Here is a 111,146-nt window from a genome sequence, read left to right as displayed (position 1 = left end):
GCTCGACGGCGGTGCCGGCGACGACGTGCTGCGCGGAGGCGATGGAACCGACGTGCTGCGCGGGCGCGACGGCGCCGACACGATCTCTGGCGGAACGGGGCTCGACTTCATGACCGGGGGGCAGGATGCCGACACCTTCCGCTTTGCCTCTGCCGCGGAGGCGGGGACCGGCGCCAACCGTGACCAGATCCTCGACTTCGACCAGGGCACCGACGTGATCGACCTCGCCGGGATCATCGACGGGGCGCTTGGCTTCGTCGGCACCGGACCATTCACCGCCGCGAACCAGATCCGCCTGGTCGAGACGGGCGCGGGCTCGACCATCGTGCAGATCAACCTCGACGCCAACCTTGCCACGGTCGAAGGCGAGATCCGCGTGGCCGACGTGACCGGCCTGACGGCGGATGATTTCGCTCTATGAACAGGCTTCAGAGGCCGGGCGAATTGTCCGGCCTCTACGCACCTCAGCCAGAGGCAAAGACATTGCCACCCATTGCCGCGGTCATTTTCATCGGCAGTTCCTCTGCCGCCTGAGACCGGATTTCCGCGATCCGGGCCTGTGCGGTCTCGGCTGCCGCTTCGGTGTCATACTCTGTCACCACCATGAAACTGCGGTCCGCCACCCGCACCATCGAAACCCGCTGTGCACCGACCGCCCGGACTAGCGGCACGTATTTTTCGCGGGCCAAGGCCTCCATCTCCTCGGTCCAGTCCTCAGTTTCCCAATGTGAAATCGTGAAAAAGGCCATCGTCCAGTCCTCCCTCCAATGCCCGCACCAAAACGGCGCGGCACCGCCAGTCTGCGCCTTTTTGGGCGAATCAGGAAATCTGACCAAACCGGCCGGGCGCTCTGCAGGCTTCACCCCGCCCTTCTACTCGGCGCCAGGAACCCTATGTTAAAACCGTCAACATTGAACCTTCGCCGCCCTGGGATTCCGGAATGAACTATGTTCTCGCCCTCTTCCTGCCGCCGCTCTCGGTCCTCCTGACCGGGCGGATTTTTCTTGCGATCGTCGTCCTGCTGATCTGGATTCCGGCCATCATCTTCTCGGGCGGGCTGACCCATCCGATGTTCATTCTGCTCGCCTGGATCCTGATCTATCAATCCGGCGAGGAACGGCGCACGCGCCGGATCGAACGCAGTGGCCGTTCCGACTGACAGGCCGGCTTACCCCGCGCTCCCCCACTCCAGCCAGCGCCGGTCCTCGGGGGAAAGGGCCTTGGAAATCACCGCATCATAAGCCGCCAGGTCGTCCTCGGTCAGACGCCCTTCCCATTTGTTGGACGTGGCGCTGTCGAAGAACCCCGCATCGCTGTTCCAGAACCCCTGCCCCGCCGAAGGGGTAAAGCGATCCGCATTAGCCTTCATGTTGTCGAATGTCGCTGCCTCGATGCAGGCGGCCATCAGGTCCGGCGGATGGTCGATCCCGACGTGCCCCGCGATCTGCGCCACCGCGCCGGGCAGGTCACGCAGCATGTCGGCGTAGTGCAGCCGGATCAGGTTTTCGCGCGGCTCGCGCGCCCGCGTGCACCGAAAGTGATCGAGGATCGCCGGCAGACCGGTGTGATCCTCACAGGTCAGGAACTCCCGGAAACTCTCGGACGGATCCTCTGGCAAGGGCGGCAGGCCGGCGTCGAAGCCCATGTTGCGCCGATGCTTGCGCATCGAGAAATGCACGTCGATCGGGTGCCGGTATACGGTGACATAGCGCAGCTCGGCCCAGATCGGGATGCAGTCGAAGGGCGAATGCGTCTTGACCTGGCGCCGATGCTCCTGCGCCTCTAGCCGCGCCATGACTTCGCTGACGTCGCGGACGTTGATGTCGATCCAGGGCGATTTCATCGAGGTCTGCGCATCCACCTCCGGATCGCCCGCGATCAGCATGGCAAGGATACCCTGCGTCCAGGTCGTGCCGGATTTCGGCGGGGTCGAAACGACGATGTCGCCCGCGCGCGGAACGAAGTGCGTCCAGCGCGACGAGTCGCTGATCGGATCGGTAAAGACGCGGCTGGGCAACTCGGAGGCGGTCAACATACGCGCGGATCCCTTGTCTGGCGCCCGGCAAGCCCGAACGGCATCAGACTACGCCAGGATCCGCGCATCGCGCAGCGGTTTTTCGCGGGTCTCAAGCCACCTGGCGCCCCCGGCTCCAGACTCCCCGCAGCAGGGGCACATGTTCGGCGACGCGGAAACGCATCAGGTCTGCCCGGCGCCCTTCTTCCAGAACGCCCCGGTCATCCAGCCCCACCGCCTCGGCGGGCGCCTTCGTCACCGTCGCGATCCCGCGCGCCATGTCGCCCCAGGTCTCGCCCAGCCGGACAGCGGCCTGCAGAAGCGCCGCCGGAACATAGTCGGACGACACGATGTCCAGCAGCCTTTCTCGCGCCAGGTCCTCTGCCGCGACGTTGCCAGAGTGAGAGCCGCCCCGGATCAGGTTCGGCGCCCCCATCATCACCGCGATGGCATGTTCGTGGCAGGCCCTTGCCGCCTCGACCGTGGTCGGGAACTCGGCCAGCCGGATGCCATGCCCGGCCGAAACAGCGACCTGTTCGGCGGTAGTATCGTCATGGCTGGCCAGAACCGCGCCAAATCGGGCCGCCTCCTGAACCGCGACCGCCTCGTGCGCCGCGCCGTTGCGGGCACGCAGGTCTTTCAGGTGGGCGATGTGCTCGATGAACTCGGCATCCGACATGCCGCGTTTCGATTTCACATATTGTTCCAGCTTCGAGATATCGCGGAACTGCCGCTGACCCGGCGTGTGATCCATGATGCTGACAAGGCCGACCCGGTCCTCGCGCCCGAACTCGGCCAGCTCTTCTGCCAGCGTCTCGGAACAGACCTCGGCCCGCAGGTGCAGGAAATGGCTGATCTTCAGCGTGTCGGCGGCGCGCAGGTCCAGCATCTCGCTGGCCAGCGACCGGGCGTATTTCCTGTAGCGCCCCTTGCCCGTCGGGATCGACCCCACCCGCATGGCGTCAAAGACCGTCGTGATCCCGGTCGAGGCCAGCTCAGCATCGTGGGCGACGATGGCCGCCGCATGGGGCCAATCGACCCCGGGACGCGGTTCGATATGGCGTTCCAGGTTGTCGGTGTGCAGTTCAATCAAACCCGGCGCCAGGAAGTCCCCGCCGCAATCGACCGCCCCGGCAGGCGCGTTTGCGCCCTCGCCCATTCCGACGATGACGCCGTTTTCCGCATGCAACCAACCGCGCGCCACCCCACCGGGCAGCACCAGTGTCGCATTGGCAAATGTCAGGCTCTCTGTCACGCCGCCGTCACGCGCATCGGGCATAGGCCCGGCAAGAGTGGAGGTCGTCATGCATTTCTCCCGTTACGCTGTCTACGTGACCCTTCCCAAGGGTCCCTTGTCCGATTTCGGCGCTGCCTGGCTGGGCTGGAACGCCGCGACGGGCGAACGGCCCGACGCGCCCGTGGTCCACGGACTGCCGCGGCCCGCCCATGAGATCACCGCGACCCCGCGCAAATACGGGCTGCACGGCACGATCAAGCCGCCGTTCCGCCTGGCCGAAGGCATGGATTTCGATGCGTTGCACGATGGCTTCGCCAGCTTTTGCGCCACCCGGACGCCGGTGACGCTGGACGGGCTGGCACTGACCCGGCTGGGCCGCTTCCTGGCCCTGACCCCAGTGGGCGAAACCGACGCCCTGTCCACGCTGGCCGCCCGGACGGTCGAGGCGCTGGACCCGTTCCGCGCCCCCCTGACCGAGGCAGAGCTGGACAAGCGCCGCAAGTCCGGCCTGAACGCGCGGCAAGAGGCGCTGCTGACCCGCTGGGGCTATCCCTACGTGATGGACCAGTTCCGCTTTCACATCACGCTCAGCGGCAAGCTGGACCGAGAAATGGCCGAAAAGGTGCGCAGCGCCCTGCTGCCCCATGTCGAACCGCGCCTGCCACGCCCCTTCACGATCGAGGCGCTGACGCTCTGCGGCGAGGATTCCACCGGCTATTTCCACGAGCTGCACCGCTACGCCCTTTCCGGCTGAAGCCGGGCCAGGATGGTGTCGACGGTGCGCTGCAGCGGGCCGGAATTGTCAATCTCGATCACCGGCAGCCCGACCGGCAGGGCCTTCCCCTTGCGGGCCAGGCGCGCGGCGATCTCCTCGGCGCTTTCGCGGCCCCGCCCGGCCAGACGGCGCGCCAGCACCTCGGCGGGGGCCGTCAGGGACAGGACGACGAACCGCGGGAACCGCGCCTGCGCCTGCATCAGGACAGCCCGCGACAGGTTAACCAGCACGTCACAGCCCTCGGCCAGTTGCTGGTCCACCGCGACCGGGATGCCATAGGCCAGCCCGTGCGCGCGCCAGGACAGCGCAAAGCCGCCCGCACGTTCCGCCTCTTCGAACGCGGCCTCGCCGATGGCAAAGTGATCCTCTCCCCCTGCCTCCTGCGGGCGCGTGATCCAGCGTCGCAGCAGGACAAACCGCGGATCGCGCGCCGCCAGCGCCGCCATGACGCTGTCCTTGCCCACGCCCGACGGCCCCACCACCGCGATGAACCGTCCCTGCATCAGGCGGCCGCCTGCGGGGAAAAACCGGTCAAATCCACCACGCGGTCACAGACCGCGGCGCGCGCCTCGGCGTCGTGGAAGATGCCCACGATGGCCGCGCCGCGCGCCTTGGCCTCGTGGATCAGTTCCAGCACCGTGTCGCGGTTCGCCGCATCCAGCGAGGCGGTTGGTTCGTCCAGCAAGAGCGCCGGGTAGGCATGGGCAAAACCGCGCGCGATGTTCACGCGCTGTTGCTCGCCGCCTGAAAAGGTGGTGGGCGAAAGGCTCCACAACCGTTCAGGAATGCGCAGCCGGGTCAGCAGTTCGCGCGCCCGGTCGGTTGCCGCCGCACGGTCCACGCCCACCGACAAAAGCGGTTCCGCCACCACGTCCAGCGTCGGCACCCGCGGCACCACGCGGAGGAACTGGCTGACATAGCCCAGCACCTCGCGGCGCAGGCGGATGATCTCGCGCGGTTCGGCCCGCACCACATCGACCCCGCCGATCAGGATCTCTCCGGAGGCGGCCAGGTAGTTGCCGTAGATCATGCGCATCAGCGTGGATTTCCCGGCCCCAGAGGCGCCGGTCAGCGCCACGCATTCGCCCGGCGCAACCGAAAGCGAGGCCCGCTCCATTACCCGGATCACCGCACTGCCCTGGTTGTGCAGGGTGAAGGTCTTGGACACTTCCCGAATTTGGATCATGGCATTAACCTATTGTTAAATTTCAATGTTTCGCGCGCGAAACACTCAGACTTGAAGCACGGAACTGACCAGAAGCTGGGTATAGGCGTGCTGAGGATCATCCAGCACCTGGTCGGTCAGCCCGGCCTCGACGACATGCCCGTCCTTCATCACCATCAGCCGGTCGGCCAGCAGGCGCACAACGGCCAGGTCATGGGTGACGATGATCGCCGACAACCCCATCTCGCGGACAAGTCCGCGCAGCAGGTCCAGCAGGCGGGCCTGCACGCTGACATCCAGCCCGCCGGTGGGCTCGTCCATGAACACCAGGCGCGGCCCGGTCACCAGGTTGCGGGCAATCTGCAACCGTTGCTGCATCCCCCCCGAAAAGGCCGTGGGCCTGTCGTCGATGCGGCTGGAGTCGATTTCCACCCGGCCAAGCCAGTCCTCGGCGCTGTCGCGGATTTCCCCGTAGTGACGTGCGCCGACGGCCATCAGGCGTTCGCCCACGTTGCCGCCCGCGCTGACATTCATGCGCAGCCCGTCGCGGGCGTGCTGGTGGACAAAGGCCCAGTCGGTCCGGCCCAGCATCCGCCGTTCCGGTTCGGACATGGTGATGGTGTCCTTCATGCCCTCGGTGCGGGTGTCGAACATCACGCGACCCGCGTCGGGGGCCAAGTGGCCAGCCATGCAGTTCAACAGGGTCGACTTGCCCGACCCGCTTTCCCCCACGATCCCCATGACCTCACCCGGCCAGAGATCGAAAGACACATCGGCACAGCCGATCCGGGCGCCATAGCGTTTTGTCAGGCCCTCGACCTTCAACAGCGGTGTCATGCGGCATCCTCCGTCTTGCCCTGTGCGCCGACATGGCCTGCCGCGCGACGAGCGCGGCAGTAATCGGTGTCGGAACAGACGAACATCCGCCCGCCCGCGTCGTCCACGATCACCTCGTCGAGGTAGCTGTCCTCTGCCCCGCAGAGATCGCAGGGCGCATCGGCCTTGGAGGCCTCGAAAGGGAAATCCTGGAAGTCCAGGCTGACGACCTGCGTATAGGGCGGCAGCGCGTAGATCCTCTGTTCACGGCCGGCGCCGAACAGCTGGATCGCGGCCATGCCGGACATCTTGGGGTTGTCGAACTTGGGGATCGGACTGGGGTCCATGACATAGCGCCCCTCGACCTTGACCGGATAGGCATAGGCGGTTGCGATCTGTCCGTGCCGGGCGATGTCCTCGTACAGCTTGACGTGCATCAGCCCGTAGTCTTCCAGCGCGTGCATCTTGCGGGTCTCGATCTCCGAGGGCTCGAGAAACCGCAATGGTTCAGGGATCGGCACCTGGTAGACCAGCACCTGATCCTCGGTCAGCGGCGCCTCGGGGATGCGGTGCCGCGTCTGGATGACGCTGGCACTGGCGGTGTCCTCCGTGGTCTCGACACCCGCCGTACGCTCAAAGAACTTGCGGATGGACACGGCATTGGTGGTATCGTCGGCGCCCTGGTCGATCACCTTGAGCCGGTCCTCGGGCGTCAGCGTCGCGGCCGAGACCTGCACGCCGCCCGTGCCCCAGCCATAGGGCATGGGCATCTCGCGGCTGGCAAAGGGCACCTGGTAGCCGGGGATCGCCAAGCCCTTGAGGATGGCACGCCGGATCATCCGCTTTGTCTGTTCGTCAAGGTAGGCGAAATTGTAGTCGCTCATGATTTCGGCCCCGAAATTTCCTGCAAATTGCACCCCGATTGCCCGTTTCGGCCACGGGAACGCCCAAGTTCAGGCGCAACCATTGGGCGACACCCCGACCAAGGAGAGGACATATGTCGGATCAACTGACCATCATCCTGATCACGCTGGCCGGCGTGCTGACCATTGGCATCCGCTACGCACTCTCGGTCTGGTTGCCCGAGGACTCCAAGCTGAACACGCTCTTCAGCGAAAGGCGCCTGACCGTATCCAACAGCAAGGAGGCCTGGTGGCTGAAGAACAACCCTGCCGCACGGGTCGACTGACTGGGTCATTCCGCCGCCTCCTGCCCGGCGCCTTCCGCCTCGCGGCGCAGGCGCCGGACCAGTTCCAGCTCGGACTGGAAGTCGACGTAATGCGGCAGCTTGATGTGTTCGAGAAAGCCCGTGGCCTGAATGTTGTCCGAGTGATACAGCACGAATTCCTCGTCCTGCGCGGGCGCGCCCATGTCATCCTCGCCCAGCTCGCGCCAACGCAAGGCGCGATCGACCAGCGCCATCGAGATCGCCTTGCGCTCTGTCTGGCCGAAGACCAGGCCGTAGCCACGGGTGAACTGCGGCGGTTCCGTCTTTGACCCGGTGAACTGGTTGACCGTTTCGCATTCGGTCACCTCGATCTCTCCGATCTCGATGGCAAAGCCCAGTTCCGGAATGTCCATCTCGACCGCCACTGTGCCGATGCGCAGCTCGCCGACGAAGGCGTGGTTGCGCGCATAGCCGCGCTGCGTGGAATAAGCCATACCGAGGACAAAGCCCTCATCCCCCCGCGTCAGGGCCTGCAATCGCAGCGCGCGGCTGCCGGGCAGTTCCATCGGCTCGCGGGTCAGGTCCGGCGGGGTCTCATCGCTGGCATCCTCGGTCTGGATCAGCCCCTCGTGGTTCAGGAACTCGGTGATATGCGGCGTCGGTTCCTTGCGCGGCGCGGCCTGCGGCGCGGGCGGCACCTCGCCATCGGCGGCCAGTTTGAAATCCAGAAGACGGTGGGTGTAATCGAAGGTCGGGCCCAGCACCTGCCCGCCCGGCGCATCCTTGAAGGTGGCCGAGATACGGCGGATGCAGGCCATGTTGCCCGTGTCGATGGCATGCGTGGACCCAAAGCGCGGCAGGGTCGTGCGGTAGGCCCGGATCAGGAAGATCGCCTCGATCAGGTCGCCGCGGGCCTGCTTGATCGCCAGCGCCGCCAGGTCGGGATCATAGAGCGACCCTTCGGCCATGACCCGGTTGACCGCCAGCTTCATCTGCTCACGGATCTGATCGACGCTCAGCTCGGCAACCGCGGTTTCGCCCCGGCGTTCCTCCGCCAGCCAACCGTGCGCGTTCTCGATGGCGCGCTCGCCCCCCTTGACGGCAACATACATCGCTCAGCCCTCCACTTGCGTGCTGCGCGGCAGGGCCGCGAGGCGGTTTGCGGCACAGAAATAGGCGTCCCACCCCAGCGGGAAGCGCGCAGAATTGGCTCGGAACGCCGCGACCTCGGGCAAGGAGAGCCGGGACGTGTCGCGGATCCCCGGGCCGGTCAGGGTCGCCCCCTCGGCCCTCAGATCCGGCTGCTCGACGATCAGAGTGGCAGAGCGATCCGGGTATTGCGCCGTGCCGATGCGGAAGCGATCCAGAGGCTGCAGGGCGTCCCATGTACCCAGCGCGAAATCGCAGGCTTCGGCACCGACCAGCGGCGCGCCCGCGTGAAAGGTGATCCAGTCGCGAACCTCGGCGCAGTCATGCGCGCCGGCCAGGTGCACGCCTGTCTCCGGGTCGCAGAGCGTCAGGATCAGAACCCCGGCCGCGCGTGACAGCGGTGCGGGCGGTTCGGCCCCCGCAACCTCGTGGATCGTGCCGGGGCGGGCCATTGCCTGCATCGCGGCGCGAAAGGCGCGGGCCGCTTCGACCGGCGCATCGGCAAAACCGCCCTTGAGAACCGCAGCCTCCATCAGTCGTCTCCCCTGACCAGCGTGAAGAACTCCACCTTGGTGGCGGCAGCCTTTGCGGCGCGCGCCTCGGCGCGTCCGGTCATCTCCGCGCGCAGAGGCTCCAGCACCTCGGCCCGGATCCGCTCTGCCGCCTCCGTCTGCATCAGCGCATCGACCAGCGCGGCGCGTTCCGCATGCGCCTTGTCGCGGCCCTGCACATATCCATGACCCACGGCCCCGCCTTCCAGCTGCAGGGAACAGCGCGTCACCGTCATTTCCCCCATGTTGAAGGGCGCGCCGGTGCCGCCCATGCGCCCGCGCACCATTGCGGCGCCGATCTCGGGCGCGCGCAACCAGGTGAAATCGGGCGCACCCCGCCCCTCCCAGAGCGCGGCCAACGCCCTTGGCGGCGCCTTGGCCAGCAGGCTCATCCAGTCTTTGCGGGCGGTCATCTTGGTCATCTAGACACCTTGCGGAGTTGTCGGAATATTTATACAACTAGACAAATTCCTACTCTCTGCCCGCGAGTCGGGCAAGAGTGACAGCGTGAAAGTTTCGTGACATGCCCCGCCCCGCGCTCTGGACCGCGATTTCCGACAGCCTGACCGGCGACATCGCCTCGGGGCGCTATGGTCCGGGGGACAAGCTGCCGACAGAGGCCGAGCTGTCGGCCCGCTTCGGGGTGAACCGCCACACGGTGCGCCGCGCCCTGCAGGCGATGGCCGACGAGGGGCTGGTGCATGCGCGGCGCGGCGCCGGGGTTTTTGTGGCCGCCCGCCCGACCGAATATCCGATTGGCCAGCGCGTGCGCTTTCACCGAAACCTGCGCGCCGCCGGGCGTGTCCCGGGCCGCCAATTGCTGATGTCGGAGACCCGGTCCGCCGATGCGGAGGAGGCGCGCGCCCTGCGGATCGCCCCCGGCGACCCCGTGCTGGCCTACGAGACCATTGCAACGGCAGATGGCGAGCCGATTGCCCTGGGCGAGGGGGTCTTTCCCGCCGCGCGCCTGCCCGGGATGCCGGAGGCCCTGCAGGCGCACAGTTCCGTCACCGCAGCCCTGGCGGCCTGCGGCGTGGCCGATTACACGCGCGCCTCGACCCGGGTGACGGCCCACCTGGCCACCCCGACACAGGCACGGCGCCTGCGCCTGCCCGATGGCGCCCCCCTGCTACGAACAACCGGCGTGAACGTCGATCCCTCGGGCCAGCCGATCGAATACGGCACCACCTGGTTCGCCGGCGACAGGGTGACCCTGACACTGGAACAGTGACACCAAATCCCTTTGTTTCATGGAAAAAACAGCCATTTGTCACCCCGGTGATACATTGGACGCTTAGACATGCCGGACAGTCCGAGACCAGAGCGGTTCCATGCCCATTGCCCCTTCTTCCCTGCGCTTGACCGGCGCCACTGTCCTGCGCGACGGCGCGCTGCAGTCTCGGTCCGTCGCCATCGAGGACGGGCGCATTTCCAAGGGCCCCCTGCCCGAGGTCGACCTGCGCGGCTACTACATCCTGCCCGGGATCATCGACCTTCACGGCGACGCCTTTGAACGCCACCTGGCGCCGCGCCCCTCTGCCCCCTTTCCGATCCGCACCGCCCTTCGCGCCACGGATCGCGACGCGGCGGCAAACGGGATCACCACCGCCTGGCTGGCACACAGCTGGAGTTGGGAAGGCGGCACGCGCGGCCCGGACCACGCCGAGGCCTTTCTGCGCGCGCTCGATGACTACGCCGACGAGGCCCTGACCGACCTGCGCGTGCAGCTGCGCTGCGAGACCCACACCACCGACACCGCCGACCGGCTGCTGGCCGCCGTACGCCGCCACCACGTCGACTATGTCGTCTTCAACAACCACCTCGACGAGGCGATCCAACTTGCCGAGATCGACCCGGCGCGGCTTGCGATCTGGGCGCGGCAGGCCGGGCGGTCGATCGAAGAACACCTGGCGGTCGTGCATGCCGCGCGCGGGCAAAGCCGGGAGGTGCCGCGCTATCTCTGCCGCCTGGCCGAGGCCTTTGACACGCTGGGCGTCAGCTATGGCAGCCACGATGACGAGGACGGCGAAACGCGCGAGTATTTCTCGCAGATCGGGGCGAAGATCTGCGAGTTTCCGACCAGACGGGCCGCTGCGGCCCTGGCCCGCGCCGTGGGCGACCCGATCCTGATGGGCGCGCCCAACGTGGTGCGCGGCGGCTCGCAATCCGGCAATATCGCGGCGCAAGACCTGGTGCGAGAGCGGCTCTGCGATGCGCTGGTGTCGGACTATTATTATCCCGCACTGGTGCAGGCCGCCTTTTTCCTTGTCGACGAAGAGATGCTGGACCTGCCCCAGGCCTGGGCGATGATCTCGAGCCGGCCGGCAGAAATCCTGCGCCTGCCCGACCGGGGCGTGATTGACTATGGCCGTCGCGCCGACCTGGCGGTGGTCAATGCCGCGACACGCGTTGTCGAGGCGACGTTTTGCGAAGGCCGGATCACCCACTTGGCGGGTGAGGCGGCACAGCGTTTCCTGAGCGCCGGCAACACCGAGGCCCGACTGGCCGCCGAATGAGCCCGCATCGACCAATGGGGCGGCGGACAACCCTCGGGATGGAAACACTGAGTTGCGAGACGCACTGATGCATTTTCGACAATTTTTTGGTACTATCACACAAGATTTACGGCGCGAGTCTAGAACGGCGTAGGTGAGTGACGTCAGGACCCGAACCGATTTCGTTTGAGTGTCTTGGGCACATAGTGAGTGGTTTACGAGGAATTTCGAGTACCAATCGGGCGGCCAGAAGGCCGCCCATATTGTTTTCGGCCAACCCCCGCCCGTTGCGTGTCAGCCGCCGTATTTCTCCAGGAACACGGGCACATGCATCCCACGGAAATCCGCCAGCGCCGCGCGCAGGGCAGCGTGATCCCAGTCCCACCAACCCAGCGCCTCGACCCGCTCGGCGAGATCGCGGGGCAGCCGGTCCCGCACCGGTTTGGCCGGAATACCGGCCACGATGGCATAAGGGGGGACGTCCCGCGTGACGACGGCGCCGGAGGCGATCACCGCGCCATTGCCCACCCGCACCTCGGGTTTGACCTGCGCGTTGTGGCCGATCCAGGTGTCATGCCCGATCACGGCCTTGCGGCTGGCGCGTCGGGCGAACCAGTCGGCGTCATCCTCTGCGTCCGCCCAATACGAGGCAGAGCGATACATGAAATGATGCAGGCTGGCCCGGTCCAGCGGGTGATCCGTCGCGCCGATGCGCACGAAACTGGCGATATTGGCAAACTTGCCGATCTCGGCATTGGCGATGTCACAATAGCGGTCGCAATAGCTGTAGGCGCCAAAGCGGCTGTTGGCGATGCGACTGCCCTGCCCCACCTCGGTATAGGCACCAAAGTCACTTTCCGAGATCGCGCAGTCCGGGTGGAACACCGCCGCTTCGGGGGAAAGCCGTGACATGGGTCAGTGCCCCCCGCCCTTGATCAGGCGACGGCGCAGGATACCGGACACCCAGTCCATGAAGATCACCATGAGGACGATCAGAACAATGTAGTAGGTGACTTCTTCCCAGTCCTTCTGAGTGATGATCGCCTGCGTCAACATCAACCCGATGCCACCGCCGGTGATGGCACCGATGATCGTGGCGGAGCGGGTATTGGATTCGAGGAAATACAGAATCTGGCTCAGCAGCACCGGGGTGATCTGCGGGATCACGCCAAAGCGGTAGCGTTGCAACGGTTTCGCCCCGGTCGAGGACACTCCCTCGATTTGTTTCTGGTCGACGTTTTCCAGCGCCTCCGAGAACAGCTTGCCCAACGACCCCGTGTCGGTCAGCAGGATCGCCAGGGCGCCGGTCAGCGGGCCCGGCCCAAAGGCACGGCTGAGCAGGATGGTGAAGATCAGCGCATCGACGCCCCGGACAAAATCGAACACCCGGCGCACCAGCTGACGCACGACGACAACCGGGGTAAAGTTCCGGGCCGCGAGGAAGGCAAGCGGCAGGGCGACGAGGGCCGCGCCCATCGTGCCCAGAAAGGCCATCAGGATCGTCTCGCCAATCGCCCAGGCCACCTTGCCGTGGTGCCACAGCGGGTTGGCCCAGAAGTCCTGCCAGGCCCCGGCGATATTGGATCGGTCGGGATCGATCTGCGGGCCAAGAAGCAGGCTCCAGACCGGCGTGCCGTGATAGGGGCTGTCCAGCGTGAACCAGAACAGTTCCCAGCCAAAGAAGTAGCGGAAAACCTCTGTCTTGGCGCGGGTCATGGTCAGGCGCCCGGCCTCTGTGCGGATGTCGAGCCGCGTCCGCGAATAGCTGATCCATTCGGGCAGCCGGTCCTCCGCGATGTCGATGGTTACGGACGGATCCAGTTTCGCAGTGATGTCCCCGAACTCCGGGTGACGATAGACTGCGGTCTGGTCCGGCAGGAACAGGACGCTGTGCCCCTTGGGCAGGTCGACGGTGACGGTCTCACCGTCGATGGCAACCCAATCGGGGCTTTGCCCTTCAGGCCACGTGGCGGGCCGCTCACCCTCCTTGGCAATCGTGACCTCGCCCGACCGGTTCGCGCGGGTGACATGGGTCTTGTAGCTGTAGGTATCGCGGATCAGCGTCATCGCGTTGTCCAGCCGCGCACGCTCGGCCAGTCCCATGACGTCGAAGGCAAAGAAGATATAGGTCAGGTACAGCAGGATCACTGCGGGCACCGCGACCGAGATCAGGCGCTTGCGCCGGAACAGGGCCTGCGCCGCATCCTGGCGATCGATCATCGAAAGGCTGGCGTCTGTCATTGGTTCGCCCCTTCGCTCAGACGGTTGCGCAGGCTGGACGACAGTTGGTCGACCGCGACGATGGTGACGAACAGCAGGATGAAAATCGCCGCCGCCTCGTCAAAGCGGCCCGGGCCCCAGGCCATCGAGTTGCGCAGTTCGTAGCCGATGCCGCCCGCGCCGACGAAGCCCAAGATGGCCGAAGCGCGGATGTTGACCTCGAACCGCAGCAATCCGTAGCTGAGATAGTTCGGCGCCACCTGCGGCATGACCCCCAGCAGCATTTTCTGGCTCCACGTCGCGCCGACAGAGGTCAGCCCGTCCACAGGTTTCAGGTCGGCGTTCTCGTTCACCTCGGAATAGAGCTTGCCCAGGGCGCCGGCGGTGTGCAGCGCGATGGCGATCATGGCCGGGATCGGGCCGCCGCCCAGCATGTAGATCAGCACCAGCGCCACCACGATTTCGGGCAGCGCGCGGGTCACGTCCATGATGCGGCGGAACACCGGGATCAGAACCGGCCAGCGTGCCATGCCACGGGTGGACAAGAGCGACAGCACCAGCCCAAGCGCCGCGCCCGTAAGCGTCGCCACGGCGGCGATGTTCAATGTCTCGATGAGGTCGGGCAGGTATTTCCACAGCAGGCCCGCCATGTCGGCGCGCTTGTCCCAGGCCTCTCCCACCACGTCCGCGGGAAAGTCGAAGATCCGGTGGATGCCGTCGAAAAAGCCGCCGGCGTTGCGGTCATTGGCAACGCGAAAACCCGAGACCAGCAGCACAACAAAGACCAGTATGGCGATTCCGCTGTACAGCCGTTTCTGGCGCACCATCGCCATGTAACTGTCCTGCGTCGCGGCCAGCGGTGCGGCGCCCTGCGTCAAGTCTGTCATCTGCCCTGCCTTCATGTGGGAACCCCGCCCGGGAAAAAGGGCGGGGTCCTGTGCCTTTGTCAGATCGAAAGGGCGATCAGCCGTCGATCTTCTGCTTGCGGACCTCGATGATGGTCTCATAGGCGTCGTGGGTGATCGGGTAGAAACCGGCGGTCTCACCGAAAGCCACGTTGTAGGCGCATTCCTGGTCTTTCTCGTAGAGCCCCAGAACCAGCGCCGTCACCTTTTCCTTGACGTCGGCGGGCAGGGCCTCGCGGATGGTCACGGGGCCTTCGGGGATAGGCTTGGACTGCCAGATCTGGACCAGCTCGTTCATGTCGACCAGGCCGTTGTCGACGGCGCGGCGCAGCGCGCCCGAGTTGTAGCCGTCTTCCCAGTTGCCCAGGCCGTCGGCCCAGGTCACGCCGGCGTCGATGTCGCCGTTGTAGACCGCGACGATGGTCTGCTCGTGGCCGCCGGTGAACTTGACCTCGCCGAAGAAGTCACCGGATTCCATCGTGACATCATACTGGGCGGGGATTTCGACGGAGGGGATCAGGTAGCCCGAGGTCGAGTTCGGGTCGCCAAAGCCGAAGACCTTGCCTTCGAGCCCCTCGACCGAGGTGATGCCGCTGTCCTTGCGGGCAAAACCGATCGAGTGGTAGCTGTACGAGCCGTCCAGGTTGGTCTTGACGGCGATGGGTTCACCGGCCGACGGGTCCTGCAGGTGCAGGGCCGCGTAAGCCGAGGCGCCGAACCATGCCAGGTCCAGGGTGCCGCCCAGGAAGCCCTGGATCACGCCATTGTAGTCGGCGGGCGTGAACAGCTTGACCTCGACGTTCAGCTCTTCGGCGATGTAGTCGGCAAAGCACTGGTAGTTGTTCAGGCGGCTCTGGACGTTGTCGCCGCCCAGAATGCCAATGCGGAATTCGGTGATTTCCTGGGCCATGGCCGGTGCGGCCAGGGCGGTGGATGCTGCAAGAACTGCAAGGAGCTTTTTCATCGTCTTCCTCTTTTGTTGAATGGCCCCTGCCAACCACTGACCGGGGGGATGAAAACCTGTGGGGGCTCAGGCGGTGACCGCGTGTCGCGCGTCCGCCAGAGCATTGATGTCGGTAGAGGTCGCCGCCTCGGAAAACTCGGCCCCGGCGCCGTAGATGTCGCGGGCCACCCCGGTGTTCAGCTGGTCCGGCGTGCCGTCAAAGACGACGCGGCCCTGGCGCATGCCGATCACCCGGTCGCAATAGCGGCGCGCGGTATCCAGCGTGTGCAGGTTGGCGATGACCATGCGGCCGTCTTCCTCGTGGATGCGACGCAGCGCATCCATGACGATCTGGGCGTTCATCGGGTCGAGCGAGGCGATGGGTTCATCCGCCAGGATGATCTGCGGGTCCTGCATCAGGGCGCGGGCAATGGCGACGCGCTGCTGCTGGCCGCCGGACAGGGCCTCTGCCCGTTTCGGCGCATGATCGGCGATGCCCAGACGGTCGAGGATCTCGATCGCCTTGTGGATGTCCTCGGTCGGGTAGAGGTTGAACAGCGTCGCGAAGGTCGACCGCCGGTTCAACGTCCCGTGCAGCACGTTCGACACCACGTCCATGCGCGGCACCAGGTTGAACTGCTGAAAGATCATGGCGCATTCGGACTGCCACTTGCGCCGGGCACTGCCGGTCAGCCGGGTCACGTCGCGCCCCTGGAAGGCGATGGTGCCCTCGCTTGCGTCGGCGAGGCGGTTGATCATCCGCAGCAGCGTCGACTTGCCGGCGCCAGAGGCCCCGATGACGCCGATCATCGCGGATTTGTCGATGGTAAAGCTGACGTTGTCCACGGCAGCATTGGCGCCAAAGCGCTTGGTCAACTGTTCGATGCGTAGCACGCAGCACCCCCTCGTGTCTGAGGGGGCGTGCTAAGGCGATGCCTTGTCCGTTCCGTGACGATCGCACAAAACTTTTGTAACGCGCCCCGGATGACGCAGCGGCAGCAATGCGCAGCGCCGGTTAACCCGCAATTGACCAGCCATGCATTTGATTACAGGCGGCTATGCACGCAAACCTCTGGCGCTGCATCGCAGCAAAACCTAGGTTGGTTGCCAAGGGAGGAACCCGATCACTGCAAGGAAGGGTCCTGATATGGCACATGTCCAAACCACCACCACCCACGGCGGCAACTTCTTCACCGGCTTCTTCGAAGGCGTCTTCAGCTTTCTGGTCCGCATCTCCGAGGCCAACAGCCGCGTCAAGGAAATCGAACGCCTGAACGGCATGACCGACGCACAGCTGGAAAAGCTGGGTATCGAACGCGCCGACATCGTGCGTCACGTCTTCCGCGACAGCTTTTACATCTGATCGCACGGACCGCAGGCGGACAGCCGTCTGGTTTCTGATGACCGCCGCGCCCCGACCGGGCGCGGCGTCATTGTTTTGGGAGGGTCACTTTCCGGCCCGGCGAGTCATCATCTCGCGCACCGCCGCCATGCTTCGCCGCGCCAGGTCCGAGACCTGAGCCACAAGCATCTGCCTCACCTCCGGATCGTCCGAAAATCTCTCGGTGCGAATCCCGTTGGGCAGATTGGCGCTTTCCTCCGCTTTGGCGTCCAGCCCATGCGGAAACGCCATGTCGACCTCATCATATCGGCCCGCGCCCGCACCGTTACGCGGCGCCTTGCAACGGCCATACCAGCAAGAGCAGCGCGATGATCCACCCTGTCCGTGTCTTGACAGACGTCCTCTACCATGGCCCCCCCGGCCGCCCTGTATCCGTTCCAGGACGTTTTTTGTACGCGCCCAGACCCGGCCGGACCGGCAATACAGAAAAGGCCGCCCGGATGGGCGGCCTTTCGCGATCTTGCATGGCGGCGGACCCGGGGCCCGCGCACACTCAGTTCTGAGCGTAGAATTCGATGACCAGGTTCGGTTCCATTACCACGGCGTAGGGCACGTCGCCCAGCTGCGGGGTGCGGACGAAGGTGGCGGTCATCTTCGAGTGGTCGGCCTCAATGTAGTCGGGCACGTCACGCTCGGGCAGTTGGGTCGCTTCCAGAAGCGCGGCCATCTGCTTGGATTTCTCGCGAACCTCGATCACGTCGCCTTCCTGGACGCGGTACGAGGGGATGTTCACGCGCTTGCCGTTCACCAGGACATGGCCGTGGTTCACGAACTGGCGGGCGGCAAAGACGGTCGGCACGAACTTGGCGCGGTAGACGACAGCGTCCAGACGGCGCTCGAGCAGGCCGATGAGGTTCTCACCGGTGTCACCCTTCAGACGCTCGGCCTCGGCGTAGATGCGGCGGAACTGCTTTTCGGTCAGGTCGCCGTAGTAGCCTTTCAGCTTCTGCTTGGCGCGCAGCTGCAGGCCGAAGTCGGACATTTTCTGCTTGCGGCGCTGACCGTGCTGGCCGGGGCCGTATTCGCGGCGGTTCACCGGCGACTTGGGGCGGCCCCAGATGTTTTCGCCCATGCGGCGGTCGATTTTGTACTTGGCAGTCGTGCGTTTGGTCACGGCTGATCTCCTTCGTCAGGGTTTCGAAGGGCGTTGTCCTCTCCCCGGATTTGGCCGGAGTGACAGGGATCCCCTTGCGAGGGCCACCAACACCAATGAGCGCGCGCTTATACAGGCTGCGAGGGGCGAGTCAAGCGTCCCTCTTTCCATGTCCGGACAATTTGAACCAAAGGGGAACATTAACGGTTACTTTACACCTCGGGCGTCAAATGGGGCAAGACCACGGCACGGAGGCGGAAGTGGCGAAACCGGCAGCAGAAGAATACGAGGCGCGCAATGCGCTGGAACAGGCGGTCAGGATCCGCGATACATCCGTGCTGGACATGGTCCGGCGGTCGATCCAGCATCGCCAGGTCATGCTGGCCTTCCAGCCCGTGATGCAGGCCCATGCCCCCGACCGTGTCGCGTTTTATGAGGGGTTGGTCCGCGTTCTCGACGAAACCGGGCGGATCATTCCCGCAACCGACTTCATCAATACCGTCGAGGATACGGAATACGGGCGGATGCTGGATTGTATCTCGCTGGAAAAGGGACTGGCTGAACTGCGCCGCGTGCCGGATCTGCGCCTGTCAATCAACATGTCCGCACGCTCCATCGGCTACAAGAAATGGATGCGGGTGCTTCAGCGCGGCCTTGACCAGGATCCGACGATCGCCGAACGGCTGATCCTGGAAATCACCGAAAGCTCGGCCATGCTGGTGCCGGAACTGGTGGTCAGTTTCATGGATGACCTGCAGCGCCGGGGCATCTCCTTTGCCATCGACGATTTCGGTGCCGGCTACACCGCCCTGCGTCATTTCAAGGACTTCCGCTTTGACGTCCTCAAGATCGACGGCCAGTTCTGCCAAGGCATCGCCACCGATCCGGACAACCAGGTTCTGGTCGCCGCAATGGTCAAGATCGCCGAACAGTTCGACATGTTCACGGTCGCCGAAATGGTCGAATCGCACGAAGACGCCGATTGCCTGGCCGCATTGGGGATCGACTGCCTCCAGGGATATCTCTTTGCCGCCCCCAGCGTGCGCCCGCCCTGGCGCCAGAAAGAAGCCGCGCGACACACCGGCTGACGCTACGGCATCCACTCCGGATAACGTAACGGCACATAAGGCATGGACATTCGGCATCTTCGCCATGCATCTTCGGGATGAGACACCCTGTCCGGTTCTTATGGTTCGCCACTTCGGCTATCTCCCTAGCCGACAAGCGAGGAAGAGAAGGACCCGCAACCGGTGGGGCCGCGTCTTGACCTGATGCACCCGCTTGCCTGGAGGACTACATATGACCAACGTCGTTATCGCAAGCGCTGCCCGGACGGCCGTCGGCAGCTTTGGCGGTTCCTTTGCCAACACCCCGGCACATGACCTGGGCGCAGCCGTCCTGGAAGCGCTGGTCGACCGCGCCGGCATCGCCAAGGAGGATGTTTCCGAAACCATCCTCGGCCAGGTGTTGACCGCAGCGCAAGGCCAGAACCCTGCCCGCCAGGCACATATCAATGCCGGCCTGCCCAAGGAATCGGCGGCCTGGGGAATCAACCAGGTCTGCGGTTCGGGCCTCCGTGCGGTCGCGCTTGGTGCGCAGCACATCATGCTGGGCGACGCCTCGATCGTCTGTGCCGGCGGTCAGGAAAACATGACCCTCTCGCCCCATGCCGCGCACCTGCGCGCCGGTCACAAGATGGGCGACATGAAATACATCGACACGATGATCCGCGACGGCCTGTGGGACGCTTTCAACGGCTACCACATGGGCAATACCGCCGAGAACGTGGCCGACCAATGGCAGATCACCCGCGACATGCAGGATGAATTCGCCGTTGCCTCGCAGAACAAGGCAGAAGCCGCCCAAAAGGCCGGCAAGTTCGACGACGAGGTCGTGGCCTTCACCGTCAAGACCCGCAAGGGCGACATCGTGGTCGACAAGGACGAATACATCCGTCACGGCGCCACCCTCGAAGCCATGCAGAAACTGCGCCCGGCTTTCGCCAAGGACGGCTCTGTCACCGCCGCCAATGCCAGCGGCCTGAACGACGGCGCCGCCGGCGCCCTGCTGATGTCTGCGGATGAGGCCGAAAAGCGCGGCATCGAACCGCTGGCCCGCATCGCCTCCTACGCCACCGCCGGGCTTGACCCGTCGATCATGGGCGTGGGTCCGATCCACGCCTCGCGCAAGGCATTGGAAAAAGCCGGCTGGAAGGTCGAGGACCTGGATCTGGTCGAAGCCAACGAAGCCTTCGCCGCTCAGGCCTGCGCCGTGAACAAGGACATGGGCTGGGATCCGTCCATCGTGAACGTCAATGGCGGCGCCATTGCCATCGGCCACCCGATCGGCGCTTCGGGCGCGCGCGTCCTGAACACCCTGTTGTTCGAGATGAAGCGCCGCAATGCCAAGAAGGGTCTCGCCACGCTCTGCATCGGCGGCGGCATGGGCGTCGCGCTCTGCGTGGAGCGTCCGTAACCGGCGCCACATGGCATATCGGGGGGGCGCCTATGGCGCCCCCTTTTTTGTGAAGAGCGTCCGGGCCCAAGCTGGACCGGACAAGGGGTCGCGACAAACGACCCGAATAGAAGGGCAATATTGTTGCTCATCTAGAAATCTCAAGGTAACAAAGTTACCAGACACGGACAAAGAACTGGAGGAACCCCAATGGCACGTGTAGCACTCGTCACCGGCGGCAGCCGCGGCATCGGCGAAGCCATTTCCAAGGCCCTGAAGGCCGAAGGCTACGAGGTCGCAGCGACCTACGCCGGCAACGACGAAAAGGCCGCCGCCTTCACCGAAGCCACCGGCATCAAGACCTACAAGTGGAACGTGGCAGACTACGAGGCCTCCAAAGCCGGACTTGCGCAGGTCGAAGCAGATCTGGGCCCCATCGACGTGGTCGTGGCCAATGCAGGCATCACGCGCGACGCGGCCTTCCACAAGATGACCCCAGAGATGTGGAACGAGGTGATCGACACCAACCTCACCGGCGTCTTCAACACCGTGCACCCGATCTGGCCGGGGATGCGTGACCGCGGCTTTGGCCGGATCATCGTGATCTCCTCGATCAACGGCCAGAAGGGCCAGATGGGCCAGGTCAACTATGCCGCCACCAAGGCGGGCGACCTCGGCATCATCAAGTCGCTGGCCCAGGAAGGCGCGCGCAAGGGCATCACCGCCAACGCGATCTGCCCGGGCTACATCGCGACCGAAATGGTCATGGCCGTGCCGGAGAAGGTGCGCGAAAGCATCATCGCGCAGATTCCCGCCGGACGACTGGGCGAACCCGAGGAAATCGCGCGCTGCGTGACCTTCCTGGCCTCTGACGATGCCGGTTTCATCAACGGCTCGACCATTTCGGCCAACGGCGCCCAGTTCTTCGTCTGAGCGCAACGCCAAGGGACGGCGGGTGGGGCGAGGTTCCGTCCAAAGGACGGGACAAGCGTCACCCACCGGCCCGCACATCCACGAAAAGCGCCCCCAGCGGGCGCTTTTTCCTTGGGTCCGGTGTCTGGGATTGCCCCGGTCACTGCTTTCGAAGGCCACTCATTGCGCCGCACCGTCGGCATTGTTCAAGCCAGAGATAATCCGCTCTCGAACAAAACACCCCCGGAGCCTTTCGGTTCGGGGGCGCTTCGCTTCGCCCGCCAAGACCGGCGGGAGCGGGGAGCCTCGCGACCTGCGGTCAGCGGCGACGGGCGAAAACACTCTTCCAGAGGCCGGACACAAACCGGCCGCGCGCGGCATGGGCGGCAAGGATCGCGTCACGATGACGGGCGTCGGCGGCGGCTTCGAGCATGGCGGACCTCATTGGACAAGCATTACTTGATGCCCTCAACCTAGACAGGCGCAAGAAAAGCGGCAAACGAGACTTCTCAGCCGCTCAGTCAAGTTATACTTATGTGAAAATGTCCGACCGCCTGCCCCCTCTCACCGCCCTGCGCGCCTTCGAGGCTGCCGCGCGTCACATGTCCTTTGCCAAGGCGGCCGAGGAGCTGAACGTCACGCCCGCCGCGCTCTCCTTTCAGATCAAGAATCTGGAGGACCACCTGGGCGCGCCGGTGTTCCGCCGCCTGAACCGCGCAGTGGAACTGACCGAAGCCGGGCGTCTTCTGGCTCCGGGAACCTCCGAAGGGTTCGAACGGCTGATCACCGCCTGGCGGGCGACGCGGCGCCTGCAAGACACCGGCAGGCTGACGGTCACCGCCGGCCCCGCCTTTACCGCCAAATGCCTTGCACCGCGGCTCTACGATTTTGCGCAGGCCCATCCGGATATCGAGCTGCGCTTTGTCGCCGGCCTGCGCATGATGGATTTTGACCGGGACGAGATCGACGTGGCCATCCGCTACGGCTATGGCACGGACGAAGGCCTGTTCAGCGAGCATCTCCTGGACGAAGCCGTGACACCGATGATGCGTCCGGATCTGGCATCGCTCTACCCCACGCCGGACAGTCTGCTGGATGCGCCTTTGGTGCAGGACGGCTCGCATGATTTCATGGATCCGCCTGCCGGTTGGCCAGAATGGTTCCGCGCCTGCGGCATGACGGGCTGCCCAACCCCGACAGCGCGCTTTTCTCAGGCCGATCACGCGCTGGACGCGGCCCTGGCAGGCGCAGGCGTGGTCCTGTCGCGCACATCGCTGGCGCAGAGGTTGTTGGCTTCGGGACAGTTGGTCGCGCCGTTCGACATCGGTCTGACGACAACCGCACGGTTCCGGTTTCTCTGCGCAAACGGCACGGAGACGCGTCCACAGATCGCCGCGTTCCGCGAGTGGCTGTTCGAGGAGATCAGGGCATTGCCCACGGGACTCGAGGGCAAGTCGCTGGTCTCTGTAGATGACCTGTCCCGGGCCTGAGTGAACCCCGGAACAGGTCAAAGAGAACCCGTGCTACATCACGGTTTGCGGCGAAAGCCGCGCGATTTCTTCCTTGATCCTCAGCTTCTGTTTTTTCAGGTCCGCGATGAGCAGGTCGTCAGTCCCGGGGGCGCGCTGCGCCTCCTCTACGGCTTCCGACAAGGCGTGATGCTTCCTTTTCAGTTCCTGCAAGTGCGAACTCAAGCTCATGGGATCCTCCTTTCAGATGACGAGATTTTCAGTGCAGCACAGAATTACACGCAAGTCACGCTGCGGCTGCATCATGGCTTCGCAAAAATGTAACATGGATACAGGTCAAACTCGACCTGCCGGGAATTCCAGCGCTGCCGCCCGCATCATGATCGCCTCGAAATGGGCGGTGTAGCGGTTCCCCGGCTCCTCGTGGCGGTCGCCCGCGTGAATCACCGCGCCTGCGTGAAACCGGAAGGGCGCGCGCCCGTCCTTGCGGCCTCGAAGCAGGATCAGGCGCGGCGGCCGCCCCTCGCGCGGCAGCAAGGGCAACAGTTCAAGCGCCCCAAGCCGTCCTTGCATGGCCACGATCAGGTCCGGCAGGCGCTCGGCGCGCTGGATGAAGGTCGCATAGCCGCGCGGCTTCAGCCGCCTAGCGGCGCAGGCCACCCAGTCGGCCAGCGGCGTATCCCCCGCAAGGGCAATTTCCCGCCCACTCTCATCGGCACGGATCCGCTTGCCGGCCTCGAAATAGGGCGGGTTCGCGAAAACATGGTCAAAGCTCTGCGCCTTCAGCTCGGGCGGAGGATCGGACAGGTCGCCGGTCCAGATCTCACCCGTCAGCCCGTTATGCGCAAGGTTTCGGCGAGCAAGCGCGGCGTATCCCGGCTGCAGTTCCAGCCCGCTCAGCCGCAGCCCCTGCACGCGCGCACCAAGGCAGCACAGGCCCGGCCCCGCGCCACAGCCCAGTTCCAGCACGCTTTGCCCCGGCTGCGCCGCGACGGCGGCCGCCAGAACCACCGGATCGGTCCCGGCCCGGTATCCATCCCTTGGTTGCAGCAGGCGCACTCTGCCGCCCAGCATCGCGTCCTCGCTCAACGCGTCGGGGGCAAATGGCTCAGCCCTCAAAGTTCACACCGGCCGCGCGCAGAAGGCGCCGGGCCTGCTCGATCTGGTCCGCGCGCACCATCAAACGCCGCGGCAGAATGCCTATCGATCCCTCGAGGACGCTCATGTTTACGTCCAGTTCAAAGCTGTCTATACCCTCCTCGTTCAGAAGGGTCCGGACCAGCGGGATCAGGGTGATGTCGTTCGTGCGCAAGAGCTCTTCCATGTCGGGGATGTAAGGACAAGGCGCACGATTTGTCGAGCCTTGCACGGGAGTTTGATGAGCTTGGACGACGCCATTCAAAAGCCGCATGAACGTCTTGCCGCGTTGTTGGCCGGGGACCTTGACGAGGTCAACGCCTTGATCCGCGCGCGCATGGCGTCGAAACACGCGCCGCGCATCCCCGAGGTGACAGCCCACCTGGTCGAGGCCGGAGGCAAGCGGCTGCGCCCCTTGCTGACCTTGGCGGCGGCACGGATGTGCGGCTATGACGGCCCGTACCATGTCCACCTGGCCGCGACGGTGGAATTCATCCATACCGCCACCCTGCTGCACGACGACGTGGTGGACGAAAGCAAGAAGCGGCGCGGGCGGCCCACAGCGAACCTGCTGTGGGACAACAAATCCAGCGTGCTGGTTGGCGACTACCTCTTCGCGCGATCGTTCCAATTGATGACGGAAACCGGAAACCTGCGGGTTCTGCGCATCCTCAGCGACGCGGCGGCGACCATCGCCGAGGGCGAGGTGCTGCAACTGACCGCGGCGCAGGACCTGTCGACGACAGAGGCGATCTACCTTCAGGTCGTGCGCGGCAAGACGGCGGCGCTGTTTTCCGCCGCGACAGAGGTCGGCGGCGTGATCGCCGGACGGCCCGATGACGAGGTCAGGGCACTGTTCGACTATGGCGACGCGCTGGGGATCGCCTTTCAGATTGTCGATGACCTTCTGGATTACTGGGGCTCCGACGCGACGGGCAAGAACGTCGGCGACGATTTCCGCGAGCGCAAGCTGACCCTGCCGCTGATCAAGGCCTTTGCCTCGGCCAACGACGAGGAAAAGGCCTTTTGGAAGCGGGTGATCGAGAAGGGCGACCAGCGGGACGGCGACCTTGAGCACGCCATCGGCCTGTTAAACAAGCACGGCGCGCTGGAGGCGACCCGGCAAGAGGCACTGGCCTGGGCCGCGCGTGCCAAGGCGGCAATGGAAACTCTGCCGCAGAGCGAGTTGCGTGACTTGCTGATCGACCTCAACGATTACGTGGTGAGCCGCGTGAACTGAGGAGGATGGGAAAGATTCCCCATCCTGCCAGCCCCATCAGCGCAATATCGTCGAGCGCACCCACCAGTCCGGACGGGCGGATGAGAGCGTCGCGCCGGCGCTGTCCGCAGCGGAACGCGTGTCGAACAGGGCGAAACAGGTCGCACCGGATCCCGACATGCGGGCAAGCCGCACGCCCGCAAGATTCCCCAGCCTTTCAAGGACTTCAGAAATGACGGGCTGAACGGCTACGGCTGGCGCTTGCAAGTCGTTGCGTTGCCCGCTCACCCATTCGATGGCGGTCGATGCCCCGCCTGCCTCCGGCATCGGGGCCATCGCCCCGTTATCCTTGCGCCTCAGGGCACGGAAGACGGCCGGCGTGGCGACCTCGACCCGCGGGTTCACCAGCAGCGCCGGAAAAGGCGGCATGCCAAGCGGCGTCACTTTTTCCCCGATGCCCTGCATGCGCGCGGCCTGCGCTGTCATGCAGACGGGAACATCCGCCCCCAGATCAAGCGCGGAAACTCCGCTCGGACGGTCAAAGAGCCGCTTCATGCCCCGCAGAACCGCCGCCGCATCCGAAGACCCACCGCCGATACCCGCAGCGGCGGGCAGGCGCTTGTCCAAGGTGATCGCCACGGGCTCACCGAACGCCTGCGCCGCCTTCCAGCAAAGGTTCCGCGCATCGTCGGGCACACCCGGCGCCATCGGCCCGATCACGCGCAAGGACATCTCTTCGGCCCGCGCGACGGTAACGCGATCCCCGACATCCGCGAACATCACCAGCGAGTCGAGCAGGTGGTATCCATCCGCGCGCTGGCCGGTGACGTGCAGTGTCAGGTTGATCTTGGCGGGGGCAAAGACCTCAATTGCCTGCGCTGTCATCGGCAAGTGTCAGCGGCGGCGCGCCCTCTTCCTCCAGCACCTGGTCAAGCCCGACCTCGATCTTGCGCTTGATGCGCTCGGGATCCGCCTCGGCTGCGGCATCTTCCCAGTCGACGAAGGACAGCGCGCGTTTCCACATGAACTCTGCCTCGCGCTGGCGGCCCACGGCCCAGTAGACATCGCCCAGGTGATCGTTCACCACCGGGTCGATCGGCATCAGTTCAGCCGCGCGCTCCATGTGCGGCACCGCCTCTTCGTAGCGGCCCAGCCGGTACAGCACCCAACCGAGGCTGTCGACGATGTAGCCCGCGTTGGGTCGCGCCTCGACCGCGCGTTCGATCATGTCCAGCGCCTCGTCCAGCTTGACCTGCTTTTCCACCAGCGAATACCCGAGGTAGTTCAGCACCTGCGGTTGTTCCGGGTTCAATTCCAGCGCCTTGCGGAAATCGGCCTCGGCTTCGGCCCACTTGTCCTGACGTTCATAGGAAATGGCACGGGCATAGAACAGGAACCAGTGCCGTTCGCCAACTTCGGCGACCCTTGACAGCCCCTCGGAATAGGCGCTGACCGCCTCATCATAACGTTCGTCCTGGCGCAGGTAGTCGCCCAGCGTGGAATGCACCACCGGCATCGTCCCGTGGGATTGTGCCAGGTCTTCCAGAACAGCGATGGCCGCATCCGTGTCGCCGCTCTGGCGCAGCGCCTCGGCGCGGCCCAGTTCGGCGGCGTGATAGGCGTCGTCGTCCTCGGGCACCTTGGCATAGGTGTCGATGGCCTGATCGTACTGGCCGATCTTGGACAGCACCTCGGCCGCCAGCAGGATCGCGTCGATATGATCGTTGCGCAGGTATTCGGCCATCTGCGCATAAAGCAGCGTCAGATCCTCGTTGTTCTCGGAGGCCAGCGCGCCGGCAACGGTGTAGAACACTTCTGCGATACCATCGCGCGGCGACCGCACATGTGTAAACGGCACGGTTTCGCCCCGCTCGAGGCGGTCGCGCAAAGCCTCCAGCCCCGGGTCGAGATTGCTGCCGAAGGAGTCCGACAGCAGCTGTACGGCATCGGCATTGCGGTCAAGCTGGCTCAGGATCTCGGCATGGGCCATGACACCGCGGCGGGTCGATCCCATGCCCGCGCTCTGGTTGCCCCCGAGGATCAGTTCGGCGCCCTCGTAATCGCCCACGGAGGCCAGGGCCAGGGCCTTGTGATAGGCGGCAAAGGGCGCGAGCCCCTGGATGTCCGCGACATCGTCGAACGTCACAAGGGCGCTTGTCATGTCGCCCTCGCCCAATTGGGACCAGGCCTTGACGAGGCCGTCAGCCAGCGGACCAAGGCCGCGCTTGTCATCGATGGCCTTGATAATCGCACCATAGGCCTCGCCGCGTGCGTCACGGGCCACCAGCGCCATCTGGGCGATCTGGCTGGAATACCCATCCTGCGCAAGGCGTTCCGCGTAGCTTCCGGCGCGATCGACCTCGCCCAGCGAGATATTGGCCAGAACCGCGCGTTCCAACAGTTCGGGACGCCCCGGATCACGGGCCAGCGCCTTGCCATAGTAATGCGCGGCGGATTTGAAATCGCCCAGGAAACTGGCCTGGCGCGCAGCCAGGTAATCGCCCGCGAACCCCTGTGCCGTTGCGAGTGAAGGCAGCACTAGCGCCGTCGCCAACAAGGCCGCGCGCACCGTCTGTGTCCAAGCTGTCAAGATGCCGGTCTCCTCAGTCGCCATTTCGCCAAAGCCTAGAGCGGTTGAACAGGCAAGGCAATCGCGACTGCCCGCAGAAGCGGGCCTGTGCTTCACCTCCTTGTGAGCCTGCGCCCAACAAGATGGCAGGCCAAGCGGAAATGCAGGCAGGCGCCCGGTGTCACGCCCGGTTGCAGCCCCCTCGATTTGCTGAAAATTTGGGCGCCACAGAAATCGGGGCGTTCATGCTGCACAAACTACGATCACTCGGCCCTGCCGTCGCAAGTGTCTCGCCGGTCGAGGCCCTGCGCGCCGGTGTAGGGGCCATTGTCGGGCTGGGACTGGCCGGGCTGTTCCTGTTGTCACCGGGGGTGGACACGGAACTGGGCCTCTACCTGATCGCGCCGTTCGGGGCGACATCGGTGCTGCTGTTCGCCGTGCCCAACAGCCCTTTGGCACAGCCCTGGTCGGCGGTGGTCGGCAACACCATCGCGGCGCTGGTGGGCGTCGCCGTCTGCATGGCCGTGGCCGATCCGACACTGCGGGTCGCGCTGGCCGTGGGGCTGGCAATCACGGCGACGATCCTGTGCCGCGCCGTACATCCGCCCGCAGGCGCCGTGGCGATGACCGCCGCGCTGAGCCCCGCCGCGATCGAAGAGCTGGGCTTCCGCTTTGCACTGGCGCCGGTGGCAGCGGGAACAATCGTGCTGGTGGTCCTGGCCGCGATCTATGCCCGGCTGACCGGCCGTCACTATCCCTTTCGCCAGTTCGAGACCAACGCCGAGCCGGCATCGCGCATGCGGCTGGACCTGAGCGAGGACGAACTGGCCGGGCTTCTGGATAATTATCGCCAATCCTTCAACCTGGGCGTCGAGGACCTCGCCCGGCTGATCGGCGCGGCGGAACTGCAGGCGGCCTCACATGCCACCAGCGCGGAAACCGCCGCGGACATCATGTCGGACAGACTGATCACAGTCCGGTCCGACACAGGACTGGGCGAAGTGGCGGACCTGTTTCGCAAGCACCGCTTCACCTCGTTGCCCGTGGTCTCGGACGGGGGCGGATTCCTTGGCGTAATCTTTCAGATGCACCTGATCGACCGTGCCCGGCAAGACGCGCTGCGGCTGGATCGCGGGTACCTGGCAGCGTTCAGGCGGCTGCTGGACCGCGAACGGGACATGCCGGTACGGGCCGAGGAGATCATGGAAGTGGCTGGCCCGCGCGCGACAACGGCCACGCCCATCGCCGCCTTGCTGCCGATGATGGCGGATGGTGCGGTCGACGCTGTGCCGGTGCTGGAATACGGACGGCTTGTCGGCATCGTTACACGCACCGACCTGATCGCCGCCCTTGCCCACAGGGCCCTGCGCAGCGCCTGACCCCCGCCTGAACGCAAGACGGCCGGGGTCATCAGACCCCGGCCCCCTGAACGCAGCGTCGCGCGCCGTCACATGTTGGGATAGTTCGGCCCTTCGCCGCCCTGCGGAACCGTCCAGTTGATGTTCTGGCTGGGGTCCTTGATGTCGCAGGTCTTGCAGTGGACGCAGTTCTGGAAGTTGATGACGAAGCGCGGTCCGCTTTCGTCCTCGACCACCTCGTAGACCCCGGCCGGACAGTACCGTTGCGCCGGTTCGGCGTATTTCGGCAGGTTGATCGAGGTCGGGACATGCGGGTCCTTCAACTGAAGGTGCGCAGGCTGGCTTTCCTCGTGGTTGGTAAAGCTGAAGGCGACGTTGGTCAGGCGGTCAAAGCTGAGCTTGCCATCGGGCTTGGGATAGTCGATCGGCTCGAACCTGGCCGACATGCCGGTGGCCTCGGCGTCGCTCTTGCCGTGGCCCAGCGTGCCGAAGAAGGAAAAGCCCAGCATGTTGTTCGTCCACATGTCCAGACCACCCAGCGTGAGGCTGGCGGTGAGCCCGTATTTCGACCACATCGGCTTGACGTTGCGGACCATCTTGAGGTCCTTGCCGATGGCGCCCTCGCGGACCTCGGTCTCGTAGGCCGATAGCTCGTCGCTGGCCCGGCCATCCTGCAGCGCGGCATAGGCCGCCTCTGCCGCCGCCTTGCCCGACAGCATCGCGTTATGGTTGCCCTTGATCCGCGGCACGTTGACCATGCCCACCGAACAGCCCAGCAGCGCAACGCCCGGCGCCACCATCTTGGGCATGGACTGATAGCCGCCTTCGCTGATCGCACGCGCGCCATAGGCGACGCGCTTGCCGCCTTCCAGCAGCTCGGCCACCATCGGATGGTGCTTGAAACGCTGGAATTCCATGTAGGGATACAGGTAGGGGTTCTCGTAGTTCAGGTGCACGACGAATCCGACGTAGACCTGGTTGTTCTCGAGGTGGTAGATGAACGACCCGCCGCCCGCGTTCGACCCCAGCGGCCAGCCCATCGTGTGGGTGACGGAACCTTCCTTGTGCTTGGCCGGGTCGATCTCCCAGATCTCCTTCATGCCAAGGCCGAACTTCTGCGGTTCCTTGCCGGCGGAAAGGTCGTATTTCTCGATCACTTCCTTGGACAGAGAGCCGCGCACGCCTTCGCCGAGGAAGACGTATTTGCCCAGCAACTCCATACCCGGCTCATAGCTGGGCCCCGGGGTGCCGTCGGGATTCTTGCCGAATTCACCGGCCACGACGCCGCGCACTTCGCCGTTCTCGCCGTAGACCAGTTCGGAACAGGCCATGCCGGGGAAGATCTCGACCCCCATCTCCTCGGCGTGTTCGGCCATCCAGCGACATACATTGCCCATCGAGACGATGTAGTTGCCGTGGTTGTTCATCAGCGGCGGCATCGGCCAGTTGGGAATACGGACCTTGCCCGCCTCGCCCAGCATGTAGAAGTTGTCCTCGGTCACCGGCGTGTTCAGCGGTGCGCCCTTGTCCTTCCAGTCGGGGATCAGCGCGTCCAGGCCGCAGGGGTCCAGCACGGCGCCCGACAGGATATGCGCCCCGATCTCCGATCCCTTTTCCAGCAGGACCACGTCCAGGCTGTCGTCGAGCTGTTTCAGGCGGATCGCGGCGGACAGTCCCGCCGGGCCGCCGCCCACGATGACGACATCGTATTCCATGGATTCGCGCTCAAAGTCGGACATTCCGGCTCCTTCCCTTCGAGGGGCATTGAAATTTTCTTTCGCGACTGAGTAGCGCGGCAGTGCAGCACAGGTCAATCACGACACGGCGTTGCAAGGTCCTATTGCGACACTGCCGCGCGCTCCCGCGCCTTTGCACGCACGAAAAAAGCCGCCCGAAGGCGGCCTTTCCATGTGTCCGGTGCAGGACAGGTCTCAGTACACCGGCACGATCTCGATCTTGCCACGGTCCGGACCGACCTTGAGCAGCCGATAGGCATTGGTTCCGAAATACAGCGTGCCGTCCGGCGCCTCTGCCATGGCGGTGATCCATTCCGCCGGCCCGCCGCGCAGCCGCTCTCCCTTGAGCAGCCCCTCGGGGCCGTCCTGGGCCACGGGCACGAACCGCAGGTCCACGCCCTTGGTCAGGATGTAGGTTTCTCCCTTGGCGTCGATGTCGGCGTAGTTGAAGTAGTCCTCGCCCAGGTCGATCAGCTCACCCGATCCGTCCGGGGCAAGCATCATCGAATCCATGTTGGTGCGCAGGATCATCATCCTGTCCCCGGCCATCCGCACCGCCTTGGGGTAAGAGACGCGATAGGGCGTTTCGGACATTTCGAAGGCGCCGGTACCGAAATCCACCGTCACCACGTTGCTGACATAGCCGTCGTGCAACTGCTTGAAATCAGCCTTCTGCAGCTTGCTCAGGTCGTCCGGCTCATCCGCCTTCTCCTCGGCGTCGGACTTGGCGTAGTTGGTCAGGATCAACGCCTTGTCCGCACCGGGTGCCAGGGCGATCAGGTTGGACTTGATCTTGCCCATCGCCACGCGCGCCATCTGCTCTCCGGTGGCCGCGAACAGCAGGCTGACCGAATCGTCCTTGTAATGCTGGTCGAGCACGGCAATGGCACCGGCGCGCGGGTCATAGGCCATGTTGTCGACGTCCGAGGCCTTCCAAGCAAAGGACATATCGGCGGTCTTGTAGGCAGTCAGCGTGTCGGCATCGTCGCGAAAGAAGACCAGCTCGCCATCGGCACCGTGCACGATCTGGCGCACCAGTTCCGACACATAGCGCCGGTCCGTCACCTCCAGCGTCTCGGCGGACAGGGAATAGACCGTCCGGTTGGTGCCGCCCACGAGGACGGTCTGACCATCGGGAGAAACGCTGATCGTTTCGATGGACTGGGCCTGTGCGAATGTGGCAGCAATGCCGGAAACCGCGGCGGCCGCGGCAAGGGAAATAAGGGAACGCATATCAAAATCTCGTTGCTAATAAGGTGCAATCCACAGTACCCGCACCTCTTCGAAAGTCAAACCTGCATGCAGACCGGAAAAATCCCGCTGGTCTGAGGTCGCGCTTGGCTTTACATCGGCGCAACGGGCGACGACACTCCTGAAACACTCGCTGAAGAGGCAGAGACGATCCGAAAATGGACAAGATCCTGATGACCCGCGCGGGTTACACCGCGCTCGAAACCGAATTGAAACAGCTCAAGTCCGAAGAGCGGCCCGCCATCATCCAGGCGATCGCGGAGGCGCGCGAACTGGGCGATCTCAAGGAGAACGCCGAATACCATTCGGCGCGCGAAAAGCAGGGATTCATCGAGGGCCGCATCAAGGAACTGGAAGGCGCCCTTGGCCTGGCCGAGGTGATCGACCCCAAGACCCTGTCCGGCCCGATCAAGTTCGGCGCCACCGTGACCGTCGTCGACGAAGACACCGACGAGGAAAAGACCTGGCAGATCGTGGGCGAACACGAGGCCAGCGTCGAAAAGGGCCTGCTGAACATCAAGTCGCCCATCGCCCGTGCCCTGATCGGCAAGGAAGAGGGCGACAGCGTCGAGGTTCGCACCCCGGGCGGCGCCAAGTCCTATGAAATCCTGAGCATCGCCTACAAGTAGGGCAGACACGCCATGAGCGACCCAAAGGACGCCCGCCCGACGCTGCCCGGCCTCTACGCCCGCGGCGCGACCGAGGGTGTCACCGGAATCGAGATCACCGCAGCGGTGATCTCGATCATTTGGGTTGTGATCTCGGGCTGGTATTTCCTTGGTCTGCCCGAGGGCGAAAACGGGCCGTTGCACTTCCTGCTGGCACTGATGGTGGTCGTGATGCCGGTGGCGCTGGTCTGGGTCGCGGCCCTCACGATCCGCGCCGCGCGTATCATGCGGAGCGAAAGCGCCCGCCTGCAGGCGGCCATCGACGCAATCCGACAGGCCTATGTCGCCCAGGCGCAAAGCGGCAAGGGTCAGCCGCCGCATCCCATGCTGGTCAAGCGGCTGGACGATATCGCGGGCGCCCAGAAGAACCTGGAATCCACGCTGGCCATGCTTGGTGGCATCCGCCAGGGCGGCCAACCCGGCGCCCTGCCCGCCCCGGACGGGTCCGACGGCGACGACCAGCCCGCCCTGTCGCTGGGCACCCCGGCAGAGGCGCTGCAGCCGCCCCTGCCCAATGCCGACTACATCCGCGCCCTGCATTTTCCCGAAACCGCCGAGGACGAGGAAGGCTTTGCTGCCCTGCGTCGGGCGCTCAAGGATCGCGGCACGGCCAAGCTGATCCAGGCCGCCCAGGACGTGCTGACCCTGATGAGCCAGGACGGCATCTACATGGATGATCTGCGCCCCGATCTGGCCCGCCCCGAAACCTGGCGCGCCTTTGCCCAGGGCGAACGGGGCCGCCCCATCGCTTCCTTGGGGGGCGTACGCGACCGCTCCTCGCTGGCGCTGGCGGCCGGGCGGATGAAACAGGATCCGATCTTTCGCGATGCGGCGCATCATTTCCTGCGTCGCTTCGACACCAGCTTTTCAAGCTTCGAGCCCAATGCCTCGGACGAAGAGATCTCGGCCTTCGCCATGACCCGTACCGCGCGCGCCTTCATGCTGCTGGGACGGGTGGCAGGCACCTTCGACTAGGACGCTGGCCCGCCCTTCTTCTCTGCAAAAATACTCCGGGGGAGTCGACCGCAGGGAGACGGGGGCAGCGCCCCCGCCCCGGCTCACAGCCCGAAACTGCCGAATGGAATATACCGCACCGGGTCTCCCGGCGAGATCTCGGCCGCGGCATCGGGCAGTTCCACCAGACCCTCGGCCCAGCTCAGCCCCGAGATGCGGCCCGAGCCCTCGGACTTGAAGACCTCGCCCCGGCCGTCGCGCAGACGGGCGCGCAGGTACTCGCGCCGCCCCGGTTTCTTGGTCTTGGCAAACGCCGCCGGCACGGTGTAACCCGCCGGGTCATCCCACCCGGCCCCGGCGAGCAGGCGCAGCGCCGGGCGGGCAAAGACCAGGCTGCAGACGAAGGCCGCGACCGGGTTGCCCGGCAGACCGAAGACAGGCTTGCCCTGCCACACCCCCAACGCCAGGGGGCGTCCGGGCTTCAGCGCGATGCGCCATGCGGTCAGCGCCCCGGCCTCGCGCAACAGAGCCGACACATGGTCCTCATCCCCCGCCGAAGCACCACCGGATGTCAGGATCGCCTCCACCTCGGCCCCGTCGAGCCGCGCGCGCAGCGCCTCGCGGTCATCCGGCACATGGCCAAGATCGACGGAAGCGTGACCAAATCGCGCGATGAGCGACATGAGCATCGGCCGGTTGGCGTCGTAGATCTGGCCGGGCGCAGCCACCTGCCCGGCGGGCACCACCTCGTCCCCGGTCGACAGGACACCAACGCGCAGGGGCGTGTAGACGGGCAGATCGGCAAGTCCCGTGGCTGCGGCCAGTGCAAGGTCCGCCGGAGTCAGCATCCGTCCCTGCGACAGGATCTCCTCCCCCTCCGCCACGTCCTCACCCGCGCGGCGGGTGTTGGCACCGGGTTTGACCGGGCCGCGAAAGGCCACCGCGGCGCCATCGGTCGCACAGTCTTCGTCCAGAACCACGGTATCCACGCCCTCCGGCAGGGCGGCGCCGGTCAGCACACGGATGGCATGGCCGGGCGGCACCGCACCCGAGAAGGCAAGCCCCGCGGCGGCGCGTCCCTCGACCAACGGCAAGGTAAACTCTGCCGCCTCGCCGATGGTATCAGCAGCAAAGCCGAACCCGTCCACGGCGGTATTGGGCAGCGGCGGGTTGGCCCGTCGCGCCGTCAGCGGCGCCGCAAGAACCCGACCGGCCGCTGCCATAACGGGCACATCCTCTCTTGCCACGACCGGGTGCAGGCGCGCGCGCAACATGTTCAGCGCCTCGTCCACCGGGGTCCAGTCGACCCCGGGCGGCAGGGCGAAACAGTCGTTGTTCAGGGCCGGCGGTTTCAATGTCATGCGGCCAGACTCCCCATCAATTCGCTCTCGGCGCCAAGCCCCAGGATCCAGCCTTCCTCTGGCGCCTCGACCGACAACATGTCTCGCAGCCGCTGCGGCGCCGTGTCCGCCAGGGCGCGCGCCAGCAGGCGGACCTGCACGGCGTCGCGTATGTCACCGGGGCCGGTTGCCCGCCGCACGGCATCATTGATCAGTCCCGGCCAGATCTCGACGAAGGCGACGGGCCGGTCAAGCGCCTCATAGGGCCAGATGGATACCTGCCCGGCAAAGCGCCGTCTCAGCCGTTCCAGAACGGGCAGCCCCATGATCACCTGGGATCCCACGGCACCCGCGCCCGCCAATTGCCAGCAGGTGAACGTGCCTTTGCCCTGCGCCTCGCAGGCACGGCGTTCGGGAAAGGGATTTGCATATCCCGCCTTGGTGCGCGGCAGACCGGGAATGTCCCGTTTCAGCGCATTTCCCCAGAACGGCCCGCGCCCGCCGCCCAAAGCCCTGTTGATGCCGCCCGCCACGTCGAAACGGTTGTTGGCGCGAGGGGCATCCTCGACCCGATCGGCCAGCCAGCCCCAGACCTCCAGCGGATCGGCCCGCCCGGTCAGAGCCTCCGCGAAACCGGCCGGATAGCCAAAGGGAAAGTCGAAACCGATAAAAAGACGCTCTCCCGACACCAGCGCGGCCTCGATCCCGTTGGCAAGTGTCTCTTCGGCCACGCGCCTGTTGCGCTGGTACAGCGGTTCCGCCTCTCCCTCCGGGCCGGTCTCGCCGATCCAGATCGCATCTTTGCGGGGCCGCGGGCCAGCATCATTGCCGCCCGACCAGTCCACCATCAGAAAGCGGTCGAACCCCGTCATTCCGCCGCCCTTGCCAGGCCGACCTCCGCGAGGATGAAATCGGCCACGGCCACGGTATCGTTCAGGTCGAAGACAGGCCGGTCCAGCGTCAGCGCCGTGTCCGCGGCAACGGCACGCACCGTCGGGTCCTCATGGGCGATCAGCGGGTTGCCGGTTTCGGCCCTGAAGGCCTCGATCTTTGGATGGCGGTCGCGCTTGTAGCCCTCGACCAGCACCAGATCGACCGGCGCCAACCGCGCCAGCAGCTCGTCCAACGTGGGTTCACCGGCGCCGCGCAGCTCGATCATATGGGCCACCCGGTTGCGCGAGGAGAGGATCACCTCTGACGCGCCCGCGTGGCGGTGGCGATAGCTGTCCTTGCCGGGGTGATCGACGTCAAAGGTGTGATGTGCGTGCTTGACCGTGCTGACGGTCAGACCGCGCGACGTGATTTCCGTCACCAGCCGTTCCATCAGGCCGGTCTTTCCGGCGTTCTTCCACCCCGTCACCCCGTAGAGCCTCATAGCAGCGCCTCCGCCTGTGCCAGATCCTCCGGCGTGTTCACGTTGAAGAATGGATCGAAAGGCACGGAGGGAAAGAGCGCCTCGCGCCCGCCGTGTTTCTCGGTCCAGAGCACGACCTTTTTCAGCCCGCCCTCCAGCGCTGCGCGCAGATCGTCGCGCAATGCCACGGGCCAGAGGCCGAAGGTCGGATGCCGGATCAGGCCCGAACGGGACTTGCTGCGGGTCTGGGCGTCGCCCTTGGTCGCGGCCAGAACGAGCGGATGCTCCTGCCCCTCGCTGGCCAGCAAGAGGCGCGGCACCAGATCACAGGGAAAGAACGGCGTGTCGGCGGCAACACTGACCAGCGTGTCCGCGCCCTGTTCGGCCGCCCAGTCGAGACCCGCGAGCACCCCGGCAAGCGGGCCGGGGAAATCGGCGATGGTGTCGGCCACCACCGGCAGGCCAGTCTCGGCAAAGCGCACCGGGTCGCCATTGGCATTCAGCGCCAGCGCCGCGACCTGTGGCGAAAGCCTTTCGATCACGCGGGACAGCAACGTCTGGCCACCCAGCGTCAACAGGGCCTTGTCCCCGCCGCCCATGCGAGAGGCCAGCCCCCCCGCGAGGATCACGCCAACGGGCTGTTTCATGTCTGCCCCGCGCTCTTGCGGCGATGCTTGGCGCTCTCCTCGGGCACGGCGTCCGGATCCATGTCGCGGACCAACCGCTCGGCACCGGACAGGCAGGTAAAGCGTTTGCCGCGCATCCGGCCGATGCAGGTCAGCCCGACCTGGCGGGCGATCTCAACGCCCCAGGCGGTAAAACCCGAGCGCGACGCCAGCACCGGGATTCCCATCAGTGCCGTCTTGATGACCATTTCCGAGGTCAGCCGCCCGGTGGTGTACAGGATCTTGTCCTCCGCGCTGACCCCTTCGCGGAACATCCAGCCGGCAATCTTGTCCACGGCGTTGTGGCGGCCCACGTCCTCCATGTAGACGAGCGGACGGTCGCCTTGGCACAGCACCGTGCCGTGGATCGCCCCGGCCTCGAGGTACAGCGACGGCGTCGTGTTGATCTTGTGCGCCAGCGTGTAAAGCCACGAGGTGCGCACCTCTGTCGCGGGCAGGCGAACCTGTTCCAGCCCTTCCATCATGTCGCCAAAGACGGTCCCCACGGCACAGCCGGAGGTGCGCGTCTTCTTCTGCATCTTTTCCTCGTACGTGGTTTGCGAGGCAGTGCGAACCACGACGGTTTCCAATTCTTCGTCGTAATCGACGCCGGTGATCTGCTCACCGTCGGCCAGCATCCCCTGATTGCGCAGGAAACCGATCGCCAGGTACTCGGGGTAATCCCCGATGGTCATGGCGGTGACGATTTCCTGACGGTTCAGGAAGATCGTCAGCGGGCGTTCCTCGACCACGGATACCTCGACCTCGGCGCCGGTATGGTCGGTCCCGGTGACGGCGCGCGTCAGGCGGGCTGACGCGGGGTCCGGCGCGATCAGGTAGTCGGACGCGAATTCACTGGTCGGAGTGTCCGGGGGCGATTGCATCGGGCGGCTCGCTTGGCTACGGCGTGGGGCGAATGGAAGGTGTAGTGATGGACCACACAGACGCGATGTCAAGCTATTGGCGGGGAATGCGGACCGCCCTGCCCTTTCTCTTTGTGGTGGCGCCCTTTGCCATGCTGTTCGGCGTGGTCGCAGCGGATGCGGGCCTCAACCTGTTTGAAATCATCAGCTTTTCGGTAGTCGTGATCGCCGGGGCCGCGCAGTTCACAGCCGTGCAACTGATGCAGGACGGCGCGCCGACGCTGGTTGTCATCGTCTCGGCTCTGGCGGTGAACCTGCGGATGGCGATGTATTCGGCCTCGATCACGCCGCACCTCGGGCACCTGCCGATGTGGAAGCGGGTTCTGGTGGCCTATTTCCTTGTGGACCAGACCTTTGCCGCCTCCATCGTGGAATATGAAAAGCGGCCAGAGATGACCGTTCCCCAGAAATTCGCCTATTTCATGGGGGTCATGACGCCGATCTGCCCCTTCTGGTATCTGTTCACGATTGTCGGCGCGCTGGTCGGTGAGGCGGTGCCGCCGGAACTGGGGCTGGATTTCGCGCTGCCGATCGCCTTTATCGCGCTGTTTGCACCCGCGCTGCGGACTGGCGCGCACCGGGCCGCGGCACTGGTTGCTGCCATCATGGCGCTCAGCTTTGCCTGGCTGCCCTATAACCTCGGCCTGATCGTCGGCGCTCTGTCGGGCATGATGACCGGGGCAGATGTGGAACGCCGTGCCGGCCTGCCCGCAGACCGGAGGCCGGGCGCATGACGGACCTGTGGATCGTGATCATCGTTCTGGGGCTGGGCTCTTTCGGGCTGCGCTTTGTCTTTCTGGGGCTGGTCGGCGACAGGGCCATGCCGGATTGGCTTTTGCGGCACCTGCGCTATACCGCCGTGGCGGTCATGCCCGCGCTGGTCGCGCCGCTGGTGGTCTGGCCGACCGCCACAAATGGCGAGACCGATCCGCTGCGGCTGATCGCGGCGGCGGCGGCGCTGGTGGTCGGCTATGTCTGGAAAAGCCTTTACGGCGCTGTCGGTGCAGGCGCCGCGGTCATGATCTCGGGCGCCTGGCTACCGTTCTGAACGCCCGGATCAGGGCTGGCCGGTCCGGGTCTTCTTGCCGGCCTCAAGCGCGGCGATCGCCGCGTCCTTGTCATCCGAGTCGTTCTCGCGCCGGACGCGCCGGGTGACATTGGGCAATTTGGCAAAATTCGTGGCCAGCTTCTTCGGGGTCCAGATGCCGCGCAGGGATTCGAACCCGGGCAACGCGCCCAGAACATCCGACACCGCATTCGAGCAAAGCGCAGGACCGGCGGGGCCTTTCTCCTGCACCAGCTTCAGCGCCAGTTCGGCCACCGCCGGATCCACCGGGCGGCTCAGCGCCAACATCCGGTAGGTGCTGCGGGCATGAGAGCTTTCAAAGAACTCCTTTGCCTGCGGCGTGATCCCGTACAGAACGTCACCGATTTCCGGTACGCCGGTAAAGCGGACAGACCCGGCGGGATCGTAGATCACGCGCTGTGACGGGGCATTGATCAGCATCGAGGAATGCGCCCCGGATCCGGTCCGGTTGTTGATCATCGTGTACAGGATGATCTCGGGCTCGCCCGGGTGGCGGTAGGCGGCAGCTGCCGCCTGTTCCGGTGTCGCGTCGGGACCAGAGACGCTGCCAGCGCAACCGGCCACGAAGAGCGAGGCGCCCAGCCCCGTCATCGCCGCACGTCTGTTTATCATGTTACCCCACCCCGCCCCATGGGGCGGTCTGTCCGATCAGGAATTGAAGATCGCCATGAAGATGACGATGCACAGGATCACGATGACCGTGCGGATCGTGAATTTGATGAACCCTTCAAAGGTCTTTTCCTGAACGGTGATGTCCATGCTTCCGTGCTTGTGCTCAGCCATGTCGATTTTCCTGCGGCCTGTCCCGTGGTTGCGTTCCGTGATGGGTTAGCGCAATTCCGCGCGCCTGTCACGCGCCGCCCGGGGGCCAGGATGTCGCGCCTGCCCCGGCCCACGCAGATGTGAGCCGGGTGCCCGTTCAGACGGCTTGAAACAACCAGGCGCCATCGTCGCGGCGGGTCCGCTCTGCGCGTCCCTCGTGCCAGAGGTGCAGGCAATGGGCCATCGCCTCGACCAGGGCCAACCCGTATTCCGCATCCCCGATCCGGCGCTTGAACAGGGGCGGGAAACAGTCGCCCGCCGTCTGCGGCGTGGCGAGGTGTGCATGCAGCCGTGCCAGGGCACTGTGGTGATTCTCGATCAGTTGCGCCATGCGCAGCTCCAGCCCGGTAAATGGCAGCTTGTGCCCGCCCATGACCAGGTGCTCCGGGCGCGCCAGCGTCGCCAGCCGCTCGCAGGCCTCCAGCCAGTCGGCCACCGGGTCGGCCTCTGGCTCGGTCGCATAGACGCCGAGATTGGAACTGATCGAGGGCAGGATCTGGTCACCGGCCAGAACCAGATGATCGTCCCGCGACCACAGTGTCGCATGTTCGGGCGCATGGCCGTTGCCGATATGCACGTCCCAGTCCCGGCCACCGATGCGCAGGACATCGCCCTGCTTGATCCGGGTAAAGCCCAAGGGCATCGGCGCCACCACGTCGGCAAAGTTGAACGGCCGTTCGGCCATGCGCTGTTCCAGGATGCGCGGCTCCATCCCGGCGCTGCGCCAATAGTCCAGCGTCTCTTGGGTGGGGCGGTCCTGCGCGTCCAGTTGCAGCATCCGCGCAAACAGCCAGGCGGTGCGCGTCGTCACCAGTTCGGCGCCATGCGCCGACTGGAACCAGCCCGCAAGCCCAACGTGATCCGGGTGATGATGGGTCACCACCACGCGCCGCACCGGCTTGCCGCACAGCGGGCCGGCCATGAGATCTTCCCAGATCCGGCGCGACTTTTTCGAGGCAAAGCCGGTATCGACCACGATCCAGCCGTCCCCGTCGTCCAGCGCGTAGACGTTGACGTGGTCCAGCTTCATCGGCAGCGGCAGGCGCATCCACAGCACGCCTTCGGCCAGTTCGATGGCCTCTCCCGCAGCAGGCGGCGTTTCCCAAGGATAGCGGATTGCGCGCGCCGTTCCGTCCATCACGCCACCAGGTCCTCTGTCGTCAGGTCCGCCAGCGCACCGACCTCGGCCCGGGCCTCGGCCAGCAACCCGGCATGTTCGGGCAAGAGCCGCTGGATGTAGAAACCCGCCAACCGCGCATCGGCGCTGTCCGGCGCCGCCAGAGCCGCGCGCAGGTGGTAATGCGCCCCCAGCACCCGGGCAAAGCCCATCAGGTAGGGCACGGCGCCGCCGAAACGGTCACCCATGTCCCGGGCCACCAGGGCCTCGGTCGTTTCGCGCAGCGATTCCGCGGCCTGCCAGACGGGCTCGGCCAGTTCGGGCATCTTGCCGCGCGCCGCCTCGGCGCCGCTCTCGATCTCGTCCAGCAGGGCAAAGATCGCCTCGCCGCCGTCCATCATCTTGCGCCCGACAAGGTCCATCGCCTGGATGCCGTTGGTGCCCTCGTAGATCGCCGTCACCCGCACGTCGCGCAGGTACTGCGCGGCACCCGTTTCCTCGACATAGCCCATTCCGCCATGCACCTGGACGCCAAGGTTGGCCACCTTGATACCGGTTTCCGTGCCAAAAGCCTTGGTGATCGGCGTCAGCAGCGCGGCGCGCGCCGTCCAGTCGTCATCGCCGGTCGCATTGCCCATGTCGATCGCCACCGCAAGCGACAGGGCGATGGCCCGCGCAGCAAAGGTCTCGGCCTTCATGGTGGCCAGCATCCGGCGCACATCGGCGTGCCCGATGATTGTACCCTCGGGGCTGCGGCCCTGCTTGCGCTCCTGCGCGTAGGTCAGCGCATGTTGCAACGCGCCTTCGGCCACGCTGACGCCTTGCACGCCCACGCCCAGCCGTGCGTTGTTCATCATGGTGAACATGGCGCGCATGCCATCGTGCGGCTCGCCCACCAGCCACCCCTTGGCGCCGTCGTATTGCATCACGCAGGTTGGCGAGCCATGCAGGCCCATCTTGTGTTCCAGGCTGACCACGTTCAAGTCATTGGCCACGCCCGGGTTGCCATTCTCGTCCGGGATCCGCTTGGGCACCAGGAACAGGCTGATGCCCTTGGTCCCCGGAACGCCGTCCGGCAGACGCGCCAGCACCAGGTGACAGACGTTCTCGGTGAAATCGTTGTCCCCCCACGAGATATAGATCTTCTGCCCGGTGATCGCGTAGGTCCCGTCGCCGTTCGGCACGGCCTTGGACGACAAAGCCCCCACGTCCGACCCGGCTTGCGGTTCGGTCAGGTTCATGGTCCCGGCCCATTCACCCGAAATCAGTTTCGGCAGGTACAGTGCCTTGAGCTCGTCGCTGGCATGGCTTTCCAGCGCGTCGATCTGCCCCTGGCTCATCAACGGGTTCAGCTGCAGCGCAAGACAGGCCGCCCCCATCATGTCGTTGACGCATGTGGTCACGGTCAGCGGCAGCCCCATCCCGCCGAACTCTTCGGGGGCCGAGGTGGCAATCCAGCCACCTTCGGCCAGCGCCGTATAACCGTCGGCAAACCCTTTCGAGGTCCGCACCACGCCGTTTTCCAGCCGCGCGGGATCGAGATCGCCATTGCGTTGCAGCGGCGCCAGCACCTCTTCACACAGCTTGCCCGCCTCGCCCAGGACGGCAGCCACGGTTTCATGGTTCGCTTCGGCAAAACGGTCGGTCTCGGCGACGGCGTCATAGCCGACAACGTCGCGCAAAAGCCGCATGTAGGCATCGATCGGCGCACGATATGGCATGGGTGTCTCCTCCGGCTTGGCAAGGACGCGCCGCTCTTGTAGCACGCGCGCAACGCGGGTGTGAGGGTACCTCCCGCCGCCCGCGCTTCAACCGGAACGCCGCGTCATAAGGGATCGCCGCGATGCCTGCCCTACGTCTGAGCGCCAGCACCCAGGACCTGACCCGCGCCGCGCGCATCCTGGCAGAGGGCGGTCTCGTCGCCTTTCCCACCGAAACGGTCTACGGACTGGGCGCCGACGCGCGGCAGGATCACGCCGTGGCCCGTATCTACAAGGCCAAGGAGCGCCCCGAGTTCAATCCGCTGATCGTGCATGTGGCCGATCTCGACGCCGCGAAAGAGCTGGTGATCTGGTCGGAGGCGGCCCAGGCCCTGGCCGATGCTTTCTGGCCCGGCCCCCTGACGCTGGTGCTGCCGCTGCGCGAGGGCGCGCATGTGTCGCGGCTGGTGACCGCCGGTCTTGACAGCCTGGCGGTGCGGATGCCCGCCGCCCCGGTGGCCCAGAACCTGCTGCGCGCCTTCGGCGGGCCGGTCGCCGCGCCTTCGGCGAATCGCTCCGGCCAGATCAGCCCGACCCGCGCGGGCCACGTGATCGAGGGGCTTGGTGACCGGATCGAGGCGGTGGTCGATGGCGGCCCCTGCGCCGTGGGGCTGGAATCGACGATCCTCGGCCTGACCGGCACGCCGCCCACCCTGCTGCGCCCCGGCGGCATCACCGAAGAGGCGCTGAGCAAGGTCCTCGACACCCGCATAGCGCTGCGCCGCGAAACCGACGGCATCACCGCCCCGGGCCAGACCCGCTCGCATTACGCGCCGCGCGCCAGGGTTCGCCTCAACGCGGTGGAATTCGAACCCGGAGAGGCCCGGCTCGGCTTTGGCGCCGTGGCCTGCGACCTCAACCTTTCCCCCGGCGAGGACCTGACAGAGGCCGCGGCCAACCTGTTTGAATACCTGCACCGTCTCGACGCCACCGGCGCGTCAACGATCGCCGTCACGCCGATCCCGCACCTGGGCCTGGGCATCGCCATCAACGATCGTCTCAGCCGCGCCGCCGCCGAACGCTGACCGCCTGTTTGCTAGTGGAGCCTTGAAGCCGGCCCCGCCCGCCCCCTGCCATCACGTTCCGGCAAGGGCTTGCCGAGGGGTGGCGGGCGGGCGATGGGCGCAGCCCGAGTCCTGTCCCGGCCCCTCCCGAAGCCTCAGGCCCGGCCGCCTGCGGAACTCAGCGCCAGGGCAGCCACGCCCAGTGTCTTCAGGGCCGCTTCCCACTTGTCCATGTCGGCCATCTCGAAGATCAGCTCGGGCGCGGCATCGCAGACCAGCCAGCCGTTCTCGGCAATCTCGCCCTCCAACTGACCGGCGGCCCAACCCGCATAGCCCAGCATCATCATCCATTTCTGGGGCCCCTCGCCCCGGGCGAGGTCCTCGAGGATGTCCAGGGTTGCGGTCATGTGGATGTCGTCGCGCACTTCCAGCGTGGTCACGACCGAATGGTAATCCGGCGTGTGCAACACGAACCCGCGCCCCATCTCGACCGGACCGCCAAAATGCACCGACCGCTCCGACAGGTCCGACACCTGGTCGATGTTGAGCTGCGACAGCAGGGTCGGCATGTCGACGTCATCGCTGGGCTTGTTCACGATCAGCCCCATCGCGCCCTCGTCGGAATGATCGCAGATGAAGACGACGCTGTGCTCGAATCGCGGATCCCCCATGCCCGGCATGGCGATCAGCAAATGCCCGGTCAGGTTGGTCTGTGGGGTTCCGGTCTCGGCTGCCATATGGCTCCCTTTCGCATTGGACGGGTTTACCATGACCGCCCGTGGCAGGACTGGCAAGACCGTCACATCTTCGTCAACTGATACGGGGGTTCGCCGGAACGTGACTTTTCATTTCAGTCCGGAAGGGCCAAGTCCAATGACATGAAAAAGATGCTCTTGACCTTCCTGCTGATGCTGCTGCCCGGCCTTGCCGCCGCGCAATTCTACGACGACGTGGTCGAGGCAAGGATCCTGCCCGGATGGCGGTTGTCCAATGGTGACCACATGGCCGCGCTCCACCTCAAGCTGGCCCCGGGGTGGAAAACCTATTGGCGCTCGCCGGGCGACGCGGGCATCCCGCCGCAATTCGACTGGAGCGGCGCCCGCAACATGTCGGCGATCGGCATCTACTGGCCCGCGCCGCATGTCTTCTGGCAAGAGAACATGCGGTCCGTCGGTTACAAGGGCGAGGTGATCCTGCCGCTCAAGATCCGCCCCAACCAGCCCGGCAAGGATGCGCGACTGGGCGGCGTGGTCGACATCGGCATCTGCAAGGACGTGTGCCTGCCGCACCGCTTGCGCGTGTCCGCCACCCTGCCCGCCGCGCAGACCAAGCCCGACGCACGCATCGCGGCCGCGATGGCCGATGTGCCCTTCGGGGCAGAGGACGCGGGCGTGACCGGGGTCTCCTGCCGCATCACGCCGCAGGCCAAGGGGCTGGGACTGACTGTATCGATTGCCATGCCGCGCGGCACGGGACGCGAAGAAACGGTGATCGAGACCTCGGACCCGAATCTTTGGGTCGCCGACCCCCGCACCTCGTGGCAAGACGGGCGACTGGTGGCGCAGACCCGCGTCACTCATATGTCCGGCGGCGTCTTCGCGCTCGACCGTTCGGGCCTGCGGATCACCATCCTGGGCGGCAATATCCCGGTGGAACTGACAGGCTGCAGCGGCTGAGCCGCCGCGTCACGCCAACGATCAGACCCCCGCCTTTGCGCGCGTCCCGCGCCGCCAGAGCATCACGATGCCGCCACCGACATAGATGGCCAGCGGCACCGCTGCGGCCCCCAGAAGGAACAGGCCCAGCGCCGACACCTCCGGCGACAGGCCGCCCGGCGCGGGCAGCCCCGGCATCAGTTCGCCCGTCACGCCGGTATAGCCCAGCGTCGCCGCCAGCCATCCCAGCATCCCGGTCAGCGCCGTCAGCAGCACAGCGCGCAGCCCCGCACCCCGGAACCGCAACCCTTTCTTCAGCGCCGCGAACTGCTGCCCCAGGTCGTGCTGGATCGCCACCAGCGCGGGCACGATCAGCAACACCAGAATCACCCCGAACCCCAGCCCGTAGACCAGCGTGATCACCGTCGGCTTGAGGAACTGCGCCTGCGAAGACGTTTCGTAGAGCAGCGGCGCAAGGCCCAGCACCGTGGTCGCCGTGGTCAGGAAAACCGCGCGCAATCGGTCCGAGGCCCCGTCGATGATCGAGGGGATCAATCCCCGGTCGCGGGCATATTCGTCGATCTGCGTCACCAGCACGATGGAATCGTTGATGATGATCCCCGTCATCCCCAACAGCCCGACCACCGTGAACATGCTTAGCGGAACGTCCCACAAGGCGTGGCCATAGATCGCCCCCACGAGGCCGAAAGGCACGATCGCCATGACCACGAAGGGCCGCGTCCAGCTGGCAAAGACCCAGGCCAGGACCAGGTAGATACCCAGCAGAACCATGATCAGCCCGTTGCGCGCATCGGTCAGGAAATCGCTTTCCTGCTCGGCCAGCCCGGCCAGGCGATAATCCACCTGCCGCGTCTCGGCGATCTGCGGCAGGATCTCCTCGCGCAGCACCTTGACGACTTCTTCGGCCCGCGCCGCGTCATCCTCGGAAATGTCGCCGGTGACAGAGACGACGCGCAGCCCGTTCTCGCGCCGGATGGTGGAAAAGCCGGTGCGCCGTTCGACCCGCACGATGTCGGCCAGCGGAACATAGGCACCGCCGGGCGTACGCAACTGCATCCGCTCCATGAAATCGGCGGTCAGCTCACCTTCGGGCAGTTCCACGCGGATCTCGGCAGAACGCGGCCCGTCGGGATAGGTCGCCGCCTCGATCCCGCCCAGCCGGTTGCGCAGCACGCGCCCCAACCCGTCGATGTCAAAGCCCAGCGCCAGCCCCTGCGGCGTCAGTTCAAGGATCAGCTCGTCCTTGTCGTAGGACAGGTTGTCCTCCACCGCGGACACCTCGGGGAACCGCAGCACCGCCTCCTTGAGGTCCTCGGCTGCGGATTTCAGCACCTCGGAACTGGCGCCATAGAATTGCACATCCAGGGAGTCGCCCCCCGGTCCGCCGCGCCAGCCGCGAAAGGAAATCGTCTCGGCCAGCGGGTGGCGTTCGACGCGCTCCTGCAGCTCGCCCACGAAGGCGAATGAGGAATAGGGCCGCAGGTCGGCCTCGATCAGCTCGATGGAAATGGCGCCCAGCTGGTCCGGGTCCTTGGTGTCGGCACCGGGCAACGACCGGCCCGCGTTGCCGCCGATCTCGGCCAGGACATAGTCCAGCGGGTTGCGGCCATAGCGTTCCTCGTATTCGCGGCCCAGTTCATCGGCGGCCTTCTGGAACAGGCGCATCTGTTCGACCGTATCCGCCCGCGTGGCGGTGGGCGACATGGCAAAGTTGCCGGTGACGGACCCCTGCTCCGGCGAATTGAAGAACCGCCAGGTCACATCGCCCCGGATAAAGGAGGTCACCTGCGTCGCCAGCGCCACCACCAGCAGCGCAAAGACGACATAGCGCCCCGCCACGATCCCGCGCATGAAGGGACGGAACAGGCTCTCGCGGATCCAGCGGAACCCCCGGTTGACCAGGATCGACGCCATGTCGATGCCCCCGTCCGAAAAGGTCCGCAAAACGGGTGCGCGTTGATCCCCGGGCATCACCAAAAGGCGCAGCGCGATGGCCGCCGCCACCAGGAGGGCCAGCCCCCCGGCCAGATAGGGCAACTGGCCCCAGAGCGTGCCACGCAGCTCCGCCGCCGCGGTTTGTGCCGCCGTGATCCCCCCCGGCACCCCGGCGAACAAGCCAAGAATACCCGCAAGGACAGTCGGCAGGGCGAGCACCGCCAGCGTCAGCAATGCCACCGCCAGGACAGCCACCAGGGTCACGCCGACGATCCCAAGCGCGACCCGCCACCACCGCGTGCCGTTCTGCGGGCGCGGTTTCAGCGCATGGGCCATGTGGTTGGGCAGGATCAGGAAACACTCGACCAGCGAGGCGATCAGCACCACGATCACGGTGAAGGGAATGTCGGAAATCATGTCGCCGAACCGCCCGCCGATGGCGGTCAGGCCGAAGAAGGCGATGACGGTGGTGATGGTGGCCGAAAACACCGGCAGCGCCATGCGCCGCGCCGCGCCTTCGGCGGCATCGAAAGGCCCCTGCCCCCGGCGCGCCAGGTGATCGGCATGTTCGCCCACGACGATGGCGTCATCCACCACGATCCCCAGCGTGATGATCAGCGCGAACAGCGAGATCATGTTGATCGTCAGCCCGGCGACATACATCAATGCGATGGCCGACAGCAGAGCGGTGGGAATGCCCGCCGCAACCCAGAAGGCCGTGCGCGTGTTCAGGAACAGGAACAGCAGCATGACCACCAGCGCCAGCCCCGTCACCGCGTTGTCGATCAGGATGTTCAGTCGCCCGGTGATGTATTCCGAGCGGGTGCGGATCAGGTCGATCTTGACGCCCTCGGGCAGCGCGGCGGTCAGCTCGGCGGCGACCTCCTCGACCGTGGACTGGATGCCGATGGCGTCGCCCTCGGCGGATCGGTCCACCCGGATCGAGATCGCCCGGTTCTCGCCCACGAAGTAGCTGCGCTCGCGGTCGATCCCCTCGACCCGGATCAGCGCCACGTCGCCCACCGTCAGGCTGGAGCCGTCCGGGTTCGACCGCAGCACGATATCCGAGATCGCATCGGCAGAGCGTTTCTCGATCCCGGTGCGCACCCGCGCCCCTGCGCCGGCCACGTCGCCTGCCGGATCGGCCTGCACCTCGGCGGCGATCGCATCCGCGATCTCGCGCATGGTAATGTCATGGGCGATCAGGTTCTGCACAGGCACCTCGATCACCGTCTGCGGCGCCGCAAGGCCCCGGATGGTGGTCTGGGTCACGCCCTCTGCAAAGAGCCTGACAACCAGTTCGTCGGCAAAGCGTGCCAACTGGTCGACGCCCACCGGCCCCGTGATCACCAGGTCCGTCACCCGGTCGCGCCAGCCGCCACGCCGCACGCTGGGCTCGTCCGCGTCCTCGGGCAGCGTCGTGATCCCGTCCACCGCCTGCTGCACGTCATCGGCGGCCCGCGCGATGTCCCAGCCCGGCTCGAACTCCAGCTCGATGGCGGCCCGTCCTTCTCGGGACACGGCGCTGGAGGCGATCACCCCGTCGACGGCCAGCAGCGCGGGCTCCAGCACCTGCACGATGGCCGCGTCCACGTCCTCGGCGCCGGCACCATCCCAGCTGACCGAGACGTCGATCTCGTCGATGATGATATCCGGAAAGAACTGCGCCCGCATGTTGGGCACGGCCGTCATCCCCGCCACCAGCATGATCACCAGTAACAGGTTGGCCACCGTGGGATGGCGCACGAAATATCCGAAGATCCCGCCAGCAGCAGAGGGAAGCGCGCGTGCCATGTCTCAGCCCCCCATCCGCGATTCGATGCGCTCGACCATCTCGGCCGGCACTTCTTTCTGCGCCAGTTGCGCCAGGATGCGGCTCCTCGCTGCCTCGGGCATCCCCTTGTTGGCCTCGATGAAGGCGACCAGTTTCGCGCGCCGTTCCTCGCTGAGTTCCAGCATGGCCTCCGGTTCCGGCTCGGCGTTGGTGCGCAGCGGCTTGACCTTGATACCGTCCCCCAAGAGCGGCGTGCGTTCGGCCACGACCTCGCGCCCCTGAAGTCCGCGCGCACGGATCAGGACATCATCGCCCTGCCGCCGCATGACCTCGACCACCACCGTCTCAAGCCGCTCTTCGGCCCCGACAACCAGCACCTCGCCAGCGGCGTTCAGCGCCGTGGCGGGCAGGCGGGCCACCCGTTCCAGCGGCGGTTCCTCGATCCGGACGGTGACGAAATCCCCGGGTTTGAAACCGCGCGGCGCGTCCAGCACCGCAAACAGCCGCCGACCGGTCTGGCCTTCGCCCACGGCAGCGCTGTCCCGGGTGATCCGCCCCGCGGCGGTGATATTGGTGCCGAAGACATCCAGCGCCACGCTCACCGGCGCCTGCCGCAGCCGCCCGTCCCCGTCCAGCAGCCGCGCATATTGCTGGGTCGAGACACGGAACGACACCTCCAGCGCCTGCAGATCCACCAGCTGGGCCAGCTGTTCATTGGCAGAGACCAGCCGCCCGGACACCACCGTGACCTCTGACAGCGTGCCCGCGAACTCGGCCCGGATCTGGGTGTCGTCCAGACGTCGCTGGGCCTCGTCCCGCGCGATTTCCGCCCGGCGCAACTGCGTCGCGGCCTGGTCGATCCGGGCCTCTGCGGTCGCGACCGCCTGGCGCCGGGTCAGCACCGACTGCCGCTCGCTGGCCAGCGCCAGTTCCGCCGTTTCCACCGCCGCCGCCGTGCCGACGTTGCGGTCCAGCAGATCCCGCTGGCGTCGCAACGCGGTTTCGCGCAGCACGACCTGTTCCTCGGCGGCGACCAGTTCATCCTTTGCGATGACCAGGGCCCGTTCGGCCTCGCGCACCTCGGCCTGCGCGTCCAGCAGGTCGTTCTCGGCCCGGTCCAGCGCAGCCTCGGCATCCGCCGGGTCGATCCGCGCCAACAACTGCCCGGCCTCGACCTGCCCGCCCTCGACGAATTCCGGGTCCAGTTCCACCACCGCGCCAGAGGCCGCCGCGCGCAACTCGAGTGTCCGGCGGCTTTGCACCTCGCCAAATGAGGTCAACACCGGCGTCACCGTTTCAAAGTCCACCGGCACCACGTTGACCGCAAAGACCCGCTCGCGCGCCTGTGGCACACGGGCCTCTTCGGCCATGCGCGCCTGTACGGCATCGCGCACCATGATCCCGGCAAACCCCAACAGCCCCAGGGTCAGCGACAACAGGAACAGCCCCGTCAGGCTCTTTCGCAAAAAGCGCATCTTTCAAACTCCGCGGTGCACCCTTCTGAAATAGAAGCGCGGGGATGCATTCAAACCCCGGGGAGTTATACGCAAGTCGCGATCACTTCCGTCGCTGATGTTCGTCCAGTCGCGGAAAAATCTCGACAAAGTTGCAGGGACGGTGGCGATAATCCAGTTGCAGGCTCAGGATCTCGTCCCAGGCGTCCTTGCAGGCGCCCGTGCTGCCCGGCAGCGCAAACAGATAAGTGCCCCCGGCAACCCCGCCCGTTGCACGGCTCTGCACCGCGGAAGTCCCTATTTTCTTGAAGGAAACCATCGTGAAGACCGTTCCGAACGCATCGATTTCCTTTTCGTAGACATCCCTGTGCGCCTCGACCGTCACGTCACGCCCCGTCAACCCGGTCCCCCCGGTCGAGATCACCACGTCGACCTCCGGATCGGCGATCCAGCCGCGCAGCTTGTCCGCGATCAGCGCGCGCTCGTCTTTCACGATCGCGCGATCGGCCAGGACATGGCCCGCATCCGTCAGCCGCTGCACCAGCGTGTCCCCGGACCGGTCATCCTGCGGCCCGCGCGTGTCCGACACGGTCAGGATGGCGATTCGGACCGGGATGAAGTCCTTGGATTCGTCGATACGGCTCATGGTGTCCTCACAGGTTGAACCAGACTGGCGAAGGCCCGAGGTTCACGACGCGGCTGTTCCCGATCCGGCCTTCCTGGCCCCAGCAATCGTGCACGTGGCCACAAACCGCAAGCGCAGGTTGCAGCCGGTCGATGGCGTCGCGGATCGCGGTGGACCCCACGGACACCCCGCGCGAGGTGACATCCGCAATCCCCTTGGGCGGCGAATGGGTGATCAGCAAGTCCGCCTCGGAACAGCGGCCCAGCATGTCCACGGCCTCTAACTCCGTCAGGTCGAAGGACCAGTCGCCAAAGGGCGTCACGGGAACTCCCCCGCCAAGACCGAAGAGCCGCAGGCCCTCCACCTCGCCCCCCTCACCGTGCAGCACGGTCGTGCCCGGCAGGGCGGCGGCGCGCAATTCCTCCGCCGTTTCGCAATTGCCCGGCACCGCCACCATTGGCGCGCGCAGCCCTTCCAGCAGCGCCATAGCGTGCTCCAGCCCCTCGCGCACATGGCAGAAGTCACCGGCGCCGATCACCAGGTCGGCCTCGCCGCTTGCCTCGACCAGCGCACGCGCGTGGCGCCGCGACAGGTGCAGGTCGGAAAAGGCAAGGATACGCATGGCCCCTCAGACCGCCAGCCGCACGGCCAGCCCGCCAAAGAGCGTGGCACAGGTGTAGCGCAGGACGCGCTCGGTGCGCGTGCCGCCCTCCAGCCGCCGCCGCAGGCGTCCCGCGAACTGGCCGACCAGCCCGTTCACCGTGACACCCCCAATCGACATCAGCAGGCCATAGACCAGGAACTGCGGCAGGACCGCCATTGCCGGATCGATGAACTGCGGCACGAAGGCCAGCACAAAAAGGATATACTTGGGATTGGTGATATTGACGACGAACCCCTGCCGAAAGGCCTGCCCGGGCGCCAGCGGCGGCGCATCGCTGCCCGCGATGGGGGTGCGCAGCGTCTTCCAGGCGATCCAGGCAAGGTAGGCCGCACCCGCCCAGCGGATCACGTCAAAGGCCCCGGGCAAGGCGGCCACCAGCGCCCCCAGCCCCAGCCCCGCCAGCAGCACATGCAGCATGCCGCCCAGCGCCACGCCGCTGGAAGCCGCCCAGCCGCAGCGCGCACCGCCGCGCAACCCCTGCGCCAGGCAGAACATCATGTCCGGCCCCGGCGTGACGTTCAGCGCCAACCCGGCAGGGATGAAGGCCAGCATCAGAATCGGATCGACAATCATCCCAGCGCCCTCAGCTTCGCTTTCAGAGACAACAAGTCCGCCCAGGCTTCGCGCTTTGCCTGCGGATTACGCAGCAGGTAGGCGGGATGCAGCATCGGCAGCGTCGGCCGCTCCGCCGCCTCGGTCCACGTCCCGCGCAGCCGCGTGATCCCCCGCTTGCCCAGCAGCGCCTGGCACGAGGTATTGCCCATGATCACCAGCAGGTCGGGATCCGCCAGGGCGATATGCCGGTGCAGGAACGGCAGCAGCATGGCGATCTCGTCCGGCTTCGGATCGCGGTTCTGCGGCGGCCGCCAGGGCAGCACGTTGGTGATATAGACCGACTCGGCGCGGCTCAGCCCCACCGCCGCCAGCATCCGATCCAGCAACTGCCCGGCCCGGCCGACAAAGGGCTTGCCCTGCAAGTCCTCGTCCCGCCCCGGGGCCTCGCCCACCAGCATGACCCGCGCCCCCGCCACGCCATCCGCAAACACAAGGTTGCGCGCGCCGCGTTTCAAGGGGCAGTGATCAAAGCCCGACAATGCCGCCTGCAGCGCCTCCAGGTCGCCCGCGCCGGCGGCCAGCGTGCGCGCCTCGGCCACGGGATCGACCTCGGGCGCCTTGACCGGCGCCGCCCCGCGCCCACCTGCGGCCCGCGCCGCATGCTGCGCCTTCAGCGCCTCCTGCTCGGCCTCATGGGCGGCAAAACGGTCGACGGGCGCGTCGAGCATCGCCTCGTCCACCCCCATCTCCAGTTGCCATTCCAGAAGCGCCTTCGCGGCGTACCAGTCCATGTTCTCCATGTCCGCCACCCTAGCCCTCCGCCGGGACAAAGAAAATCGCCCCCGCTTCTTCTCTCCAAAAATACTCTCCCGCGACATCGCCACGCGGCGCGACCTCGGGCGTGCCGGGGGCCTTGCCCCGCAACGGCACCCTACCTAAAAGGTCCAGAACGCCACCGAGGACACCGAATGCGCTTCGACCACCGCCATCTGCTGGGGATCGAACCCCTGCGCCCGGACGAGATCACCACGATCCTCGACCTTTCCGATCAATATGTCGATTTCAACCGCCGCCGCGACAAGCACGCCAATGCGCTGGCCGGGCTGACCCAGATCAACATGTTCTTCGAGAATTCAACCCGCACGCAGGCGAGCTTCGAACTCGCGGGCAAACGGTTGGGCGCGGACGTGATGAACATGGCGATGCAGGCTTCGTCGATCAAGAAAGGCGAAACCCTGATCGACACCGCCATGACGCTGAATGCCATGCACCCCGACCTCTTGGTGGTGCGCCACCCGCATTCCGGCGCGGTGGACCTGCTGGCACAAAAGGTCAACTGCGCCGTCCTGAACGCCGGTGACGGGCGGCACGAACACCCCACCCAGGCGCTGCTCGACGCGCTGACGATCCGACGCGCCAAGGGACGGCTGCACCGGCTGTCCATCGCCATCTGCGGCGACATCGCCCATTCCCGCGTGGCCCGGTCCAACCTGCTGCTGCTGCACAAGATGGAAAACCGCATCCGCCTGATCGGCCCCCCGACGCTGATGCCCTCGGGCATCGACGCCTTCGGCGTCGAAGTCTTCGACGACATGCGCGAGGGGCTGCAGGACGTCGACGTGGTCATGATGCTGCGCCTTCAAAAGGAACGCATGGACGGCGGCTTCATCCCCTCCGAGCGCGAGTACTACCACCGCTACGGGCTGGACGCCGAGAAACTCGGCCATGCCAAGGACGACGCCATCGTCATGCATCCCGGCCCGATGAACCGCGGGGTCGAGATCGACGGCACCTTGGCCGACGACATCAACCGCAGCGTGATCCAGGACCAGGTCGAAATGGGTGTCGCCGTGCGCATGGCGGCGATGGACCTGCTGGCGCGAAACCTCCGCGCCCGACCGACAGAGGTGGTGGCATGACAAAGGTTCAGGTCAACGGCTCGGACCGGACCGCGCTCTACCTGACCCATCTCGACCTGCCGCCGGAGGCCGTCGAACGTTTCACCCAGATGGCCGGCACCGGAGAGTGGCCGCTGAAATACGCGCTTGGCGCAACCCGCCTGCGCGAAAGCTTTGTCGACGTGGTCGCGATCCGCGACCTGGGCGAGATGACGCTCTCGCAGTACCTCTCGGCCGCTTACGACGTGCCCGCCCGCAGCCTTGCCCAGGACCGGAACCGTATCGACGCGCTCAAGGGACATGCCGTGGTGCTGCCGCCGCAGGCCTTCGACGGCACCTCGCAGGAACTGACCATCAACCCGCCCCTGGCACTGGTCGGCCGCTACGGCGAGGCCCGCCCCACCGCGCGCGGCGCCAACCCGATGTCCAGGTCGGCCCGGGGTCAGGGTGGCGGACGCCCCCCGGCGCGCCGGGGCAGCGGCAACTCGCCCGCTTTGAAACTCATCCTCGCTGCGGTCGCGCTGATCCTCGCGCTGGTGCTCTGGCTGGCGCTGGTATGACGATGACGGCTGACCCCCGGGCGGTCTTTTCTCCGGACCGCGCGACCTATATCCGCACCCACTGGGTCATGGCCGCCGTGGCGATGGCGCTTGGCATGGCGATCCTCTGGGCGCTCGGCAACCCGCATGTCTGGACCGGCGCCATCGGCGGGCTGGCCGCCGTCGCCCTGCGCGGCTGGTATCTCATGGACGAGGAGCTGGGCCATGCCTGGCGGCTGGAGGACGGCGTGCTGGCAGGTCCCGGCGACCGCCGCGTGCCGCTCGACCAAGTCGAGAAGATCCGCGCCATCGGCGCCGCCGTCCAGATCGTCACGAAATCCGGCGACAAGCATCTGATCAAGTTCCAGGCCGATCCGCGGGCAACCATCGCCCGGATCGAGGCCGCCCGCCCGAGAGGCCAAGAATGACCCAGACCCTGATCCACAATGCCCGACTGATCGACCCAGAGGCCGGGCAGATCACCCACGGCGCGCTCCTGATCGAGAGCGGGAAGATTACCGAAATCTTAACGCAAGATACTGATTTCGAAGAAATGTTTCGCGCGCGAAACATCCGGCCAGACCGGATCGACGCGGGCAATGCCTTTCTCGCGCCGGGCATCGTCGACATCGGGGTAAAGGTCTGCGAACCCGGTGAGCGGCACAAGGAAAGCTATGGCAGCGCCGGACAGGCGGCGGCGGCGGGCGGGGTGACCACGATGGTCACGCGCCCCGACACCAGCCCCTGCATCGACACGCCCGAGGCGCTGGAATTCATCCGCCGGCGCGCGATCGAGGAAACGCCGGTCAACGTGCTGCCGATGGCGGCGCTGACGAAGGGCCGGCAGGGCCGCGAGATGACGGAGTTCGGGTTCCTGCTGGACGCCGGGGCCGTGGCCTTCAGCGATTGCAACAACGTGGTCCGCGACACCAAGGTGCTCAGCCGGGCGATGACCTACGCGCGCTCGCTGAACGCGGTGGTCGTCGGCCACCCGCAGGATCCGGGCCTGTCGCAGGGCGCCGCCGCGACCTCGGGGAAATTCGCCTCTCTGCGCGGCTTGCCCTCGGTCTCTCCGATGGCGGAACGCATGGGGCTGGACCGCGACATCGCCCTGGTCGAGATGACGGGCGTGCGCTACCACGCGGACAAGATCACCACGGCGCGCGCCCTGCCCGCGCTGGAACGCGCCAAGGCCAACGGGTTCGACGTCACCGCAGGGGTGTCCATCCATCACCTGACCCTGAACGAGATGGACGTGGCGGACTATCGCACCTTCTTCAAGGTGACGCCGCCGCTGCGCTCCGAAGAGGACAGGCAGGCGGTGGTCGAAGCGGTGCGCACCGGGCTGATCGACATCATCGGCAGCTATCACAGCCCGCAGGACGAAGAGAGCAAGCGCCTGCCCTTCGAGGAGGCCGCCAGCGGTGCCGTCGGCCTCGAAACCATGTTGCCGGTTCTCCTGCGGCTCTACCACGGCGGCGAGCTGGACCTGCCGACGCTGTTCCGCGCCCTTTCGCTGAACCCCGCGAAACGGCTGGGACTGGATTGCGGGCGGATCGCCAAGGGGGCGCCCGCCGACCTGGTACTCTTCGACGCCGACAAGCCCATCGTGCTGGACCGGTTCAAGCTGCGCTCGAAATCCAAGAACACGCCCTTTGACGGCGCCCGCCTGCAGGGCCGGGTGCTGGGCACATGGGTTGGCGGCGCGCGGGTGTTCGAGGCATGAGCGGCATGGTGATCCTCTGGGCCGCGCTTGGCTACCTGCTGGGCTCCATCCCCTTCGGCGTGCTGATCACCCGGACGATGAACCTGGGCGACCTGCGCCAGATCGGTTCCGGCAACATCGGCGCAACCAACGTGCTGCGCACCGGCAACAAGGGCGCGGCACTGGCGACCCTTCTGCTGGACGGCGGCAAGGGCGCGGCGGCAGTGCTGATCGCCCGCGCCTTCGAGGCGGACGGGATCGCCGTGCAGGCGGCGGGCGTCGCGGCCTTTTTCGGCCATTGTTACCCGGTCTGGCTTGGCTTCAAGGGCGGCAAGGGCGTGGCGACCTTCCTCGGCCTGATGCTGGCGCTTGCCTGGCCCATCGGCCTGTTGTGCTGTGCCACATGGGCAGCGGCAGCCTACCTGTCCCGCGTGTCCTCGGTGGGGGCGCTGGCCGCCTCGGCGGGCGCGCCGATCTGGATGCTGATCGCGGGACGGACGGATCTGCTGGTCAGCGGGGTGCTGCTGGCGGCGCTGGTCTGGTGGCGTCATTCGGCCAATATCGCCCGACTGCGCAGCGGGACAGAACCAAAGATCGGCCAGAAATAGTGGCTCAGGGCAGGACCTCGATCCGCGCGTCGACCAGCCCGGGCTCCGCGCCCCGATCCAGCCGGAAACCTGCGAAACGATAGCCCCAGACCGGCTCGACCTGGGTCAGCCAGCCGATCAGCGCGTCGAAACTGACCGCCTCGAACCGCATCTCGATCCCACCGCCCTGCCGCGCGGAGAGCGTGGCCACGTTGCCGGACAGCCCCGCGCTCTCCAGGCTGCGCTGCACCGCCGCCAGCCCGATCGGCTCTGCCGGTCCCGGCCCGGCGGCGGACCGCAGGACGCGGGCATCCTCGGCCCGCGCATCGACCCAGGCGGTCAACGCGCGCGCCTCCTCCAGCGCAGCAACAGAGGCCGCGCGCCGCTCGGCCAGCGGCCAGAGCAGACCAACCCCCGCGCCCAGCAACAGCACCAGCGCCATGACCCCCAGCAAGAGCCGTTCGCGCCCGGTCAGGCGCAAGAGATGTTCCACCGCGCGCCCGGTCATCCACCCTGCTCCGGTTCCCGGATCGTCAGGTCGGCAGTGACGTTGCCCTCTTCGCCCAGTCGCGCGTCGCGCACGGTGATCCGCAGACCCTCAGCCGCAAGGCTATCGACCAGCGCATCGACCGCCGCGAAATCCCCAATGTCCAGCACCAGTTGCAGCCCTTCTTCCGGCGTCCAGGCCACGGTCTCCAGCCGCGCCCCTGCCCCGGACAGGACCGGCGCCGCCCCGGCGAACAGGTCCAGCGGGGAAACCCTGCCGCTGCGGCCGCGCAGCGCGCTGCGCCGCTCGGCCAGTGCGCGGGCGATCTGCACCCGTATATCGAGGATCGGGCCCGACGGAATGAACTCTGCCCGCGTGAGCTCTGTGGCACGGGCGGTCAGCGCGGCGGTTTCCGCCTCCGTGGCACGGATCACGGCGATCTGCGCCGCGGCCCAGAGACCCGCCGCCACGGCCCCGGTCAGCACCGGCCAGCGCCAGGCCGACAGCTGGCGGCGCAGCCGCCTGCGCGCGGCCTGCGGATCGGCGCGCAGGTCCAGCCCGGTTTCCCCACGCGAAAAGGCCCGCAGGTCCGTCGTCTGGTCCGGCATCCCCTCGACCAGGGGAATGTCCCGCGCCGTCAGCCAGGCTTCGAACTCCGGCAGCGGCGGTCCATGGCGACAGACACGGTCGGGCGCGCCGTCGCGTGCCATGATCGCCTCTGCCTGCAGGCACAACGCGGATTCGGTGGTGGTCACGCCGTCCGCAGGTCCGAACCGGGCGCGCACACGTTCGGGCGTTCCCGCCACAGTCCAGCTGCTCTCGTCGACGGGCAAGGCCAGGTAGTCGGGCAGGACAGCGACACAGCCTTTGCCAACGTGTTCGCGCCAGCGCGCCAAGGCCGCGCGCTCGACCACCAGAACACGGGTCCAGCCCTCGGCGTTGCCGTCCAGCGCAAAGGGGCGCATCTGCAGCGCACCGGCCTCCGGGCCCAGCAGATCGGACAGTTGCCGCTGTGCCACCTGTTCGCGCGCGACGCCGCGCAACCGGCCCGGCAGGTCCAGCGCCACCAGCGGCACCGCCTCACCCGGTACAAGCGCCACGTACCGCCCGCGCGGCACGGGGCCACCGACCGGCGCGGTCGCCAGGCCGGGGTCGGTCGGGACGGGGGAAAACTCTGCCAAATCAGCCATCGGGCAGACGATAGTCTACCCGCACCCCGACGGGAAGCGGCTGTCGGTACAAGACCGTGCGCCGCGACAGGCGCCGCCCGTCAAGCTCGACCGTGGCGCGGGCCAGGAACCAGTCGCTGCCCACCGTCAACCGCGTGTCGTCGACCTCGGCCGCCGCTGCGGTCGGCAAGGCCAGCAACAGGTCCGCGACCGAGGCAAAGGGCGCGCGCTGACGCGACGCCGCCAGCGCCCGCGCCTGGGCGCCGTTCAACTGAGGCAGCCAGGCGGCCAGCACCTCGGGCGGGGCGGTGTTCACGTTCAGCCGCGTGTCGCTGGGCAACGCCGCGATCAGCGGCGAAAGGCGGGCATACTGGCGATCGGTCAGGCCGGGAACGGCGCGCAACTGGGCAATGTCCTTTACCGGCCCGCCCCTTGGCCGCACCCCCGTGTAGGCCGCCGCATTGCTCGGGCCGCCCGGCGACAGGAAGTCCCGGATCGCGCTGGCCGTCTCCTGCGGCAGACCGGCGCCGGCCAGCAGCCGAGCAAAACCCTCACGCGCCTGGAGGTCCTCTGGCACAGACAGCCAGTTGACGTTAAACCGCCCCTGCAGATCCTCGATCCCGCCGCTGACACGGCCCCGGTCCAGTTCGGCATCCCGGATCGGCCGGGCCCAGGTTTCGCCCGCGTGATCGGCCGGGCTGTGGTCCCCTTCGAGCAGCGCAACCGCCAGCGCGTCAAACCCGTCGAGGTAGGCCTCCATCTGTGCGGCGCCCTGCCAGGCGCGCTGGCGTTCCACGCTGTGCCCGGCGCGCACCAGCAGCACGGTCGCCGCCGCCGCCAGCGCCCCGACCAGCACCAGCGCATTGACCAGGACCGATCCGCGCGTGGCGCTCATGGCAGGGCCTCCAGCAGCCGGATCTCTCCCAATCCGTCGAGGGTGAAGATCAGTTCGACGGCGCTAGGCAGCGCTGCGGAATACAGGTTGGCGACACGGGCAAAGGCCCGGTCCTCGTCCAGGGCATCCGGCCCCACCGGCACTGGACCGGCCAGCAGGCCAGCCGCCCCGTCAACCCATCCTTGCCCCTCCCAGTAGCTGCGCAGGCGAACGCCATCGACCCCCGTCAACAGCACCCGGTCCGGGCTGCGCTGCGCCACGCTGGCGGGGGCCGTCACCGGCCAGGCCGCGCGCGACAGTGCGCCCGAGGCACGGTCGAAACGCCATTCGACCCGCTGGAAAGGCGCGTTCGTCGCGTCGATCGCCGAAACCGTCAGGCCCAGCACAGGGCCCCGGCCGTCGTAGGTGAGCGCCGATTGCGGCGGACCGACCGGCGCATCGAAGATCAGCGGCGCGGCACGGTCCAGATCGCTGCGCAGCAGGGCCAAGGTCACCGCCAGCGCCCGGTCGCGGTCATCCCGCCCGCCCAGCGCGTCGCGCGTGCGGATGGTGCCGTTCAGGGTCTGCATCCCCATCACCGCCACCAGCGAGAACAGGGCCATCGCGACGACCAGTTCGATCAGGGTCAACCCGCGAGAGCCCCTCATCTCGGCGCTCGTACCGGCAGGAAAGTGACAAGCCTCGCCCCCGGCCCCTCGGAAGAGGTGACGGTGATTTCGGCGCGGATCAGACCGGCGGCGGTGGCGCGACGGCGGGTTTCGACGCGAAACTGGTAGGGCCCAAGGGTCACGCTCTCCGGCAGGTCCACCGCGCCGGGCAGGTGCAGTGCCTCGGCCCGGTTTTCCGCCGCCAGTTGCGCCAGAACGCGCGGCGCAGCCCCGCCCAGGATATGCCGCGCCTGCCCCGTGGCCTGCAGCGTTGCCATCGTGCCCAGCGACAGGATGGCAATGGCTATCACCAGTTCCAGTAGGGTCAGGCCCCTTGTGCCGCGGCCTACTCGGGGGCGCATGTCAGCCCGCTCCATCCGTCGCTGGCACAGCGAAAGGTCTCCCCCCCGCCCGAAAAGCTCACTGCAAAGGCGCTGGTCCCGCCGTCGGATCGCAGCCTGATGCGCGGCGTGCCCACCGGCACCGGGCTGGACGAAACCAGCCGCGCCTGCCCGCGCCAGTCATAAAGCCTGCGCGCCTCTTCCCAGCCTTCGGCGGTCCGGCGCGACAGGCTGAGGCCGCGCGGCGTGATCTCCAGCCCCTGTTCCTGACGGGCCAAGATGGCCAGAGCCCAGATTTGTTCGAATGTCCGCTGGAAGCGCTGCGCGTCACGTTCCGCACCGGGCACCGCCGCGCCCGTCGACAGGCCGACCCCCACCGCTAGCACAGCCAGCACAGCGACCGAAACCATGAGTTCCAGCAGGCTGAACCCTGCGTCGCCGGATCTCAGCCCCCCGTCCATGAGCCGATATCCGCATCCGCGCCCGTCCCCCCCGGCACGCCGTCGGCGCCATAGGTGAAGACGTCGAAATCGCCGTGCACACCCGGTTGCAGGTACTGGTAGGGCCGGCCCCAGGGGTCCTGTGGCACCCGGTCCATGTAGCCGCCCGAGGCCCAATTGGCCGGCACCGGTTCGGCCGAGGGGCGGCTGACCAGCGCCGCCAGTCCCTGATCGGTCGTCGGATAGCGGAAGTTGTCCAACCGGTAGAGGTTCACCGCCGCCTGGATCGCCGCGATGTCGGATTGCGCGCGGGCGGCGCGAGCCTGGTCGGGACGGTCGATCACGCGCGGCACGATGACCAGTGCAAGGATCGACAGGATGACAACGACCACCATGAGTTCAAGCAGGGAAAAGCCCGCGTCGGCTGGACGGCGCGGCACGGCCTGTGTTGTATCGCTCATATGCTCCCCTACGCCCGAAGCGCCTCTTGACGTTTTGCGGCGATCCTAGCCAAGAACCCCGGGGCAGACAATTGCCGCCACGCAGGCGGGATACACGGCGGGGAGGGCCGGATTGGACGTCTTTTCGACCCTGTTTCTGCTGCTGATCGCCCCCGCTGCCGGATCCTTTGCGGCGGTGCTGGCGGATCGCCTGCCGCGCAACGAGGACGTGGTCACGGCGCCGTCGCGCTGCCGCGCCTGCAAGACGCGGCTGGGCCTGCGAGATCTTGTGCCGCTTCTGTCCTATCCCCTGCTGCGCGGGCGCTGTCGTCATTGCGGCGCGCCGGTGCCGGGGTGGCTCTGGCTGATGGAACTGGCGGCGCTGGGGCTCGCCGGGTTGGCCCTAATGCGCGGCGGAACGCCCTGGGAGGTCTGGTGCTCGGCCCTCCTGCTGTGGCTGTTGCTGTCGCTGGCAGTCAGCGATCTGCGCAGCTTCCGCCTGCCCGACGCCCTGACCGCCGTGCTGGCCGCGCTTTGCCTTGGCGTGGCGCTGGCGAAAGGGCTGTTCGTCTGGGCGCTGGCGGGCGGGTTGATCGGGGCCGGCAGCTTCATGCTGCTGCGCATCGCCTATGCCACCCTGCGCGGGCGCGAGGGGCTAGGCCTTGGTGACGTCAAGCTGATGGCGGGCCTTGGTGCACTGACCGGTCCCGCCCAACTGCCCCTACTGGTTCTGGTGGCGGCACTGATGGCACTGGCGGCGGCCCTGCTGCGGCACCGCGCGCCGAAAGGCGACCTGCCTCTGCCCTTCGGCACGGCGCTGTGTGCCTCTGCCGCTGTGCTGTGGCTGTTGCGCGAAACCATCCTGTAGACGCATAAACCCCTCGCACATCGCGTCAGGATCGTTAGGGTCGGGCGCCACGACCTGCCCGTGAAACGGAGCCGCCATGACCACCGCTTGCCGCCCCTTCCTCTCTGCCGCCCTGGCCTGTGCGCTGACGCTGTCGCCGCTGCCGCTGGCAGCACAGGACGCCGCCGATCCGCTCGCCGAAGCGCAGGACCTCCCCGAGATGGCCAGGATCGAACAGGCCTGGAACGCGGGCGATTTCGTGACCGTGCGACAGGGGCTGAAGGTGCTGGCCGAAGAGACCGGCACCGCATTGGCGCAGTATCGCTATGGCCGCATCCTGATCGAGGGGCGAGGCGGCCCGCGCGATCCGAAGAACGCAGCGCTGTGGCTGGAACGGGCGGTGGACCAGAACCACGCCGAGGCGGCGACCCTGTTGGCGCGGCTGTACCTCAGCAACGTCCCCGGCGGGCCGGAGCGGGACGCGAAACGTGCGGCAGAGCTGCTGACCCGGGCCGCGACGCGTGGCGACGCCTCCGCGCAATACCTGCTGGCCCTGCTGTACCAGAACGGCGACGGGGTCGAACGCGACACGGATGCGACATACAACTGGCTGCTCGCCGCCGCCGAACAGCGCCATGCCCAGGCACAGTTCGCCTTGGCCGCGATCCATCTCAACAGCGCCGACGGCGATGCCGACGAGGGGATGCGCTGGCTGCGCGCCGCTGCCGGACAGGGGATCGCCGATGCGCAGATCCAGCTGGCCTCGCTGCTGGATAGGCCCGACACGGCCGTGACCAACCGGGCCGAGGCGCTGGACTGGTACCGCCGCGCCGCCGAGTCGGGGCAAGTGCTGGCCCAGCGGATGCTGGGCACGCGCTACCTGACGGGCGACGGCGTCGCCGCCGACCCGCAAGAGGCTCTGCGCTGGTTGCACATGGCGGCGCAGGCCGGGGATGCGGGCGCGATGACCAACCTGGGCTACGCCTTTGCCTCCGGGCAGACCCTGCCGCAGGACCTGTCACAGGCGGCCCGCTGGTATGGAATGGCCGCGGAACACGGGCTGGGCCGGGCCATGGTGGCCCTGGCCCGCATGTACGAGACCGGCACGGGAGTGACAGCGGATCTGGACAAGGCACTGGCACTGTACACCCGCGCGCTGGACACCGATGACGATGGGCTGGCGCGGGTCGAGCTGGGACGGATGGCCGCTGCCGGACAGCTGGACGGGCGCGTCGCGCCACAGCGCGCCGTGCCCTGGGTGCTGGCCGCGCTGAAGGCCGGGAACGACGATGCGCTGACCTGGCTGGAAACCCGGGCCGGGGCGGGAGACCCCGGTGCGCAATCCGCATTGGCACGCCACCTGCTGACCGCGGACGAGACGCGCCGGGACGAGGCCGTTTCGCTGCTGACAGCGGCCGCCGACATGGGCAACGGACCGGCGCAGTTCGCGCTGGCAGGCCTGCTGGCGCGTGGCGATCACGGCGGCACGCCGGACTATGTCGAGGCGCACAAGTGGTACAACATCGCCGCCACCTTCGGCCATTCGGAGGCGCCCGAGCAGCGCGAGATCCTGGGCAACCTGATGACGCCCGAACAGCTGGCCCAGGCCCAGGCCGCCGCCCGCGCCTGGTTCGAGGCAGACGCCGAGCGCGGACCGGTGCTCGGGGGGAACTGAGCGTGCGCGCCGCTGCTTCCGTCCTGGCGATCGCGCTGGCGCTGACCACGCTTTCGGCGCAGGCGCAGACTGATCCGCTGGCCGCGATGCGAGCGGCGGCAGAGGCCGGCGACATGGCCGCACAGCTGGCGCTGGCCGAGCGGTTCGAGAGTGGCGACGGCGTGGTGCAGAACTTTGCCCGCGCCGCCCGTTGGTACGGCCAGGCGGCCGAGGCGGGCAACCTGCAGGCCGCCAATCGGCTGGGCCGCCTGCACCACGCGGGCCTTGGCGTGCCGCGCGACATCCCCAGGGCCATCGAATTGCTGGAACGCGCGGCCAAGGGCGGCGCGGCCGAGCACCTGCATGACCTGGGCCTGGTCCTTGAGGCCACGCAGACCGATGACGCCAGCCTGGCGCGTGCTGCCGACCTGTACCGCCGGGCCGCCGAGACGGGTCACGTCGAGGCCGCGGTCAGCCTGGCCGTGATGCTGCAGAACGGCAGCGGTGTCCCGCAGGATTTCGAGGAGGCCGCGCGGCTCTATCGACAGGCCGCGGACCAGGGACACCTGCGCGCGCTCAACAACCTTGGGCTGCTTTACGTTCGCGGCAATGGTGTCGCGCAGGACTATGAACGGGCCGCCGCGTTGTTCCGGGCCGCGGCGGACCAGGGGCTGCCGCAGGCGATGACAAATCTCGGCGTTCTCTACGAGAACGGGTTTGGCGTTCCGCAGAGCGACGCGTTGGCCATGCAGTACTATCGGCGCGGCGGCGAGGGCGGCGGCACCAAGGGGGCGCAATCGCCCCGGGTGATCTACGACCCCCGGCTTGCCCCGCCGCCCACGGACGAGGCAGGGCTGAAGGCGCTGGAACGGGCCGCACGCAGCGGCGATCCGGTGGCGGAATTCCAGTTGGCTTTCCTGATGTTGCAACAAGGCACCACCTCTCCGCGCGGCGCGGTCCGGGCCGCCGGGCTGCTGCGCCGGGCCGCAGAAGCCGGGCACGCGCCCTCGATGGCCAACCTTGCCATGCTGTATTTCCGGGGCTCCGGCGTGCCGCAGGACTATGTGATGGGTCAGATGTGGCTTGTCCTGGCGGGGTCCAGCGGCTTTGACGGGGCCACGGGGCTGAGTGCGCAATGGAGCGCCCGCATGACCGCCGACCAGGTCAACGAGGCACAAAAAAGGGCCGAGGCCAAATGGTCTGAATGGCGCGATGCGGGAAATTAGAAATACACGCCATGCGCGTGATCTTCTTGACCGGGCGTAACATGGCAATGCATAGTTTGCCCGAATTCGGGACGCGGCTTTGCCGTGGCCTTGTGACCTTTGCAGACGGATAGATATGCGGATTTTCCGATACATACCCATCATCGCGACCGCGCTGACAACCAGCCTGGCCGGCATGGCACAGGCCGCCGACCCCGTGGCCCAGCACAACTCCACGGCTTTCTGGTTCGTCAACTGGTTGGGGCTGACCAACGCCACGCTGGACGTGGTTTCCCCGCAGGGTGAGATGACAACGGTCTTTGCCGCCTCCGGCACGCCCGTCTTCGAGCTGGACCGGGCAAAGGCGATGGACGGGGTCTATCGCTACGAATTGACGGCGGCGACAGACAAGCAGGTGAAGGTCGTGAACCCGATGAACAACGGCCGCGGTGATCTGGCGTCCGACACGGCGGCGGAATCCTACTACCTGACGGGCCAATTCGTCGTCTCGCGGGGCGTCATCACGACCCCGGAAGAAATGACCGAAGACGGCAACTGAATTCAAAGACATCAAAGGCGTACGAGGAATCAAGAACATGAGTAAAGCCAGCTACCCGATCCGCGGTCTTGCAGCCGTGGGCCTCGGCGCCTGCATGATGATCGGCCAGGAGGCTGCGGCGGACCAGGTCTTTGTCGATGACGTTATCATCCAGGGCAGCCTCTGCGTTGGTGTCGACTGCGTGAACGGCGAAAGCTTCGGCTTCGATACCATTCGCCTGAAGGAAAACAACCTGCGGATCAAGTTCCTGGACACGTCGTCCTCTGCCAGCTTTCCGACCGTCGATTGGCAGATCGTCGCCAACGACAGTTCCAACGGCGGTCTCAACTATCTGGCCTTCCAGGACGACAGCACCGGCCGCATTCCCTTTCGGGTAGAGGCCAGCGCCCCGGCCAATTCGCTCTATGTCGAGAGCGACGGCGACCTTGGGATCAAGACCTCTCAGCCGGCGGTCGACATCCATGTGGTCGAGGGCAACACCCCCACCCTGCGCCTGGAACAGGACGGGTCGGACGGCTTTGCCCCGCAGGTCTATGATATCGCCGCGAACGAGGCCAACTTCTTCATCCGCGACGTCACCAACGGCTCACGCCTTTTCTTCCGGGCCAAACCGGGCGCGCCCGAGGACAGCCTCTACATCGATTCCACCGGCGAGATCGGGATCGGCACCGATGCGCCCACTGAATCGCTGCACGTCCGTCGGACGGACGGCACCGCAACGCTTTATGTCCAGGAGGTCAACGCGACGGCGGCGCTGCGCAACCTGATCAAACTGGACAACAACGGCGAGGTCGGCCTGCGGATGCAGAACACCGCGACCTCGGACAAGTGGGCACTGGCCACCGCGGGTGGAAATTTCATCGTCAATGGCAACGGCGGGCCATCCGAGTTCACGCTGGCTGCAAATGGCGACCTGACGATCGCCGGCACGCTGATCACATCGGGAAGCTGCTCGGTCGGCTGTGACGCGGTCTTTGGCCCCGATTACGACATCCTTCCGATCTCGGACCGGGCCGCGATGATGTACGATCTGGGCTACCTGCCCAATGTCGGCCCCACCGCCGAGGCCGGCCAGTACGACCTGACCAAGAAGGTCCTGGGCATGCTGAACGAGCTGGAGCATGCGCATATCTACATTTCTCAGCTGAACCAGCGGATCGAAGTGCTGGAAGAGGCGCTGGCCACCCAGGCCGATTGAACCGGGGGCCGTGCCTCCGCCATGATACGGGTGTGACATGCGCCCCGTCTGCGCCCGCAGGCGGGGCGTTTTCACGCCGCCTGCCCCGCCGCCCCTTGGCCGGGGCATGGCACCAACAGGTGAAAGACCGGCCAGACGGCCGGCAGGACTCTAGAGGGACACATGATCTCTGACTCCCGCCCTCCCCGCACCGACTGGCTGCGCCTGGGGTTCGCCTTGGCCATCGTCGCCGTGCTTGCCTATCTCTTCTGGACCGGATCGCGCTATCCTGCGCTTGGGGAAAAGGCCATCATGTCGGGCGCCATCCAGTTGGAGGACCCGCTTGGCTTCGAGGCGAAATTCGCCCTGACCGAGGACATGACCGTGCTGGAGCGGATGTTCTGGTCGACCCTGAACTGGATCAACACCAACAAGAAGGGCATGACCTTCGGCGTGCTCTTCGCCGCCGCCTTCCTGACCGCCGCCCCTTATGTGCGGCGAAAAAGTTTCAAAGGCGGTTTCGCCAACAGCGCCCTGGGGCTGGCCATCGGCACACCGCTGGGGGTCTGCGTCAACTGTGCCGCACCGATCGCGCGGGGCATGTATTCCGGCGGCCTGCGGGCGGAAACGACCCTTTCGGCCATGATCGCCTCGCCAACGCTGAACGTGGTCGTGCTGACGATGCTGTTCAGCCTGTTGCCGGTCTACATAGCGGTGACCAAGATCGCGCTCAGCCTATTGGTCATCCTTGTGGTCGTGCCGCTGATCTGCCGGAACCTGCCACAGACCGAGCTCCCCCCGGCACAACGTATCGCCACCGTGCCGCCGGCGCCGCTGCCGGGAATGCATCACGCGCTCAAGGACGTGGTGATCAGCTACCTGAAGAACCTCTGGTACATCGTCAAGATGACCGTGCCGCTGATGCTGCTGGCGGGGATGATGGGCGCCGTGGTCGCCACGCTTCTGCCACAGGACCTGATTACCGGACTGGCGTTCAGCCTTGTTGCCCTGGTGCTGATCGGCCTTGTCGGGGTTTTCCTGCCGGTGCCCATCGCCTTTGACGTGGTGGTGACGGGGGCGCTGCTGGGGGTGGGGCTCAGCCATGGCTATGTCATGGCATTGCTGTTCACGCTGGGCAGTTTCAGCATCTATTCCTTCTTCATCGTCGCGCAATCCGTGGGTATGCGCGCCGCCGTGTTGCTGGGGGCCAGCGTGGCCGTGCTGGGGATTCTCGCGGGCGCCGGGGCGCATTACTACCACGACTGGCAGACCGAACGCGCGTTGCGCCTGCTGACAAGCGAGGTGCAGGAACCGCCACGTCCGCTTTGGGCCGCCGAGGCCGCCGAGGGCGATCCCTGGACCGTGACCACCGAGGACGCGCCCCGCATCATCGTCGAACCGCGCCCCTTTGCAGATCCCTCGCCCGCCGCTGACCGGGGCTTTACCCGTCTGGAAGGCTGGGAAATCGGGCTGGATCAGCCGATCGAGTTCACGATGGCGGACATGTGGCCGCCCTTCTGGGAGGGGCGCAGCCTCGCCTCGGGCGACATCGACAACGACGGTGACATCGATCTGGCGGTGGCCTCGACAGAGGTGGGCCTGCGGCTGTTCGCCAATGACGGCAGCGGGCAATTCACGGCGATGGAGATCGACCTTGGCGAACTGGCCAATGCGCCGGTTTTTAACGCGGCCATTGTCGACATCGACAACGACGGGTTCCGTGACCTGTTCCTGGCCACCTATCGGGGCGGCAACTTCGTCATCATGAACGGTCCCGACGGGTTCGGCGCGCCGCAGAAGGTGAAAAACACCGAAGGCACTTTCCTCTCGATGGCGCTGAGTTTCGGCGACCCCGACCGCGATGGCGACCTGGACCTGGGCCTGGGGAACTGGTCGGCGGGCTGGTATCGCCGGATCCCGGGCGAGGAATCGCGCAACCGCGTGGTCTGGAACGAGGACGGCACCCTGACGGGGGACTCCTACACCGTCTTGCCCGGCATCCCGGGAGAGACGCTGTCGATGCTGTTCACCGACCTCGACCGCGACGGCAACGCCGACCTGCTGTTGGGCAATGACTTCGAAATTCCGGACTATTTCTACATGGGTGACGGCAAGGGCGGGTTCCGCGCCATCACCTACCAGGACGGGACGATGCCGCACACGACCACCACGACCATGGCGATCAAGACGGCGGACCTGATGAACGACGGCGCGCCGGACCTCTACCTGGCGCAGATCGCCGGGCGGTCCTCGGGCGTGTCCAACATCCTCAAGATGCAGCCGCTGGAACACTACTGCGAGATCATAAAGCGAGACGACCTGCGGGCGACCTGTGAAAAGAACATGGCGATCAAGACCTGGTACAAGTCGGGCAACAGTTTCGACCCGACCTACGCCAGCCGGTGTCAGGACCTGACCGGTCGCGACCAGGTGGAATGCAAGGCCATGCTGATCAAGGACCTGGCGATCCAGCGCAAGGACGCGGCGATCTGCGACATGATCCCCAAGGACCAGGTCAAGGCGCATTCCTACTGCGTGGTGCATTTCAAGCCGCCGCGCCCTATCGAGCCGCAGGAGGCCGACGCCGCCCTGCCGCAGATCAAGAACTACAACGTGCTGCTGACGCCGGACGGTTCGGGTGGCTACACGGATGTGGCAAAGGATTGGGGCCTGCATATCGGCGGCTGGAGCTGGGACACCAAGATCGCCGATTTCGACGAGGACGGCTGGAAGGACGTCTACATCGTCAACGGCACCTGGGTCCCGAACGAGGTCAGCCCCTCGAACCTGTTCTTCCGCAATACCGGCAGGGGGTTCGTCGAGGCCTCCGGCCCCTTCGGACTGGAGGATTACCTGATGACCGCCGCCGCGACACGGTTCGACATGGATGGGGACGGGGACCTGGACATCGTGACCTACACGGTGAACGGTCCGCTGGCGGTCTTCCGCAACAACGCGCAGGACAACAAGGCACTGACGGTCAGCTTCGACGACCTGCAGGGCAACCGCGATGGCATCGGCGCAGAGGTCACGGTGACGGATTCGCTCGGCGTGACCCGGATGCAGGAGATCCAGCTGGGCGGCGGCTTCATGTCCTTCGATGCGCCGGTGGCACATTTCGGCCTGGGCGACGCGGACAAGGCCACGCGCATCGCGGTCCGCTGGGCCGATGGCGGAGAAACGGTGATCGAAGGCGATTTCGCGCCCGAAACTCGGTACCGTATCCGCCGCTCCGCCGCCAATTAGGCCGCCCCGCGACGGCCGGAACAAGGGTCCGGCGCCATGCATGGGCGGATTCCCGAGTGCATCCGCCCCGGTCGGCATCAACCCCGTTGAACCCGGCCCGCTTTCACGGCAAGTAGAGGGGGTTCCCCTCAGGCATCGGAAGGTCATGGCCAAGCTCTACCACGTCCCCCTCTCGCCCTTTTGCCGCAAGGTCCGTCTCAGCCTCGCCGAGAAGAAGATCGAATGCGAGCTGATCGAAGAGCGATACTGGGAGAAAGACCCGGATTTCATGCGTCGCAACCCGGCGGCCAAGGTGCCGGTGCTGCGCATCGACGGCAAGATCATGGCCGAGTCGACGGCGATTTGCGAATGGATCGAGGAGAAATACCCCGAGCCGGCGCTGATGCCGCGGTCCTCGGATGCCCGCTATGAGGTGCGCCGGCTGGTCGGCTGGTTCGACGACAAGTTCCACAACGAGGTCACCTCGAAACTGCTGTACGAGCGGGTGAACAAGAAGGTGATGAAGGCCGGTTTCCCCGACAGCGGCAACGTCAAGGCCGGCGCCAAGGCGATCAAGTATCACCTCGATTACATGGCCTGGCTGCTGGACCATCGCCGCTGGCTGGCAGGGGACAACATGACCCTGGCCGATTTCGCCGCCGCCGCGCATCTGTCGGCGCTGGACTATATCTCGGACGTGGACTGGAACCGGTCGAGCGTGGTCAAGGACTGGTATGCCAAGATCAAGTCGCGCCCGGCCTTCCGCGCCATCCTGGCCGACCAGGTGCCGGGGTTCCCGCCGCCGGCCCATTATGCCGACCTGGATTTCTGAACCGGAAGTGATCTTTCTGCGAAAGATCGATGGGGGCGCTGCCCCCGTCCCTACGGGACTCCCCCGGAGTATTTCGAGAGAGAAGAAGCGGGGAGCGTCGTGAGAGGACTGGCCGAACGCCTGAAGGACGAGGCGCGCGAAATCGGCTTTGCCCGCGCACGCATCTGTCGGCCCGGCGACGTGCCCGAGGTGATGGAGCGCCTGCGCACCTTTTTGGACCGGGGGTATCACGGGCAGATGGGCTGGCTGGCCGACCGGGTGCACTGGCGCGGGGCGCCGGACGTCCTTTGGCCCGAGGCGCGGTCTGTCATCATGCTGGCCGAGAATTATGGCCCCGATCACGACCCGCTGGAGGTGCTGGAGCGGCGCGAGCGCGCCGCCATCAGCGTCTATGCCCAGCACCGCGACTATCACGACGTGGTCAAGAAGCGGCTGAAACGGCTGGCGCGCTGGCTGATCGCGGAGGCGGGCGGCGAGGTGAAGGTCTTTGTCGATACCGCGCCGGTGCCGGAAAAGCCGCTGGCGCAGGCGGCGGGGCTGGGCTGGCAGGGCAAGCACACCAACCTGGTCAGTCGTGAACTGGGGTCCTGGCTGTTCCTGGGCTGTGTCTTTACCACGCTGGAACTGGAGGTGGACACGGCAGAGCGCGATCATTGCGGCTCGTGCCGGGCCTGCCTGGACGTCTGCCCGACCGATGCCTTTCCCGCGCCTTACCAGCTGGACGCGCGACGCTGCATTTCCTACCTGACGATCGAACACAGGGGACCGGTGGACGCGGCGCTGCGGCCCGCGCTGGGAAACCGGATCTACGGCTGCGACGATTGCCTGGCGGTCTGTCCGTGGAACAAGTTCGCCCGTCGAGCCGAAGAGGCGAAGTACCACGCCCGCGACGACCTGCTGGCCCCGCCCCTGTCGGACCTGGCCGGGCTGGACGACGCGGCGTTCCGGGCGCGGTTCTCCGGTTCACCGATCAAGCGGATCGGGCGCGACCGCCTGGTGCGGAATGTCTGTTATGCCATTGGCAACTCTGGCCAGCCCGCCCTGCTGCCAGTTGTGCAATCGCTTTGCGAGGATGCGGACCCGGCTGTGCAAGACGCGGCCCGCTGGGCCGTGCTGCGCCTGGTCAAAGAACAGGGGGACGGGCGCTGAGCTGCCATCCCAGCGCCCGGAGCGACACCTCGCTTCCTTGGGAGAAAGAGCTTGTCACTCAGGCGTTACATGGCAGCCACACCCCGTTCGCGCAAGAGGCGCGCAAGGCAACGTGAGGTCCGTGACAGCGGGCTTTGATTTGCGCTGATGACACCCATGTTATGCAGGGACAGGACATGGCGCGATCCGAAAGGAGGACAAATTGGCAAAATATGAGCGAAGACCGGAGGTTATCCACAGCCTGACGCCCGAGCAGTACCACGTTACCCAAGAGAGCGGGACGGAGCGTCCGGGGACCGGCGAATACTTGCACACGAAGGAGCCCGGCATCTACGTGGACGTGGTTTCGGGCGAGCCGCTGTTCGCCAGCGCGGCGAAATACGAATCGGGCTGCGGCTGGCCGAGCTTTGTCAAACCCATCGAACCGGACAATATCGTCGAGCTGCGCGACACGACGCATGGCATGATCCGGACCGAGGTGCGCTCGCGCCACGGGGACAGTCATCTTGGCCATGTCTTTCCGGACGGGCCGATGGACCGGGGCGGCCTGCGCTATTGCATCAACTCGGCCTCGCTGCGGTTCATCCACCGTGACGACATGGCGGCCGAGGGGTATGCTGACTACATCGACCAGGTGGAGGAGATCGAATGACTGACCGTGCTGTTCTGGCCGGAGGCTGCTTCTGGGGCATGGAAGAGCTGATCCGCAAGCTGCCCGGGGTCGAGAAGACCCGCGTGGGCTATACCGGCGGTGACGTCCCCAACGCCACCTACCGCAACCACGGCACCCATGCCGAAGGGATCGAGATCCTCTTTGACCCGGCGAAAATCTCTTATCGTCAACTGCTGGAGTTCTTTTTCCAGATCCACGACCCAACCACGCTGAACCGGCAGGGCAACGACATCGGCATGAGCTATCGTTCGGCCATCTACTATGTCGACGAGGATCAGCGGCAGTGCGCGCTGGACACCATCGCCGATGTCGAGGCCAGCGGCCTCTGGCCCGGCAAGGTCGTGACCGAGGTCGAACCGGTGGGCGATTTCTGGGAGGCGGAGCCCGAGCACCAGGATTACCTGCAGCGCTACCCAGGCGGCTATACCTGCCATTTCCCGCGCGCCGACTGGGTTCTGCCCAAGCGCGACGCCGCGGAATGATCCCGGGGAAGCCATGCGAATGCGCATGGCTTCCTTGCCGCATTGGGCAATCCCTTTTCTCCGGGCCGCCTTCTATATCCGACGAAGGTCAGGAGATTGGAGAACGGATATGACACCGGTGGCATTCTGGGACGGGATTGCAGAGAAATACGCCAAGCAGCCCATTGGCAACACCGAGGCCTACGAGGCCACGCTGGACCGTGTGCGACACTGGTTGCGCCCCGACATGACGGTCATGGAGATCGGCTGTGGCACCGGCACGACGGCGCTGAAGCTGGCCGGAAATGCGGGAGAGATCCTGGGCACCGACATGTCCGGAGAGATGGTGCGCATCGCGAAGGAAAAGGCCGCGCAGGTGGCCAATGTGACCTTTGACATCGCCCCTGCCGAACGCGCCGGGGCCGGGCGCCATTTCGACGCGGTCCTTGCTTTCAACCTTTTGCACCTGGTTGCGGATCGGGCGGCGGTTCTGGCCCATGTACGCGGCCTGTTGCCCGCGGGCGGGCTGTTCATTTCCAAGACGCCCTGCCTGGGCGGCAAACCCTGGTTCAGGCCCCTGATCTGGACGCTCCAGAAGGTGGGCAAGGCCCCGGGACCCGTGCATTCGCTGCGACCCGGCCAGATCGAGGACGAACTGCGCGCGGCGGGCTTCGAGGTGGTGGAAAGCGGCGGCTATCCGAAGAAGCTGCCCAACTGGCTGGTCGTGGCGCGCGCGATCTGAACCCTGGTTCCCAATTCCGAATGGGGTTTGACTTGTCCCGCTGGGGCCCCAGATAGTCTGTTGCTCCGGGAATACAGAAGTGTTCCCGAACATCAGGAGTATTTGCGCAAGGGCCAACCGTTGCCTATTGTGCGCAATCTTCACACAACAGGTCAACGGGACGAGGCAAGACCAGGTGACACCAGGGTCGACCATTCGAGGCGGGATCATAGGGAAGCTCTTTTCCTTGATCAGGAAAACGGGCGCGGAATTCGCGCGGCCCATGCTGCAACGGCCCCGGCAGTTGCAAACCGCCGCCCTTTGCTATCGCGTCGAGGACGGCCGCAAACACGTCCTTCTGATCACCAGCCGCGGCACCGGACGCTGGGTCATCCCCAAGGGCTGGCTGATGCGCGGCAAGAATGCCTGCGAGGCTGCTGTCGTGGAAGCCTGGGAAGAGGCCGGGGTGCGCCCGGGTCGGACGGCACAGCGTCCCATCGGCACTTATGTCTACGACAAGATCAAGAATTCGGGCCTGCCGGTCGCCGTAGAGATGCTTGTCTTTCCGGTAGAGGTCCGGTCGCTTGAGGACCGATTCCCGGAAGCCCACGAAAGGGAACGGCGCTGGGTCACGCCGGCCGAGGCCGCAGAGATGGTCGACGAGCCGGGACTGCGGCAAATTCTCCTCGAATTCGGGCGCGATTGACCCTGTAAACGTGTTGTTCTTGTCCTCGGGCACTGTTTGCCATAGGCCCCCCGGCCAAACGGGGGGAATGCATGTCCGACGAACACCTGGATCCAAGCCATCTGGAGACGCTTGACCGCGACCTGGGCCGGCTTTCGACGCTGGAACAGGCAACGGCCTATGTCAGCCGCCCGATGATGGGCTTCGGGATCGCGCTGCTCTTCGTGGTGTTCGCCGGGCTGGTTGCGGCGCTTGTCTTCGGGCAGACCAACAACACGTTCATCGTCGTCGTGGCCGCCGCTTTCGGCGCCTACATGGCCCTGAACATCGGCGCCAACGACGTGGCCAACAACATGGGCCCCGCCGTGGGCGCCAATGCCATGTCGATGGGCGCGGCCATCGTGATCGCCGCGATCTTTGAAAGCGCCGGCGCCCTTCTGGCCGGGGGCGACGTGGTGTCGACCATCGCCAAGGGCATCATCGCGCCGGAAAGCCTGGGCACCTCCGGGGCCTTCATCTCGGCGATGATGGCGGCGCTGCTGGCCTCGGCGCTCTGGGTGAACCTTGCGACATGGATCGGTGCGCCGGTCTCGACCACGCATTCGGTGGTGGGCGGCGTCATGGGGGCCGGGATCGCTGCGGCGGGCTTTGCCGCCGTCAGCTGGGGCCAGATGAGCGCCATTGCCGCAAGCTGGGTGATTTCGCCCTTGCTGGGCGGGCTGATTGCCGCCGGGTTCCTGTGGTTCATCAAGGCCAACATCATCTACCGCGACGACAAGATCGCCGCCGCCCGCAAATGGGTGCCGGTTCTCGTCGGCATCATGGCCGGGGCCTTTGCCTCTTACCTGGCGGTGAAGGGGCTCAAGAAAATCGTCAGGATCGAGCTGGGCAGCGCCCTGATGATCGGCGTCGGTGTCGCCGTGATCGCCTGGTTGATCATGATCCCGGTGATCCGCAGGCAATCGGCCAACCTTGAAAACCGGAACAAGTCGCTCAAGGTGCTGTTCGGCATTCCGCTGATCGTGTCGGCGGCGCTGCTCAGCTTTGCGCATGGGGCGAATGACGTGGCCAACGCGGTCGGTCCGCTGGCGGCCATCGTGCAGGCCTCATCGACCGGGGATTACACCCACGCGGTGGAAATCCCGCTGTGGGTCATGGTGATCGGCGCGCTGGGGATTTCCTTTGGCCTGTTCCTGTTCGGCCCGAAACTGATCCGCATGGTGGGCAACCAGATCACCAAGCTGAACCCGATGCGGGCCTATTGCGTGGCGCTGTCGGCGGCGATCACGGTGATCGTGGCCAGCTGGCTGGGCCTGCCGGTCAGCTCGACCCATATCGCCGTGGGCGGGGTCTTTGGCGTCGGGTTCTTCCGCGAATGGGACACCGAACGGCGGATGCGGAAATCCAAGCGCGCGATCACCGGCCTGCCGGCCCTCGCGCCAGAGGAACGTCGCCGCCGCAAGCTGGTACGCCGGTCGCATTTCATGACCATTGTCGCGGCCTGGGTCATCACCGTGCCCGCCGCCGCGGCGCTGTCCGCGGGCCTGTTCCTGGTGATCCAGGGCGTCGGCGGCTGAGCCTGGGGGGCCCTCATCCCCGCTTCACCGGGCTGGGCAGGTCCCTTGGGTGGCGCGGCCTGGCGCGCGCCAGGTCCGCCCGCAACTCTGCGGGTCCGCGCTCTGCCGCGGGCGTCACCCCCTGCCCCGCCCCGGGGGTCAGGATATGCCGCAACAGCGCCACCGGATGCGCCCGCAACGACAGGCGCATGGCGACGTAATCCTCGACCACCTGCTCGCCCTCCGTCATCTGCGGCAGGCTGGCCGCCGCCTCGGCGATGGCCTCGCCGTCCAGATCCCTCGAGAAGAGCGGCAGTTCCCCGCCCGTCTTCAGCGCCTTGGCCTGCCACAGCGCCTCGCGCCGGGAAAGGCCAAGCGCGGCAAAGGCATCCGCCTCGGCCAGCCGCTCCAGCACCGCCGGCGCCAGCCCGGCCCGGCGCCAGACATCCGCCACCTGCATGTAGCCGTTGCCCCGCGCATGGGTCAGCCAGGTGGCCTCTTCCTCCGCCAGCCCCTTGATCTGGCGAAAGCCCAGCCGCAGCGCCAGTCCGCCCTTGCCATCCGGCTCCATCACGTTGTCCCAGTAGCTGGCATTGACGCAGACCGGCCGCACGACGACCCCGTGTTCCCGTGCGTCGCGCACGATCTGGGCGGGGGCATAGAACCCCATCGGCTGGGAGTTCAGCAGCGCGCAGGCAAAGATCCCCGGGTGATGGCATTTCAGCCAGGCCGAGGCATAGACCAGCAGCGCAAAGCTGGCGGCGTGGCTTTCGGGAAACCCGTAAGAGCCGAACCCCTCGATCTGGGAAAAACAGCGTTCGGCAAACTCGCGGTCATAGCCCTTGGCCGCCATGCCGCGCAGGAACAGGCTGCGAAATTCGCTGACATTGCCGTGCTTCTTGAAGGTCGCCAACGAACGGCGCAGACGGTCCGCCTGTTCGGGGGTAAACCCCGCCCCGGTGATGGCGATCTGCATCGCCTGTTCCTGGAACAGCGGCACACCCAGGGTCTTGCCCAGCACCTCGCCCAGTTCGTCCGAGGGGAATTGCACCTTTTCCTCGCCGTTGCGGCGACGGATGTAGGGATGCACCATGTCCCCCTGGATCGGGCCGGGGCGGATGATCGCCACCTCGATCACCAGATCATAAAAGGTACGCGGCCTCATACGCGGCAGAAAGTTCATCTGTGCCCGGGATTCCACCTGGAAGACACCCACGCTGTCGGCCCTGCACAGCATGTCATAGACCGCGCCATCCTCGGGCGGCAGGGTGGCCAGCGTGTGACGGGCCCCGTGATGGCGCGCCACGAGGTCAAAGGCCTTGCGGATGCAGGTCAGCATCCCGAGGCTGAGCACATCGACCTTGAGGATGCCCAGGGCATCGATGTCATCCTTGTCCCAGCAGATGACCGTCCGCCCCTCCATCGCGGCGTTTTCCACCGGCACCAGTTCGTCCAGCCGCCCCTCGGTGATGACAAACCCGCCGACATGCTGGCTCAGGTGGCGGGGAAAGCCGATGATCTCGTGGATCAGCTCCATCGTCAGCATCAGGCGGCGGTCGTCCGGGTCCAGCCCGATCTCCGCCATGCGCTGACGCTCCAGCCCGTTGGCGGAAAAGAACCCCCACAGCTGCGAGCTGAGCGCGCCGATGGTGTCCTGGCTCAGCCCCATCGCGGCGCCCACCTCGCGGATCGCACGCTTGCCCCGGTAATGGATCACCGTGGCACAAAGACCTGCACGGTGGCGTCCGTAGGTCTCGTAGATGTGCTGGATCACCTCCTCGCGGCGTTCGTGTTCGAAATCGACATCGATATCCGGTGGTTCATCCCGCGCCTCGCTGACGAAGCGCTCAAAGACCATCGTGCCGACCTCGGGACTGACAGAGGTCACGCCCAGGCAATAGCAGGTGATGGAATTGGCCGCCGAGCCGCGCCCCTGGCAGAGGATCCCGCGCGACCGGGCAAAGGCCACGATATCGCGGACCGTCAGGAAATAGGGCTCGTACCCCAGCCGCGAGATCAGGTCCAGTTCATGCGCCAGCATCTTCTGCACCTTCTTCGGCGCCCCTTGCGGATAGCGCCAGGCCAACCCCTCATGCGCCAGCCGCGACAGCCGCGCCTGCGCGGTCTCGCCCTGCGCGATCTCCGAGGGGTACTCGTAGCGCAGGGACGCGATGTCGAACGTACAGCGCGCGGCCAGCGCGGCGGCCCGGTCCACCGACTGCGCGTGCCCGCCCAGCAGGCGGCGCATCTCGCCTTCCGAGCGCAGCCGCTGTTCGCCGTTGGCCAGCGCGGCCCGGCCCAGCTGGTCCACGCGGACCCCGCAGCGGATCGCCGTCAGCACGTCGGCCAAGCGCCGCCGTCGCCCGTGGTGCATGACGGGGGCCGCCGTGGCCACGGTGGGCAGCCCCAACTCCTCTGCCAGCGCCGACAGCCGGTCGAACCGCCGCGCATCCTCGCCATCGTATCGCGGTGCCAGCGCCAGGTGCATCCGCGCACCATGCCCCCGCACCAGCGCCCCCACATGGCGGCGCCAGTCCACATCCGCCCGATCTGGCGCAAACAGGATGAACTCCAGCCCTTCGGACACCTCCGGCAGATCCGACAGATGCAGGTGACAGGCGCCTTTCTCCGCCCGCAGCCGCCCGGCGCTCAACATCCGGCACAACAGCCCCCAGCCCGCGCGGGACCCCGCCAGCGCCACCATTTCCACGCCTTCGGCAAAGACCAGCCGCGCCGCCGGGATCAGCCGGGGCACGTTGCGCACCGGCGCGCGCGGCGGCACAGGCAGACCGGGCGGCGCCGGCGGGCCGATCATCCCGCCCTCTGCCTCCAGCCGCTCCAGATCCGCCACCTGCCGCGCGATCTCGCGTCCCGCACTATGCGCCCGCACGATCCCCGCAACCGAATTCACATCCGCCACGGCAATGGCGGAAACGCCCGCAAGCGCCGCACGCTCCATGTACTCCTCCGGGTGCGAGGCCCCGGTGAGAAAGGAGAAATTCGAGGTGATGCAGAGCTCGGCGAACATGCGGGGCAATATATTCCCCCTTTGTTCTCATTTCGAGTCCGCAAGGCAATGCCCGGACCCATTGTTTCTTCTCTGCAAAGTTTCTTCTCTGCAAAAATACTCCCGCCGGAGGCACCCCGAGGAGGGCGCCGGAGGCGGACGACGAGACATGAAGCGCGGGCCCCGCAGGGCCCGCCCCTTTGGATCAGACGCCGGATTTCACGATGGCCTCGGCCAACAGCGGCACGGTCTTCGCGTTCAGACCGGCGATGTTCATGCGCGAATCGCCCACCATGTAGACGCCGTGATCGCGGCGCAGGGTCTCGACCTGCTCGGGCGTCGCGCCCAGGCGTGAGAACATGCCGCGGTGCTGGGCCAGAAAGCCGAAGCGGTCGGATCCCGACAGGCGCTGCAATTCGCCCGCTAGCTGTTCGCGCAAGGAAAGCATGCCGGTGCGCATCTCTTCCAGTTCCGCCTGCCACTCGGCCTTCAGCGCATCGTCGCTCAGCACATAGGTCACCAGCCGCGCGCCATGATCCGGCGGAAAGGAAAAGTTCTGCCGGTTGAGATAGTTCAGCGTACCCTGGTTCAGCTTCTTCGCCCCGCCGTCCTGCGCCACGGCCATCAACAGGCCGGTCCGCTCGCGGTAGATACCGAAGTTCTTGGAGCACGAGGCCGCGATCAGGCATTCCGGCACCGACGAGGCCACCATGCGCACCGCTTGCGCATCGGCGTCCAACCCGTCACCAAAGCCCTGGTAGGCTAGGTCGACCATCGGCGTGGCGCCGGTCTTGTTCAGAAGGTCGATCAGCGCCTGCCACTGGGTCGGGTTCAGGTTGGCACCGGTGGGATTGTGGCAGCAGCCGTGCACCAGCACAATGTCGCCTTTGCCCGCCTGCGCCAGGTCGGCCATCATGCCGTCGAAATTCACGCCGCCGGTCTCATTGTCGAAATAGCGGTAGGAAATCGTCTCGATTCCCATGTGCTTGAGGATCGACAGGTGGTTGGGCCAGGTCGGATCGCTGACAAAGACGCGGACGTTCGGATTGGCCATGCGCGCCATGTCAAAGGCCTGGCGCACAGCGCCCGTGCCGCCGGGCGTCGCCGCCGCGGCCACGTTCTCGCGCGCCACCGCGTCGCCCAATACCAGCGCCACCATGACGTCGGCAAACCCCGGATCTCCCGCAAGGCCGGTATAGGCCTTGGTCTGTTCGTCTTCCCAAAGCTGCTTTTCCGCCGCCTTGATCGCGCGCATGATCGGCGTGGTGCCGGCGGCGTCCTTGTAGACGCCGACGCCAAGGTCGATCTTGTCCTCCCGCGGGTCCTCGCGGAAGGCCTGCATCAGCATCAGGATCTTGTCGGCGGGTTGTTCCTTGATCGTCTCGAACATCTCTGTCTCCGGTTATTCCGCGGGGCCCGTGGCGACGGGCAGCGTCGGGAAGGCGCCCCATTCCGCCCAGGACCCGTCGTATAGCGAATGGTCACTCTTGCCGATGCGTTCCATCGCAAGGCTCAGGATCGCGGCGGTCACGCCCGACCCGCAGGTGGTGATCGCCGGCTTGGCCAGGTCCACGCCCGCCGCCACGAATACCTCGCGCAGGGCGTCGCCGTCCTTCATCGTGCCGTCTTCGGTCAGGAGGCTGCGGTAAGGAACGTTCTTCGAGCCCGGGATATGGCCCGCGCGCAGCCCCTCGCGCGGTTCGGGCTCTTCGCCCGCAAAGCGCGACGGCGACCGGGCGTCGATCACCTCGGTATTCTTCAACTTGGCGGCGGCGGACACCTGGGTCACGTCGCGCACCAAGTGGTTCTGGCGGCGCACGGTCATGTGCCGGTCACGCACGATCGGGTCCATGTCCTCAACCTCGCGGCCCTCGGCCTGCCACTTGGCAAAACCACCGTCCAGCACGGCAATGTCATCCTTGCCCATCAGTTTGAACAGCCACCAGACCCGGGCGGCCGAAAAGATCCCGGCGCCATCGTAGACCACGACCTGGTGGCCGTCGCCCACGCCCATTGCGCGCATCCGCGACATGAACTTTTCCGGCGGCGGCGCCATGTGCGGCAGGTCCGAGCGCGCGTCCGAGATCTCGTCGATATCGAAAAAGCGTGCACCGGGAATGTGCCCGGCCTCGTATTCGGCACGGGCATCGCGGCCCATGTCGGGCAAGTACCAGCTGGCATCCAGGATCCGCAGGTCGGGATCGTTCAGGTGTTTGGCCAGCCACTCGGTCGAAACGAGCGTTTTGGGATCGTCGGCGAACATGGGTCCCCCACAGCGGTCATTACCGTGTGCTTAGGCAAGAGGGCCACGGCTTGCAAGCGCGTCGCGCCGCGATCTGCCGTCCGGGACTGAATTGCCGCCCCGAGACGCAGGTTCAGCCGCGTTCCTTCAACAGGCGCTGTTTCTGGCGGTTCCAGTCGCGCTTGGCCTCGGTCTCGCGCTTGTCGACGTTCTTCTTGCCCTTGGCGACGCCGATCTTGATCTTGGCGATACCCTTGTGGTTGAAATACAGCACCAAGGGGACCAGCGTCATGCCCTTGCGCTGGGTCTCGTTCCACAGCCGGGCCAGCTCGCGCTTGGAGCACAGCAACTTGCGCCGCCGCCGCTCCTCGTGCCCGAACATGGCACGCTCGTAGGGGGCGATGTAGCTGTTCACCAGCCAAAGCTCGCCATCCTCCACCGCCGCATAGCTTTCGGCGATGTTGGAAGTGTTCTCGCGCAGGGACTTGACCTCTGACCCGCCCAGCACGATGCCGCATTCGAGGTCATCCTCGATCGCGTAGTCAAAACGGGCGCGCCGGTTTTCGGCGATCACCTTGTAGTTCGGGTTGCTGTCGGGTTTCTTGGCCATGATGCGCCTAGATAGTCACTGGCGCGGGGCCTGTCCACCACCCGTGGCGGCTCCCGGACTTGACAATCGACGCCGCCCGCAGTGCCTGAACGACAGATACAGACCAAGAGGCAGAGATGAACCGCTACCCCCGCGACATGATCGGCCACGGCCCCCACCGCCCGGACCCGCAATGGCCCGGCGGCGCGCGGATCGCGGTACAATTCGTCCTGAACTACGAGGAAGGCGGTGAAAACTGCCTGCTGCACGGCGACACCGGCTCCGAAGGGTTCCTGTCGGACATCCCGGGCGCGGCGCCCTGGCCGGGGATGCGCCACTGGAACATGGAATCGATCTATGAATACGGCGCCCGCGCCGGGTTCTGGCGCCTGCACGACCTGTTCACCGGCGCAGGCATCCCGCTGACGATCTACGGCGTCGCCACGGCGCTGGCCCGCTCGCCCGAACAGGTCGAGGCGATGAAGGAGGCGGGCTGGGAGATCGCCAGCCACGGGTTGAAGTGGATCGAACATCGCGACATGCCCGAAGACGAGGAGCGCGCCCAGATCGCCGAGGCCATCGCCCTGCACACCGAGGTCGTGGGCGAACCACCGCGCGGCTGGTACACCGGGCGCTGTTCCATGAACACGGTCGCGCTGACCGCCGAGACCGGGCAATTCGCCTATATCTCGGACACATACGACGACGATCTGCCCTATTGGAAAGACATAGACGGGCGCGCTCAGCTGGTCATCCCCTACACGCTCGAAGCCAATGACATGCGCTTTGCCGGCGCGCCGGGCTGGGTGACGGGGCAGGATTTCGGCCAATATCTCTGCGATGCCTTCGACACGCTTTACGCCGAGGGAGAGGCCGGGAAACCCGCGATGATGAGCGTCGGCCTGCACTGCCGCCTCATCGGGCGCCCGGGCAAGATCGCCGGGCTGAAACGCTTTCTCGACCATATCGCCGCACATGAGGGCGTCTGGACCCCGACCCGCCTGCAGATCGCCGAACACTGGGCCGCAACGCACCCGCCGATCACGGTCGAGCGCCCCTCGCAAATGGACAGAGACACCTTCGTGACCCGTTTCGGCGGCATCTACGAACACAGCCCCTGGGTGGCGGAACGCGCCTGGGAGCTGGAACTGGGTCCCGCCCACGACCGCCCCGCCGGGCTGGCCAATGCCCTGGCCCGAGCCTTTCGCCGCGCCACCGAAACGGAACGGCTGGAGGTGTTGCGCGCCCACCCCGACCTGGCGGGGAAACTCGCCGCCGCGCGCCGCCTGACGACCGAGAGCACCGCCGAACAGGCCAGCGCGGGCCTTGACGCCCTGACAGACAAAGAACGCGCCCGCTTTGTCGAACTCAACGCCGCCTACACCGAAAAACACGGGTTTCCCTTCATCATTGCCGTGCGCGACCACGACAAGCAGAGCATCCTCGACGCCTTCGAACGGCGTCTTGGCAATGACGGCAAGACCGAGCTCGCCGAGGCCTACCGGCAGGTCGAACGGATCGCGCGCCTGCGCCTCGACGCCCTGCTCTGACGCCCCTGCTTCTTCTTTCTGAAAATACTCCCGGGGGGCCCGCAGGGTGGGGGCGGCGCCCCCTCCACCGAAAGGCAAGGACATGCCGCAGATCGTCGCCAAACCGCTGACCCAGAGCGCCTTTGCCCCCTTCGGCGAAGTGCTGGAGATCATGGGACCACCGGACAAACTGATCAATGCCGGCAAGTGCGGGCGCCACCATGACCTCGCGCAACTGGATTTCGGCCCCGGCGGGCGCGCCGGCATCAGCCTGTTCGATGCCGAACCGCGCGCCCTGCCCTACCTGCTGGACCTTGTTGAACGCCACCCGGAGGGCAGCCAGGCCTTTCTGCCGATGCACCGCAACCCCTGGCTGGTCATCGTGGCCGAACCGGGCGACAGCCCCGGCGCGATCCACGCATTCCTCGCGAGCCCCGGGCAGGGGGTGAACTTCCATCGCGGCACCTGGCACGGTGTGCTGACGCCCCTGTCCGCACCCGGCCTCTTTGCCGTGGTCGACCGGATCGGGGAGACTGCCAATCTTGAAGAGGTCAGGCTGGACCCGCCGGTCGAAATCGTCCTGCCCTGATCACCCCATGAAAGAGGGGCCTCCGCAGAGACCCCTCCCTACCCCGTTCAGGGGACTGCTCGATCCTTGGGTGCCGCAGGCGTTACCAGCAGCGTTGGCCGTGGCGGGTCCAACCGTTGCGGCAACCGTTGTGATGGCCCCCTTTGCGTTTCCAGTTGCCGCCATTGTGGTGCCGTTTCTTCCACTTGCCGCCGTGGTGATTGCGGTGCTTCCAGTGTCCGTTGTGCTGACGCTGGATCACGACCCGACCACGATGGTGGTTATCGATCGCCTGGCCAAGAATGTAGAGACCTATGGCAGCGCCGAGAAATTTCTTGAGGTCGTCGTTGTTGCGCGCCTGTGCCGGCGAGGCAGCGGCCAGGGACAAGGCCAGCGCACCGGCAGCGACGATGGATGTGACGAGACGTGCAGACATGAGGTGTTCTCCTCTCACGGGTAAGGGGCGGAGCCACGTCAAGTCAGCGACTCCCGACCTCAGCGTCCTCCCCCACCGTCCGGCGGCTCAATATCCGGCGTTTGATATCGGATAACAGCCAGGCCAGGCCCTTCGCGTTATTGAATTTCTCGACGGGCAAGCGCAACTTGGGGATATGTCCCGAACCCGGCGTATCCTCATGTCCCCGACCCTTGCCCGCCTGATTTCCGCTGTTCTCGTCGTTGTCGCTCTGGCCTTGCCCGGCGCCGCGGCGGCGGATTGCTTCATCCATTACAAGGCCAAGCGCGACACGCCCCAATACGGCCTGCACTACGGCATCGTGCGCAGCTCGGGCTCTTGCCCGTCGTCGCCGGAGCGCGCCGTCCGGTCACGCATTTCATCTGGCGGATGGGTCGTTCTGGGCATCGTCAAGGTCACCAATTCGCCCCCCACCGCATCGGAACTCGAATTTGCAAAGCAACACTATTACCGCTAGCGAAAGCCGCCGCTCGGGCAGCCGCATCGTCACGCTGGGCATTGTCGCCATCGTGACCATCCTCGGTCTGGCCGGGGCGGTCCTGCTGCTGACCCTGCCGGACGGCAATGCCTTCAACGCGCGTGTCGAACGCATCTTCCTGGAGAACGACAACCTCGCCAGCCAGGCCGAGGTCAAACTGCTAGAGATCCTGGCCCAGTCCGGCACCGCCTTTTCCGACACGCTGGCAAGCTACCGCGTGGTGATCTTCGTGCTGCTGGTCTTTTCCGCCGCACTGCTGGTCGCCGCGCTGGTCTTTCTGGTCATGCTGGTTTCGCTCAATCGGCGCATGGCCCAGATCGAACGCTCGGGCATCGAGGTATCCAGCCTGATCATCTCGCGCGAGGAAAACACCGTCTACCTGAACACGATGGGGTTCAAGCTGACCGATGCCATGATGGAAACCCTGGCCGTCCTGGCCGAGGCGCGGCTGGACGACGAGATGCTGACCGGCAGCCAGATCGAGGCGGTGATTTCGGGCAAGGCCGAGGCGGATTGCGACGAGGCCGCAGGCGCAACACGGATCAAGCGGCTGCGCGACGGGCTGGGCAACCAGATGGTCAGCGAGTTGCTTGTCAAGAACATTGCCCGCCGGGGCTATATGCTGGCCATCGACAAGGGCGTGATCGAGGTGGTCTGACCCTTCTCCTGCTCCGGCTCAGAACAGCGCCGATTCCGCCGCCCCGGCCTCACCGACCTCGCCAAGGCGCGTGCTGGTCCGCAGACCCGCGCGCAACTCGCCCCGCAGCGCCAGGAGAATCCGGCGGTGGTCAGCCTTGTGTTCCAGAACCGCCCGGTTGCGCGCCGCGGACTGCCGCAGAAATGCCTTCCACGGCTTTACGGGCAGTGCAAAAGACCGGTTCAGCTGACCGTCGCCATAGCCATTGTCGTAGACCTGTTTGCCCAGCAGCACGGCGGTAAAGACGTTGTAGGTGAACAGATGCGCCGATGGCACGTCCAGCGGCGTGGGCAGCTGGTGCTTCCACAGGTCCAGCAAGTGTTCCAGCCGGTCGGAGATCTTGAGCTGGGCGCGCGAATCCATCCAATAGGGATCGTCGGTGCGGTTGTTCAGGCGGTAGTGCAGGCAGATGAAATCCCGCACCTCGTTGAACATCCCGTCGGACACCCGGTTGTAGGCGTCGCGGGTGGGCTTCTCGTAATCTTGGCTGGGAAAATACTGCAACAACCAGCGCAGCCCCATGTCGATCATGTGGATCGCGGTGGATTCCAGCGGCTCGATGAAGCCGCCGGAAAGGCCCAGAGCGATGCAGTTCTTGACCCAGGCCCGGCGCGATCGGCCCACCCGCATCGGGATCACGCGCGGCTCCGCTCCCGGCGGCGCCATGTCGCCCAGATGGGCCAGGAATTCCTCTGCCGCCTCGTCGTCCTTGCGATGGGCCGAGGAAAAGACATAGCCCGTACCGATCCGGTTGAAGAGCGGCACGGCCCAGCTCCACCCAGCCCCCAGCGCGGTGGATTGCGTGGCGGCGCGGATCCTTTCGGGATCAGGATGCGGCACCTGCAGCGCCATCGCGCGATCGTTTCCAAGATACTCGGCGTAGCTGACAAAGGGTTCGCCCAGCGCCTTCTGGATGACCAGCCCGCGAAAGCCGGTGCAATCGAGAACCAGTTGCACCGGGTGCCTGCCGGTTTCCCGCAAGACCAGGGCGGCGACAAACCCGCGTTCGTCCAGTTCCACATCGTCGACATCGTCCAGGATGTGCTGGACGCCGTGATCACGGCCCCGTTCGGCCAATAGCCCCGCGAATTTCACCGCGTCAAGGTGATAGGCATAGCCCGCCCGGGGCATCGGATCTTCACCCTGCTTGTTCAGGGAAAACGGGCATTTCCAGGTATCAAAGAGATCCATGAGCGGCGAAAAGGACCGGATGTAGTCCCGGTTCCCGGCGCCGTAGGCCTGAAAATAGTGACCGGCCTCGACGCCCTCGATCCGGGGCGGGCTGGCAAAGGGGTTCATGTAGCGGATGAACCTGCCCTTTCGGTCGACATTCCAGTTGTTGAACATCACGCCCATCTTGAACGAGGCGTTGCAGCGGCGCATGAACTCCTGGTCGTCGATGCCCATCTCGCGCAGCGTGACGGGCATGTGCGGGACCGTCGCCTCCCCCACGCCCACGGTAGGCACGTTAGGCGACTCGATCAGGGTGATCTTGATCTTGGCGGCGCATTTCGACCACAGGAAACAGGCGGCCAGCCAGCCCGCCGTACCGCCCCCCACGATGGTGATGGATGTGACCGGTTTCCCCATGCCCTGACCTCCCCGAGCCTTACGTAGCATAAGCGTAACGGCAGGCGGGCAAATGGCAAAGGGTCAGGTGAATTCCGGCCCGTGGACCCAGGTCGTCAGGGAATACCGCTGGCCCGACGTGACGGGTGTCACCCGGTGCAAGGTAAAGCTGGGGAACAGGATGGCGCTGCCGCGTGCCACAGCTGCCGTTTCCACATGGCCGTTGCCGTTCAACTCCAGCCGCCCGCCCTCGTAGGCGTCACTTTCGCTCAGCTGCGCGACAAGGGTCAGCTTGCGTTTCCGGGCGAAAGCCCCGGCACCGATATCCGAATGCCAGTCAAAGTGCCCGCCCGCGTCCGAGGCGTATAGCGCCACCTGAGCCCGCTCGGCGAACTCGGTCAGGGCAAAGCCGAAATGCGCGCGGTTCACGTCGCGCACGGCCTCCATCACACGGCGAAAGACCCAGGCGCCCTCGCCCTCTTCGTCCAGCCAGGTGATACGCGCGACGCGGATACTCTCGTTCTGGCGCCCACGCACCAGCCCGGCATTGCTGAACTCCTGCGCCTGTGTCAGGCGAATGATCTGGTCGCACTCGGTGTCGGAAAACAGCCGGTCGAGCGAATAGGGTGACAGCATGCAGATGCCCCAGTGGGAAGGATCCGTGCCGCATGACTCCAAAGCGCGACGGCCGCGAGCCTGTTCGCGACATGAGGGGCCGAAACCGTCACATTTCTTTGGCGCCCACGGTCCGGATTTCCGGACCGGCATATCGGAACAAATGCCTTGACCCATGTGTCATATCCGCTTATTCAATCCCGCATGACCACGCAAATGACATATCGCAGTTGTTGCTGACCTCCATTCGGTAGGTAAACTCGCAAGGTGCGGGGCACGACTGCTAATCGTTGCGTTCTTTCCCAAGAATTTGGTTCGAGACCAATGCCTACCGCCATTGGATGCAGTGGCTGAAATGGTTATGGCGCCGGATTGCAAATCCGGAACATGCGGGTTCGACTCCCGCCTGCATCTCCATGATTTTCAAAACAAAAATTCAGGAAGGCGAAGAACCCGACATCAATCACCGCCCCAACCCGGTGAACTGGTGAAGCGGACTCTGGCCTGATGTTTCGAACAGGCTGGCCCGTGGATCCTTTCGATTTCCGGAGGAGCCGGATACCGAAATGGAGACCTCGAATATCATGCGACCTCACATCACCATTCAGAAACACCACGAATAGAAAACGGCGACAGATTTCTCTGCCGCCGCCATCTAAATTCACGCAAAAGCGCCCGGAATTACCGCCGCTCACCGATCACGGCTTTCAGCATCTCGCGCTCTTCTCCGGTCAGGTCGGTCAGCGGCGACCGCACCGGACCAGTGTCGAACCCACGCAGGGCCACACCCGCCTTGATGGCGGACACTGCGTAGCCGGTCTTGCGGTCGCGGACCTTGGCAAAGGGATAGTAGAAGTCGCTCAGCATTTGCTCGCACTTGGCATCGTCGCCGGCCTGGAAAGCCGCGTGGAATTCCAGCGCGGTTTCAGGGACAAAGTTGAAAACGGCGGAGGAATAGGTATCCACTCCCGCACCGCGGAACGCCTGGGCAAAAAGCTCGTGCGTGGGCATCCCGCCGACATAGGCCAGGCGATCCCCCAGCCCGATGGTGATGCGCCGCACCGTGTCGATGTCGCCGGTGCCATCCTTGAAGCCGATCAGGTTTGGGCACTCCTCGGCCAGCCGCGCAAGCGTATCGGCAGAGACAACAGACTGACCGCGGTTGTAGACGATCACGCCCATCTTGGTGGCGTTGCAGACACTGCGGATATGCGCCTCGATCCCGTCCTGCGGGGCGCCGATCAGGTAGTGCGGCAACAGCAGGATACCGTCACCGCCCGCCGCCTCGATGCCCTGCGCCATCTCGCAGGCCATGCGCGTGCCATAGCCGCAACCGGCAATCACCGGCTGCCCGGGTTGGGCGGCGCGCGCGGTCTTGACCACCTCGACCACTTCGGCGGGGGTCAGGGAAAACAGTTCGCCAGTGCCCCCGGCCACGATCAGCCCCGCAATCTTGTGCGGGCTGAGCCATTCGAGATGGGCGGAAAAGGCACCAGGATTGAACCTGTCCTCGGCATCAAATGGCGTCACCGGAAAGGACAGCAGGCCGGAACGGATAATGTCGCGCAGAGCGATTGGGTCGATCATTTGGGGTGTTCCTCGTGGACTCAGTCTTCGTGGATGCCGTCGGCGCAGAACGCGCCACCTTGGTACAGCGCGTTGGCGTCATCGGCCGGCGGCGGGTCCATCTCGGCGTCGAGCTTGGCGCGGAACTGTTCCGCGTTGTCCTTGGGCTGCCAGCCCAGATAGGCCACCTCGCGGTTGTCCCACCACGAAGCGCCATTGGCCGAGGCGCCGTAGACGATGGGACAGCCCAGACGCGGCACCATGAAGATGCGTTCGATCAACTGCATGAAATCGTCAAAGCTCATCCAGGTGGACAACATTCGGTGGTTCTTGGGCTCCGGAAAGCACGACCCGATCCGCACGCTTGCGGTCTCGATCCCGTACTTGTCGTGGTACATGCTGGCCATCGCCTCGCCAAAGACCTTGGACACGCCATAAAGGCCATCGGGCCGGGGCGTGCTGTTGGCGTCCAGCCGCTCCGTTTGCTTGTAGAAGCCGATGGCGTGGTTCGAACTGGCAAAGATGATGCGCGGCTTGACCGAGGATTTGCGCGCACCTTCGTAGAGGTGAAAGACCCCGTCGATATTGGCGTTGCGCACGGTGTCCCAGTTGGCTTCGACCGACTGGCCGCCCATGTGGACGATGCCGTCGCAGCCATCGACCAGCGCCTCGACCGCGGCCTTGTCGCCCAGGTCGCAGGGCACCAGCTCTTCGTGCGGGGCGGCCTGCCCCATGTCCGCACCCGGCCGATCGGACAGGCGGATGGTTTCGGCAATGGGCTTCAGCCGCTCGCGGCAGACGACGCCCAGGTTGCCGGTGGCGCCGGTGATCAGCAGTTTCTTCAGCATGATGTCCTCTTGGTCAGTGCGCGGTCCAGGAAATCCAGGACCGCTTGGTGAATGGCCGGGGTTTCCTTGTGGCCGGTCGCTTGGTCGATCCAGGTCACCAGCCGATCGGTCTGCCCGGTGGCGTCATAGGCAAGGCGCAGGTCCAGCGTCGCCTGCGCCCCGGCGGGATCCGCGGTAAAGGGATCAACGCCCCCATGAGCCACGAATTGCGGACGCGGCGCAATCAGGCTGGCGACCTGCCCCATGTCCGCGTGGCGCAGCAGCCCCGGTACGATCAGGTAAAGCCCGTGACGATCGTGGACGCCGGTTTCGATCAACCCCTGGATGCCGGCCAGCATGCACAATTGCGCCACCGCCGCCACCCGGAACTCTAGCGCGCCCACCCACATGGCCAGCGCGCCCCCCATCGACATGCCTAGCGTGGCGATGCGATTGCCGTCGATCCGGTCATGGCCGGCCAGCCAGTCGAAGGCCGCCAGCTGGTCGCCGACCATCTGGCCGAACAGCGGTTGCCCCCGCCAGAATCCCGCCTTGGCCAGCGCGCTTTCGCCGCCTTCGGACTGGCGGTCGCCAAAGCCGGGCATGTCCATCGCCAGCACAACGTAGCCGGCGCCAAGAAGATCGGGGCCGTAGGGGGCCGCCAACCAGCGTGCGCCCTCGGCCACTTCGCGTCGGCCAAGAGCGTATTGCCCACCATGGGCGTGGCAATAGAGAACGGCGGGAAAGGGTCCCTCCCCCTCCGGCAGCCAGAGCGTCGCGGGTTTCCCGTCCAGCCGCAGCTCGACCCGCGATCCGGCATCCTTCCCCGCGGCCTTTTGCACCTCGGCCACGGGGGCGGGGCGCGGCTCGGGCAAGGCCAGCAGGTCGCGCAGCGTGGCACGCAGGGTTTCGGGATCGCCGTTCATCCTAGGTATAGGCCGTCGACCCGTCCGGGCGGATGGGCAGCTTGCGCTCCCAATGCACATAGCGGTCCGTTTTCAGGTAGTCCTCGTCGATCTCGACACCCCAGCCCGGCCGGTCCGGACGCAGTTCCAGGTAGCCGTCCACCGGCATGTAGGGATCCTGAACATAGCCCGCCGCCTCGTCGACCGGGGCAAGATCGCGCCCCAGAAAGGCCGATGTACCGGGCAGCCGGTATTCGAGGATCTTGAAGTTCGGACAGGCGGCGGCGAAATGCAGGTTCACAGCCGTCGCCAGCGGCCCCATCGGGTTGTGCGGCGCGACAGGGACATAGAATGCCTCGGCGATGGCGGCGATCTTGCGCATCTCCAACAGGCCGCCCACGGCGCAGATGTCGGGCTGGATGATATCCGCCCCGCCAGCCTGCAAAAGGCGCAGAAACTCGAACCGGGAATAGAGGCTTTCACCCGTGGCCAACGGCACCCGCAGCTGCGATTTCAGTGCGCCCCAGGCCTCGACATTCTCGGGCCGCATGGGCTCCTCGTAGAACAGCGGGTGGAAAGGTGCCAGCGCGTTGCCCAGCTCTGCCGCCTGCCAGGGCTCGAAGATGCGCGCATGTGCGTCAAAGGCGAACTCGAAATCGGGACAAAGCGTGCCTAGATCCGCCACCCAGTCCGTCGTGGCCCGGATCACCTTGCCCCAAGGCTCTGCATGGATGTCCGCACGGTAAGGCGACAACTTGAAGGCGGTAAATCCGTACGCCTCCTGCATGGCCGCACAATGGTCGCGAATTTCCTCAGCCTCGGGCGCAGAATAGACGCCAAGGTAGACGCGCACACGGTCACGCACATGCCCGCCCAGCATCATGTAGACGGGCAAGCCGGCGGCCTTGGCCGAAATGTCCCACACCGCGTGGTCGATGGCCGAGATCGCCGCCAGGCCCAGTGCGCCCGGGGGAAAGCGGCTGTGCTGATACAACTTCAGGATCAGGCGTTCGATCCGGCGCGGGTCTTCGCCCTCGATCTGTGTATAGAGATACTCCAGCAGCGGCGGCAGGGCGCGGTCGGGGCCGTGGTTGTAACACTCGCCCCAGCCGGTAATCCCCTCGTCCGTGTCGATGGCCACGATCACGCGCGGGCGGTTGCCATCGCGGGACATGAAACTGCGCAATCCGGTGATCTTCATCGGGTCATCCCTGGAAACGAGATTGCGGCAGCCCGGTGACGCCCACACCGGTGATTGCAAAGAGGCCGCCGGCCAAGGGCTGCGCGGGGTCGTCGGCCAGCCCGGCACCGATCGAAGTGACGAAAAGCGTGGCCAGGTCCGCGCCGCCGAACATCGGCTTGGTCGGCTTTTCCACCGGCATGTCGATGGTTGTCAGCACGTCGCCCTCCGGCGAAAGGCGATAAAGTTGCCAGCCGGAGACACCGGCCTGCCAGTAACAGCCTTCGGCGTCCACGGTGCCACCATCCGGTCGGCCCGGAACAGAGCGCGTGTCGAAGAACACCTCCGGGCCGCCTGGTATGCCGGTCGCGGTGTCGTAGTCGCAGGCCCAGATGGTGCGCACGCCCGGATTGCTGTCCGAGAAATACATCCGGCGCCCATCGGGCGAAAAGGCCAGCCCGTTGGTCGTAAAGATCCCGTCGCGCCAGGCCGTCACCGTCCCGTCCGGATCGAGCCGGTAGAAGGTGCCCAGCGCCTCGGGGTCGCCACCGTCTTTCATTGTTCCCGCCCAGAACCGTCCCTGCGCATCGGTCGCGCCATCATTGAACCGGTTGTTTGGCAAATGTGCTTCTGGATCGTGAATCGCCTCGCGCGCGCCGGTCTCCGGGTCGAAGAACCAGAAGCCGGACTTCGTCGCCAGCACCAGCCCGCCCTGTTCCCGCACCGCGAGGCACCCCACCGGCTCACCCCAGTCGATGGCACGGTTCTTGCCCGTGGCCGGGTCATAACGATAGATGACGCCCCCCGGGATATCGACCCACCAGAGGCACGGCGCCCGGTCGTCCCAGACCGCACCTTCGCCGACCCCTGCGCCAACCGGCGCTACGCATGTGATCTCAATCCCCATCTACTCCCCCTTGAAGACCCGGTTTTCCGAGCCGTCGATATGCGCGCCCATGGCGGCGCGGGCCGCTGCCGCATCCCCTGCCTCCAGCGCATCCACGATGACCTGGTGTTCACTGCTCATGTCGCGCTTGCCCTTTGCATATCCGCTCCGCCCCAGGGAGCGGACGAACTTGCCGATGAACAGCATATGCGGGCGTAGCATCTTAATGGTCTCAAGCAGGAATCGGTTGTCAGACAACTTGGCAATTTTGAAGTGAAACGCAAGGTCCGGCTCGACCGTTGCCGTACCCGCCTCAGCCAATCCCTGCATCTCGGCGATATAGCCACGCAGTTCGGCGACATCCGCCGCTCCGGCCCGCGCCGCCGCAAGCGCCGCCGTCTCGGTCTCGACAAAGCGACGAAACCGGAAATAGGCGGCGATGTCGTCGATACTGCCCAGCGGCTCATATCCTGCGCCCTCCTTGGGCGGACCAACGCTGACGAAAGATCCGGCCCCCCGCTTTGACACAATCAGCCCATCCTCGCGCAAACGGGCAAGCGCCGTGCGCACGACCGGGCGCGACACACCATAATCGCCCGCCAGCTCGTTTTCGCTGGGCAGGCGCTGACCCAGCGAAAAGGTCCCGTTCCGGATTGCGTCAAGCAGTTCGGAATAAACGCTTTCCTCAAGTCGCGTCCCGCCACGCGTCGACCTTGCCCCCTGCGTCTCAGCCATCCTCTTCTCCAGCAGCAGCGCCCTCAGAAGCCTTACAACATATAAAATTAGTTTGACAAGTTGTAAACTCAATGCAGAGTCGAGGCACTGAAAAAGCGCGATTCACGCGCTCAGGGAGGAGAGACATGACCCAACACTGGCGAATTGCATCGCTGGCCACTGCGGCCATCGGCGCCTTGCTCATGCCGCTGGCCGCCGCTGCATATACCGACGCGCCGATGCTGGCCGACAAGGTCGCCGCAGGCGACCTGCCCGAGGTGGACGCCCGCCTGCCCGACCAGCCCGAGGTGATCACGCCGCTGAACGAGATCGGCACATACGGTGGCAAAATCCGCCGGTTCCTGTCCGGCTCGAACGACCACAACTCGATCCTGCGCTTCGTGATGCCCCAAGGCCTGACGCGGTGGAAGCCCGACTTCTCCGGCGTTGTGCCCAACATCGCCGAAAGCTGGGAGGTCAACGAGGACAGTTCCGAATTCACCTTTCACCTCCGCGAGGGCATGAAATGGTCGGACGGTGAACCCTTTACCGCCGACGACATCATGTTCTTCGTCGATGACCTGCTGCAGAACAAGGAATTCTATCCCAACGCCCCGGCCCGTTTTGTCGTCGCCGGAGAGGTCATGACAGCGGAAAAGGTCGACGATTACACCGTCACCCTGAAATTCGCCGCGCCCTACGGCACCTTCCTGACAGAGCTAGCCACACCGCTGGCGCAGGAACCCGTGCTCTGGGCCAAGCATTACTGCCAGCAGTTCCACCCGAAATACAACGCCGACGTCCAGCAGATGGTCGATGCGACCGAGGCCGTCGAGGACTGGCCCAGCCTCTACCGCCTGAAATGCGGTGAGGTCGAGGCGCCGAACCGCTGGGCCAATGCGGAACGCCCGACGCTGGACCCCTGGGTCGTCACCGGCGACGGCTATACCGCCGGGTCCACCCAAGTCATCATGGAGCGCAACCCCTACTTCTGGCAGGTCGACACCGAGGGCAATCAGCTGCCCTACGTCGACCGGCTGCAATGGGGCGTGTCGCAGGACGCTCAGGCCATCCTGCTGGAAGCGATCGCCGGCAACGTCGACATGCAGGCCCGCCGGATCGCGACGCTGGCCAACCAACCGGTGCTGTACCAGAATCAGGACAAGGGCGGGTACAAGCTGTACCAGCGCACCGCAGCGGATTCCAATGACATGGCAATCCACTTCAACCACACGCACAAGGACCCCGAGATGCGGGCCTTCCTGACCAACAAGGACGTGCGGATCGCGCTATCGCTGGGCATCGACCGCGAAGAGATCATCGACATCGTCTACCAGGGCGTCGGTGAACCCTGGCAGATCGGCCCCCTGCCGCAGCACATCCTCTACAACGAGAAACTGGGCCGCCAGCACACCGACTATGACCCGGACCGGGCCAACAAACTGCTGGATGCCGCAGGCTATACCGAGCGCAACGACGACGGCATCCGCCTGTTCCCGTCCGGAGATCCGATCATTTTCAACGTCAACTATCCCGGCGTCGAGGTGCCGCACTGGGGGGACAGCCTTGAGATCATCAAGGACCAGTGGTCACAGATCGGCATCGGCCTGAACTCCAGCAGCGTGGAACGGTCGATCTACTACAACCGCGGCGAAGCCAACGAACATGACTTCATGGTCTGGGGCGCGCCCGGCGGGCTGGACCCGACGCTGAGCCCGCGCGACGTGCTGGCGATCCACCCGCAGGCCTCGTGGTTTGCAATCCCATGGGCGCGCTGGCACCTGTCGGGCGGCGCAGACGGGCAAGAGCCCAGCGAGTCCATGAAAAAGCGGTTCGAGCTGTATGATGACTTCAAGGCCGAGGCCGACCAGGACAAGGCGCTGGACATCTTCCGCGAGATCCACCGCATCGCGGCGGAAGAGTTCGAGATTATCGGCATCACCACCCGGCCCAGCGTCTACGGCGTCGTGAACGCCAAGCTGCGCAATGTGCCCGACGCCCTGCCAGGGTCATGGATGTACCCCGATCCGGGCCCGACCCTGCCGCAGACGTATTTCTACGCGGAGTGATCCGCCGCCGGGGTGCGCAGCCACTGCGCACCCCACCCACCCGACGCGGGCCGCGCGACCGTCGCGGGCCTGACGCAAGAGGTTCCCCATGATCTGGCGCTATATCCTCAAACGGGTCATCTGGATGATCCCGTTCATGTTCGCGGTCTCCGTCGTGGCCTTCCTGCTGATCCAGGCGCCGCCGGGAGACTACCTGACCACCTATATCGCCAAGCTGGGCGAGTCGAACGAGCTTCTGGACCAGGCCTCCATCGACAACCTGCGCGCGCGCTTCGGGCTCGATCAGCCGCTTTACGTCCAATATTTCAAGTGGGTGGCGAACCTGCTGCAGGGCGATTTCGGCATGTCCTTCGAATGGCGACAGCCGGTGTCCGACCTGGTGTGGGAACGCATGGGCCTGACGCTCTGCCTCAGCTTTGCGACGCTTCTGTTCACCTGGGCCGTGGCCTTTCCCATCGGCGTCTATTCCGCCGTGCACAAGTATTCCATCGGCGACTACATCGCCACGACCATCGGCTTCATCGGCCTGGCGACCCCGAACTTTCTGCTGGCGCTGATCCTGATGTATATCGGCGTGGTTCACTTCGGCACCGACGTGGGTGGATTGTTCAGCCCCGAATACCAGAACGCGCCGTGGTCCGCGGCCAAGGTCTGGAACCTGGTCGAACACCTCTGGCTGCCGGTCATCGTGCTTGGCACCTCGGCCACCGCCAGCCTGATCCGCATCATGCGCGCCAACCTGCTGGACGAGCTGAACAAACCCTATGTCGACACGGCGCGCGCCAAGGGCTTGTCGGAGTTTGCCCTCATCATGAAATACCCGGTCCGCGTCGCGCTGAACCCCTTCATCTCGACCATCGGCTGGGTGCTGCCCAACCTGGTGTCGGGCGCCGTGGTGACAGCCATCGTCCTGTCACTGCCAACCGCCGGGCCGCTGATGCTACAGGCGCTGCTATCCCAGGACATGTACCTGGCGGGCGCCTTTGTCCTGCTTCTGTCTTCGCTGACCGTGATCGGCATGCTGATCTCGGACATTCTCCTTGTCCTTCTCGACCCACGGGTGCGCTATGAGTGACTCGACCACGAACACCACGCCCGAAGACGATCCGCACAGCGCGGCGCTTCCGGCGGAAAGCCATGTGCACGACGCCCCGGCCATCGACCCGGACAAGGCACCCGACAAGGTTGCCATCGCCTCGCAATGGCAACTGACCTGGTGGGCCTTCAAACGGCACCGGCTGGCGGTCTTCGCGCTCTGGATCATCGGGCTCTTGTACCTTGTGTCGATCTTTGCCGAGTTCGTCGCCCCCGACGATCCGACGAAACAGAACCGGCGCGCGGTCTATCATCCGCCGCAGATGATCCACCTGATCGACCGCACGGACGACGGCATCCGCCTGCGCCCCTACGTCTGGAAGATGGACCGCCAGCGCGATCCCGCCTCGCTGGCCATCACCTACGTCAAGTCCGATGAAAAGATCTACCTGACGCTGTTCGGACGCGGCCCCGAGTACAAGTTCTGGGGTCTCTGGGACAGTGACCGCCACCTCTTTGCCACGCAGGATCCGCGTGAAAAGTTCTTTGTCTTCGGGGCTGACAGGCTGGGCCGCGACATGTTCAGCCGCATCCTGTACGGAACCCGGATTTCCATGTCGATCGGCCTGGTGGGTGTGGCGATCAGCCTTGTGCTGGGCATCACGCTTGGGGGGCTATCGGGCTATTACGGCGGCCGCGTCGACGCGGTGATACAGCGCATGATCGAGTTCGTGCTCAGCCTGCCGACGATCCCGATCTGGCTGGCGCTGGCGGCCTCGCTGCCACCGGACTGGCCGATCTACCAGCAGTATTTCGTCATCACCCTCATCGTCAGCCTTGTCGGCTGGACGGAACTGGGCCGGGTTGTGCGGGGGCGCTTCCTGGCGATGAAGAACGACGATTTCGTCATCGCGGCCCGGCTGGATGGCGCGTCGGAGGGGCGGATCATTTTCCGGCACATGCTGCCTTCGCTGTCGTCGCATATCATCGCCTCGCTGACGCTCGCGATCCCCCTGATGATCCTGGCGGAAACCGGGCTGTCCTTCCTGGGCCTGGGCCTGCAACCACCGGCAATTTCATGGGGCGTGCTGCTGAAAGAGGCGCAGAATATCATCTCGATCAGCCAGGCGCCCTGGCTCTTCATTCCGGGCGGCTTTGTCGTCGTCGCGGTCCTTGCCTTCAACTTTCTCGGGGACGGCATGCGTGATGCCGCGGATCCATATGGCCACTGACATGCACCCCATCCTGCAGATCCAGAACCTGAACCTGGGATTTTCCATGCGGCAGGGCGTCTTTGACGTGCTGCACGGGATCAGCTTTGACCTTCACCGGGGCAAGACCACCTGCGTCGTCGGAGAGTCCGGTTCGGGCAAGTCCGTCACCGCGCGAACGATCCTGAACATGGTCCCGCCACCGGGCAAGATCAACGGGGGGCGCATCCTGTTCAATCCCGACGGGACAGAGATCGACCTGACCGCGCTGGACCCGCGCGGCCCCGCGATCCGCCAGATCCGCGGCGGACGCATCGCGATGATCTTTCAGGAACCGATGTCATCGCTCTCGCCGGTCCATACCATCGGCAGCCAGATCATCGAGGCCATCCGCCTGCACCGCGACGTGTCGAAGAAAGAGGCGCGCAACCTTGCCATCGAGGTTCTGAAACAGGTCGAGATCCCCAACCCGGACAAGGCGGTGGACCGCTACGCCTTTGAATTCTCGGGCGGGATGCGACAGCGGGCGATGATCGCCATGGCGCTGTCCTGCCGCCCCGACGTGCTGATCGCGGATGAACCGACCACCGCGCTGGACGTGACCACCCAGGCCGAGATCCTCGACCTGATGAAGAACCTCCAGACCGAAATGGGCATGGCGATCATGTTCATCACTCATGACATGGGCGTGGTCGCCGAAATCGCCGATGAGGTCTTGGTCATGGAAAAGGGCCACGTCGTCGAACAGGGCAACATCCACCAGATCTTTGACGCGCCGCAGCACCCTTATACCCGCAAGCTGTTGGGCGCGGTGCGCCGTCTAGAAGAGCCGGCAGCGGCCAAGGTGCGGCCAGCGCAGGACGCGGGCAACATCCTGCGGGTCGAGAACCTGCAACTGCGGTTCGAAAAGAAGGAGGGCTTCTTTCAGCGTGTGACCGACGTGACCCGCGCCGTGGACGGCGTCAGTTTCGACCTCAAACAGGGCGAGGCGCTGGGGATCGTGGGCGAAAGCGGGTCGGGCAAGACCACCGTGGGCCGCTGCATCGCTCGCGTCTACGACCCCAACGCCGGTGTGATCGACTACAACGGTCAGGACCTGATGACCGCAAACAAGGAGGCACTGCGCGACACGCGCAAGCAGGTCCGCATGATCTTTCAGGACCCTTTCGCCTCGCTGAACCCGCGCATGACCGTCAAGCAGATCATCGCGGAGCCACTGGTCGTGAACGGCATCGCCAAGGGGCAGGAGCTGGAGGATCGGGTGGCAAAACTGCTGACCGAGGTCGGGCTGGACCCGGGCATGATGGAACGCTACCCGCATGCCTTTTCCGGCGGTCAGCGACAGCGTATCGTCGTCGCCCGCGCCATCGCGCTGGAACCCCGGCTCGTGATCGCGGACGAGCCGACAAGCGCGCTCGACGTGTCGATCCGCACGCAGGTTCTGGACCTTCTGATGAAACTCCAGGCCGAGATGGGGCTGTCCTTCATCTTCATCAGTCACGACATGGCCGTGATCCGCTATTTCTGCGACCGGGTGGCCGTCATGTACCGCGGCAAGATCGCCGAGATCGGCGAGACCGAGGAAATCATCACCAATCCGCAGCACCCCTATACCAAGGCACTGCTGTCCTCCGTCCCGATCCCCGACCCGAAACTCCGCGGCACCCGCCAGCGCCACAGATACCTGGCCGAAGCATGACAAGGCAGGACCAGCTGGCCCCCGGCATGGCCGAGGCCATCCGCACGCACGAAAGCCTGTCCGACGCCGAGGCCGCGACCTTCTGGGCCGAGGGGGCGGACTGGGTGCCGACCGAAGACACGGACTATACCGGTGCGGCCGGCCAGCCACAGGCGGCCCGCGTCTACCACGGCGCGGCCAAGGGTCCGGTGGCGCTATACATTCACGGCGGCGGCTGGACCGGCGGTTCCATCGCGCTCAACGAGCGTGCCTGCCAGATCATGGCACGAGACAGCGGCTGTACGGTGGTCTCGATCTCCTACCGGCTGGCGCCCGAACACCCCTTCCCGGCCGGGCTACAGGATTGCCGCGCGGCGATCGACCAGTTCTGCGCGCGCTTCGCGGGTCGGCCCTTTGTCCTGTCAGGCGCTTCCGCCGGGGGCAACCTGGCGCTTGCCTTGGCCTTTGACAGACCAGTTCAGGGCCTTCTCCTGTATTACGGTGTCTTCGGCGACGATTTCGAAACGTCCAGCTATCGCCACTATGCCGAGGGATACGGCCTGACACGCGCCCGGATGCAGGAACTGTTCACGCTCTACGACCCGCAGGGGCACCATGCCCACGACCTGCGCCTGTGCCCGCTCAAGGCAACGGACGGCCAGTTCCGTCGCCTGCCGCCCACATGCCTGATCGCCGCCGGGCTCGACGTTCTGCGCGACGACACAACGGCACTGGCCGACAGGCTGAGGCGCCTCGACATCCCCCACAGCCTGCACGTCGAACCCGGCGTGACACATGGCTTCATCAACCGCGGGCGCCTTGTCCCCGCCGCCGACGCCTGCCTGACGCGGGCCGCACGCTTTCTTGCCGATCCGGAGCAGCCATGAAAATCGAGACGATCACCGCCAAGACCTTCCGCCACAAGACACGCATGGTGCGCGACAGTGACGGTCACGGCCACCCCGGACCCGAAAGCGACACGACCTCGGGACTGCTGACGATCACCACCGATGACGGTCACCAGGGCCAGATCGTCACCCGCCCGCAGGACATGGCCGAACCGCTTCTGGACCGTTTCGTGCGACCCAACCTGATCGGGCAGGACCCGCTGTGCACTGAACAGCTCTGGTACAAGGTCTACAAGTGGCAGCGGCTTGGCGGCGGGCTGTTGACCGATCGCGTGCTGGCGGCGGTTGACCTCGCTCTGTGGGATCTCAAGGGCAAGGCCGCCGGCCAGCCGGTCTGGAAACTGCTGGGTGGAGCGCGGCCCAGCATCCTCGCCTATGGCTCGACCATGTGCGGCGACGACCTCGAAAACGGGCTGGCAACGCCCGAGGACTACGCCCGCTTCGCCGACTGGATGGTGAACACACGCGGTTACAAGGCGGTCAAGCTGCACGGCTGGATGCCGCCCATGCCCGGCGCGCCGGACCCGAAAAAGGACTACCAGGCCTGCGCCGCCGTACGAGAGGCGGTCGGTCCGGACGTGCCCCTGATGCTGGACCCGCATCATTTCTACACCCGGACAGAGGTACTCTGGCTGGCCAACAAGCTGGCCGAGCTTGATTTCCGCTGGATGGAAGAGCCGATGGAAGAGGCCTCCATGTCCTCCTACAAGTGGCTGACGCAGAACACGCCCCTGAACATTCTCGGCCCCGAGACCATGACCGGCAAGCACTGGACCCGCGCCGAATGGGTCAAGCACGACGCCTGCGACATCGTCCGCGCCGGGGTCTGGGACGTGGGCGGGATCAGCCCGGCGATGAAGATCGCCAACATGGCCGAGTGTTTCCACATGTCGACCGAAATACACGGCACCGGCGCCGGGAACCTGTCGGTCGCGCTGGCGATCCACAATACGAGCTTCTACGAACGCGGCCTTTTGCACCCCTTCATCGACTATGACGCGCCCAAGGAATATCAGAACCGCATCGACGACGAGATGGACGCCGAAGGCTATGTCCACGGGCGCGATGATCCGGGTCTGGGGCAGGATCTGAACATGGATTACATCGAGGGGAATCTGGTGAATGTCTGACACCCGCATCGCCGATTTGCGCGTCACCCCCATCGCCTTTGCCGACCCGCCGCTGCTGAACAACGCGGGCTGTCACCAGCCCGTCGCCCTGCGCTCGATCATCGAGCTCGAGACCGAGGGCGGCGTGATCGGCCTGGGCGAAAGCTATGGCACCCGTGGCGTGCTGGACGGGCTGGCGGCCCTGGCTCCCTTGCTGCCCGGGCTGGACGTGACCGACCTGAACGGCCTCTGGGCGCGCGCCCGGCAGGCCGTGTCGGGCGGACAAGAGGGCTATTCCGGCGATGACCGGCTTTTGCCGCGCGTCGTCGGCGCGGTAGAGGTCGCCATGTGGGACGCGCTGGGTAAGTCCACCGGGCACCGGGTTTGCGACCTCCTGGGCGGACAGGTGCGGGACGATGTGCCCTTTTCGGCCTATCTCTTCTACAAGTTCGCCGGGCATTCCGGTGCCGCCCCCGATGATTGGGGCGAGGTCCTGACCCCCGAACAGCTCGTGGGCGAGGCGCGGCGCTTCAAGGAGTTGCATGGTTTCGACGCCATCAAGCTCAAGGCGGGCATCCTGCCGCCCGAGGAGGAAATTGAAGGCTTGCGCGCCCTGCGCGCGGCCTTCCCCGACGCGCCGCTCCGGATAGATCCAAACGGCGGCTGGACGGTCGAGACCACTCTGCGCCTCTTGCCCCAACTCGAGGGGCTGATCGAGTACCTGGAGGATCCAACCGTGGGACTCGAGGGCAACGCCCGCGTACAGGCGGCGACGGATATTCCTTTGGCGACCAACATGTATGTCGTCCACCCCAGCCACCTGCCCGCCAACATGGCGCAGGATGCCTTTCGCGTGATCCTCAGCGACCATCACTACTGGGGCGGGCTGCACGCCAGCCGCGAGCTGGCAAGGATCTGTCAGATCTGGGGGCTGGGCCTGTCGATGCATTCGAACTCGCACCTCGGGATCAGCCTCGCCGCTATGACCCACCTGGCCGCCGCCACACCCAACCTGACCTATGATTGCGACACTCATTCGCCCTGGCAGACCGACGAGGTGATCGAGGGCGGCAAGCTGGCCTTCCGCCACGGGCGGCTGCCTGTCCCCGATGGCCCCGGCCTTGGCGTGACGCTGGATCGTACCGCTTTGGCACGCCTTCACCGGAACTACCTCGATGCCGGGATCACAGATCGCGACGACGCCACCGAGATGCGCAAGCACTGGCCGGATTGGCAATTCGGTCGGCCAAAGTTCTGAGCCCGGGCGGGCCGAAACCCGCCAATCACATTTTTTTCATTCTGCCGGTTTCACCGAATCGCCTTTTAGGCGACTCTCGGGATTGATTTTCAATCGGAGTTGGCCATGAAGCGTCCTGGAATTTTCGCTTTGGTTTTGTGCCTGTGCCAGGTTCTGGCCCCCCTGACCGCCGCCCAGCAGGCGGCCGATCCGGCATATGACCCGGGCGCGAGTGCCAGACCCGCGGACCTGCCCCTGCCCGGCAGCCTGCCGCTGATCGACTACGAAAAGATCCTCTTTCCCTGGATCGCCCGGCGCGAATACACCGGGCTGAACTGGAAACGCGACAAACGCTGGCGCGACACCGGGCCGTTCGTCTTCAACATGAGCTTTGGCATCCATCCCGCCGTGCGCATGTACTACTCGCCGGAAATCATCACCTGGCTGGAAGGCGGACGCACAGGCGCCATTCCCGACGGGGCGATCGTCATCAAGGAAATGGTGACCCCACCCGCTGCCCGCTACAACGAACAGCGCGCCGCGCTGGTCGCGCAATACCCGGACGATCCCGCCAGGGTCGACGAGGAACTGACCGACTACGCCTATGACACCGGCGGGCTGAACTGGACCGTCATGGTCAAGGACAGTTCCCTCTCGCACGGCGGCTGGTTCTTCGCCTCGGTCTATTTTGCCGACAAGGACGACATGGCCGCGCGCAAACCGGTCATCGACAGCTTTGAGCCGCCCTACAGCCCGCCCCTGGGCGCAGGCGGCGACGGGATGTGCATGCGCTGCCACGCCTCCGCCGCAGAGGAGCTGATCTTTTCCGCGCTTGAAAACGTCGAGGGCTATCCCGACGACCCGCTGATCTTTCGCGTCGACGAAAGCTGGCGCGACCTGCCCAAGCCGCAGAAACCAGCCTTTGGCGCCGACCTGTCCGAAATGATCACCTCGTATCTCAGCGACGCCCATGATCCCGGCGCGATGCGCGCCGCGCATGTGGCGGCGGCCAAGGCCTCGCCGGTCGAGGTCAACCCGGCCTTCACCGCCATGTTCCCGCCCAGGGACGGGATCGACATCCCGCGGGCACAGCTGCAAACCCTGCCCAGCGAATGGCTGGACCACGTCCCCGCCCGCCCGAACGACACCCAGCACTTCCTGACCTCCGACAATTGCGTCGGCTGCCACGGCGGCCTTGGCGGCGCGCCTTCGGGCGTGACCATGTTCATCAAGACCGGGTCCGAGTACGGCAAGGGTTACAACATCTCGGAATACGGCGAATGGCGTTGGTCGCCGATGGGCCTCGCCGGGCGCGATCCGATCTTCTACGCGCAGCTGGAATCCGAATTCGCCCTGCTGAAAGAAGCCGGCGCCGGCGAGCTGTCGGATAACCTTGGCACCACCTGCCTGTCCTGCCACGGCGCGATGGGGCAACGGCAGCTGGAGATCGACGCCCATGACAACCCGGACCTGGGGCTGGATGGCAATATCTTCAAACCCGACTACGCGCTGCTCCACACGCCGCTGACGACCGAGCAAAAGGACAAGCAGATCGCCGACGGCACCTATGACTACCACGTCTACGGCAACCTCGCGCGCGAAGGCATTTCCTGTTCGGTCTGCCACCACATCGCGCCCCCCGAACGGGCCGAAGGGCAGCCGGACTACAACCCACTGGACACCTACCTGATGAACGGCACCACCGGCGTCTTTCGCATGACCCCGGCGGACAGGCTGATCGGCCCCTTTGCCGATGTCCGCCAGAAGCCGATGGAAAACGCGATGGGCATCACCCCGGTGCATGACGACTACATCAAGGACAGCGAGATGTGCGGCGCCTGCCACACCATCAACCTGCCCAACGTGGACGCCCCCACCGATGCCCCCCTGCCCGGGTTCACCGCCGCCGAACAAGCGGTTCTGAACAAGGCCGCACAGAACGCCGTCAGCTTTCTGTCCGATCAATACGGCGCCACCTACCGCGAACCGCTGGTCAAGTTCCAGCACTCGGTCGAACAGGCCACTTTCCTCGAATGGAAGAACAGCCAATACGCCGACGCGGGCACTGCCCGGTCCTGTCAGGATTGCCACATGAAGGCGAATTTCGAAACGCTGGACGGCAAGATCAAGATCGACAGCCTGACCACGCAGATCGCCTCGATCCAGGACACGAACCTGCCCGACGTGCCCCATGCCCTGCCCCAGGACGAGATAGAGGTGCCCTTCCGCGACAATTACAAGCGGCACAATTTCGTGGGGCTGAATGCCTTCATGGTCGCCATGCTGTCGCAGTTCGACGAGGAAATGGGTCTGGGCCCCAAGGACCCGATGACCTACGCCACGAACGGCGCCCAGCTTTCGATGGACACGATGGCCCTGCAGGCCCGCGACGAGACGGCCGATGTGAAGATCGAGAGCCTGACCGGCGCAGACGGCACCCTGACGGCCCTCGTGACCGTCGACAACAAGACCGGCCACCGCCTGCCCTCGGGCGTCGGGTTCCGCCGCGCCTTCCTGGAGGTCCGCGTGACCGATGCGACGGGCAGGCAGATCTGGTGTTCGGGCTGTTCCAACGGCGCGGGCGTCATCATGGGCCCGGACGGAGAGCCGCTGAAGACGGAGTTCCTCGACTTCATCCCCGAAGGCGCGACGGAGGCCCTGTATCAGCCGCATCACGACCTGATTGACGACCAGACCCAGGTGCAGATCTATGAAGAGCTGACCCAGAACGCGAACAAGCAGTTCACCACCAGCTTTGTCCACCGCGTCTACCACCCCAAGGACAACCGGCTGCTGCCCTGGGGCGCCGCGAAACCGGGGACCGAGGCCTTTGAGAAAAGATTCGGTGCGTCGGAGGTGACCGCCGCCTTCATGAAGGCCACGATGCCCGAGGGCCGCGCTGAACACGACGCCGGGGTGATGGCGGGCAAGGATGAGCTGACCTACAAGATCACCCTGCCCGATGGCGTCGATCCCCAGAGCGTGACCGTGCACGCCACGCTCTATTCGCAGGCCATTCCGCCCTACTACCTCAAGCAGCGTTTCGAGACCGCCCCGGACGGACCGGCGACGCAACGTCTGTATTACCTTGCCAGCCGGCTCAAGACCGAGGGCACGCTGATCGAGAACTGGAAGCTGAAGATCCAGGGCGACACCGCGCAACTGCCATGACACCCGCTGTTCCGCTCCGCCTGGCGTTGCGGCATGATAAGACAGTCCCGGCCAGGGTACTGGCCGGGGCGGCGGTCATGGATGGATTGGCAGATTGAATTTCAAGAGTTTCGGGTGGGTGGCCGCCCTTCTGGCGGCGATCTGGGTTGTGGAGGCGGTCAACCTCCTGACGGGCAACGCGGTGAACGGCTGGCTGGGCCTCAGACCACGGTCGCTGGGCGGGCTGGACGGAATCGTCTTCATGCCGGTCCTGCACGGTTCCGTCGCCCATGCCGCGGCCAATACCGCGCCGCTGGCGGTGCTGGGCGCGCTGCTGGTCATCACCGCGCGCTCGGTGGCGCTCATGGCCTCGCTGCTGATCGTGATCCTCGGCGGCCTCGGCGTCTGGGTCTTCGGCAGTTCCGCGATCCATGTCGGCGCCTCGGGGCTGATCTTTGGCTGGTTCGGTTTCCTGGTGGCGCGCGGACTTGTCGAAAGACGCCTTGTCCCTGTGCTGGTGGCTGTCGGCGTGGCCGTGGTCTACGGCACGATGATCTGGGGCGTTCTGCCAGGCCAACCCGGCGTCAGCTGGGAATCCCATTTCTTCGGCGCGCTGGCAGGCATCGCCACGGCCAGGGCCCTGCGCGGGGCGGCCTGATCCGCCAACCGGCACAACTGAACGCAAAATGGCGACCCCGGCAGGATTCGAACCTGCAACCTGCCCCTTAGGAGGGGGCTGCTCTATCCAGTTGAGCCACGGGGCCGTCTGCGCCTCCTTACCCTGCCGCGCGGCGCTTGTCATCCCGGATGGTTGCAGAGCATACCGCTCTTGCGCAGCGCCCTGATTGCGATAACGTACCCCCATCTCACGAAAAGGACTTGCCCTTGGCCGCCGACGACTCCCGCCCGCTTACCCTTCGCGATGTCTCCGAGGCATCCGGCGTCTCGGAAATGACCGTCAGCCGCGTGTTGCGCAACCGCGGGGACGTCAGCCAGGCGACCCGTGAGAAGGTGCTCGAGGCGGCCAAGACGCTGGGCTATGTGCCCAACAAGATCGCGGGCGCGCTGGCCAGCCAGCGGGTGAACCTGGTCGCGGTCATCATCCCCAGCTTGCGCAACATGGTCTTCCCCGAGGTCCTGTCGGGCATCTCCAGCGTGTTGGAAGAGACAGAGTTGCAGCCCGTCGTCGGTGTCACCGACTACCTGCCCGAAAAGGAAGAGCGCGTCCTTTACGAGATGCTGTCGTGGCGGCCGTCGGGTGTGATCGTGGCGGGCCTCGAACACACCGAGGCCGCGCGCGCCATGCTCAAGGCCAGCGGCATCCCGGTGGTCGAGATCATGGACACCGACGGCAAACCGATCGATTGCGCGGTGGGCATCAGCCACCGCAGGGCGGGCCGCGAAATGGCCCGCGCGATCCTGAAACAGGGCTATCACAACATCGGCTTCATGGGCACCAAGATGCCGCTGGACCACCGGGCGCGAAAGCGCTTCGAGGGCTTCACCGAGGCGCTCGCCAAGGAAGGCGTCGAGGTCATCGACCAGGAATTCTATTCCGGCGGATCCGCACTGGCCAAGGGCCGCGAGATGACCAAGGCCATGCTGGAACGGGAGCCGGAACTCGATTTCCTCTATTATTCCAACGACATGATCGCGGCGGGCGGGCTGTTGCACCTGCTGGACGCAGGCATCGACATCCCCGGCCAGATCGGGCTTGCCGGGTTCAACGGGGTCGAATTGCTGGACGGTCTCCCGCGCAGGCTGGCGACGATGGATGCCTGCCGGGCGGAAATCGGTCGCAAGGCGGCGCAGATCATCTCGGGCCGTGTCGACAACCCCGAGGCCGAGTTTGAGCCGATCATCGAACTGGCGCCCAAGCTGGACTACGGCGACACGCTGAAACGGCGCTGATCACAGGGCACGCCCGCGGGGGCGTCGCCCCCTATCCCGCCGCGCCGGCGCGTTCCACGATGGCAATGGCCTCGGCCACCGCATCCGCGATGTCCATTTTCGATGTGTCCAGCGTGACCGCATCCTCGGCCGGTTTCAGCGGCGCGTCGGCCCGGTTCATGTCGCGCTGATCGCGCGCAAGCACATCCGCCAGCACCTCGTCCTGCGTGATCTCGTGCCCCGAGGCCGCCAGCTCGCGCCAGCGCCGCTCGGCCCGCACCTCGGCACCCGCGATCACGAACAGCTTGGCCTCCGCCTCGGGACAGATCACCGTACCGATGTCGCGACCGTCCAGCACGGCGCCCCCGGACCGCCGGGCAAAGGCGCGCTGCACGTCGACCAGCGCCGCGCGCACCTCGGGCAGCGCCGCCACCTTCGAGGCCGCCTGCGCCACCTCCGGCCCGCGCAGATCCTCGGCATCCAGCCCGGTCACGTCCAGCCCCTGCGCCGCCTCCAGCGGCGGCACGCCCAGCAGCATCTGCCGTCCGACCGCCCGGTACAGCAACCCGGTATCCAGATGCGCAAAGCCGAAATGCGCCGCAAGCCGGCGCGCGATGGTGCCCTTGCCGCTGGCGGCGGGGCCGTCGATGGCGATGGTAAAGCTCACGCGATCACCTGTGTCGTCATGTCGGGGTCAGCGCCATCGGCACAGGGCAGCCCGCCGCCGATGTCATAGTAATCGCCCTTGTCGGCGCAAAAGATATGCCCGGCCAGGCGCAGCCCGGTCGTCCCGTCCAGGGTCCCGGCAAAGATCGACAGATGCGTGCCCGGCCCGTCCCAGAACAGGTTGCTGCCGCAGGTCCCGCAGAACCCGCGCCGCGCCATGTCGGAGGATCCGTACCAGGTCACCTCGCCTTCGATGACCACGCTGTCACGCGGCGCAGAGGTCGCCGCCACATGATGCCCCGAGGTCTTGCGGCACTGGCTGCAATGGCAGGCGATCACCGGGCGCAGCGCCCCGCTCACGCGGTAGGTCACCGCCTTGCAGAGGCAACCCCCCGTCACTCCCGCCGCAGCCTGCATCGCACACTCCCTCTCGATCCCTCCCGAGGCCTAGCAAGAGCGCGCCCCGGGGAAAAGCCCCAGCTGCCCCGCCTCAGTCGCGGGTGATCTCGGTCCCAAGGCTGCCCATCAGCGTCTCGAAGATCGGGAAACTGGTGGCGATCGGCCCACCGTCGTCCACGCTCATCGGCCTGGTCGAGGCAAAGCCCATGACGAGAAAGGACATGGCGATGCGATGGTCCAGGTGGCTTTCGACCGTCACGCCGCCCGCGACATTGCCATGCCCGCGACCCTCGACCGTCCACCAGTCCTCGCCTTCCTCGACGTGGACACCGGCGGCCCGCAGCCCGGTCGCCATCGCGTCGATCCGATCGCTTTCCTTGACACGCAGTTCCTTGACACCCGGCATATGCGTGCGCCCCTCGGCAAAGCTCGCCACCACCGACAGCACCGGGTACTCATCGATCATGCTGGCGGCGCGTTCGGCGGGCACCTCGATCCCCTTCAGATCGGGCGAGAAACGCGCCCGCAGGTCTGCCACGGGTTCGCCACCTTCTTCACGCATGTTCTCGAAGGTCAGATCCGCGCCCATCTCCTGCAAGGTAAAGAACAGCCCCGCCCGGGTCGGGTTCAGCCCGATATTGGGCACCAGCACGTCCGACCCTTCGGTGATGATCGCCGCGCAGACCGGGAAGGCCGCCGACGAGGGGTCGCGCGGCACGACGATGGTCTGCGGTTTCAACTCTGGCCGGCCCTGCAGGGTGATGACCCGGCATTCGTCCGTGACCTCGGTCGAGATCGTGGCGCCGAAACCCGCCAGCATCCGTTCCGAATGGTCGCGGGTCGCCTCGCGCTCGATCACCACGGTCTCGCCCGGTGCGTTGAGCCCGGCCAGCAGCACCGCCGATTTCACCTGCGCCGAGGGCACCGGCACCTCGTAGCGCACCGGCAAGGGATCGGCGGCGCCGACGATGGTCATCGGCAACCGCCCGCCGGACCGGCCATAGGCCCGCGTCCCGAACAACGCCAGCGGATCGGTCACCCGCGCCATCGGGCGCTTGTTCAGGCTGGCGTCGCCGGTGAAGGTCGCCACGATGGGCGAGGTCGCCATCGCCCCCATGATCAGCCGCACCCCCGTCCCCGAGTTGCCGCAGTCGATCACGTTCCCCGGTTCGCCAAAGCCGCCGACGCCCACGCCATGCACATGCCATGTGTCGTCGATCTTCTCGACCTGCGCCCCAAAGGCCTGCATCGCCTTGGCGGTGTCCAGAACGTCCTGCCCTTCCAGCAAGCCGGTCACTTTCGTCTCGCCCACCGCCATCGCGCCCAGGATCAGCGAACGATGGGAAATAGACTTGTCGCCGGGCACATGCGCCTCGCCCGTCAGGGGGCCGGAGGCACGCGAAGTCATCGGGATCGGGGCGCCGTGGGCGGACATGGGGCGGTCTCCTGCAAAATCGTCGCCGCCTGATAGCAAGCGGCACCCGCAAGGTCCATCACACTCGTGCAACGCCGCGCCCCTGTTTCTTCTCTCGGAAAATACTCCGGGGGTGAAGGCCGCAGGCCGAGGGGGCAGCGCCCCTTGTTCGGCCGTCATTTGCTTCCCCGCGCGTGCTGTTTCGCTGCGTGATCAGCATTTTACG

Annotated in this window: 114 protein-coding genes and 2 tRNA genes (1 of these 116 running past the window's edge); 52 read left to right on the top strand and 64 right to left on the bottom strand. The window is 65.9% G+C overall.

Annotated elements, in window-relative coordinates:
- A protein-coding gene (locus RBB42_RS08080; RefSeq protein ID WP_305969417.1) for a calcium-binding protein crosses the window boundary here: on the top strand, positions 1–421 show its end. It extends 1,355 nt beyond the left edge of the window; the window shows 421 of its 1,776 coding nt (coding positions 1,356–1,776); its start codon lies off the left edge, out of view; its stop codon occupies positions 419–421.
- A 43-nt stretch (positions 422–464) separates the two neighbouring features.
- Here the strand turns inward: RBB42_RS08080 and RBB42_RS08075 are convergent, their stop codons facing one another.
- A complete protein-coding gene (locus RBB42_RS08075) occupies positions 465–749 on the bottom strand; it encodes a hypothetical protein (protein WP_305969416.1) in 285 nt (94 codons plus the stop codon).
- A 191-nt stretch (positions 750–940) separates the two neighbouring features.
- Between RBB42_RS08075 and RBB42_RS08070 the strand changes: the two genes are divergently transcribed.
- Positions 941–1,159: a hypothetical protein gene (locus tag RBB42_RS08070; RefSeq protein ID WP_305969415.1), complete on the top strand. Its 219-nt coding sequence runs from the start codon at positions 941–943 to the stop codon at positions 1,157–1,159.
- Positions 1,160–1,168: 9 nt separating this feature from the next.
- Here the strand turns inward: RBB42_RS08070 and RBB42_RS08065 are convergent, their stop codons facing one another.
- Positions 1,169–2,035, bottom strand: a complete 867-nt coding sequence (locus RBB42_RS08065; protein ID WP_305969414.1) for a sulfotransferase domain-containing protein — start codon at positions 2,033–2,035, stop codon at positions 1,169–1,171.
- A 91-nt stretch (positions 2,036–2,126) separates the two neighbouring features.
- On the bottom strand, positions 2,127–3,293 hold the full coding sequence (locus RBB42_RS08060) for an alpha-D-ribose 1-methylphosphonate 5-triphosphate diphosphatase (protein ID WP_371931731.1): 1,167 nt from the start codon (positions 3,291–3,293) through the stop codon (positions 2,127–2,129).
- A gap of 25 nt (positions 3,294–3,318) precedes the next feature.
- Here RBB42_RS08060 and RBB42_RS08055 point away from each other — a divergent pair, with 25 nt between their 5' ends.
- Positions 3,319–4,005: a DUF1045 domain-containing protein gene (locus tag RBB42_RS08055; RefSeq protein WP_305969413.1), complete on the top strand. Its 687-nt coding sequence runs from the start codon at positions 3,319–3,321 to the stop codon at positions 4,003–4,005.
- On the opposite strand, the gene phnN is transcribed toward RBB42_RS08055, so the two are convergent.
- From phnN to RBB42_RS08035, 4 genes are read right to left on the bottom strand one after another with little or no spacing between them, the layout of a single operon-like run.
- Entirely contained in the window at positions 3,987–4,529 is a 543-nt protein-coding gene (gene phnN, locus RBB42_RS08050) for a phosphonate metabolism protein/1,5-bisphosphokinase (PRPP-forming) PhnN (RefSeq protein WP_305969412.1), read from the bottom strand. The genes RBB42_RS08055 and phnN overlap by 19 nt on opposite strands.
- Entirely contained in the window at positions 4,529–5,212 is a 684-nt protein-coding gene (gene phnL, locus RBB42_RS08045) for a phosphonate C-P lyase system protein PhnL (protein WP_305969411.1), read from the bottom strand. The genes phnN and phnL overlap by 1 nt, the downstream gene beginning before the upstream one ends.
- A 45-nt stretch (positions 5,213–5,257) precedes the next feature.
- Positions 5,258–6,028, bottom strand: coding sequence for a phosphonate C-P lyase system protein PhnK (phnK, locus tag RBB42_RS08040; RefSeq protein ID WP_305969410.1), 771 nt, complete (start codon positions 6,026–6,028; stop codon positions 5,258–5,260).
- A complete protein-coding gene (locus RBB42_RS08035) occupies positions 6,025–6,891 on the bottom strand; it encodes an alpha-D-ribose 1-methylphosphonate 5-phosphate C-P-lyase PhnJ (RefSeq protein WP_305969409.1) in 867 nt (288 codons plus the stop codon). Before RBB42_RS08035 ends, phnK begins: the two co-directional genes overlap by 4 nt.
- A gap of 113 nt (positions 6,892–7,004) precedes the next feature.
- On the opposite strand from RBB42_RS08035, the gene RBB42_RS08030 reads away from it, so the two are divergent.
- Positions 7,005–7,196 (top strand): hypothetical protein, encoded by a 192-nt coding sequence (locus RBB42_RS08030; RefSeq protein WP_305969408.1) that lies wholly within the window; start codon positions 7,005–7,007, stop codon positions 7,194–7,196.
- Between the two features lie 5 nt (positions 7,197–7,201).
- On the opposite strand, the gene RBB42_RS08025 is transcribed toward RBB42_RS08030, so the two are convergent.
- Genes RBB42_RS08025 through phnG form a run of 3 tightly spaced genes read right to left on the bottom strand, consistent with a single transcriptional unit; the run spans position 7,202 to position 9,297 of the window.
- Positions 7,202–8,287 (bottom strand): carbon-phosphorus lyase complex subunit, encoded by a 1,086-nt coding sequence (locus RBB42_RS08025; RefSeq protein ID WP_305969407.1) that lies wholly within the window; start codon positions 8,285–8,287, stop codon positions 7,202–7,204.
- A 3-nt stretch (positions 8,288–8,290) separates the two neighbouring features.
- Positions 8,291–8,857: a phosphonate C-P lyase system protein PhnH gene (phnH, locus tag RBB42_RS08020; RefSeq protein ID WP_305969406.1), complete on the bottom strand. Its 567-nt coding sequence runs from the start codon at positions 8,855–8,857 to the stop codon at positions 8,291–8,293.
- Positions 8,857–9,297: a phosphonate C-P lyase system protein PhnG gene (phnG, locus tag RBB42_RS08015; protein WP_305969405.1), complete on the bottom strand. Its 441-nt coding sequence runs from the start codon at positions 9,295–9,297 to the stop codon at positions 8,857–8,859. Before phnG ends, phnH begins: the two co-directional genes overlap by 1 nt.
- 101 nt (positions 9,298–9,398) lie before the next feature.
- Here phnG and phnF point away from each other — a divergent pair, with 101 nt between their 5' ends.
- Positions 9,399–10,106, top strand: a complete 708-nt coding sequence (gene phnF / locus RBB42_RS08010) for a phosphonate metabolism transcriptional regulator PhnF (protein ID WP_305969404.1) — start codon at positions 9,399–9,401, stop codon at positions 10,104–10,106.
- 100 nt (positions 10,107–10,206) lie between these two features.
- Positions 10,207–11,391 carry an alpha-D-ribose 1-methylphosphonate 5-triphosphate diphosphatase gene (locus RBB42_RS08005; protein ID WP_305969403.1) on the top strand — a complete coding sequence of 395 codons (1,185 nt, stop codon included), beginning with the start codon at positions 10,207–10,209 and terminating at the stop codon, positions 11,389–11,391.
- A gap of 273 nt (positions 11,392–11,664) precedes the next feature.
- On the opposite strand, the gene RBB42_RS08000 is transcribed toward RBB42_RS08005, so the two are convergent.
- The 5 genes from RBB42_RS08000 to phnC all read right to left on the bottom strand — a co-directional run bounded on the left by RBB42_RS08000 (position 11,665) and on the right by phnC (position 16,332).
- Entirely contained in the window at positions 11,665–12,282 is a 618-nt protein-coding gene (locus tag RBB42_RS08000; protein ID WP_305969402.1) for an LbetaH domain-containing protein, read from the bottom strand.
- Between the two features lie 3 nt (positions 12,283–12,285).
- A complete protein-coding gene (phnE, locus tag RBB42_RS07995) occupies positions 12,286–13,611 on the bottom strand; it encodes a phosphonate ABC transporter, permease protein PhnE (protein ID WP_305969401.1) in 1,326 nt (441 codons plus the stop codon).
- A complete protein-coding gene (gene phnE / locus RBB42_RS07990) occupies positions 13,608–14,477 on the bottom strand; it encodes a phosphonate ABC transporter, permease protein PhnE (protein ID WP_305969400.1) in 870 nt (289 codons plus the stop codon). The genes phnE (RBB42_RS07995) and phnE (RBB42_RS07990) overlap by 4 nt, the downstream gene beginning before the upstream one ends.
- A 76-nt stretch (positions 14,478–14,553) precedes the next feature.
- On the bottom strand, positions 14,554–15,459 hold the full coding sequence (gene phnD / locus RBB42_RS07985) for a phosphonate ABC transporter substrate-binding protein (protein ID WP_305969399.1): 906 nt from the start codon (positions 15,457–15,459) through the stop codon (positions 14,554–14,556).
- Positions 15,460–15,525: 66 nt separating this feature from the next.
- On the bottom strand, positions 15,526–16,332 hold the full coding sequence (gene phnC, locus RBB42_RS07980; RefSeq protein WP_305969398.1) for a phosphonate ABC transporter ATP-binding protein: 807 nt from the start codon (positions 16,330–16,332) through the stop codon (positions 15,526–15,528).
- Positions 16,333–16,585: 253 nt separating this feature from the next.
- Here phnC and RBB42_RS07975 point away from each other — a divergent pair, with 253 nt between their 5' ends.
- Positions 16,586–16,801 (top strand): DUF1127 domain-containing protein, encoded by a 216-nt coding sequence (locus RBB42_RS07975; RefSeq protein WP_305969397.1) that lies wholly within the window; start codon positions 16,586–16,588, stop codon positions 16,799–16,801.
- 84 nt (positions 16,802–16,885) lie between these two features.
- Here RBB42_RS07975 and RBB42_RS07970 read toward each other — a convergent pair whose 3' ends face one another.
- The gene (locus RBB42_RS07970) at positions 16,886–17,071 is read right to left on the bottom strand and encodes a hypothetical protein (protein WP_305969396.1); all 186 of its coding nucleotides are present in this window, start codon (positions 17,069–17,071) and stop codon (positions 16,886–16,888) included.
- 262 nt (positions 17,072–17,333) lie between these two features.
- The gene (gene rpsD, locus RBB42_RS07965; protein WP_305969395.1) at positions 17,334–17,954 is read right to left on the bottom strand and encodes a 30S ribosomal protein S4; all 621 of its coding nucleotides are present in this window, start codon (positions 17,952–17,954) and stop codon (positions 17,334–17,336) included.
- A gap of 323 nt (positions 17,955–18,277) precedes the next feature.
- Between rpsD and RBB42_RS07960 the strand changes: the two genes are divergently transcribed.
- The 4 genes from RBB42_RS07960 to gcvA all read left to right on the top strand — a co-directional run bounded on the left by RBB42_RS07960 (position 18,278) and on the right by gcvA (position 22,789).
- Positions 18,278–19,021: an EAL domain-containing protein gene (locus RBB42_RS07960; protein WP_371931730.1), complete on the top strand. Its 744-nt coding sequence runs from the start codon at positions 18,278–18,280 to the stop codon at positions 19,019–19,021.
- Positions 19,022–19,232: 211 nt separating this feature from the next.
- The gene (locus RBB42_RS07955; protein WP_305969393.1) at positions 19,233–20,408 is read left to right on the top strand and encodes an acetyl-CoA C-acetyltransferase; all 1,176 of its coding nucleotides are present in this window, start codon (positions 19,233–19,235) and stop codon (positions 20,406–20,408) included.
- A 189-nt stretch (positions 20,409–20,597) separates the two neighbouring features.
- Positions 20,598–21,320 (top strand): acetoacetyl-CoA reductase, encoded by a 723-nt coding sequence (phbB, locus tag RBB42_RS07950; protein WP_043141679.1) that lies wholly within the window; start codon positions 20,598–20,600, stop codon positions 21,318–21,320.
- 521 nt (positions 21,321–21,841) lie between these two features.
- Entirely contained in the window at positions 21,842–22,789 is a 948-nt protein-coding gene (gcvA, locus tag RBB42_RS07945) for a transcriptional regulator GcvA (RefSeq protein WP_305969392.1), read from the top strand.
- Positions 22,790–22,822: 33 nt separating this feature from the next.
- On the opposite strand, the gene RBB42_RS07940 is transcribed toward gcvA, so the two are convergent.
- From RBB42_RS07940 to RBB42_RS07930, 3 genes are all read right to left on the bottom strand, one after another.
- On the bottom strand, positions 22,823–22,999 hold the full coding sequence (locus tag RBB42_RS07940; RefSeq protein WP_305969391.1) for a YdcH family protein: 177 nt from the start codon (positions 22,997–22,999) through the stop codon (positions 22,823–22,825).
- Positions 23,000–23,104: 105 nt separating this feature from the next.
- Positions 23,105–23,857: a tRNA1(Val) (adenine(37)-N6)-methyltransferase gene (locus tag RBB42_RS07935; RefSeq protein WP_371931728.1), complete on the bottom strand. Its 753-nt coding sequence runs from the start codon at positions 23,855–23,857 to the stop codon at positions 23,105–23,107.
- A gap of 19 nt (positions 23,858–23,876) precedes the next feature.
- Positions 23,877–24,092 carry a putative signal transducing protein gene (locus RBB42_RS07930; protein WP_305969389.1) on the bottom strand — a complete coding sequence of 72 codons (216 nt, stop codon included), beginning with the start codon at positions 24,090–24,092 and terminating at the stop codon, positions 23,877–23,879.
- A 54-nt stretch (positions 24,093–24,146) separates the two neighbouring features.
- Here RBB42_RS07930 and RBB42_RS07925 point away from each other — a divergent pair, with 54 nt between their 5' ends.
- On the top strand, positions 24,147–25,145 hold the full coding sequence (locus tag RBB42_RS07925; RefSeq protein ID WP_305969388.1) for a polyprenyl synthetase family protein: 999 nt from the start codon (positions 24,147–24,149) through the stop codon (positions 25,143–25,145).
- A gap of 36 nt (positions 25,146–25,181) precedes the next feature.
- On the opposite strand, the gene RBB42_RS07920 is transcribed toward RBB42_RS07925, so the two are convergent.
- Together RBB42_RS07920 and RBB42_RS07915 are read right to left on the bottom strand one after the other, a co-directional pair.
- On the bottom strand, positions 25,182–26,009 hold the full coding sequence (locus RBB42_RS07920; protein ID WP_305969387.1) for a 4-(cytidine 5'-diphospho)-2-C-methyl-D-erythritol kinase: 828 nt from the start codon (positions 26,007–26,009) through the stop codon (positions 25,182–25,184).
- Positions 25,990–27,714, bottom strand: a complete 1,725-nt coding sequence (locus RBB42_RS07915) for a tetratricopeptide repeat protein (protein ID WP_500862295.1) — start codon at positions 27,712–27,714, stop codon at positions 25,990–25,992. Before RBB42_RS07915 ends, RBB42_RS07920 begins: the two co-directional genes overlap by 20 nt.
- 224 nt (positions 27,715–27,938) lie before the next feature.
- On the opposite strand from RBB42_RS07915, the gene RBB42_RS07910 reads away from it, so the two are divergent.
- Complete coding sequence (locus RBB42_RS07910; protein ID WP_305969385.1) at positions 27,939–29,072, top strand: HPP family protein; 1,134 nt, start codon at positions 27,939–27,941, stop codon at positions 29,070–29,072.
- 68 nt (positions 29,073–29,140) lie between these two features.
- Here RBB42_RS07910 and RBB42_RS07905 read toward each other — a convergent pair whose 3' ends face one another.
- Together RBB42_RS07905 and RBB42_RS07900 are read right to left on the bottom strand one after the other, a co-directional pair.
- Positions 29,141–30,790, bottom strand: a complete 1,650-nt coding sequence (locus RBB42_RS07905) for an electron transfer flavoprotein-ubiquinone oxidoreductase (protein ID WP_305969384.1) — start codon at positions 30,788–30,790, stop codon at positions 29,141–29,143.
- Between the two features lie 192 nt (positions 30,791–30,982).
- Positions 30,983–32,020 (bottom strand): hypothetical protein, encoded by a 1,038-nt coding sequence (locus tag RBB42_RS07900; protein WP_305969383.1) that lies wholly within the window; start codon positions 32,018–32,020, stop codon positions 30,983–30,985.
- A 176-nt stretch (positions 32,021–32,196) separates the two neighbouring features.
- Here RBB42_RS07900 and greA point away from each other — a divergent pair, with 176 nt between their 5' ends.
- The gene (greA, locus tag RBB42_RS07895) at positions 32,197–32,667 is read left to right on the top strand and encodes a transcription elongation factor GreA (RefSeq protein ID WP_305969382.1); all 471 of its coding nucleotides are present in this window, start codon (positions 32,197–32,199) and stop codon (positions 32,665–32,667) included.
- A gap of 12 nt (positions 32,668–32,679) precedes the next feature.
- Complete coding sequence (locus RBB42_RS07890) at positions 32,680–33,681, top strand: hypothetical protein (protein ID WP_305969381.1); 1,002 nt, start codon at positions 32,680–32,682, stop codon at positions 33,679–33,681.
- Positions 33,682–33,764: 83 nt separating this feature from the next.
- Here RBB42_RS07890 and RBB42_RS07885 read toward each other — a convergent pair whose 3' ends face one another.
- From RBB42_RS07885 to RBB42_RS07865, 5 genes are read right to left on the bottom strand one after another with little or no spacing between them, the layout of a single operon-like run.
- Entirely contained in the window at positions 33,765–35,021 is a 1,257-nt protein-coding gene (locus RBB42_RS07885) for a molybdopterin-binding protein (RefSeq protein ID WP_305969380.1), read from the bottom strand.
- On the bottom strand, positions 35,018–35,872 hold the full coding sequence (locus RBB42_RS07880; protein WP_305969379.1) for a molybdopterin guanine dinucleotide synthesis: 855 nt from the start codon (positions 35,870–35,872) through the stop codon (positions 35,018–35,020). The genes RBB42_RS07885 and RBB42_RS07880 overlap by 4 nt, the downstream gene beginning before the upstream one ends.
- A complete protein-coding gene (gene mobB / locus RBB42_RS07875) occupies positions 35,869–36,375 on the bottom strand; it encodes a molybdopterin-guanine dinucleotide biosynthesis protein B (protein WP_305969378.1) in 507 nt (168 codons plus the stop codon). Before mobB ends, RBB42_RS07880 begins: the two co-directional genes overlap by 4 nt.
- The gene (gene mobA / locus RBB42_RS07870; protein ID WP_305969377.1) at positions 36,372–37,001 is read right to left on the bottom strand and encodes a molybdenum cofactor guanylyltransferase MobA; all 630 of its coding nucleotides are present in this window, start codon (positions 36,999–37,001) and stop codon (positions 36,372–36,374) included. Before mobA ends, mobB begins: the two co-directional genes overlap by 4 nt.
- Positions 36,998–37,903 carry a formate dehydrogenase accessory sulfurtransferase FdhD gene (locus tag RBB42_RS07865; protein WP_305969376.1) on the bottom strand — a complete coding sequence of 302 codons (906 nt, stop codon included), beginning with the start codon at positions 37,901–37,903 and terminating at the stop codon, positions 36,998–37,000. Before RBB42_RS07865 ends, mobA begins: the two co-directional genes overlap by 4 nt.
- A 47-nt stretch (positions 37,904–37,950) precedes the next feature.
- Here RBB42_RS07865 and RBB42_RS07860 point away from each other — a divergent pair, with 47 nt between their 5' ends.
- Positions 37,951–38,676, top strand: a complete 726-nt coding sequence (locus tag RBB42_RS07860; protein ID WP_305969375.1) for an AzlC family ABC transporter permease — start codon at positions 37,951–37,953, stop codon at positions 38,674–38,676.
- On the top strand, positions 38,673–38,990 hold the full coding sequence (locus RBB42_RS07855; RefSeq protein WP_305969374.1) for an AzlD domain-containing protein: 318 nt from the start codon (positions 38,673–38,675) through the stop codon (positions 38,988–38,990). The genes RBB42_RS07860 and RBB42_RS07855 overlap by 4 nt, the downstream gene beginning before the upstream one ends.
- 9 nt (positions 38,991–38,999) lie before the next feature.
- Here the strand turns inward: RBB42_RS07855 and RBB42_RS07850 are convergent, their stop codons facing one another.
- From RBB42_RS07850 to RBB42_RS07835, 4 genes are all read right to left on the bottom strand, one after another.
- Entirely contained in the window at positions 39,000–39,641 is a 642-nt protein-coding gene (locus RBB42_RS07850; RefSeq protein ID WP_305969373.1) for a hypothetical protein, read from the bottom strand.
- 36 nt (positions 39,642–39,677) lie between these two features.
- Positions 39,678–39,812: an aa3-type cytochrome c oxidase subunit IV gene (locus RBB42_RS07845; RefSeq protein WP_305969372.1), complete on the bottom strand. Its 135-nt coding sequence runs from the start codon at positions 39,810–39,812 to the stop codon at positions 39,678–39,680.
- Between the two features lie 136 nt (positions 39,813–39,948).
- A complete protein-coding gene (locus RBB42_RS07840) occupies positions 39,949–40,989 on the bottom strand; it encodes an MBL fold metallo-hydrolase (protein ID WP_305969495.1) in 1,041 nt (346 codons plus the stop codon).
- Positions 40,989–42,689 (bottom strand): acyl-CoA dehydrogenase family protein, encoded by a 1,701-nt coding sequence (locus tag RBB42_RS07835; RefSeq protein WP_305969371.1) that lies wholly within the window; start codon positions 42,687–42,689, stop codon positions 40,989–40,991. Before RBB42_RS07835 ends, RBB42_RS07840 begins: the two co-directional genes overlap by 1 nt.
- Positions 42,690–42,811: 122 nt before the next feature.
- Here RBB42_RS07835 and RBB42_RS07830 point away from each other — a divergent pair, with 122 nt between their 5' ends.
- Positions 42,812–43,753, top strand: a complete 942-nt coding sequence (locus tag RBB42_RS07830) for an L-threonylcarbamoyladenylate synthase (protein WP_305969370.1) — start codon at positions 42,812–42,814, stop codon at positions 43,751–43,753.
- Between the two features lie 134 nt (positions 43,754–43,887).
- On the opposite strand, the gene RBB42_RS07825 is transcribed toward RBB42_RS07830, so the two are convergent.
- On the bottom strand, positions 43,888–44,469 hold the full coding sequence (locus RBB42_RS07825) for a YqgE/AlgH family protein (RefSeq protein ID WP_305969369.1): 582 nt from the start codon (positions 44,467–44,469) through the stop codon (positions 43,888–43,890).
- A 141-nt stretch (positions 44,470–44,610) separates the two neighbouring features.
- Here RBB42_RS07825 and RBB42_RS07820 point away from each other — a divergent pair, with 141 nt between their 5' ends.
- Positions 44,611–45,408: a protein-disulfide reductase DsbD domain-containing protein gene (locus tag RBB42_RS07820; RefSeq protein ID WP_305969368.1), complete on the top strand. Its 798-nt coding sequence runs from the start codon at positions 44,611–44,613 to the stop codon at positions 45,406–45,408.
- A 21-nt stretch (positions 45,409–45,429) separates the two neighbouring features.
- On the opposite strand, the gene RBB42_RS07815 is transcribed toward RBB42_RS07820, so the two are convergent.
- From RBB42_RS07815 to RBB42_RS07790, 6 genes are all read right to left on the bottom strand, one after another.
- On the bottom strand, positions 45,430–49,137 hold the full coding sequence (locus tag RBB42_RS07815) for an efflux RND transporter permease subunit (protein WP_305969367.1): 3,708 nt from the start codon (positions 49,135–49,137) through the stop codon (positions 45,430–45,432).
- A 3-nt stretch (positions 49,138–49,140) separates the two neighbouring features.
- Positions 49,141–50,592, bottom strand: coding sequence for an efflux RND transporter periplasmic adaptor subunit (locus RBB42_RS07810; RefSeq protein WP_305969366.1), 1,452 nt, complete (start codon positions 50,590–50,592; stop codon positions 49,141–49,143).
- Positions 50,593–50,674: 82 nt separating this feature from the next.
- Positions 50,675–51,217 carry a molybdenum cofactor biosynthesis protein B gene (moaB, locus tag RBB42_RS07805; RefSeq protein WP_305969365.1) on the bottom strand — a complete coding sequence of 181 codons (543 nt, stop codon included), beginning with the start codon at positions 51,215–51,217 and terminating at the stop codon, positions 50,675–50,677.
- Positions 51,218–51,224: 7 nt separating this feature from the next.
- Positions 51,225–51,818, bottom strand: coding sequence for a metallophosphoesterase family protein (locus RBB42_RS07800; RefSeq protein WP_305969364.1), 594 nt, complete (start codon positions 51,816–51,818; stop codon positions 51,225–51,227).
- 6 nt (positions 51,819–51,824) lie between these two features.
- Complete coding sequence (locus RBB42_RS07795; protein ID WP_305969363.1) at positions 51,825–52,433, bottom strand: LysE family translocator; 609 nt, start codon at positions 52,431–52,433, stop codon at positions 51,825–51,827.
- Complete coding sequence (locus RBB42_RS07790; RefSeq protein WP_305969494.1) at positions 52,430–53,215, bottom strand: uracil-DNA glycosylase; 786 nt, start codon at positions 53,213–53,215, stop codon at positions 52,430–52,432. The genes RBB42_RS07795 and RBB42_RS07790 overlap by 4 nt, the downstream gene beginning before the upstream one ends.
- Positions 53,216–53,383: 168 nt before the next feature.
- Here RBB42_RS07790 and RBB42_RS07785 point away from each other — a divergent pair, with 168 nt between their 5' ends.
- Genes RBB42_RS07785 through plsY form a run of 5 tightly spaced genes read left to right on the top strand, consistent with a single transcriptional unit; the run spans position 53,384 to position 57,165 of the window.
- Positions 53,384–54,334 (top strand): aspartate carbamoyltransferase catalytic subunit, encoded by a 951-nt coding sequence (locus RBB42_RS07785; RefSeq protein WP_305969362.1) that lies wholly within the window; start codon positions 53,384–53,386, stop codon positions 54,332–54,334.
- Positions 54,331–54,873 carry an aspartate carbamoyltransferase catalytic subunit gene (locus RBB42_RS07780; protein WP_305969361.1) on the top strand — a complete coding sequence of 181 codons (543 nt, stop codon included), beginning with the start codon at positions 54,331–54,333 and terminating at the stop codon, positions 54,871–54,873. The genes RBB42_RS07785 and RBB42_RS07780 overlap by 4 nt, the downstream gene beginning before the upstream one ends.
- Entirely contained in the window at positions 54,870–55,280 is a 411-nt protein-coding gene (locus RBB42_RS07775; RefSeq protein ID WP_306043627.1) for a hypothetical protein, read from the top strand. Before RBB42_RS07780 ends, RBB42_RS07775 begins: the two co-directional genes overlap by 4 nt.
- Positions 55,277–56,578, top strand: coding sequence for a dihydroorotase (pyrC, locus tag RBB42_RS07770; protein WP_305969359.1), 1,302 nt, complete (start codon positions 55,277–55,279; stop codon positions 56,576–56,578). Before RBB42_RS07775 ends, pyrC begins: the two co-directional genes overlap by 4 nt.
- Complete coding sequence (gene plsY, locus RBB42_RS07765) at positions 56,575–57,165, top strand: glycerol-3-phosphate 1-O-acyltransferase PlsY (protein ID WP_305969358.1); 591 nt, start codon at positions 56,575–56,577, stop codon at positions 57,163–57,165. Before pyrC ends, plsY begins: the two co-directional genes overlap by 4 nt.
- A gap of 4 nt (positions 57,166–57,169) precedes the next feature.
- Here the strand turns inward: plsY and RBB42_RS07760 are convergent, their stop codons facing one another.
- The 7 genes from RBB42_RS07760 to gspG are packed head-to-tail and all read right to left on the bottom strand — an operon-like array spanning position 57,170 to position 61,584.
- Positions 57,170–57,652: a type II secretion system protein M gene (locus RBB42_RS07760; RefSeq protein WP_305969357.1), complete on the bottom strand. Its 483-nt coding sequence runs from the start codon at positions 57,650–57,652 to the stop codon at positions 57,170–57,172.
- Positions 57,649–58,821 carry a type II secretion system protein GspL gene (gspL, locus tag RBB42_RS07755; protein WP_305969356.1) on the bottom strand — a complete coding sequence of 391 codons (1,173 nt, stop codon included), beginning with the start codon at positions 58,819–58,821 and terminating at the stop codon, positions 57,649–57,651. The genes RBB42_RS07760 and gspL overlap by 4 nt, the downstream gene beginning before the upstream one ends.
- Positions 58,814–59,695, bottom strand: coding sequence for a type II secretion system minor pseudopilin GspK (gene gspK / locus RBB42_RS07750; RefSeq protein ID WP_305969355.1), 882 nt, complete (start codon positions 59,693–59,695; stop codon positions 58,814–58,816). The genes gspL and gspK overlap by 8 nt, the downstream gene beginning before the upstream one ends.
- Positions 59,692–60,342 carry a type II secretion system protein GspJ gene (locus RBB42_RS07745; RefSeq protein WP_305969354.1) on the bottom strand — a complete coding sequence of 217 codons (651 nt, stop codon included), beginning with the start codon at positions 60,340–60,342 and terminating at the stop codon, positions 59,692–59,694. Before RBB42_RS07745 ends, gspK begins: the two co-directional genes overlap by 4 nt.
- Entirely contained in the window at positions 60,339–60,704 is a 366-nt protein-coding gene (locus RBB42_RS07740) for a type II secretion system protein (RefSeq protein WP_305969353.1), read from the bottom strand. The genes RBB42_RS07745 and RBB42_RS07740 overlap by 4 nt, the downstream gene beginning before the upstream one ends.
- Positions 60,689–61,144 (bottom strand): prepilin-type N-terminal cleavage/methylation domain-containing protein, encoded by a 456-nt coding sequence (locus RBB42_RS07735; RefSeq protein WP_305969352.1) that lies wholly within the window; start codon positions 61,142–61,144, stop codon positions 60,689–60,691. Before RBB42_RS07735 ends, RBB42_RS07740 begins: the two co-directional genes overlap by 16 nt.
- Entirely contained in the window at positions 61,129–61,584 is a 456-nt protein-coding gene (gene gspG, locus RBB42_RS07730; protein ID WP_305969351.1) for a type II secretion system major pseudopilin GspG, read from the bottom strand. The genes RBB42_RS07735 and gspG overlap by 16 nt, the downstream gene beginning before the upstream one ends.
- Positions 61,585–61,696: 112 nt before the next feature.
- Here gspG and RBB42_RS07725 point away from each other — a divergent pair, with 112 nt between their 5' ends.
- The 13 genes from RBB42_RS07725 (at position 61,697) to RBB42_RS07665 (ending at position 76,328) form a co-directional block, all read left to right on the top strand.
- Complete coding sequence (locus RBB42_RS07725; RefSeq protein ID WP_305969350.1) at positions 61,697–62,431, top strand: prepilin peptidase; 735 nt, start codon at positions 61,697–61,699, stop codon at positions 62,429–62,431.
- Positions 62,432–62,507: 76 nt separating this feature from the next.
- Positions 62,508–64,085 (top strand): SEL1-like repeat protein, encoded by a 1,578-nt coding sequence (locus RBB42_RS07720; protein WP_305969349.1) that lies wholly within the window; start codon positions 62,508–62,510, stop codon positions 64,083–64,085.
- Between the two features lie 2 nt (positions 64,086–64,087).
- The gene (locus RBB42_RS07715) at positions 64,088–65,290 is read left to right on the top strand and encodes a tetratricopeptide repeat protein (RefSeq protein ID WP_305969348.1); all 1,203 of its coding nucleotides are present in this window, start codon (positions 64,088–64,090) and stop codon (positions 65,288–65,290) included.
- A gap of 115 nt (positions 65,291–65,405) precedes the next feature.
- Positions 65,406–65,828, top strand: a complete 423-nt coding sequence (locus tag RBB42_RS07710; RefSeq protein ID WP_305969347.1) for a hypothetical protein — start codon at positions 65,406–65,408, stop codon at positions 65,826–65,828.
- 37 nt (positions 65,829–65,865) lie between these two features.
- Positions 65,866–67,026 carry a hypothetical protein gene (locus tag RBB42_RS07705; protein ID WP_305969346.1) on the top strand — a complete coding sequence of 387 codons (1,161 nt, stop codon included), beginning with the start codon at positions 65,866–65,868 and terminating at the stop codon, positions 67,024–67,026.
- 162 nt (positions 67,027–67,188) lie between these two features.
- Entirely contained in the window at positions 67,189–70,251 is a 3,063-nt protein-coding gene (locus tag RBB42_RS07700; RefSeq protein ID WP_305969345.1) for an FG-GAP-like repeat-containing protein, read from the top strand.
- A 145-nt stretch (positions 70,252–70,396) separates the two neighbouring features.
- Positions 70,397–71,062, top strand: coding sequence for an FtsZ-binding protein FzlA (fzlA, locus tag RBB42_RS07695; protein WP_305969344.1), 666 nt, complete (start codon positions 70,397–70,399; stop codon positions 71,060–71,062).
- A 99-nt stretch (positions 71,063–71,161) separates the two neighbouring features.
- Positions 71,162–72,211: a tRNA epoxyqueuosine(34) reductase QueG gene (queG, locus tag RBB42_RS07690; RefSeq protein WP_305969343.1), complete on the top strand. Its 1,050-nt coding sequence runs from the start codon at positions 71,162–71,164 to the stop codon at positions 72,209–72,211.
- A 202-nt stretch (positions 72,212–72,413) separates the two neighbouring features.
- A complete protein-coding gene (gene msrB, locus RBB42_RS07685) occupies positions 72,414–72,863 on the top strand; it encodes a peptide-methionine (R)-S-oxide reductase MsrB (protein ID WP_305969342.1) in 450 nt (149 codons plus the stop codon).
- The gene (gene msrA / locus RBB42_RS07680; RefSeq protein WP_305969341.1) at positions 72,860–73,366 is read left to right on the top strand and encodes a peptide-methionine (S)-S-oxide reductase MsrA; all 507 of its coding nucleotides are present in this window, start codon (positions 72,860–72,862) and stop codon (positions 73,364–73,366) included. The genes msrB and msrA overlap by 4 nt, the downstream gene beginning before the upstream one ends.
- A 109-nt stretch (positions 73,367–73,475) precedes the next feature.
- On the top strand, positions 73,476–74,087 hold the full coding sequence (locus RBB42_RS07675; RefSeq protein ID WP_305969340.1) for a class I SAM-dependent methyltransferase: 612 nt from the start codon (positions 73,476–73,478) through the stop codon (positions 74,085–74,087).
- 262 nt (positions 74,088–74,349) lie between these two features.
- Entirely contained in the window at positions 74,350–74,772 is a 423-nt protein-coding gene (locus RBB42_RS07670; RefSeq protein ID WP_305969339.1) for an NUDIX hydrolase, read from the top strand.
- A gap of 71 nt (positions 74,773–74,843) precedes the next feature.
- Entirely contained in the window at positions 74,844–76,328 is a 1,485-nt protein-coding gene (locus RBB42_RS07665; RefSeq protein WP_305969338.1) for an inorganic phosphate transporter, read from the top strand.
- A 13-nt stretch (positions 76,329–76,341) separates the two neighbouring features.
- Here RBB42_RS07665 and RBB42_RS07660 read toward each other — a convergent pair whose 3' ends face one another.
- The 4 genes from RBB42_RS07660 to smpB all read right to left on the bottom strand — a co-directional run bounded on the left by RBB42_RS07660 (position 76,342) and on the right by smpB (position 82,166).
- The gene (locus RBB42_RS07660; RefSeq protein WP_305969337.1) at positions 76,342–79,335 is read right to left on the bottom strand and encodes an error-prone DNA polymerase; all 2,994 of its coding nucleotides are present in this window, start codon (positions 79,333–79,335) and stop codon (positions 76,342–76,344) included.
- A 184-nt stretch (positions 79,336–79,519) separates the two neighbouring features.
- On the bottom strand, positions 79,520–80,704 hold the full coding sequence (locus RBB42_RS07655; RefSeq protein ID WP_305969336.1) for an amino acid aminotransferase: 1,185 nt from the start codon (positions 80,702–80,704) through the stop codon (positions 79,520–79,522).
- Positions 80,705–80,716: 12 nt separating this feature from the next.
- Positions 80,717–81,577, bottom strand: a complete 861-nt coding sequence (gene sseA, locus RBB42_RS07650; protein WP_305969335.1) for a 3-mercaptopyruvate sulfurtransferase — start codon at positions 81,575–81,577, stop codon at positions 80,717–80,719.
- Positions 81,578–81,689: 112 nt separating this feature from the next.
- Entirely contained in the window at positions 81,690–82,166 is a 477-nt protein-coding gene (gene smpB, locus RBB42_RS07645; protein WP_305969334.1) for an SsrA-binding protein SmpB, read from the bottom strand.
- Positions 82,167–82,282: 116 nt separating this feature from the next.
- On the opposite strand from smpB, the gene puuE reads away from it, so the two are divergent.
- Both puuE and RBB42_RS07635 read left to right on the top strand, forming a co-directional pair.
- Positions 82,283–83,695 (top strand): allantoinase PuuE, encoded by a 1,413-nt coding sequence (gene puuE, locus RBB42_RS07640; protein WP_305969333.1) that lies wholly within the window; start codon positions 82,283–82,285, stop codon positions 83,693–83,695.
- An 82-nt stretch (positions 83,696–83,777) separates the two neighbouring features.
- Entirely contained in the window at positions 83,778–84,263 is a 486-nt protein-coding gene (locus RBB42_RS07635) for an ureidoglycolate lyase (protein WP_305969332.1), read from the top strand.
- A gap of 82 nt (positions 84,264–84,345) precedes the next feature.
- Here RBB42_RS07635 and RBB42_RS07630 read toward each other — a convergent pair whose 3' ends face one another.
- Positions 84,346–84,678, bottom strand: a complete 333-nt coding sequence (locus tag RBB42_RS07630) for a hypothetical protein (protein WP_305969331.1) — start codon at positions 84,676–84,678, stop codon at positions 84,346–84,348.
- 199 nt (positions 84,679–84,877) lie between these two features.
- Between RBB42_RS07630 and RBB42_RS07625 the strand changes: the two genes are divergently transcribed.
- Positions 84,878–85,174, top strand: coding sequence for a hypothetical protein (locus RBB42_RS07625; protein WP_305969330.1), 297 nt, complete (start codon positions 84,878–84,880; stop codon positions 85,172–85,174).
- The gene (locus RBB42_RS07620) at positions 85,149–85,853 is read left to right on the top strand and encodes a winged helix-turn-helix domain-containing protein (protein ID WP_305969329.1); all 705 of its coding nucleotides are present in this window, start codon (positions 85,149–85,151) and stop codon (positions 85,851–85,853) included. The genes RBB42_RS07625 and RBB42_RS07620 overlap by 26 nt, the downstream gene beginning before the upstream one ends.
- An 18-nt stretch (positions 85,854–85,871) precedes the next feature.
- On the opposite strand, the gene RBB42_RS07615 is transcribed toward RBB42_RS07620, so the two are convergent.
- Both RBB42_RS07615 and RBB42_RS07610 read right to left on the bottom strand, forming a co-directional pair.
- Positions 85,872–87,482: a tryptophan halogenase family protein gene (locus RBB42_RS07615; RefSeq protein WP_305969328.1), complete on the bottom strand. Its 1,611-nt coding sequence runs from the start codon at positions 87,480–87,482 to the stop codon at positions 85,872–85,874.
- A gap of 63 nt (positions 87,483–87,545) precedes the next feature.
- Complete coding sequence (locus RBB42_RS07610) at positions 87,546–88,097, bottom strand: prolyl hydroxylase family protein (protein WP_305969327.1); 552 nt, start codon at positions 88,095–88,097, stop codon at positions 87,546–87,548.
- 319 nt (positions 88,098–88,416) lie between these two features.
- On the opposite strand from RBB42_RS07610, the gene RBB42_RS07605 reads away from it, so the two are divergent.
- Positions 88,417–88,493, top strand: a tRNA-Cys gene (locus RBB42_RS07605).
- Positions 88,494–88,757: 264 nt separating this feature from the next.
- Here RBB42_RS07605 and RBB42_RS07600 read toward each other — a convergent pair.
- Genes RBB42_RS07600 through RBB42_RS07575 form a run of 6 tightly spaced genes read right to left on the bottom strand, consistent with a single transcriptional unit; the run spans position 88,758 to position 94,175 of the window.
- Entirely contained in the window at positions 88,758–89,660 is a 903-nt protein-coding gene (locus RBB42_RS07600) for a 5-dehydro-4-deoxyglucarate dehydratase (protein WP_371931729.1), read from the bottom strand.
- A 23-nt stretch (positions 89,661–89,683) separates the two neighbouring features.
- Complete coding sequence (locus RBB42_RS07595; protein WP_305969325.1) at positions 89,684–90,490, bottom strand: NAD-dependent epimerase/dehydratase family protein; 807 nt, start codon at positions 90,488–90,490, stop codon at positions 89,684–89,686.
- Positions 90,484–91,395, bottom strand: a complete 912-nt coding sequence (locus tag RBB42_RS07590; RefSeq protein WP_306043626.1) for an alpha/beta hydrolase family protein — start codon at positions 91,393–91,395, stop codon at positions 90,484–90,486. The genes RBB42_RS07595 and RBB42_RS07590 overlap by 7 nt, the downstream gene beginning before the upstream one ends.
- A 1-nt stretch (position 91,396) precedes the next feature.
- Entirely contained in the window at positions 91,397–92,575 is a 1,179-nt protein-coding gene (locus RBB42_RS07585) for a mandelate racemase/muconate lactonizing enzyme family protein (RefSeq protein WP_305969323.1), read from the bottom strand.
- A 4-nt stretch (positions 92,576–92,579) separates the two neighbouring features.
- The gene (locus RBB42_RS07580; protein ID WP_305969322.1) at positions 92,580–93,461 is read right to left on the bottom strand and encodes an SMP-30/gluconolactonase/LRE family protein; all 882 of its coding nucleotides are present in this window, start codon (positions 93,459–93,461) and stop codon (positions 92,580–92,582) included.
- A complete protein-coding gene (locus tag RBB42_RS07575) occupies positions 93,462–94,175 on the bottom strand; it encodes a FadR/GntR family transcriptional regulator (RefSeq protein WP_305969321.1) in 714 nt (237 codons plus the stop codon).
- 125 nt (positions 94,176–94,300) lie between these two features.
- Between RBB42_RS07575 and RBB42_RS07570 the strand changes: the two genes are divergently transcribed.
- The 9 genes from RBB42_RS07570 to RBB42_RS07530 all read left to right on the top strand — a co-directional run bounded on the left by RBB42_RS07570 (position 94,301) and on the right by RBB42_RS07530 (position 107,209).
- A complete protein-coding gene (locus RBB42_RS07570) occupies positions 94,301–96,223 on the top strand; it encodes an ABC transporter substrate-binding protein (RefSeq protein ID WP_305969320.1) in 1,923 nt (640 codons plus the stop codon).
- Between the two features lie 88 nt (positions 96,224–96,311).
- Positions 96,312–97,298: an ABC transporter permease gene (locus RBB42_RS07565; protein ID WP_305969319.1), complete on the top strand. Its 987-nt coding sequence runs from the start codon at positions 96,312–96,314 to the stop codon at positions 97,296–97,298.
- On the top strand, positions 97,291–98,490 hold the full coding sequence (locus RBB42_RS07560) for an ABC transporter permease (RefSeq protein ID WP_305969318.1): 1,200 nt from the start codon (positions 97,291–97,293) through the stop codon (positions 98,488–98,490). Before RBB42_RS07565 ends, RBB42_RS07560 begins: the two co-directional genes overlap by 8 nt.
- A complete protein-coding gene (locus RBB42_RS07555; protein ID WP_305969317.1) occupies positions 98,480–100,168 on the top strand; it encodes an ABC transporter ATP-binding protein in 1,689 nt (562 codons plus the stop codon). The genes RBB42_RS07560 and RBB42_RS07555 overlap by 11 nt, the downstream gene beginning before the upstream one ends.
- Complete coding sequence (locus RBB42_RS07550; protein WP_305969316.1) at positions 100,165–101,034, top strand: alpha/beta hydrolase; 870 nt, start codon at positions 100,165–100,167, stop codon at positions 101,032–101,034. The genes RBB42_RS07555 and RBB42_RS07550 overlap by 4 nt, the downstream gene beginning before the upstream one ends.
- Positions 101,031–102,185: an enolase C-terminal domain-like protein gene (locus RBB42_RS07545; RefSeq protein ID WP_305969315.1), complete on the top strand. Its 1,155-nt coding sequence runs from the start codon at positions 101,031–101,033 to the stop codon at positions 102,183–102,185. Before RBB42_RS07550 ends, RBB42_RS07545 begins: the two co-directional genes overlap by 4 nt.
- A complete protein-coding gene (locus RBB42_RS07540; protein WP_305969314.1) occupies positions 102,178–103,422 on the top strand; it encodes an enolase C-terminal domain-like protein in 1,245 nt (414 codons plus the stop codon). The genes RBB42_RS07545 and RBB42_RS07540 overlap by 8 nt, the downstream gene beginning before the upstream one ends.
- 105 nt (positions 103,423–103,527) lie before the next feature.
- Positions 103,528–106,572 carry a hypothetical protein gene (locus RBB42_RS07535; protein ID WP_305969313.1) on the top strand — a complete coding sequence of 1,015 codons (3,045 nt, stop codon included), beginning with the start codon at positions 103,528–103,530 and terminating at the stop codon, positions 106,570–106,572.
- 118 nt (positions 106,573–106,690) lie between these two features.
- Positions 106,691–107,209 (top strand): rhomboid family intramembrane serine protease, encoded by a 519-nt coding sequence (locus RBB42_RS07530; RefSeq protein ID WP_305969312.1) that lies wholly within the window; start codon positions 106,691–106,693, stop codon positions 107,207–107,209.
- A 29-nt stretch (positions 107,210–107,238) separates the two neighbouring features.
- Here the strand turns inward: RBB42_RS07530 and RBB42_RS07525 are convergent.
- Positions 107,239–107,315: transfer RNA gene (locus RBB42_RS07525), tRNA-Arg, on the bottom strand.
- 121 nt (positions 107,316–107,436) lie between these two features.
- On the opposite strand from RBB42_RS07525, the gene RBB42_RS07520 reads away from it, so the two are divergent.
- Positions 107,437–108,462 carry a LacI family DNA-binding transcriptional regulator gene (locus tag RBB42_RS07520; protein ID WP_305969311.1) on the top strand — a complete coding sequence of 342 codons (1,026 nt, stop codon included), beginning with the start codon at positions 107,437–107,439 and terminating at the stop codon, positions 108,460–108,462.
- Between the two features lie 31 nt (positions 108,463–108,493).
- Here RBB42_RS07520 and RBB42_RS07515 read toward each other — a convergent pair whose 3' ends face one another.
- From RBB42_RS07515 to aroA, 3 genes are all read right to left on the bottom strand, one after another.
- Complete coding sequence (locus RBB42_RS07515; RefSeq protein WP_305969310.1) at positions 108,494–109,108, bottom strand: (d)CMP kinase; 615 nt, start codon at positions 109,106–109,108, stop codon at positions 108,494–108,496.
- Positions 109,105–109,524, bottom strand: a complete 420-nt coding sequence (locus tag RBB42_RS07510; RefSeq protein WP_305969309.1) for a GFA family protein — start codon at positions 109,522–109,524, stop codon at positions 109,105–109,107. The genes RBB42_RS07515 and RBB42_RS07510 overlap by 4 nt, the downstream gene beginning before the upstream one ends.
- 73 nt (positions 109,525–109,597) lie before the next feature.
- Positions 109,598–110,941, bottom strand: a complete 1,344-nt coding sequence (gene aroA, locus RBB42_RS07505) for a 3-phosphoshikimate 1-carboxyvinyltransferase (protein WP_305969308.1) — start codon at positions 110,939–110,941, stop codon at positions 109,598–109,600.
- Between the last annotated feature and the right edge of the window lie 205 nt (positions 110,942–111,146).

It is taken from the genome of Mameliella sp. MMSF_3455 (assembly GCF_030733205.1).
GTDB lineage: Bacteria > Pseudomonadota > Alphaproteobacteria > Rhodobacterales > Rhodobacteraceae > Antarctobacter.
This window is presented reverse-complemented; position numbering and strand designations above follow the sequence as displayed.

Bases quoted from the DNA above. Each gene is read 5' to 3' on its own strand.
- RBB42_RS08075 (WP_305969416.1), bottom strand. From the start codon at position 749: ATGGCCTTTTTCACGATTTCACATTGGGAAACTGAGGACTGGACCGAG.
- RBB42_RS08070 (WP_305969415.1), top strand. From the start codon at position 941: ATGAACTATGTTCTCGCCCTCTTCCTGCCGCCGCTCTCGGTCCTCCTG.
- RBB42_RS08065 (WP_305969414.1), bottom strand. From the start codon at position 2,035: ATGTTGACCGCCTCCGAGTTGCCCAGCCGCGTCTTTACCGATCCGATC.
- RBB42_RS08060 (WP_371931731.1), bottom strand. From the start codon at position 3,293: ATGCCCGATGCGCGTGACGGCGGCGTGACAGAGAGCCTGACATTTGCC.
- RBB42_RS08055 (WP_305969413.1), top strand. From the start codon at position 3,319: ATGCATTTCTCCCGTTACGCTGTCTACGTGACCCTTCCCAAGGGTCCC.
- phnN (WP_305969412.1), bottom strand. From the start codon at position 4,529: ATGCAGGGACGGTTCATCGCGGTGGTGGGGCCGTCGGGCGTGGGCAAG.
- phnL (WP_305969411.1), bottom strand. From the start codon at position 5,212: ATGATCCAAATTCGGGAAGTGTCCAAGACCTTCACCCTGCACAACCAG.
- phnK (WP_305969410.1), bottom strand. From the start codon at position 6,028: ATGACACCGCTGTTGAAGGTCGAGGGCCTGACAAAACGCTATGGCGCC.
- RBB42_RS08035 (WP_305969409.1), bottom strand. From the start codon at position 6,891: ATGAGCGACTACAATTTCGCCTACCTTGACGAACAGACAAAGCGGATG.
- RBB42_RS08030 (WP_305969408.1), top strand. From the start codon at position 7,005: ATGTCGGATCAACTGACCATCATCCTGATCACGCTGGCCGGCGTGCTG.
- RBB42_RS08025 (WP_305969407.1), bottom strand. From the start codon at position 8,287: ATGTATGTTGCCGTCAAGGGGGGCGAGCGCGCCATCGAGAACGCGCAC.
- phnH (WP_305969406.1), bottom strand. From the start codon at position 8,857: ATGGAGGCTGCGGTTCTCAAGGGCGGTTTTGCCGATGCGCCGGTCGAA.
- phnG (WP_305969405.1), bottom strand. From the start codon at position 9,297: ATGACCAAGATGACCGCCCGCAAAGACTGGATGAGCCTGCTGGCCAAG.
- phnF (WP_305969404.1), top strand. From the start codon at position 9,399: ATGCCCCGCCCCGCGCTCTGGACCGCGATTTCCGACAGCCTGACCGGC.
- RBB42_RS08005 (WP_305969403.1), top strand. From the start codon at position 10,207: ATGCCCATTGCCCCTTCTTCCCTGCGCTTGACCGGCGCCACTGTCCTG.
- RBB42_RS08000 (WP_305969402.1), bottom strand. From the start codon at position 12,282: ATGTCACGGCTTTCCCCCGAAGCGGCGGTGTTCCACCCGGACTGCGCG.
- phnE (WP_305969401.1), bottom strand. From the start codon at position 13,611: ATGACAGACGCCAGCCTTTCGATGATCGATCGCCAGGATGCGGCGCAG.
- phnE (WP_305969400.1), bottom strand. From the start codon at position 14,477: ATGACAGACTTGACGCAGGGCGCCGCACCGCTGGCCGCGACGCAGGAC.
- phnD (WP_305969399.1), bottom strand. From the start codon at position 15,459: ATGAAAAAGCTCCTTGCAGTTCTTGCAGCATCCACCGCCCTGGCCGCA.
- RBB42_RS07975 (WP_305969397.1), top strand. From the start codon at position 16,586: ATGGCACATGTCCAAACCACCACCACCCACGGCGGCAACTTCTTCACC.
- RBB42_RS07970 (WP_305969396.1), bottom strand. From the start codon at position 17,071: ATGGCGTTTCCGCATGGGCTGGACGCCAAAGCGGAGGAAAGCGCCAAT.
- RBB42_RS07960 (WP_371931730.1), top strand. From the start codon at position 18,278: ATGGTCCGGCGGTCGATCCAGCATCGCCAGGTCATGCTGGCCTTCCAG.
- RBB42_RS07955 (WP_305969393.1), top strand. From the start codon at position 19,233: ATGACCAACGTCGTTATCGCAAGCGCTGCCCGGACGGCCGTCGGCAGC.
- phbB (WP_043141679.1), top strand. From the start codon at position 20,598: ATGGCACGTGTAGCACTCGTCACCGGCGGCAGCCGCGGCATCGGCGAA.
- gcvA (WP_305969392.1), top strand. From the start codon at position 21,842: ATGTCCGACCGCCTGCCCCCTCTCACCGCCCTGCGCGCCTTCGAGGCT.
- RBB42_RS07940 (WP_305969391.1), bottom strand. From the start codon at position 22,999: ATGAGCTTGAGTTCGCACTTGCAGGAACTGAAAAGGAAGCATCACGCC.
- RBB42_RS07930 (WP_305969389.1), bottom strand. From the start codon at position 24,092: ATGGAAGAGCTCTTGCGCACGAACGACATCACCCTGATCCCGCTGGTC.
- RBB42_RS07925 (WP_305969388.1), top strand. From the start codon at position 24,147: ATGAGCTTGGACGACGCCATTCAAAAGCCGCATGAACGTCTTGCCGCG.
- RBB42_RS07920 (WP_305969387.1), bottom strand. From the start codon at position 26,009: ATGACAGCGCAGGCAATTGAGGTCTTTGCCCCCGCCAAGATCAACCTG.
- RBB42_RS07910 (WP_305969385.1), top strand. From the start codon at position 27,939: ATGCTGCACAAACTACGATCACTCGGCCCTGCCGTCGCAAGTGTCTCG.
- RBB42_RS07905 (WP_305969384.1), bottom strand. From the start codon at position 30,790: ATGTCCGACTTTGAGCGCGAATCCATGGAATACGATGTCGTCATCGTG.
- RBB42_RS07900 (WP_305969383.1), bottom strand. From the start codon at position 32,020: ATGCGTTCCCTTATTTCCCTTGCCGCGGCCGCCGCGGTTTCCGGCATT.
- greA (WP_305969382.1), top strand. From the start codon at position 32,197: ATGGACAAGATCCTGATGACCCGCGCGGGTTACACCGCGCTCGAAACC.
- RBB42_RS07890 (WP_305969381.1), top strand. From the start codon at position 32,680: ATGAGCGACCCAAAGGACGCCCGCCCGACGCTGCCCGGCCTCTACGCC.
- RBB42_RS07885 (WP_305969380.1), bottom strand. From the start codon at position 35,021: ATGACATTGAAACCGCCGGCCCTGAACAACGACTGTTTCGCCCTGCCG.
- RBB42_RS07880 (WP_305969379.1), bottom strand. From the start codon at position 35,872: ATGACGGGGTTCGACCGCTTTCTGATGGTGGACTGGTCGGGCGGCAAT.
- mobB (WP_305969378.1), bottom strand. From the start codon at position 36,375: ATGAGGCTCTACGGGGTGACGGGGTGGAAGAACGCCGGAAAGACCGGC.
- mobA (WP_305969377.1), bottom strand. From the start codon at position 37,001: ATGAAACAGCCCGTTGGCGTGATCCTCGCGGGGGGGCTGGCCTCTCGC.
- RBB42_RS07865 (WP_305969376.1), bottom strand. From the start codon at position 37,903: ATGCAATCGCCCCCGGACACTCCGACCAGTGAATTCGCGTCCGACTAC.
- RBB42_RS07860 (WP_305969375.1), top strand. From the start codon at position 37,951: ATGGACCACACAGACGCGATGTCAAGCTATTGGCGGGGAATGCGGACC.
- RBB42_RS07855 (WP_305969374.1), top strand. From the start codon at position 38,673: ATGACGGACCTGTGGATCGTGATCATCGTTCTGGGGCTGGGCTCTTTC.
- RBB42_RS07850 (WP_305969373.1), bottom strand. From the start codon at position 39,641: ATGATAAACAGACGTGCGGCGATGACGGGGCTGGGCGCCTCGCTCTTC.
- RBB42_RS07845 (WP_305969372.1), bottom strand. From the start codon at position 39,812: ATGGCTGAGCACAAGCACGGAAGCATGGACATCACCGTTCAGGAAAAG.
- RBB42_RS07840 (WP_305969495.1), bottom strand. From the start codon at position 40,989: ATGGACGGAACGGCGCGCGCAATCCGCTATCCTTGGGAAACGCCGCCT.
- RBB42_RS07835 (WP_305969371.1), bottom strand. From the start codon at position 42,689: ATGCCATATCGTGCGCCGATCGATGCCTACATGCGGCTTTTGCGCGAC.
- RBB42_RS07830 (WP_305969370.1), top strand. From the start codon at position 42,812: ATGCCTGCCCTACGTCTGAGCGCCAGCACCCAGGACCTGACCCGCGCC.
- RBB42_RS07825 (WP_305969369.1), bottom strand. From the start codon at position 44,469: ATGGCAGCCGAGACCGGAACCCCACAGACCAACCTGACCGGGCATTTG.
- RBB42_RS07820 (WP_305969368.1), top strand. From the start codon at position 44,611: ATGAAAAAGATGCTCTTGACCTTCCTGCTGATGCTGCTGCCCGGCCTT.
- RBB42_RS07815 (WP_305969367.1), bottom strand. From the start codon at position 49,137: ATGGCACGCGCGCTTCCCTCTGCTGCTGGCGGGATCTTCGGATATTTC.
- RBB42_RS07810 (WP_305969366.1), bottom strand. From the start codon at position 50,592: ATGCGCTTTTTGCGAAAGAGCCTGACGGGGCTGTTCCTGTTGTCGCTG.
- moaB (WP_305969365.1), bottom strand. From the start codon at position 51,217: ATGAGCCGTATCGACGAATCCAAGGACTTCATCCCGGTCCGAATCGCC.
- RBB42_RS07800 (WP_305969364.1), bottom strand. From the start codon at position 51,818: ATGCGTATCCTTGCCTTTTCCGACCTGCACCTGTCGCGGCGCCACGCG.
- RBB42_RS07795 (WP_305969363.1), bottom strand. From the start codon at position 52,433: ATGATTGTCGATCCGATTCTGATGCTGGCCTTCATCCCTGCCGGGTTG.
- RBB42_RS07790 (WP_305969494.1), bottom strand. From the start codon at position 53,215: ATGGAGAACATGGACTGGTACGCCGCGAAGGCGCTTCTGGAATGGCAA.
- RBB42_RS07785 (WP_305969362.1), top strand. From the start codon at position 53,384: ATGCGCTTCGACCACCGCCATCTGCTGGGGATCGAACCCCTGCGCCCG.
- RBB42_RS07780 (WP_305969361.1), top strand. From the start codon at position 54,331: ATGACAAAGGTTCAGGTCAACGGCTCGGACCGGACCGCGCTCTACCTG.
- RBB42_RS07775 (WP_306043627.1), top strand. From the start codon at position 54,870: ATGACGATGACGGCTGACCCCCGGGCGGTCTTTTCTCCGGACCGCGCG.
- pyrC (WP_305969359.1), top strand. From the start codon at position 55,277: ATGACCCAGACCCTGATCCACAATGCCCGACTGATCGACCCAGAGGCC.
- plsY (WP_305969358.1), top strand. From the start codon at position 56,575: ATGAGCGGCATGGTGATCCTCTGGGCCGCGCTTGGCTACCTGCTGGGC.
- RBB42_RS07760 (WP_305969357.1), bottom strand. From the start codon at position 57,652: ATGACCGGGCGCGCGGTGGAACATCTCTTGCGCCTGACCGGGCGCGAA.
- gspL (WP_305969356.1), bottom strand. From the start codon at position 58,821: ATGGCTGATTTGGCAGAGTTTTCCCCCGTCCCGACCGACCCCGGCCTG.
- gspK (WP_305969355.1), bottom strand. From the start codon at position 59,695: ATGAGCGCCACGCGCGGATCGGTCCTGGTCAATGCGCTGGTGCTGGTC.
- RBB42_RS07745 (WP_305969354.1), bottom strand. From the start codon at position 60,342: ATGAGGGGCTCTCGCGGGTTGACCCTGATCGAACTGGTCGTCGCGATG.
- RBB42_RS07740 (WP_305969353.1), bottom strand. From the start codon at position 60,704: ATGCGCCCCCGAGTAGGCCGCGGCACAAGGGGCCTGACCCTACTGGAA.
- RBB42_RS07735 (WP_305969352.1), bottom strand. From the start codon at position 61,144: ATGGACGGGGGGCTGAGATCCGGCGACGCAGGGTTCAGCCTGCTGGAA.
- gspG (WP_305969351.1), bottom strand. From the start codon at position 61,584: ATGAGCGATACAACACAGGCCGTGCCGCGCCGTCCAGCCGACGCGGGC.
- RBB42_RS07720 (WP_305969349.1), top strand. From the start codon at position 62,508: ATGACCACCGCTTGCCGCCCCTTCCTCTCTGCCGCCCTGGCCTGTGCG.
- RBB42_RS07710 (WP_305969347.1), top strand. From the start codon at position 65,406: ATGCGGATTTTCCGATACATACCCATCATCGCGACCGCGCTGACAACC.
- RBB42_RS07705 (WP_305969346.1), top strand. From the start codon at position 65,866: ATGAGTAAAGCCAGCTACCCGATCCGCGGTCTTGCAGCCGTGGGCCTC.
- RBB42_RS07700 (WP_305969345.1), top strand. From the start codon at position 67,189: ATGATCTCTGACTCCCGCCCTCCCCGCACCGACTGGCTGCGCCTGGGG.
- fzlA (WP_305969344.1), top strand. From the start codon at position 70,397: ATGGCCAAGCTCTACCACGTCCCCCTCTCGCCCTTTTGCCGCAAGGTC.
- msrA (WP_305969341.1), top strand. From the start codon at position 72,860: ATGACTGACCGTGCTGTTCTGGCCGGAGGCTGCTTCTGGGGCATGGAA.
- RBB42_RS07675 (WP_305969340.1), top strand. From the start codon at position 73,476: ATGACACCGGTGGCATTCTGGGACGGGATTGCAGAGAAATACGCCAAG.
- RBB42_RS07670 (WP_305969339.1), top strand. From the start codon at position 74,350: ATGCTGCAACGGCCCCGGCAGTTGCAAACCGCCGCCCTTTGCTATCGC.
- RBB42_RS07665 (WP_305969338.1), top strand. From the start codon at position 74,844: ATGTCCGACGAACACCTGGATCCAAGCCATCTGGAGACGCTTGACCGC.
- RBB42_RS07660 (WP_305969337.1), bottom strand. From the start codon at position 79,335: ATGTTCGCCGAGCTCTGCATCACCTCGAATTTCTCCTTTCTCACCGGG.
- RBB42_RS07655 (WP_305969336.1), bottom strand. From the start codon at position 80,704: ATGTTCGAGACGATCAAGGAACAACCCGCCGACAAGATCCTGATGCTG.
- sseA (WP_305969335.1), bottom strand. From the start codon at position 81,577: ATGTTCGCCGACGATCCCAAAACGCTCGTTTCGACCGAGTGGCTGGCC.
- smpB (WP_305969334.1), bottom strand. From the start codon at position 82,166: ATGGCCAAGAAACCCGACAGCAACCCGAACTACAAGGTGATCGCCGAA.
- puuE (WP_305969333.1), top strand. From the start codon at position 82,283: ATGAACCGCTACCCCCGCGACATGATCGGCCACGGCCCCCACCGCCCG.
- RBB42_RS07635 (WP_305969332.1), top strand. From the start codon at position 83,778: ATGCCGCAGATCGTCGCCAAACCGCTGACCCAGAGCGCCTTTGCCCCC.
- RBB42_RS07630 (WP_305969331.1), bottom strand. From the start codon at position 84,678: ATGTCTGCACGTCTCGTCACATCCATCGTCGCTGCCGGTGCGCTGGCC.
- RBB42_RS07625 (WP_305969330.1), top strand. From the start codon at position 84,878: ATGTCCCCGACCCTTGCCCGCCTGATTTCCGCTGTTCTCGTCGTTGTC.
- RBB42_RS07615 (WP_305969328.1), bottom strand. From the start codon at position 87,482: ATGGGGAAACCGGTCACATCCATCACCATCGTGGGGGGCGGTACGGCG.
- RBB42_RS07610 (WP_305969327.1), bottom strand. From the start codon at position 88,097: ATGCTGTCACCCTATTCGCTCGACCGGCTGTTTTCCGACACCGAGTGC.
- RBB42_RS07595 (WP_305969325.1), bottom strand. From the start codon at position 90,490: ATGCTGAAGAAACTGCTGATCACCGGCGCCACCGGCAACCTGGGCGTC.
- RBB42_RS07590 (WP_306043626.1), bottom strand. From the start codon at position 91,395: ATGAACGGCGATCCCGAAACCCTGCGTGCCACGCTGCGCGACCTGCTG.
- RBB42_RS07585 (WP_305969323.1), bottom strand. From the start codon at position 92,575: ATGAAGATCACCGGATTGCGCAGTTTCATGTCCCGCGATGGCAACCGC.
- RBB42_RS07580 (WP_305969322.1), bottom strand. From the start codon at position 93,461: ATGGGGATTGAGATCACATGCGTAGCGCCGGTTGGCGCAGGGGTCGGC.
- RBB42_RS07575 (WP_305969321.1), bottom strand. From the start codon at position 94,175: ATGGCTGAGACGCAGGGGGCAAGGTCGACGCGTGGCGGGACGCGACTT.
- RBB42_RS07570 (WP_305969320.1), top strand. From the start codon at position 94,301: ATGACCCAACACTGGCGAATTGCATCGCTGGCCACTGCGGCCATCGGC.
- RBB42_RS07565 (WP_305969319.1), top strand. From the start codon at position 96,312: ATGATCTGGCGCTATATCCTCAAACGGGTCATCTGGATGATCCCGTTC.
- RBB42_RS07560 (WP_305969318.1), top strand. From the start codon at position 97,291: ATGAGTGACTCGACCACGAACACCACGCCCGAAGACGATCCGCACAGC.
- RBB42_RS07555 (WP_305969317.1), top strand. From the start codon at position 98,480: ATGGCCACTGACATGCACCCCATCCTGCAGATCCAGAACCTGAACCTG.
- RBB42_RS07550 (WP_305969316.1), top strand. From the start codon at position 100,165: ATGACAAGGCAGGACCAGCTGGCCCCCGGCATGGCCGAGGCCATCCGC.
- RBB42_RS07545 (WP_305969315.1), top strand. From the start codon at position 101,031: ATGAAAATCGAGACGATCACCGCCAAGACCTTCCGCCACAAGACACGC.
- RBB42_RS07540 (WP_305969314.1), top strand. From the start codon at position 102,178: ATGTCTGACACCCGCATCGCCGATTTGCGCGTCACCCCCATCGCCTTT.
- RBB42_RS07535 (WP_305969313.1), top strand. From the start codon at position 103,528: ATGAAGCGTCCTGGAATTTTCGCTTTGGTTTTGTGCCTGTGCCAGGTT.
- RBB42_RS07510 (WP_305969309.1), bottom strand. From the start codon at position 109,524: ATGCAGGCTGCGGCGGGAGTGACGGGGGGTTGCCTCTGCAAGGCGGTG.
- aroA (WP_305969308.1), bottom strand. From the start codon at position 110,941: ATGTCCGCCCACGGCGCCCCGATCCCGATGACTTCGCGTGCCTCCGGC.